The 115,343-nt window shown below is 70.3% G+C and carries 78 protein-coding genes and 6 pseudogenes (2 of these 84 cut by a window edge); 43 read left to right on the top strand and 41 right to left on the bottom strand.

Annotated elements, in window-relative coordinates; genetic code table 11:
• Together RV986_RS13440 and RV986_RS13435 are read left to right on the top strand one after the other, a co-directional pair.
• Nucleotides 1-46 carry the 3' end of a hypothetical protein gene (locus tag RV986_RS13440; protein WP_475917621.1) on the top strand. The gene continues 233 nt to the left of window position 1, outside the view, so the window shows 46 of its 279 coding nt (coding positions 234-279); its start codon lies beyond the left edge, outside the window; its stop codon occupies nt 44-46.
• A complete protein-coding gene (locus RV986_RS13435; protein WP_475917620.1) occupies nt 43-441 on the top strand; it encodes a PIN domain-containing protein in 399 nt (132 codons plus the stop codon). Before RV986_RS13440 ends, RV986_RS13435 begins: the two co-directional genes overlap by 4 nt.
• 283 nt (nt 442-724) lie before the next feature.
• Here RV986_RS13435 and RV986_RS13430 read toward each other — a convergent pair whose 3' ends face one another.
• Nucleotides 725-1,759 carry a hypothetical protein gene (locus RV986_RS13430; protein ID WP_475917619.1) on the bottom strand — a complete coding sequence of 345 codons (1,035 nt, stop codon included), beginning with the start codon at nt 1,757-1,759 and terminating at the stop codon, nt 725-727.
• Nucleotides 1,760-2,235: 476 nt separating this feature from the next.
• On the opposite strand from RV986_RS13430, the gene RV986_RS13425 reads away from it, so the two are divergent.
• Together RV986_RS13425 and RV986_RS13420 are read left to right on the top strand one after the other, a co-directional pair.
• Nucleotides 2,236-3,078: a helix-turn-helix domain-containing protein gene (locus RV986_RS13425; protein ID WP_475917618.1), complete on the top strand. Its 843-nt coding sequence runs from the start codon at nt 2,236-2,238 to the stop codon at nt 3,076-3,078.
• Nucleotides 3,060-3,269, top strand: a complete 210-nt coding sequence (locus RV986_RS13420) for a DUF397 domain-containing protein (protein ID WP_475917617.1) — start codon at nt 3,060-3,062, stop codon at nt 3,267-3,269. Before RV986_RS13425 ends, RV986_RS13420 begins: the two co-directional genes overlap by 19 nt.
• Before the next feature lie 63 nt (nt 3,270-3,332).
• On the opposite strand, the gene pglX is transcribed toward RV986_RS13420, so the two are convergent.
• The gene (pglX, locus tag RV986_RS13415; protein WP_475917616.1) at nt 3,333-6,947 is read right to left on the bottom strand and encodes a BREX-2 system adenine-specific DNA-methyltransferase PglX; all 3,615 of its coding nucleotides are present in this window, start codon (nt 6,945-6,947) and stop codon (nt 3,333-3,335) included.
• Complete coding sequence (gene pglW / locus RV986_RS13410; RefSeq protein WP_475917615.1) at nt 6,944-11,641, bottom strand: BREX system serine/threonine kinase PglW; 4,698 nt, start codon at nt 11,639-11,641, stop codon at nt 6,944-6,946. The genes pglX and pglW overlap by 4 nt, the downstream gene beginning before the upstream one ends.
• 217 nt (nt 11,642-11,858) lie before the next feature.
• Here pglW and RV986_RS13405 point away from each other — a divergent pair, with 217 nt between their 5' ends.
• Nucleotides 11,859-13,325, top strand: coding sequence for a WGR domain-containing protein (locus RV986_RS13405; RefSeq protein WP_475917614.1), 1,467 nt, complete (start codon nt 11,859-11,861; stop codon nt 13,323-13,325).
• A 103-nt stretch (nt 13,326-13,428) separates the two neighbouring features.
• Here the strand turns inward: RV986_RS13405 and RV986_RS13400 are convergent.
• The 5 genes and pseudogenes from RV986_RS13400 to RV986_RS13380 form a co-directional block, all read right to left on the bottom strand.
• Nucleotides 13,429-14,115, bottom strand: a pseudogene (locus RV986_RS13400) (sensor histidine kinase); the annotation flags it as partial.
• Between the two features lie 164 nt (nt 14,116-14,279).
• Nucleotides 14,280-16,490, bottom strand: a complete 2,211-nt coding sequence (locus RV986_RS13395; protein WP_475917613.1) for an MMPL family transporter — start codon at nt 16,488-16,490, stop codon at nt 14,280-14,282.
• Between the two features lie 186 nt (nt 16,491-16,676).
• Nucleotides 16,677-18,389 carry a hypothetical protein gene (locus RV986_RS13390; RefSeq protein WP_475924271.1) on the bottom strand — a complete coding sequence of 571 codons (1,713 nt, stop codon included), beginning with the start codon at nt 18,387-18,389 and terminating at the stop codon, nt 16,677-16,679.
• Between the two features lie 198 nt (nt 18,390-18,587).
• Nucleotides 18,588-19,007 carry a TOBE domain-containing protein gene (locus RV986_RS13385; RefSeq protein WP_475917612.1) on the bottom strand — a complete coding sequence of 140 codons (420 nt, stop codon included), beginning with the start codon at nt 19,005-19,007 and terminating at the stop codon, nt 18,588-18,590.
• Between the two features lie 146 nt (nt 19,008-19,153).
• On the bottom strand, nt 19,154-23,257 hold the full coding sequence (locus RV986_RS13380) for a molybdopterin-dependent oxidoreductase (protein WP_475917611.1): 4,104 nt from the start codon (nt 23,255-23,257) through the stop codon (nt 19,154-19,156).
• Between the two features lie 193 nt (nt 23,258-23,450).
• Between RV986_RS13380 and RV986_RS13375 the strand changes: the two genes are divergently transcribed.
• The 4 genes from RV986_RS13375 (at nt 23,451) to RV986_RS13360 (ending at nt 26,256) form a co-directional block, all read left to right on the top strand.
• Nucleotides 23,451-23,840, top strand: coding sequence for a cell division protein SepF (locus tag RV986_RS13375; RefSeq protein WP_475917610.1), 390 nt, complete (start codon nt 23,451-23,453; stop codon nt 23,838-23,840).
• Nucleotides 23,841-23,939: 99 nt separating this feature from the next.
• Nucleotides 23,940-25,163 carry an AAA family ATPase gene (locus tag RV986_RS13370; protein ID WP_475917609.1) on the top strand — a complete coding sequence of 408 codons (1,224 nt, stop codon included), beginning with the start codon at nt 23,940-23,942 and terminating at the stop codon, nt 25,161-25,163.
• Nucleotides 25,160-25,498 (top strand): nucleotide pyrophosphohydrolase, encoded by a 339-nt coding sequence (locus RV986_RS13365; protein WP_475917608.1) that lies wholly within the window; start codon nt 25,160-25,162, stop codon nt 25,496-25,498. The genes RV986_RS13370 and RV986_RS13365 overlap by 4 nt, the downstream gene beginning before the upstream one ends.
• A 281-nt stretch (nt 25,499-25,779) precedes the next feature.
• Nucleotides 25,780-26,256 (top strand): DUF6099 family protein, encoded by a 477-nt coding sequence (locus RV986_RS13360; RefSeq protein WP_475924270.1) that lies wholly within the window; start codon nt 25,780-25,782, stop codon nt 26,254-26,256.
• Nucleotides 26,257-26,340: 84 nt separating this feature from the next.
• On the opposite strand, the gene RV986_RS13355 is transcribed toward RV986_RS13360, so the two are convergent.
• Both RV986_RS13355 and RV986_RS13350 read right to left on the bottom strand, forming a co-directional pair.
• Nucleotides 26,341-27,264, bottom strand: a complete 924-nt coding sequence (locus RV986_RS13355; protein WP_475917607.1) for an LLM class F420-dependent oxidoreductase — start codon at nt 27,262-27,264, stop codon at nt 26,341-26,343.
• 130 nt (nt 27,265-27,394) lie between these two features.
• Nucleotides 27,395-27,604 (bottom strand): annotated as a pseudogene (locus RV986_RS13350) (tautomerase family protein); the annotation flags it as partial.
• 171 nt (nt 27,605-27,775) lie between these two features.
• Between RV986_RS13350 and RV986_RS13345 the strand changes: the two are divergent.
• From RV986_RS13345 to RV986_RS13335, 3 genes are all read left to right on the top strand, one after another.
• Nucleotides 27,776-28,675 carry an MmyB family transcriptional regulator gene (locus tag RV986_RS13345; protein WP_475917606.1) on the top strand — a complete coding sequence of 300 codons (900 nt, stop codon included), beginning with the start codon at nt 27,776-27,778 and terminating at the stop codon, nt 28,673-28,675.
• Between the two features lie 206 nt (nt 28,676-28,881).
• A complete protein-coding gene (locus RV986_RS13340) occupies nt 28,882-30,387 on the top strand; it encodes a 3' terminal RNA ribose 2'-O-methyltransferase Hen1 (protein ID WP_475917605.1) in 1,506 nt (501 codons plus the stop codon).
• Complete coding sequence (locus tag RV986_RS13335; protein ID WP_475917604.1) at nt 30,384-32,933, top strand: polynucleotide kinase-phosphatase; 2,550 nt, start codon at nt 30,384-30,386, stop codon at nt 32,931-32,933. The genes RV986_RS13340 and RV986_RS13335 overlap by 4 nt, the downstream gene beginning before the upstream one ends.
• A 152-nt stretch (nt 32,934-33,085) precedes the next feature.
• On the opposite strand, the gene RV986_RS13330 is transcribed toward RV986_RS13335, so the two are convergent.
• Entirely contained in the window at nt 33,086-33,979 is an 894-nt protein-coding gene (locus RV986_RS13330; protein WP_475917603.1) for a hypothetical protein, read from the bottom strand.
• Entirely contained in the window at nt 33,976-35,025 is a 1,050-nt protein-coding gene (locus RV986_RS13325) for an SPFH domain-containing protein (RefSeq protein ID WP_475917602.1), read from the bottom strand. The genes RV986_RS13330 and RV986_RS13325 overlap by 4 nt, the downstream gene beginning before the upstream one ends.
• A gap of 169 nt (nt 35,026-35,194) precedes the next feature.
• Between RV986_RS13325 and RV986_RS13320 the strand changes: the two genes are divergently transcribed.
• Together RV986_RS13320 and argF are read left to right on the top strand one after the other, a co-directional pair.
• Complete coding sequence (locus RV986_RS13320; protein WP_475917601.1) at nt 35,195-36,424, top strand: arginine deiminase; 1,230 nt, start codon at nt 35,195-35,197, stop codon at nt 36,422-36,424.
• Nucleotides 36,425-36,534: 110 nt separating this feature from the next.
• Nucleotides 36,535-37,542, top strand: a complete 1,008-nt coding sequence (gene argF / locus RV986_RS13315; RefSeq protein ID WP_475917600.1) for an ornithine carbamoyltransferase — start codon at nt 36,535-36,537, stop codon at nt 37,540-37,542.
• A gap of 36 nt (nt 37,543-37,578) precedes the next feature.
• Here the strand turns inward: argF and RV986_RS13310 are convergent, their stop codons facing one another.
• Nucleotides 37,579-38,016 carry an ATP-binding protein gene (locus RV986_RS13310; RefSeq protein WP_475917599.1) on the bottom strand — a complete coding sequence of 146 codons (438 nt, stop codon included), beginning with the start codon at nt 38,014-38,016 and terminating at the stop codon, nt 37,579-37,581.
• A 369-nt stretch (nt 38,017-38,385) separates the two neighbouring features.
• Between RV986_RS13310 and RV986_RS13305 the strand changes: the two genes are divergently transcribed.
• A complete protein-coding gene (locus RV986_RS13305) occupies nt 38,386-39,213 on the top strand; it encodes an enoyl-CoA hydratase family protein (RefSeq protein WP_475917598.1) in 828 nt (275 codons plus the stop codon).
• On the top strand, nt 39,198-41,561 hold the full coding sequence (locus tag RV986_RS13300; RefSeq protein WP_475917597.1) for a bifunctional salicylyl-CoA 5-hydroxylase/oxidoreductase: 2,364 nt from the start codon (nt 39,198-39,200) through the stop codon (nt 41,559-41,561). The genes RV986_RS13305 and RV986_RS13300 overlap by 16 nt, the downstream gene beginning before the upstream one ends.
• 3 nt (nt 41,562-41,564) lie before the next feature.
• Here RV986_RS13300 and RV986_RS13295 read toward each other — a convergent pair.
• The 3 genes and pseudogenes from RV986_RS13295 to RV986_RS13285 form a co-directional block, all read right to left on the bottom strand.
• A pseudogene (locus tag RV986_RS13295) lies at nt 41,565-41,723 on the bottom strand (adenylyl-sulfate kinase); the annotation flags it as partial.
• Between the two features lie 61 nt (nt 41,724-41,784).
• Nucleotides 41,785-42,606: a PaaX family transcriptional regulator gene (locus RV986_RS13290; RefSeq protein WP_475917596.1), complete on the bottom strand. Its 822-nt coding sequence runs from the start codon at nt 42,604-42,606 to the stop codon at nt 41,785-41,787.
• A gap of 15 nt (nt 42,607-42,621) precedes the next feature.
• The gene (locus RV986_RS13285; protein WP_475917595.1) at nt 42,622-44,307 is read right to left on the bottom strand and encodes an AMP-binding protein; all 1,686 of its coding nucleotides are present in this window, start codon (nt 44,305-44,307) and stop codon (nt 42,622-42,624) included.
• Between the two features lie 148 nt (nt 44,308-44,455).
• Between RV986_RS13285 and RV986_RS13280 the strand changes: the two genes are divergently transcribed.
• Both RV986_RS13280 and RV986_RS13275 read left to right on the top strand, forming a co-directional pair.
• Entirely contained in the window at nt 44,456-45,694 is a 1,239-nt protein-coding gene (locus RV986_RS13280; protein ID WP_475917594.1) for an acyl-CoA dehydrogenase family protein, read from the top strand.
• 22 nt (nt 45,695-45,716) lie between these two features.
• Nucleotides 45,717-46,118, top strand: coding sequence for a RidA family protein (locus RV986_RS13275; protein ID WP_475917593.1), 402 nt, complete (start codon nt 45,717-45,719; stop codon nt 46,116-46,118).
• A 10-nt stretch (nt 46,119-46,128) separates the two neighbouring features.
• Here RV986_RS13275 and RV986_RS13270 read toward each other — a convergent pair whose 3' ends face one another.
• Nucleotides 46,129-46,323, bottom strand: coding sequence for a DUF5999 family protein (locus RV986_RS13270; protein WP_475917592.1), 195 nt, complete (start codon nt 46,321-46,323; stop codon nt 46,129-46,131).
• A gap of 243 nt (nt 46,324-46,566) precedes the next feature.
• On the opposite strand from RV986_RS13270, the gene RV986_RS13265 reads away from it, so the two are divergent.
• Nucleotides 46,567-47,013, top strand: coding sequence for a DUF6299 family protein (locus RV986_RS13265; RefSeq protein ID WP_475917591.1), 447 nt, complete (start codon nt 46,567-46,569; stop codon nt 47,011-47,013).
• A 109-nt stretch (nt 47,014-47,122) separates the two neighbouring features.
• Here the strand turns inward: RV986_RS13265 and RV986_RS13260 are convergent, their stop codons facing one another.
• The 4 genes and pseudogenes from RV986_RS13260 to RV986_RS13245 form a co-directional block, all read right to left on the bottom strand.
• Entirely contained in the window at nt 47,123-48,652 is a 1,530-nt protein-coding gene (locus RV986_RS13260; RefSeq protein ID WP_475917590.1) for a helix-turn-helix domain-containing protein, read from the bottom strand.
• Nucleotides 48,653-48,897: 245 nt separating this feature from the next.
• A pseudogene (locus RV986_RS13255) lies at nt 48,898-49,130 on the bottom strand (DUF4236 domain-containing protein).
• An 89-nt stretch (nt 49,131-49,219) separates the two neighbouring features.
• Nucleotides 49,220-50,080, bottom strand: coding sequence for a helix-turn-helix transcriptional regulator (locus RV986_RS13250; RefSeq protein WP_475917589.1), 861 nt, complete (start codon nt 50,078-50,080; stop codon nt 49,220-49,222).
• A gap of 212 nt (nt 50,081-50,292) precedes the next feature.
• Entirely contained in the window at nt 50,293-51,228 is a 936-nt protein-coding gene (locus tag RV986_RS13245) for a GNAT family N-acetyltransferase (protein WP_475924269.1), read from the bottom strand.
• A 553-nt stretch (nt 51,229-51,781) separates the two neighbouring features.
• On the opposite strand from RV986_RS13245, the gene acnA reads away from it, so the two are divergent.
• On the top strand, nt 51,782-54,496 hold the full coding sequence (gene acnA, locus RV986_RS13240; protein WP_475917588.1) for an aconitate hydratase AcnA: 2,715 nt from the start codon (nt 51,782-51,784) through the stop codon (nt 54,494-54,496).
• 78 nt (nt 54,497-54,574) lie between these two features.
• On the opposite strand, the gene RV986_RS13235 is transcribed toward acnA, so the two are convergent.
• The 3 genes from RV986_RS13235 to RV986_RS13225 form a co-directional block, all read right to left on the bottom strand.
• Nucleotides 54,575-55,576, bottom strand: a complete 1,002-nt coding sequence (locus RV986_RS13235; protein ID WP_475917587.1) for a response regulator transcription factor — start codon at nt 55,574-55,576, stop codon at nt 54,575-54,577.
• A gap of 58 nt (nt 55,577-55,634) precedes the next feature.
• Nucleotides 55,635-59,297 carry a S8 family serine peptidase gene (locus RV986_RS13230; protein WP_475917586.1) on the bottom strand — a complete coding sequence of 1,221 codons (3,663 nt, stop codon included), beginning with the start codon at nt 59,295-59,297 and terminating at the stop codon, nt 55,635-55,637.
• Between the two features lie 274 nt (nt 59,298-59,571).
• Nucleotides 59,572-63,240 (bottom strand): S8 family serine peptidase, encoded by a 3,669-nt coding sequence (locus RV986_RS13225; RefSeq protein WP_475917585.1) that lies wholly within the window; start codon nt 63,238-63,240, stop codon nt 59,572-59,574.
• Nucleotides 63,241-63,663: 423 nt separating this feature from the next.
• On the opposite strand from RV986_RS13225, the gene RV986_RS13220 reads away from it, so the two are divergent.
• The 6 genes and pseudogenes from RV986_RS13220 to RV986_RS13195 all read left to right on the top strand — a co-directional run bounded on the left by RV986_RS13220 (nt 63,664) and on the right by RV986_RS13195 (nt 72,483).
• Nucleotides 63,664-64,350 carry a response regulator transcription factor gene (locus tag RV986_RS13220; RefSeq protein ID WP_475917584.1) on the top strand — a complete coding sequence of 229 codons (687 nt, stop codon included), beginning with the start codon at nt 63,664-63,666 and terminating at the stop codon, nt 64,348-64,350.
• Entirely contained in the window at nt 64,347-65,987 is a 1,641-nt protein-coding gene (locus tag RV986_RS13215) for a sensor histidine kinase (protein ID WP_475917583.1), read from the top strand. Before RV986_RS13220 ends, RV986_RS13215 begins: the two co-directional genes overlap by 4 nt.
• A gap of 586 nt (nt 65,988-66,573) precedes the next feature.
• A complete protein-coding gene (locus RV986_RS13210; RefSeq protein ID WP_475924268.1) occupies nt 66,574-67,893 on the top strand; it encodes a DUF3500 domain-containing protein in 1,320 nt (439 codons plus the stop codon).
• Nucleotides 67,894-68,141: 248 nt separating this feature from the next.
• A pseudogene (locus RV986_RS13205) lies at nt 68,142-68,390 on the top strand (zinc ribbon domain-containing protein); the annotation flags it as partial.
• Nucleotides 68,391-68,392: 2 nt separating this feature from the next.
• Nucleotides 68,393-68,856, top strand: a pseudogene (locus RV986_RS13200) (cellulose binding domain-containing protein); the annotation flags it as partial.
• Nucleotides 68,857-69,198: 342 nt separating this feature from the next.
• Complete coding sequence (locus RV986_RS13195; protein ID WP_475917582.1) at nt 69,199-72,483, top strand: GH92 family glycosyl hydrolase; 3,285 nt, start codon at nt 69,199-69,201, stop codon at nt 72,481-72,483.
• Nucleotides 72,484-72,552: 69 nt separating this feature from the next.
• On the opposite strand, the gene RV986_RS13190 is transcribed toward RV986_RS13195, so the two are convergent.
• A complete protein-coding gene (locus RV986_RS13190; RefSeq protein WP_475917581.1) occupies nt 72,553-76,320 on the bottom strand; it encodes a GH92 family glycosyl hydrolase in 3,768 nt (1,255 codons plus the stop codon).
• Nucleotides 76,321-76,936: 616 nt separating this feature from the next.
• Between RV986_RS13190 and ngcE the strand changes: the two genes are divergently transcribed.
• The 10 genes from ngcE to RV986_RS13140 all read left to right on the top strand — a co-directional run bounded on the left by ngcE (nt 76,937) and on the right by RV986_RS13140 (nt 90,752).
• Nucleotides 76,937-78,439 carry an N-acetylglucosamine/diacetylchitobiose ABC transporter substrate-binding protein gene (gene ngcE / locus RV986_RS13185; protein WP_475917580.1) on the top strand — a complete coding sequence of 501 codons (1,503 nt, stop codon included), beginning with the start codon at nt 76,937-76,939 and terminating at the stop codon, nt 78,437-78,439.
• A 59-nt stretch (nt 78,440-78,498) separates the two neighbouring features.
• Entirely contained in the window at nt 78,499-79,431 is a 933-nt protein-coding gene (locus tag RV986_RS13180; RefSeq protein ID WP_475917579.1) for a carbohydrate ABC transporter permease, read from the top strand.
• Between the two features lie 18 nt (nt 79,432-79,449).
• Nucleotides 79,450-80,388 (top strand): carbohydrate ABC transporter permease, encoded by a 939-nt coding sequence (locus RV986_RS13175; RefSeq protein ID WP_475917578.1) that lies wholly within the window; start codon nt 79,450-79,452, stop codon nt 80,386-80,388.
• 243 nt (nt 80,389-80,631) lie between these two features.
• Entirely contained in the window at nt 80,632-81,831 is a 1,200-nt protein-coding gene (locus RV986_RS13170; RefSeq protein WP_475917577.1) for an ROK family transcriptional regulator, read from the top strand.
• Nucleotides 81,832-81,964: 133 nt separating this feature from the next.
• Entirely contained in the window at nt 81,965-83,062 is a 1,098-nt protein-coding gene (locus tag RV986_RS13165) for a substrate-binding domain-containing protein (RefSeq protein ID WP_475924267.1), read from the top strand.
• A 202-nt stretch (nt 83,063-83,264) separates the two neighbouring features.
• The gene (locus tag RV986_RS13160) at nt 83,265-84,056 is read left to right on the top strand and encodes an ATP-binding cassette domain-containing protein (RefSeq protein ID WP_475917576.1); all 792 of its coding nucleotides are present in this window, start codon (nt 83,265-83,267) and stop codon (nt 84,054-84,056) included.
• Nucleotides 84,053-85,345, top strand: coding sequence for a sugar ABC transporter permease (locus tag RV986_RS13155; RefSeq protein WP_475917575.1), 1,293 nt, complete (start codon nt 84,053-84,055; stop codon nt 85,343-85,345). The genes RV986_RS13160 and RV986_RS13155 overlap by 4 nt, the downstream gene beginning before the upstream one ends.
• A 222-nt stretch (nt 85,346-85,567) precedes the next feature.
• Nucleotides 85,568-87,499 (top strand): 1-deoxy-D-xylulose-5-phosphate synthase, encoded by a 1,932-nt coding sequence (gene dxs, locus RV986_RS13150; RefSeq protein ID WP_475917574.1) that lies wholly within the window; start codon nt 85,568-85,570, stop codon nt 87,497-87,499.
• Nucleotides 87,500-87,688: 189 nt separating this feature from the next.
• Nucleotides 87,689-89,212: an amino acid permease gene (locus RV986_RS13145; RefSeq protein ID WP_475917573.1), complete on the top strand. Its 1,524-nt coding sequence runs from the start codon at nt 87,689-87,691 to the stop codon at nt 89,210-89,212.
• A 73-nt stretch (nt 89,213-89,285) separates the two neighbouring features.
• Nucleotides 89,286-90,752: an ArnT family glycosyltransferase gene (locus RV986_RS13140; RefSeq protein ID WP_475917572.1), complete on the top strand. Its 1,467-nt coding sequence runs from the start codon at nt 89,286-89,288 to the stop codon at nt 90,750-90,752.
• Nucleotides 90,753-90,849: 97 nt separating this feature from the next.
• On the opposite strand, the gene RV986_RS13135 is transcribed toward RV986_RS13140, so the two are convergent.
• Nucleotides 90,850-91,221: a PIN domain-containing protein gene (locus tag RV986_RS13135; protein WP_475917571.1), complete on the bottom strand. Its 372-nt coding sequence runs from the start codon at nt 91,219-91,221 to the stop codon at nt 90,850-90,852.
• 168 nt (nt 91,222-91,389) lie between these two features.
• On the opposite strand from RV986_RS13135, the gene RV986_RS13130 reads away from it, so the two are divergent.
• The 3 genes from RV986_RS13130 to RV986_RS13120 all read left to right on the top strand — a co-directional run bounded on the left by RV986_RS13130 (nt 91,390) and on the right by RV986_RS13120 (nt 93,393).
• Nucleotides 91,390-91,839 (top strand): hypothetical protein, encoded by a 450-nt coding sequence (locus RV986_RS13130; protein ID WP_475917570.1) that lies wholly within the window; start codon nt 91,390-91,392, stop codon nt 91,837-91,839.
• Between the two features lie 371 nt (nt 91,840-92,210).
• Nucleotides 92,211-92,348, top strand: coding sequence for a hypothetical protein (locus RV986_RS13125; RefSeq protein WP_475917569.1), 138 nt, complete (start codon nt 92,211-92,213; stop codon nt 92,346-92,348).
• Between the two features lie 28 nt (nt 92,349-92,376).
• Nucleotides 92,377-93,393 carry a hypothetical protein gene (locus RV986_RS13120; protein WP_475917568.1) on the top strand — a complete coding sequence of 339 codons (1,017 nt, stop codon included), beginning with the start codon at nt 92,377-92,379 and terminating at the stop codon, nt 93,391-93,393.
• A gap of 317 nt (nt 93,394-93,710) precedes the next feature.
• Here RV986_RS13120 and RV986_RS13115 read toward each other — a convergent pair whose 3' ends face one another.
• The 5 genes from RV986_RS13115 to RV986_RS13095 all read right to left on the bottom strand — a co-directional run bounded on the left by RV986_RS13115 (nt 93,711) and on the right by RV986_RS13095 (nt 100,434).
• Nucleotides 93,711-95,840 carry a 3-hydroxyacyl-CoA dehydrogenase NAD-binding domain-containing protein gene (locus RV986_RS13115; protein ID WP_475917567.1) on the bottom strand — a complete coding sequence of 710 codons (2,130 nt, stop codon included), beginning with the start codon at nt 95,838-95,840 and terminating at the stop codon, nt 93,711-93,713.
• Nucleotides 95,837-97,054: a thiolase family protein gene (locus tag RV986_RS13110; RefSeq protein WP_475917566.1), complete on the bottom strand. Its 1,218-nt coding sequence runs from the start codon at nt 97,052-97,054 to the stop codon at nt 95,837-95,839. Before RV986_RS13110 ends, RV986_RS13115 begins: the two co-directional genes overlap by 4 nt.
• A 343-nt stretch (nt 97,055-97,397) precedes the next feature.
• A complete protein-coding gene (locus tag RV986_RS13105; RefSeq protein ID WP_475917565.1) occupies nt 97,398-98,675 on the bottom strand; it encodes an HRDC domain-containing protein in 1,278 nt (425 codons plus the stop codon).
• 123 nt (nt 98,676-98,798) lie between these two features.
• On the bottom strand, nt 98,799-99,461 hold the full coding sequence (locus RV986_RS13100; RefSeq protein WP_129305965.1) for a response regulator transcription factor: 663 nt from the start codon (nt 99,459-99,461) through the stop codon (nt 98,799-98,801).
• A 346-nt stretch (nt 99,462-99,807) separates the two neighbouring features.
• The gene (locus RV986_RS13095) at nt 99,808-100,434 is read right to left on the bottom strand and encodes a DUF3000 domain-containing protein (protein ID WP_475924266.1); all 627 of its coding nucleotides are present in this window, start codon (nt 100,432-100,434) and stop codon (nt 99,808-99,810) included.
• Nucleotides 100,435-100,643: 209 nt separating this feature from the next.
• On the opposite strand from RV986_RS13095, the gene hemE reads away from it, so the two are divergent.
• A complete protein-coding gene (hemE, locus tag RV986_RS13090) occupies nt 100,644-101,714 on the top strand; it encodes a uroporphyrinogen decarboxylase (protein ID WP_475917564.1) in 1,071 nt (356 codons plus the stop codon).
• A 25-nt stretch (nt 101,715-101,739) separates the two neighbouring features.
• Here the strand turns inward: hemE and RV986_RS13085 are convergent, their stop codons facing one another.
• Nucleotides 101,740-102,564, bottom strand: coding sequence for a rhomboid family intramembrane serine protease (locus RV986_RS13085; RefSeq protein WP_475917563.1), 825 nt, complete (start codon nt 102,562-102,564; stop codon nt 101,740-101,742).
• A 161-nt stretch (nt 102,565-102,725) separates the two neighbouring features.
• Here RV986_RS13085 and RV986_RS13080 point away from each other — a divergent pair, with 161 nt between their 5' ends.
• The gene (locus RV986_RS13080; RefSeq protein WP_475917562.1) at nt 102,726-103,061 is read left to right on the top strand and encodes a hypothetical protein; all 336 of its coding nucleotides are present in this window, start codon (nt 102,726-102,728) and stop codon (nt 103,059-103,061) included.
• Nucleotides 103,062-103,127: 66 nt separating this feature from the next.
• Here RV986_RS13080 and RV986_RS13075 read toward each other — a convergent pair whose 3' ends face one another.
• Both RV986_RS13075 and RV986_RS13070 read right to left on the bottom strand, forming a co-directional pair.
• Complete coding sequence (locus tag RV986_RS13075) at nt 103,128-104,516, bottom strand: FAD-dependent oxidoreductase (RefSeq protein ID WP_475917561.1); 1,389 nt, start codon at nt 104,514-104,516, stop codon at nt 103,128-103,130.
• Between the two features lie 27 nt (nt 104,517-104,543).
• Nucleotides 104,544-105,599, bottom strand: a complete 1,056-nt coding sequence (locus RV986_RS13070; RefSeq protein WP_475917560.1) for a DUF4349 domain-containing protein — start codon at nt 105,597-105,599, stop codon at nt 104,544-104,546.
• Between the two features lie 261 nt (nt 105,600-105,860).
• On the opposite strand from RV986_RS13070, the gene hemG reads away from it, so the two are divergent.
• On the top strand, nt 105,861-107,336 hold the full coding sequence (hemG, locus tag RV986_RS13065) for a protoporphyrinogen oxidase (protein WP_475917559.1): 1,476 nt from the start codon (nt 105,861-105,863) through the stop codon (nt 107,334-107,336).
• 4 nt (nt 107,337-107,340) lie between these two features.
• Nucleotides 107,341-108,072, top strand: coding sequence for a hydrogen peroxide-dependent heme synthase (gene hemQ, locus RV986_RS13060; protein ID WP_475917558.1), 732 nt, complete (start codon nt 107,341-107,343; stop codon nt 108,070-108,072).
• On the opposite strand, the gene RV986_RS13055 is transcribed toward hemQ, so the two are convergent.
• The 7 genes from RV986_RS13055 to RV986_RS13025 form a co-directional block, all read right to left on the bottom strand.
• Nucleotides 108,073-109,734, bottom strand: a complete 1,662-nt coding sequence (locus RV986_RS13055) for an alpha/beta hydrolase (protein WP_475917557.1) — start codon at nt 109,732-109,734, stop codon at nt 108,073-108,075.
• A gap of 145 nt (nt 109,735-109,879) precedes the next feature.
• Nucleotides 109,880-110,671: a TIGR04222 domain-containing membrane protein gene (locus RV986_RS13050; RefSeq protein ID WP_475917556.1), complete on the bottom strand. Its 792-nt coding sequence runs from the start codon at nt 110,669-110,671 to the stop codon at nt 109,880-109,882.
• A gap of 149 nt (nt 110,672-110,820) precedes the next feature.
• A complete protein-coding gene (locus tag RV986_RS13045) occupies nt 110,821-111,576 on the bottom strand; it encodes a DUF4142 domain-containing protein (RefSeq protein ID WP_475917555.1) in 756 nt (251 codons plus the stop codon).
• A gap of 282 nt (nt 111,577-111,858) precedes the next feature.
• On the bottom strand, nt 111,859-113,295 hold the full coding sequence (locus RV986_RS13040) for an MbnB/TglH/ChrH family RiPP precursor modification enzyme (RefSeq protein ID WP_475917554.1): 1,437 nt from the start codon (nt 113,293-113,295) through the stop codon (nt 111,859-111,861).
• Nucleotides 113,296-113,507: 212 nt separating this feature from the next.
• Nucleotides 113,508-114,296 (bottom strand): DUF4142 domain-containing protein, encoded by a 789-nt coding sequence (locus RV986_RS13035; protein WP_475917553.1) that lies wholly within the window; start codon nt 114,294-114,296, stop codon nt 113,508-113,510.
• A 290-nt stretch (nt 114,297-114,586) separates the two neighbouring features.
• Nucleotides 114,587-115,078, bottom strand: coding sequence for a cupin domain-containing protein (locus tag RV986_RS13030; protein ID WP_475917552.1), 492 nt, complete (start codon nt 115,076-115,078; stop codon nt 114,587-114,589).
• A 34-nt stretch (nt 115,079-115,112) separates the two neighbouring features.
• Nucleotides 115,113-115,343, bottom strand: partial view of a DUF4267 domain-containing protein gene (locus RV986_RS13025; RefSeq protein ID WP_475917551.1) — the 3' portion only. Its footprint extends 141 nt past the window's final position; only the last 231 of its 372 coding nucleotides appear in the window; the start codon falls outside the window, past its right edge; it ends in the stop codon at nt 115,113-115,115.

Genomic DNA, 115,343 nt, shown 5'->3' with positions numbered 1-115,343 from the left:
GGCCAAGCTCACTGGTGGCACGGCCGCGAACGGGGCCGCTGCGTGAGTGGTGCCTTGGTCTTGGACAGCGAAGGTCTGGCGAAAGCCGTACAGCGGGACCGGGAGGTTCACGAGTGGCTGACGGCGGCACGGGAGGCGGACCTTCCGGTGGTCACGTCGGCTGCGGTGCTGGTCGAGGTGATTCACCCGAGGATCAATGACGCCGCGCTGAAGTGGACACTGTCCCGGCTCCGCGTCGAGCCGGTTACCCAAGCGCTCGCCCAGTCCGCCGCCGCTCTGCTGCGGGACGCGGGGCTGCACGGCCACAAGTACGCCATCGACGCCATGCTGTGCGCGACCGCGCTGGCACACCCGGGGCGCGTGACGATCCTGACCCCCGACGTGGAGGACGTCGCGAAGCTCACCGCTGAGCACCCTCGGGTGGTGGCCGAAAAGGTCTGAACCGAGCGGCGGGGGCCCTGATCGGTCGCCGGGCCGTGCACGCCGTTCGCATGTCCCGCGCCCGCCGTATAGGCACCTTGGGTCGTAGGTGCAGTGGCTGTCACACCTGACGGCGGGCCCCGGCCCGGGCCTTCGCGATCCGCGCCGATTGCTCGAGGCCTACTCGGCACCGCCGGTCGTGGCCTCGGATCCAGTCGGTTTCGTAGACCGCGTCGTGCCAGTGATCTCGCCTTTCCTGTCCGCTTCGATGGGGGCGTAGCGCCGCCGTTGAAGCTCATCGCGTTCAACGTCCGGGATCGTCATCGACTCGGCCAGCACGGCGGCGAGCGCGTCCACTTGTGCGTTGTCGATGTCGGCCTGGAAGAGCCACCGGGTGTTCTCGTCGCGTGTGATGAGGTCGATCGCCAAGCGCCCGCCTCTGTCCTGTGTGGTCGCTGCTCGGACGTATCGCACCTGGTCGATCGGGATGTCCAGACGGATCTCGCCTTGCTCGAGGAATGCGTTTGCCTGTGCCGACGTTCAGTCGGTACAGGTCACGCTGCGTACGCAGGTCCGCCCTCTTGCCCGCGACGGTGTCCCACAGGGACGCCGGCACCGATCCGACCTCTCGCGCCTGATCGACGACGTGATCGACGGTGGCGACGAGCGCCGTCAGCTCGGCCCACTGTCCGTGGCGGACCGTCGCGAGTACCTGGCTGGTCAGCGCGATGTTGGTCCTGACAAGGCCCTCGACCTCACTCAGCTGCATCTGAAGGGCGACCATGGCCAGCGCCGGTCCGATCGAGGCCGAGGTCCGCGCCGCGCTCACCGCATTCACGGGGATGAAGCGGGACTGAGCGATGATGCGGCCACGAAACATCACTGTTCCGAGGTTCGCGCCATCCTTGACCGCGAGCGTTCCGCCGGCCTTCAGGAGGGCCTGTGTCGCGCTGCTGATCCTGTAGAGCCCCTGCGCGCTGGCGAATGCGTTTCCGAGGTTGCCGGCGACGGTCGCCGTGTTTCCGATCGAGGCGAGGACTGTGGAGATCTGCTTGCGGTCGGCGGCCGACACGAACCCGAAGTCGAGCAGATCGGGCTTGAGTTCCGCCGGGACCTCACCGAAGACGACGGCAACCCCTGGGAGCACCTCCGCTACGACCGTCGATGCCGTCGCTGAGTCGATGTCCGGGTTGGGTGTCGGATCGTCCGCACCAGGTGAGTCGGCGGTAGTGCTCCGGCCGTTCTCCTCAGGCTCGGCGGTCTCCATCGAGTCCGAAGGGTCCTGCATGCGATTTCCTACCCGCGGGGCGCGCAACGGCCAGACGTCGTCGGCGTCCACGGCCGGAGCCTACAGTTCGACGCCCTGCGGTTCGGCCTGAATCCGCCGGGTTGATTCCGGACTGGCTGGTGCCAGGCGGGGGTGCACATGGCGGCGCAGAACCGTTCCCGGCGGCGCTTTGACTGGAGCACTGACCGGTAGTCCCATGCGCTGCCCGGTTACGGGACGGTCCTCGGGCGGTTGCTCTCTGGTCGTGCGTCGGCCTTGGGCTGCGGTGGTGGGGCGGGCGCCAGGTGCGTGCGGGTCGTCGTCGGTGAGGTCGACTTCGGCGGTCAGGGCCTTGGGGGTTCGGTTCCGCTGATTCCATGACCCGGCTGCGCTGGGTGAATTACGCTGTGTAGTCCGGTCGTTACGAGAGTGGGCCTTGCCTGGGTGTGGGCGGCTGGGCTGTGGGCGGGGGTCGTGCTTACCCGTCGCGCGGTGGTGGTTCCACGCACGTTCCACATCGGTTATGCGAACGTCCCGGAGGGAGCGGTATGCCGCAGCGACGCGTCATCACCGGCCGTAGCCAGGAACCCCGTCAGCGGTTCGCCGAGGAGTTGCGGACGCTGCGGGCCGGGAGCGGGACGAGCCTGCGGGCGCTCGGCGAACGGCTCGGCTGGGACTGGTCGTTGTTCGGCAAGATGGAGAAGGGCGAGACTCTGGGGAGCCCGGAGGTCGTCCAGGCCCTCGACACGCACTACGGGACGCCGGGGCTGTTGCTGGCATTGTGGGAGCTGGCCGCCGGGGACCATACGCAGTTCCGCGAGCGGTACCGGCGGTACATGGCGCTGGAGGCGAAGGCGGTGAGCCTGTGGCACTTCGCGGTGAGTGTGCTGCCGGGGCTGTTGCAGACGCCGGGGTATGCGCGGGAGGTGTTGGCGGTCGGCGGGCTGAAGGGGAAGGAGCTTGAGCAGCAGGTCGAGGCTCGGGTGGGGCGGCGGGAGTTGCTGGAGGGCCAGGATGCACCGCCGTTCCGGACGATCCTGTCGGAGGCGGTATTGCGGACGCCGTTGCGGGATGTGGCTGAGTGGCGCGCGCAGTTGGAGTACCTGGCAGGGATTGCGGAGAGGGAGTCTGTCACCGTCCAGGTGCTGCTGCAGAGTGCAGGAGTGCACGGCTTGGTCGGCACCGATGTGTGGTTCCTGCGCCTTGCGGATGGACGGCCTGTTGCCTACACCGAGAATGCTCACTGGGGTGAGCTGGTGGAAGAAAGTGCGAGGGTGGAGAGCTTGCAGCGTGCCTACGATGTGGTACGCGACATGGCCCTGCCCCCTGGCGAGTCGCGAAAGTTCATCCTGCGCATGTTGGAGGAAGTGCCGTGCGACCTTTCGACTTGACCGTTGTGACCTGGCGAAAGAGCAGCTACAGCAACCCGGACGGTGGGGCGTGCGTCGAGGTCGCTGATGACTTCGTCGCTGTCGTGCCGGTTCGGGACAGCAAGGTTCCGCATGGCCCGGCGCTCGTGTTCCCGGTGGCTGGCTGGGCCTGCTTCGTTTCAGCTGTCAGAGACGGGCAGTTGGGCGACTGACCAGGCAACGCAACGGCCCCGCGATCAGTTCGGATCGCGGGGCCGTTGGCGCTCTTGGGCGGACTACCTTTTGGTGGTACGGCGTCCCCGGGTCGCGGCGGCCGGGCGCCAGGCGCGCAGGTCGTCGTCCGTGAGGCCGTGCTTGCCCTGCTCCATCTGCCGGTCGCCCTCGAAGAACTTGGCGGGGGTCGGGGCGAAGAGAGGGTCGGGCTCGTTGTGCCACTGGTTCAGCCACGGCTGGAGCTCCAGGAGCCCGGCCAGGAGCGGGGTGACCTCTTCAGTGGTCAGGCCCTCGTGGGTCGCGATGTACGTGTCGAGCGCGATCGCCTGCTCACGGTGGTCCCAGCCGGCCCAGCCGTACAGGTCGGGGGTGGCCACGTTGGCCCGCGCGTAGGAGATGAACCGCTCCTTGGGGACGTCCAGCTTGCCGCGTGCCCGCCAGTACGAGGTGCGGAGGAAGTCGGCCGAGGTGTACTTCGGCGGTACGGGGATGCTGTCCCGGATCTTCCGCTTGGCCGGCTCGTCCGGGGCCGCGTCCTCCTGCCGCTGAAGATCCCAGACATGCTCCCAGTCCGCGCGCTTCTTCAGGGCGGCGGGCTTGTAGCGCAAGGCGGAGAGGAAGGGAACGTGCTCGTCGGTCAGCAACTCGGCGACGACGGCGGGCAGTTCCTTGTGGGGCGCGTAGATCTTGGCGACGGAGACGAAGTCCTCGTCGCGGGAGAGGTTGTCGGTGAGGCGGGAGAGAGCGACTAGGGCGGGCTGGTCGTTCTCGTCGAACCAGTGGGATCGGTCCTCGATCCGGTCGAGAAGCCAACTACGGAGCGCCTTCTCTTGAAGCGCGTCCCACCCTTCGGTGGCCCAGCGCCGCTTGTACTCGGGCCGCTCGATCATGCCGATGGCGCGGGACCGCTCGATGGCGTCGATTCGCTTCTGGACAACCTCACGGTATGCGGCGGGCCAGTGGGCGGGGATCTCGGTGATGGGTGTGGACCCGTGCCGCTTGAACCACTCGTCGCTGGCCTCGCCTGCAGCGATACGGCGCGCGAGCACGATCTCGAAAGCGCGCTCACCTAGAGCGAGCTTGGGGATGTCGAAAGAGTCGGGATCCTCGGAGACGCGCAGGTCTTCGGGGTGGAGCTTGTAAAGCGAGTAAACATGCCAGTCCAGTTCCTCTTGGAGAGCGATCAGGCGGGCACGCGTGGAGTGCCAAGTGCTCTCAGCGGTGCGCAGAGTGGAAGTGGAGAAGTTGTGTTGCCCCGCAATGGCGGAGGGGCTGGTGGCGGCTAGTTGTTGCGCGTAAGTGTCGAGGGCGATAGCAAGGCCAGGTGGGCGTGCAGCGGGTAGGGGGAATTCCTCTAGCTTGGTTCCCGTGAATTCGAAGAAGCTCTCCCATGCGTAGCGCCCCGTGCCTCGCTCGCCGCCCCGGTTGCCTTTGTCGTGGCACGCCATTCGGAGCCAGAAGCCAGCAGTGGAGCTGTTGAGCAGTCCAAGGAGCCGCAGGTGCTCTTCTTCATTCGCCCCCGCCCGTAGCTGAATAACCGGCGCATGCTGATTGAAGACATTTCCGGCACGTTCAAGCGAGAAGTGGTTATGTGTGGAAACAACTGGGAAAGTGATCACGAGGCTTGCGGAAAGTCGACTTTCTTTATGGAAGGCGTAGTTTGACCAAGGAAGGCCTCGCTGTTCCTTGGTCTTGGAGAACATCAGGCTGCGGCGAAGAATAATTCTGCCTGGCCACAGGGTCAAACGCTCAAGAAGTCTGCGCTGCTCTGGAGTTGCCGCAGAGGGGAAAATCGCTGTGGCGTCTGGGCGGCTTGCCCAGTCGCGAACCTGATCGCCGGCGATGTAGGGGCGCATTGGGGTATTTCGCTGGCCCAGCCATATGGCTGCAGGGTGGGGAAAGGTGAAGTAGTCGTTGTCACCCGTGATGGCCGAGAATCCAATTGATTCCGTTACTTGGGAAAGCCTGCTGTCGCACTCCTGTGTTAGTTGCTCAACCAACTCGAGGCCGCCGTCAGCCAAGATCCAAGGTTGCTTTCCAAAGTGGTGCTCGCGGCCCAGGTCGTCAACCGAAACCCACTGGCTCACTGTTCCTGGTTCGTCGATCTGGGCAACGATTGCGCTCCAGACATTGCCCTCTTCGGCCTCTTCGGGTGTATTGGGTTCACCCTGCACGCTTCGAACCGTGCGAATCGTTGCTGAACGCCCGCTACCCGTTCGTCGCTTGCCGACCAAGATAACCGTCGGGGTTCCATGCCCGGGAATGTATGCCCCCGACGTGTCGATAACCTCCGATAGTTCTACTTCGTTTCCGAAATGCGACTCAATCAGTCGTGTTCCGAACTCGCGTTTCATGAACGAGTTCGCCGTGATCTGGCCGACCACGCCGTACCCGCGTCCGTTCTCTGCGTCCCCTGTCTTCGCTAGCTCGAAGAACCGCTGAGCAAACGGAACCGACAGCGCGTACTTCCCGGCGCAAGCGTTGTACAGGTCCCGATAGAGATCATTGAGCTTCTTATCTTTCACCGTGATATACGGCGGATTCCCCACCACCACGTGATACCGCCCCGGCTGCAAAATCTCCGGGTGCTCATGCACATCCTCAGTCTCATACTTGAAGTCGGCCAGCTCATCAGCCCCCTCCTCCTCCAAGTCGTCGAACAAGTTCCCCTGCTTGTGACGGTGCTTGATGAGGGAGTCGCCCACCGCCAGATGGATCGGCCACTCGTACTTGGCCGCCTCCGCTAGTGTCCGTACCCCACTCGCGGCCATAGCCGCCACCAGCAACCGGAACCGAGCGATAGCCACCGCGAACGGGTTCAGGTCCACCCCGTGCACGGAGTCCAGCGCCTCCCGCACCCGCTCGTGCACGTCCTTACCCGGTCGACCGTCCGCCCACAGCCGCACCAGCCGCCGGAACGCTCCCAGCACGAAGTGCCCCGACCCGCACGTGGGGTCGATCATCTTCAAGCCCTCGTAGCCGAACTCCCGTACCGCCGGGTCCATCGTCCGGTCGAGGATGAACTCCTCCACGAACTCCGGTGTCTGAAGCAGCGCGTACGTCTTCCGCGCGGCCTCGCTCAGGTCCTGGTACAGGTCGCCCAGGAACCGCGTGTCCCAGCCCCGCGTACCGTCCCCGTCCTCCTCCAGCGCATCGGTGAAATCGTGGACGAGAACACCGCCCTCATCCCGCGCACGCCAGAAGTCGACCAACTCCCGTGCACCGTCGTGCGACAACGGAATCTGGAACAGCGGATTGTGTTGCCGATCGAACAGCAACCGTCCCGCCTGCCCCGCCCCCAATTCCTCGAACGCCTGCTCAAGCCAGCCCCGGTACGTCGGGTCGTCCGACCTCGCGACGTACTCCTCGAAGCGGGCCAGCGCCAGGTCACGACGGTCGCCCTCGGGTGCCGTCAGGTACGGCTCCGGGATCAGGCCGTTGTCCTCGCAGAAGCGGACGAAGACCGTGCCCAGCACCCACGCCACCGCGACCTGAGTGACCCGCTCGTCCAGCCAGGAGTTCCAGGTGGCGGCCGTACGGCCAAGCTTGCGCGCGCGGTCGTACTCGGCGCGCAGTCTCTCGCCCTCCGCTACCACCTTGACCTGCTTGCCGAGATCGGTCTCGACCGCCTTGACCTGCTGCTTCAGGTCTTCCAACAACGCCTTGCGGTCGATCACTTGTCGTCCCCCTCGTTACCGTTCACGTTCACGCCCATGACACTCACGTCCGTCACCCCGGACAGATAGTCCTTCTTCACCCACGAGTCCGGCAGGTCGATCCATTCGCCCAGGCCTGCCTGGTAAGCCACCGCCGTGTGCCCCAGCTTCGGCTCACGCGCCGGGTCCGCCTGCGGCACCAGCAGCCACAGGCCGCGCCCGCCCTGACGAGCCGCCTCCGCGAGCCGGTCGAGGACGCCCATCCCGTCGTACCGGGCGAACACGGCCACCTCGGTCAGCAGGACCGGGCCCGAACCGGCCCCCGGGGCGAGCAGTTCCCGTATGCGCGGCTCCACCGTGCCCCACGCGGTCCGTGCGTACTCCGTGAACTTCAGCGCGCCCCGCGACCCCGGCTCGGCCACGTCCGCCTTCAGGAGCGTGTCCCACGTCGGCTTCGTGCCCGGGGGGACCAAAGCGTGCATGGACTCCAGGAAGAGTTCGGTCACGGAGACCGGCTGGGCTCCTATCCGGTGGCCCGCCAGTCTGCGTACCGCCTGGACCGTACGGTCGTGGTGCACGGTCAGGACTCGGTAGCCGTCCCGCCGGGCCGAGGCCAGCAGGCGTTCGTCCGCGCGGATCCCGCCCGCCACCAGCGGGTCGTCGGAGTAGCGCGTCACCGCGCCGGCCTGCGTCGACTGGCGCCAGTTTCCGCCTGTCAGATAAGTGGACGCGCTGTCCATCCGGGTCGGCAGATAGCGCAGCGTACTCGTGCCCTCGCGCGTCGACAGGGTGAGGTCGAAGCCCGCCTCGCGCAGCGACTTGGTCAGCAGGCTGCCGGTGGGCAGGTCGTGCGTGCTCGTACCCCGACCGTCCTTGACGATCAGCTCGGGGAAACGGGCCCGTACCCGCTCGTGGACGTCCTCGCCCGTCAGGCCGGGCTGCCGCGCCTCCGGCACGCCCGGGATCAGCCGTACCAGACCGGCCTGGGTGAGGCGCAGGGCCCGTACCAGGGGCAGGTCGCGCGGGTAGATCTCCAGGCGGGGTGTGGCCGCCGCGTTCAGCGACGCAGCGGCGGCCAGTTCGACCAGTCGCCGCTCGTCCCAGTCCACCACCCCGGGCGGCGGGCTCAGCGCGCCCAGCTCGCTCAGCACCGTCGTAGCGGTCGGCAGGGTCTCCAGACGGGTCAGCCGGTCTGCGGTCTTGCCCAGGCGGGTCGCGTAGTCGAGGAGCCCCGGAGCCGTCGGAGTGTCCGGGGCGTCGACCTCACGGACATCCAGCGCGAGCAGGCCGGCGGCCAGCGCGTCCTCCGTCGCCTTGCGGTTGGCCTGATGCTGGAACTCCGCCTCCTCCGGCTGGAGTTGCTCCACCTCCACGACGGCCCGTACCGCCGCCAGAGCCAGTGCGCGCCGTTGTTCGCGGCCGAGGAGCTGCGTACCGCGCCGTACGGCGAGGGCGTCGGCGATCTCCACGGCGGGGGCGACCCGGCCGAGGCCCACCAGCAGGCCGATGATCTCGTCGCGCAGAGCCTGGACCGCCGGGTGCTTCTTCCAGCGCTTGCGCTCCTCCTTCAGCATCTGCGGGATGCGCCCGGCGGACAGGCCGAGCGCATCCGCCACGTCCTTCTGCTTGGGCCAGACACCGATACCGGGCAGCTCGCCGCGCTCGTCGGGCAGGCGCAGCAACAGCCGGACCATCTCGACCTTGTTGCTGTTGGAACGGTTGTTGTTCAGCTCCGGGACGAAGAGAGTGGCGAGGAGGTCGAGGCTCATCGAGCGCAACGCGGACTCGCTCAGGCCCGCCGCTCCCTCGCCCAGGGCCAGGGCCCCGGCGACCGCCGACTCGGCGGCGGTGAGCTGGGCGAGTTCCTCCTTGGCCTCGGCGCGGCCCTTCGGGGTGAGCGGGGAGAGCGGTGTCTCGCGCAGCAGCCTGCCCCACTGGCGCTGTCGGCGCTGCACCTCGGTCCGGGTCTTGGTGCCGAGGCCCGGCGCGTTGAGGAGCTTGCTGCGGCTGTAGTCGAGGAGGCCGCCCACGGTGGTGATCTCGAGGCTGTAGAGGAAGGCCTCCGCGGCCGGGGTGAGACCGGCGGCGGACAGGTGGGTGTCCCGGGTGACCGCCGCCGCCAGGCGCTCACGCTGCTCGTCGGCCGTGATCGGCTCGGCGTCCGCGATCGCCGTCGCCCGCTCGCCCGTCACCGGCTCCTGCGGAGCGGGCTCGGGGTGGCGGGTGCGGTGGCTCGACGGCACCGCCTGCGAGGCGTCCAGGAAGATCCTCTTCCAGGCGTCCCGCATGGGCTTCAGCTCGGGGAAGCGCTGCGCCGCGTCCCGGTGCAGGGCCTTGCGGAAGAAGGCGACCAGACCGTCCCGTACGGCCGGCTCGAAGGCGTCGGCCTGGACGGTCGGGTACGGGAACTCCTTCGCGTCCGTCATCCGGGGCGGCACCGAGCCGTCGCCCCACCGGGGCAGCTCGCGCGAGGCCATCTGGTGCAGGGTGACGGCGACCGCGTAGCGCTCGGCGTGCGAGTCGTACGCGGTACGGGTCAGGGTGCCGATGAAGGGGTCGAGGTAGCCGTCGGTACCGGCCTCGTAGTCCTTGGCCGGGTAGCCCGCCAGGGAGAAGTCGATGAGGACGAGTTCGCGGGTGCGGTTGGGGCGGATGCGGATGGCGATGTTGTCGGGCTTGATGTCGCGGTGCCAGACGCTCTCGCCCTCCAGGAAGTCGACGGCGCCGAACAGGTAGTCGCCGTACGCCTCCAACTGGTCCATCTTCAGGCGGCCGTGCTCGCGCAGCTGGCGCGCGACCGTCTCCTCGCGGCGGCGGGAACGCGTGCCCGTGCCGGAGTCGGGGGTCTCGGCGCCTTGGTCGGTGGCCTCGCGCTCGTCGCCCACGTACTCCAGGGCGAGGGCGGTGCGGGGCCCGATGTGTACGGGCTCCGGCTCGACGAGCCGGATCACCCGGGAGTCGGGGCGCAGCCGGTTCATCACCTCGGCCTCGTGGACCAGTACCTGGCCCCGGGAGTCCGAGAGAGCCACCTTCAGAACGGCCAGCGGCCGGGTCTTGCGTGCTTCCGCCTGGAGGTCGCGGACGAGGAAGGCGCGGCTCGTGGACCCGGTGCCGAGGCGGCGGCGGACTTCCCAGCGCCCGGCGAGCACATCGCCGGCCACCGCCTCCAACGGGTCCTTCTCGGGGTCCTCGGCCGGTTCGGGGTCGGGTGCCGAGGCCGGCGCGGTCAGGGCGTCCTCGACGATCTCCAGCATCTCCAGGAACTCGTCCACCGAGGACAGACGCTGTCCCGGCCGGTAGGCGGTCGCCGCCTGCACGAGGAAGTCGATGTCTTCGGAAAGGTCGTCGACCAGCGAGCTGGGGCGCAGTCCCTCGCCCGCCTCAAGGCGTGCCAGCAGCTCGGCCTGGCTCGCGGCCGGGGCCTTACCCGTGACCAGGAGATAGGTGAGGACGCCGAGGCCGTACACGTCCAGGTAGACCGGGTCGGCCTTGAGGGCGGTCAGCTCCGGGGCGAAGTACGGGTCGGAGCCCTCCGCCAGGTGCATCGCCGACAGGGCCGTCGGCGCGAAACGGGTCATGCCCGCTCCGCTGTCGCCGTCCGTGCCCGAGGCACGCTGGGTGGCGATCTGCCAGTCCGAGATCTCCAGGCGGGGGGTGAGCCAGGCGGCGTCCTCACCGATCGTCTGGCCGCGGCGGCCCCGGTCGCGGGGGATCACGTGAACGGCGCGGGCGGCCAGTGCCCGGTGGTGGATGCGGGCGGAGTGCGCCGACCGCATCGTCTCGGCGAGCTGGCGGACCAGCGCCATCCGGCCGAGGATGTCGAGGCCCTTGCCGTGCTGGAGCAGGTACTCGTCCAGCCGGAGCGTGCGCGGGTCGTAGTCGAAGATCAGTGCGGGGCCCGCGGTGTGCCCGGACGGGTAGTACTGCTTGAGCTGGACGACACCGGGGTGCTTGAACCGCTGCAGTACGGCCGCCTCACGACGGGCCGCGTTCTCCACCGACCGCCGGATCGACGCCTCCGACCCGCGCTCGCTCAGATAGACGCGGACCCGGGCCACCTCGGGCAGCTCACTGTGGCTCGCCTTGTAGTCGGCCCAGGTCGGGCCCGAGTCGAAGGACTTGCGGTCCAGCTGGTACGGACCGACCTTGTACTCGGCGTCGCTGCGCCGGATGCCGATCCGTTCGAGCGCGGCCTTGATCTCGCGGGAGTCGACGGCCGTGATGCGGCGCCGCTCGTCGCGCGGTGGCTGCTTCAGCATCGCGACCAGCTCGTCGACGGTGTGGACGCCGTTCTGATCGTGGGCGGGCAGGCGGACGCGCAGACCGGCGTCGGTGAAGCAGACCGCCTCGCCGACCCACACCCGCCTGCCGTTCTGACCGAGCAGGCCGGCCAGCTCCTTCGCCTTCTTGTTGACGAGGTGGAGGGGGTTGCCGTGCGGGCGACGGTGGCCGCCGGGGGTGGTCTGGACCCAGGTGCCGTTCTCGCTGGTCACGGAGCCGTGCCAGTCCTTGAGCTCGATCATGTACACGCCGCCCGGGGCGACGACAAGGAGATCGACCTCGCGGACGTGACCGGTGTGGGCGGTAAAGGTGAAGTTCGACCACGCCCGCCAGGGATCGGAGTCCGGCAGCTTCTCCCGGATGGCTTCCAGGCCGCGGTGTTCATGGTCGAACTCGGAGTCGGTGACCGTGGTCCACCGGCCGCCTTGCCGCATGCGCAGTCTCCGCCTCTCAGTTCTGTCCCCGGTCGCTGCCCGTTCGTGGCCTTACCTGCTGTTTCCGCCACGTCGCGGACCTGCTGAATCCTAGCTCCGGCCGACGACACCGTTCCCGGAATCCGGCCGCAGGCGTCGATGTCAGTGGTCACCACTAGTTTGGAGTCACTGGGAAACGGCCGTACCGGCCGACCGGGCCTTTGGGGAGGGGTGTGCTGTGTCCGCTGCGCAGGCACGACAGTCGGGGAACACGACGTATCTGGAGCTGTCTCAGGAGAGCGGCGGTGCCCACAAGTTCTACGAGGTGACCGTCGAGGGGACCACCGTCTCCGTGCGGTACGGACGGATCGGCGTGGACGGGCAGCGCCAGACCTCCGCCTTTCCGACCGTCGAGAAGGCGAACGCGGCGGCGGCGAAGAAGATAGGCGAGAAGGTGCGCAAGGGATACGCGCCCGCCGTTCAGGGGCAGCGCGCGGCCCGCCCGGTGTCGCGTCGTCAGGTGACGTCCGCCCCGTCCACGGCACGGGCGACGGCCCCGGTGCTGTGGCGGTTCCGTACGGGCGCCTCGGCGTTCGGCATCCATGTGGACGAGGACCGCTGCTGGGTCGGCAACCAGCACGGCAGTGTCTACAACCTGAGCCATGACGGCGAGGTGCTGGCTCACTACTCCCTGCCTGACGGCGTGAAGTGCCTGGTGGCGGACGACTTCTGGATCTACGCGGGCTGTGACGACGGCCGGGTGTACGACCTCTCCTCGAAGGTGCCGTTCGCGGCCTACGAGATAGCGGCCGAGGTGGACATCTTCTGGCTGGACATCCACGCGGGTGTGCTGAACGTCGCCGACCGCAACGGCGGTCTGACGGTCATCGACCATGAGGACGAGCTCCAGTGGTCGCGCAACTCGTCCGGGGACGACGCGTGGATGGTGCGGGCCGACGACCACGCCGTGTACCACGGGCACAGCCGCGGTGTGACGGCCTACGCGGCGGACGGCACCAGCCAGCTCTGGCACACCGCGACCAGCGGCAACGTGCTCTTCGGATGGCAGGAGGAGAACGCGGTCTACGCCGGGACGGGGCGGCACGTCGTCCAGCGGCTCGCCAAGTCCACCGGGCGGATCGAGGCCTCCTACCAGTGCGACGCCGCGGTGTACTCGTGTGCCACGTCCCCCGGCGGGCGGTACGTCTTCGCGGGCGACTCCGCCTCCTCCGTCTACTGCTTCACCGCCGATGGCAGCCGGCTGTGGAAGCTCGGCACGGGCGGCGGCTCGGCGCTGTCCATGCAGTACCACGACGAGAGGCTGTACATCGTCTCCACGGACGGTTCGCTCGCCTGCATCGACGCGAGCGAGGCCGCGATCAACGCCGCCCAGATGGGCAACGTCCCGGTCGCCGCGGACATCAAACTGGCGGCCGCCCTGCCGACGTACGCACCGCTGACCACCGCCGCCTCCGTCGCCACGGTCAGCGCCGTCCCCGCGGCGGGGAGCGGGGTCGTCGTGGAGTGCCTTCAGGAAGGAGGGCGGGTGCGCGTGCATGTGGTCTCCGAGGGCTATGAGCCGAGTTGGAACGTCCAGTTCCCGCGTGCGATACGCCAGCCCGGCGCCCGCTATGTCGTGGACGCGCTGCACTCCTCATCGGGGGGCTTCTACCGAGTGCGCGGAGAGATACGACGTCTGGTGTGACAGACGGTCTCGTGTTCTGCGACCCGGTGCCGACGGCGTGAGTGTGAGCAAGAGGCCGAGGAAAGGGCCAGGGCGAAGGAGCGAGTGACCGTGTGCAGGGTTCTCAGGGGTGAATCGGCAGTTCCGTGGCGACGGTGAAACCGCCCTCCGGCCGCCGGTAGGTCTGGAGGCGGCCGCCGACCGAACTGGCGCGTTCACGCATGCCGATGAGGCCGAAGCCGCTGCCGGGGGCAGGCGGCGCGGGAGCCTTGTTGCCGTCGTCGTCGACCGTGATCCGCACCTTGTTCTTGGAGTACGCGAGCTGTACGCGTGCCTCTCTCACGGCGGCGTGCTTGGTGACGTTGGTGAGCGCCTCCTGCACGATCCGGAAGGCGGTCAGGTCCACGCTCGGGGCCAGCTGCCGCGTCTCGCCCTCGGTGGTGACGACGACGTCGAGCCCGGTGGACGCGAACGCGGCGGCCAGTTCGGAGAGCCGGCCGAGCCCGGGGGAGGGTTCCAGCGGCGCGTCGGGCTCGTTGGCCTGGCGCAGCAGACCGACGGTGGCCTTGAGCTCCCGCAGCGCCGAGGACGTGGTCTCGGCGAGGTCGCCCAGGATCCGCTGCGTCTGGTCGGGGTGGGAGCGCGCGAGGTGCGCGGCGGTGCCGGCCAGGGCGTTGGCCAGGGCGAGATGGTGGGCGACGACGTCGTGCAGGTCGCGGGCGATGCGCATGCGCTCCTCGGCGACCCGGTGTCGCGCCTCCTCGTCGCGGGTGCGCTCGGCGTGTTCGGCGCGCGCGTGGATGGCCTCCATCGCGTTGACCGCGCGGGGGCGTTCCTCGGCGAACCGCTGCCAGTTGGTGATCATCGGGAGGGTTTCCTGTCGGGTGCGGTGACCATGGCGGGCGGTGTCGCCGGCCAACGGCCCGGAGGACCGCCCGTGCCGAGCACGGGTGGCCCTCCGGCACGCGGGACGGGTCAGACGCGGGCCGATTCCCATGCGGCCGGGTCGTTGTGCGCCGGGGCGACGGCGGACTGGTGGATGAGTGCCTCGCCCTCCACGTCGACCTTCGGCAGCACCTTGTCCAGCCGGCGCGGCATCCACCAGGCGGCCTTGCCGAGCAGGGCCAGGACGGCCGGTACGAAGGCCATGCGGACCACGAACGCGTCGAACAGGACGGCGATGGCGAGTCCGAAGCCGATCATCTTGATGATGGGCTCGCTCGCTCCGACGAAGCCGGAGAACACGGCCATCATGATCAGCGCGGCGGCGACCACGACCCGGGCGCTGTGCCGGAAGCCGCTCTGGACGGCCTGGCTGGGGCTGTCGCCGTGGACGTACGCCTCCCGCATCCGGGCGACGAGGAACACCTCGTAGTCCATCGCGAGTCCGAAGACGATGCCCACCAGGAAGATCGGCATCATGCTCATGATCGGACCGGTCGTCTCAAGGCCGAGGAGCGAGGCGCCCCAGCCCCACTGGAAGACCGCGACGACGGAGCCGAGGGCGGCCAGCACCGACAGGAGGAAGCCGACGGCCGCCTTGACCGGGACCAGGAGGGAACGGAAGACCACCATCAGGAGCAGGATGGCCAGGCCCACGACGACGATCAGGTAGGGGATCAGTGCCTTCTGGGTCTTCTCCGCCATGTCGATGTTCAGCGCGGTGGTGCCGGTGACCTCGAACTCGGCACCCGTCGAGGCCTCGGTGGCCGGGCGCTCGTCGCGGATCGTGTTGACGAGGTCCTGGGTCCTGGTGTCGGTGGGCGCCGTGGACGGGACCGCCGAGAAGACCGCGGTGTCACCCGCCGGGTTGAACCGGGCGGCGGTGACGGAGACGACCCCCTCGGTGCCGCCGATCTTCTCCTCGATGGTCTTGACCGCGGCCTTGGGGTCCTTGGCGCCCTTGGCGTCGACGACGATGGACAGGGGGCCGTTGAAGCCGGGGCCGAAGCCCTTGGCGAGGTCGTCGTAGGCGCGGCGCTCGGTGGTGGAGGTGGGCTTGGCCTCGTCTCCGCTCGTGCCCAGCTGGAGGTCCAGCACCGGTACGGCGAGTGTTCCCAGGCCCACGACCGACAGCAGGAGGACCGGCAGGGGGCGGCGCAGGACGAAGCGGGCCCAGCGGCTGCCGCCGTTGTTCGGGTCGCCCTCCGTGATCTCTCCGGTCTTGCGGGCCTTGCGGGAGAGGACGGCGTTGGGCCAGAAGCCGAGCAGCGCCGGCACCAGGCTGAGGGCGATGAAGACGCCGACGACGACGGCTCCGGCGGCGGCGAGGCCCATCTTGGTGAGCATGGGGATGCCGACGACGGAGAGTCCGGCGAGGGCGATGACGACGGTGAGGCCGGCGAAGACGACGGCGGATCCGGCGGTGCCGGTGGCGAGGCCCGCGGCTTCCTGCGGGGTGTGGCCCTTGGCGCGTTCCTCGCGGTAGCGGGAGACGATGAAGACCGCGTAGTCGATGCCGCAGGCGAGGCCGAGCATGGTGGCGAGCGTGCCGGTGGTGGAGGAGAGGCCGAACGCGCTGGACAGGGCCATGATCGCGGCCATGGAGACGCCGACACCGATGATCGCGGTGAGCAGCGGAAGCCCGGCGGCGGTCAGCGAACCGAAGGTGATGATCAGGACGAGGGCCGCGATGGCGATACCGATCGCCTCGGCCGCCCCGCCCGCGGAGGGGGTGGTGGCCAGCGCGGTGCCGCCGACCTCGACGGTCAGGCCGGAGTCCTGGGCCTGCGCTATCGCGTCCCGCAACGAGTTCTTGCTTGCGTCGGTGAGGTCGTCGGCCTTCGCCTTGTAGGTGACGGTCGCGTACGCCGTCGTCCCGTCCTTGCTGATGGCCTTCGCCTGGAACGGGTCCACGGCGCCGGCGACCTGAGTACCGTCGGCCGCCTGGTCGACGAGCTTCTCGACGGCCGTCCTGTTGTCGGCGGCGGTGATCTTCTGGCCGTCGGGGGCGACGAACACGATCCGGGCGTTGGCCCCGTTGGCGGTCGTCCCGGGGAAGCGCTGCTCCATCAGGTCGAACGCCTTCTGGGACTCGATCCCCGGCATCGAGTTGTCCGGATCGGGGGCGGCGGGAGCCTTGACCGCACCGAAGCCGACAGCGCCCAGCACCGCCACCCACATCAAGGCGACGTACCAACGTCGCCGGAAGGCCGTTCGGCCCAGTCGATAAAGGAAAGTAGCCACGGGCTGAGGTCTCCACTCGTCGATCTCGGGAACCCCATCAGGTTCCCGGTGGAAGACCCCTCCCGTCGTCGTGCACGTGCCGACATTTCCGACTACTGAGAACGCAGTACGCCCGCTCCGGATCATCCTCCTGACGTCTACCTCCGGGCGCGGAGAAGCACGACCGGCGGCGTATGCCCGGTGGTCCTAGCGGACGTCTGCCGCGGCCGTCAGGTGGAGGTCCGTGCTGGAGAGCGTCATCGGCGCGGCGGAGACGGCGCGCAGCCGGATGCGTTCCCCGGCGCGGGGCACGGTGAACTTGCCGGAGGGCGGCAGCAGTTCGTAGCGGGCCGAGGCGTGCCGGGCGAGGGTGGCCGGGCCGGACCTGATGGACCAGTAGCGGCCCATCCCCTGGCCGGTGGTCAGGGTGAAGTGCGGGGTGAGGGCCGCGTCGCCGAGGTTGGTGACGCGGACGGTGAGCGCGGTCACGGCCTGGCTGGTGTTCCGGCGCTCGCCGACGAGCTGCATCCGCAGGGGCGGCGAGCCCGTCACCGCCAGGGTCGCCGCGACGAGGGACGGGGCGATCAGCAGCGCGCCCGTGGCGACGAGTGCCCGCTGCCGGCGCGGGCCGCGCAGGAAGGCGGGCCGGGGCTGCCACGCGCCGGCGAAGGCGGCCGGCGGCGCGGTGACGGCCGCGGCCAGCCAGAGCGGCGTCATCATCAGGTAGTAGCCGTCCTGCGAGCGGGTGGCCAGGAAGAACGCGCACCACGGCAAGACCGTCGCGGCGGGCCCCAGCCGGCGCACGAAGAACACGAAGAGCCCGAGCAGACCGGCGGCCAGCAGCATGCTCGCGTGCGAGTACCAGGACAGCCGCTCGCTGCCGTCGGTGAAGTACAGCGAGATCCCGACCAGGCCCTGGCCGTGCACGTTCGCCTGCTGGGTGAGGGGGAGCAGGATCCCGGAGAACCAGCTGCGGGGCTCGCTCACGATGAAGTACGCGTTGATCAGCAGCCAGGTCAGGGCGGCCACGCCCACGATCCGGCCCACGGCCACCGCCGCCGCGCGCGGGCCGAGATCGCCGCGACGCAGGGCGTAGACCCCGGCGAGCAGGAACGGCGTGAAAAACCACGGCAGTTGCTGGGAGGCGCAGGCCGCGCCCAGGCACGCCGCGCGCATCCAGTCGCTCCGCCCGCCGTAGCCCATCCGCGGCCAGCGCACCACCACCGGGACGAGAAAGGCGCAGGCGATGATCGCCGGGTAGCCGAGCCGGGCGTACGCGGGCAGCAGGCCGAGGCCCAGGCAGATCGTCGTGGCCGCGGACCGCCACTGCGTCGGCAGCATCCGCCACATCACGATCGTGGCCAGGACCAGGGTGGCCGTGCTGGTCAGGACCGCCGGGGCCGCCCCGTGCCCCATCCACAGGAACGGCGCGGTGAGCAGCAGGGGCAGCGGCGGATAGCCGTACGTGTAGTCGTAGCCGCCGGTCATCGTCGGGGTGAGGGCGACGCCGTGCTCCTCGAAGAGCCAGGGCCACGGCTGGTCGTAGACCTGGTGTCCGGCGACGAATTCGTGGGCCGCCTGCGTGGTGAGGATCGATTCGTCGGCCGCGCCGTGGTACATGGCGTATCCGCACACCGCGAGCGTCACGGCGGTCATCAGGACGACGAGGTCGAGACGGGCCAGCGAGCGGGTACGGCGCACGATCAGCGTCAGGACGCCCGTCACCAGGATCGAGGCGTAGCAGAGCGAGATCACCGCCGCCACGGCGAGTTGGTGGCTCGCGGCCGTCGTCCACATCGGGCGCATGCCGATGAAGAGGCTGATGTCGGCGAGCAGGGTCAGGACGCGGTGCCACTGCGCGGGCGTCTCGTCGGGCAACGCCTTCGTGAGGGCTTGTGGGCCGGTGGTCGACGGCCTCATTTCTGCCAAGTACACGGGAACGGACGGTAATTCCCGCAGTTGAAGGCCGTGATGCCGAACGTGAAGAGTCGGGTGTGAGGGCGGTAAGAAGAACGTTTGTGCCCGATGTGGGTGCGTGTGGTGCGGAGGCGTCTCATATAAGGGCGTCTCGTACTTTGGTGGTGCATGCGCGGATGTGTGTCTCGTACTCGGGGTGTCTCAGGCGTTGGAGAGGGACACCTCGGTGGCCTTGATGAGTGCCACGACCGATGAGCCCGCCGTCAGGCCGAGTTCCGTGACCGCGTCCTTGGTGATCGCGGAGGTCAGCTCGGCGCCCGCGACCTCGACCTTGACGCGGGCCATGGCCCCGCCCGTGGACACCTCGGTCACCCTGCCGGGGAGCTGGTTGCGGATGCTCACGCCGTCCACCCGGCCGGTGGCCAGGGACACCTCCGTCGACTTGACCAGGGCGCGGACCGTGGAGCCCGCGATGAGACCCAGCTCCTCGACCGCCTCCAGGGTGATGGCCGCGGTGAGGTCCTGGCCGCCGTCCAGGTGGACCTTCACCGTCGCCATCACCTCGCCCGGGGTGACGGAGGTGACGGTGCCGGGGAGCTGGTTGCGGATGCTCAGGCTCATGGATGCGCCTCGATTGCGATGCCGGTGCCGGTTTTGCCAATTATGTGCACTTTGTGGCTCGCGTGGCGCACCCCACGGCCCGTGTCCCGGCAGACGTCGTCCCGGCAGACGTCGTCTCCGTACGCGTCCTCTCCGTATACGTCGTCTCAGTACACGTCCCGCACGTACCGCTTGTCCGCCGCCAGCTGCTTGACGTACGCGGTGGCCTCCGCCTCGCCCAGACCGCCGTGTGTGACGGCGATGTCCCGCAGCGCCCGGTCGACGTCCTTGGCCATGCGCGAGGCGTCCCCGCACACATAGAAACGGGCGCCGTCCTGGAGCCAGTGCCACAACTCGGGCCCGTGCTCGCGCATCCGGTCCTGGACGTAGACCTTGGCGCGCTGGTCGCGCGAGAACGCCGTGTCGAGCCGGGCGAGGGTGCCGTCGTCGAGCAGCGCGGTCAGCTCGTCCTCGTAGTAGAAGTCGGTGGCGCGGTGCTGCTCGCCGAAGAACAGCCAGTTCGGCGCCCGATGGCCGAGCGCCCGCCGCTCCTCCAGGAAGCCGACGAACGGCGCGACTCCGGTACCGGGCCCCACCATCACCATGGGCGTCGTCGCGTCCGCCGGGGGCCGGAAGTGCGCGGACCGCTGCACGAACACCGGCACCCGGGCGTCCGGCTCGGCGTCGGCGAGGAAGGGCGAACACACCCCGCCGCGCGGCCGGCCGCGCGGACTCTCGTACCGCACGACGGAGACGGTCAGGGAGACGAGACACGGGTCGACGAGCGGACTCGACGAGATCGAGTACAGGCGGGGCTGCAGCCGCTTGAACACCTCGGCCCACTCCTGCGCGGACGCCCGCACCGGATGCTCGGCCACCACGTCCACGGCCTGCCGACCCCAGGACCAGCGCGCCAACTCGCCCTTGTTGTCCGGGCGCTGCAGTTTCCTCAGCTCCCGCCCGTCACGCGTCCGTTCCCCGACGAAGCGCAGCAGGTCCGGGGTGATCCGGGTGATGTCGAGATGCCGGAGCAGGGCCTCGGCGAAGGACACGTCCCCCGCTCCCGGCACCTCCACGGAGGCCGTGCCGGCGACGCCCGTCACCTCCAGCCATTCGCTCACCAGCTCCCGCGCGTTGACGGGCCGTACGCCGAGCGCGTCCCCCGCCTCGTACGGCAGCGGGCTGTCGCCGTCCCGGGTGTCGAAGGTGAACCGGCGGACCTCCTTGCCGGCGCCGGGCAGGCTGAGCAGCCGGTTGCCGGTGAGCCGGGCGGTGGCGGCGGCCTGTGCGGGCTTGGCGGCGCGGGGCGCCGCGGGGGTTTCCGGCCGGCCGCCGAGCGCGGTGAGGATCTGCTGGAGCCAGGCGTCCGCGGACGGCTCGTAGTCCGGTTCGCAGTCCGTACGGGGAGCCAGGCGTACGGCGCCCAGCTCGTCCAGCCGCGCGTCCAGCCGGCGCCCGTGCCCGCAGAAGTCGTCGTACGAGGAGTCGCCGAAGGCCAGCACGGCATAGCGCACACCGTCCAGGCGCGGAGCCTCCCGCGCGGACAGGGTGTCCCACAGACCGGACCCGTTGTCGGGCGCGTCGCCGTCCCCGAACGTACTGGTGATGAAGAGCAGATCGGCGCTGTGGGCGAGCGCGCCGACGTCCGCCTCGTCCATGCCGACCAGCCGCGCCCGGTGCCCGGTGGCGGCGAGCCGCTCGGTGGCGGCCGTCGCGAACTCCTCCGCGTTCCCCGTCTGCGAGGCCCACAGCACCACGACATCGCGGCCCGCCGGCTCCGCCGCCGGGGCGGCCGGGGGCGCGGAACGCGAGTACATCCCGGCGAGCACGCCGTTCACCCAGAGGGCGTGCGCGGGGTCGAAGGGGGCGTCCGGCGGGAGCACGGGCACGCCGGGGAGACCGGAGGAGAGCCCGGCGAGGAAGCCGGTGAGGTACTGACGTTCGGTGGCGGAGAGGACAGGCGGTGGTGCGAGCTCCAGGCCGAAGGCTCCGGGTGCCCTTTCGGCCCGGTCGGGCATGTTCAGCCCGTCCGGCGTTCGAGGACGAGTCCCCCGGGCGATACGGGGGTCCGGGGACGAAGCCTCCGGAGGACGGGAACGGGCAGGGACGGCCGGGGCGGCAACCTTCGCCAGCGACACCGCGCACACCTTGAACTCCGGCTGGAACGACACCGGATCCACCGCGTCACTGGTCACCGCGTTGATGCTCAGGTACTCCCCGAACAGGTCGTTCCAGTGGAAGGGCGCGAACACGCACCCCGGCCGCACCCGGTCCGTCAGCACCGCGGGCAACACGGCCCGCCCCCGCCGGGAGGCGACCTCCACCGAGTCCCCCTCCGCGATCCCGAGCGCGGCCGCGTCCTGCGGATGCAGCTCCACGAACGGCCCGGGGTTCAGCCTGTTGAGCTTCGCCACCTTCCCCGTCTTGGTCAGCGTGTGCCACTGGTGCTGCAGCCGTCCGGTGTTGAGGACGAACGGAAAGTCGTCGTCGGGCATCTCGGCCGGCGGCAGATGAGGCCGCGGGTGGAACACGGCCCGCCCGCTCACCGTGGGAAACACCGGCCCGCCCGCCCCTTCACCGTCCCCCGCCACGTACCGGATCGGGTTCCGCCGGGGCCCGTCCTCCCGGGCGGCGGGCCACTGCACGGGCCCGCCCCGCAGCCGCTCGTACGAGGCGCCGCGCAGATCCCACCCGGTCTTCGGGTTCCACGCCCGTTTGATCTCCTCGAAGACCTGTTCGGCGCTCTCGTAGGAGAACCCGTCCTCGTATCCCAGGGCGCAGGCGACGGCCGCGATGATCCGCCAGTCCGCCATGGCCTCACCGGGCGGGTCGACGACGGGCCGCGCCAGGGTCAGCGTCCGCTCGCTGTTGATCAGGACGCCCTCGGCCTCCGTCCACAGCGCGCCCGGGAGTACGACATCGGCGTACGCGTTGGTCTCGGTCTCGGCGAAGACGTCCTGGGTGACGACGAACTCGGCGGCCTCCAGTCCCTCGATCACCGTCCGGCGATTGGCGACCGAGGCGACCGGGTTGGTGCAGATGATCCAGCAGGCCTTGATCTCCCCGTCGGCCATCTTCCGGAACATCTCGACCGTGCCCTGCCCCACCCCGTCCTTGCGGATGCTCCCCTCCGGCAGCCCCCACAGGTCCTCGACGAAGGCGCGCTCCTCATCCACCAGCACGGACCGCTGACCGGGCAGCCCGGGCCCCATGTACCCCATCTCGCGGCCGCCCATGGCGTTGGGCTGCCCGGTGAGGGAGAAGGGACCGCTGCCCGGCCGGCAGACGGCCCCCGTCGCGAGATGGAGATTGATCAGCGCGTTGGTGTTCCAGGTGCCGTGCGTGGACTGGTTGAGCCCCATGGTCCAGCAGCTCGTCCACTCCCCGGCCTCGCCGATCAGCCGCGCCGCCGCCCGGATGTCGTCCTCCGGGATGCCGGTGATCTCGGCGACGGCCGCGGGCGGATAGTCGGCGAGGAACGGGGGCATGGCCTCCCAGCCCTCGGTGTGCCGGGCGATGAAGTCCGGGTCCGTGTACCCGCCCTCGTGCAGCAGGTGCAGCAGTCCGTTGAGCAGCGCGAGGTCGGCCCCGGGCCTGATCTGCAGAAAGAGATCGGCCTTCGCCGCGGTCGCGGTGCGCCGCGGATCGACGACGATCAGCTTGGCCCCGGCCTTCACCCGCTCCATGAGCCGCAGGAAGAGGATCGGATGGCAGTCGGCCATGTTCGAGCCGATCACGAGGAACACGTCCGCGCGGTCGAGATCGTCGTACGACCCCGGGGGCCCGTCGGCGCCGAGCGACAGCTTGTAGCCGGTGCCCGCGCTCGCCATGCACAGCCGTGAGTTCGACTCGATCCGGTTCGTTCGTACGAAGCCCTTGGCCAGCTTGTTCGCCAGGTACTGCGCTTCGAGGCTCATCTGCCCCGAGACGTAGAAGGCGACGGCGTCCGGGCCGTGCTCGTCGATGATCGCGCGAAAGCGCCGGGCGGTCTCGGCGAGCGCCGCGTCGACGGGGACGGGCCTCGGCTCCTCGCCGCGGTCGTCCCGCACGAGCGCGGTGGTCAGCCGGCCGGGCGCGGCGAGCATGTCGGCCGTGGTCGCACCCTTGGTGCACAGCCGGCCCGAGTTCGCCGGGTGCGCCTTGTCGCCGGACGCCTTCAGGACCGTACGCCGTCCGTCCGGCCCCCTGCCGAGGTCGAGGACCATGCCGCAGCCCACACCGCAGTACGAGCAGACGGTCCGGACCTGCTCCGGGCGGGGGGTCGTGGTCATGCCGACGACAGTACGAATTGCCCGTTACGCCGATGTCACATGGCGTGATCTTGAGGGGTTACGCCCGCTGCACAACCGGCCGACGGGCGATGTGAGGGCGTCGCGGACCGTGTCGCTGTTGGGCCGAACGGGTGACCATGGGTAAGAATTGGCCGGTGCAGACAATGAGCGCGAGCCAGGACGGGGTGGGCCGGTGAACGGCCACGACGTCACCGACGAGCAGTGGGAAGGGCTCGCCCAGGTCGTTCCGCTGCGGGGCCGGGACGCATGGCCCTCGGCGGTCGATCACCGGTCGATACCCGAGGCCGTGACCGAGGCGAGGCGCCGCTTCGTGGTCCTGCGGGTCAATGTGTTCGCGGACGCCCGCGACGTCGCCGAGACGCTGATGTCGGGCATCCCGGTCCTGCTCGACCTGACCAGCGCGGAGACCGAGGTCGCCAAGCGGGTGCTGGACTTCAGCACCGGGGTGGTCTTCGGACTCGCGAGCGGAATGCACCGGGTCGACCGGAACGTGTTCCTGCTCACACCGCGCGGTACCGAGGTGCAGGGGCTGATGGAGGGGGCGGGGGTTCCGGGGATCTGACCTCCGGGAGGACCCTGGGCTCGTCGCCCGATCCCTCGATCGTAGGAAGGTCACCAGGGTGTAACGGTTCGCCTGGTCGCGGAGCCCTACCGTCCACATATGACCGTGTCATCTTTGGTGTCATCTTTGGCGGCCCCCGCGCAGGCCCAGCCGCGCCCCGACCGGCCCGGCGCCACCGAACTCCGGCTCGCCGCCTTCGCCGCCCACCGGCGCGCCCGGTTCCCGCTCGGACCGCTCACCCTCTTCACAGGGCCCAGCGGCAGCGGCAAGACCGGTGCCCTGCGGGCGTACGAGGCACTGGCGCGGCTCGGCGGCGGGGCCGCACTGGAGGAGGTGTTCCCGGACCCGGTCGCCTGCGTACCCGAGCGGTCCCGGCCCGACGCCCAGCGGCGGCGCGGCTTCCGCATCGGCTGCACGGTCGACGGCCCCGAAGGCCCCGTACGGCTCGATGTCGCCGTACAGGCCGAGCCCGAACTGCGCATCGTCGGCGAGCGGTTGACCGCGGGCGGCCTGACCCTCCTGGAGACCGCGCTACGGGATCCGGGGCGCCGTGCCGTCCAGGCCGCCTGGCACACGGCCGGCTCGTCCACGGTGACCCGGGGCCCGCTCCCCGACGACCGCCTCGGCACCGCGCAGCTGCCGCTGCGCGTCGCCGGCCGGACGGACGGCGAGCGGCGGGTCCTCGCCGCGGCCGAGCAGATGGTCGTCGCCCTGCGGTCCGTGTACGCCTGCGACCCGAGCCCCCGGCGGATGCGCGCGGCCGCTCCGCTCGGCGCGGGACGGCTGCTCCGGGGCTGCGGCAACCTCGCCGAGGTGCTGTGGCGCACCCGGTCGGAGTGCGGCCACCGGTACGCGCACCTGGTCGCGGCGGTACGGGCCGGATGCGCGGGCCCGGTCACGGACGTACTGGCCGAGCCGCTCGACGACGGCACGGTTCGCGCGCTCCTCGACCGGGGCGACGGCGTCCGTACGCACCTCGGGCTGCTCGGGGACGGTGAGCTGAGGTATCTGGCCCTGGCCCTGGTGCTGCTCACCGGCCCTGGAGTGCTGGAGGTCGATCCGGCGGGCGAGGTGCCGGCCGCGCTGCAGACGCTCACGGTGCTGGCCGACGGCCTCGACCGCGGGCTGGACGTCCGGCAGACCGGGGAGCTGCTGCGGCTGGCGGCGCGGATGTGCGAGCGGGGGCACATCCGGCTGGTGGCGGCGGTGAGCGATGCCGTCCGGGAGTGCGGGGTGGCGGGAGACGCCGGGGTGGCTGGGGTGGCTGGGGTGGCCGGGGTGGCTGGGGTGGCAGGGGCGACGGTGGTAGACCTGACGCCGTGAGTGAAAGTGAACTGGACGTGGCGAAGTTGCAGCGCAGGCTGGCCGAGTTCGCGGCCGCGCGGAACTGGCAGCAGTACCACACCCCCAAGAACCTGGTCGCCGCGCTGAGCGTGGAGGCGTCCGAACTGGTCGAGATCTTCCAGTGGTTGACCCCCGAGGAGTCGGCGCGGGTGATGGATGACGCGGACAGCGCGCACCGCGTCACGGACGAGGTGGCGGACGTCCTGGCGTATCTGCTCCAGCTGTGCGAGGTGCTCGGCATCGATGCGCTGGCGGCGCTCGACGCGAAGATCGACCGGAACGAGCGGAGGTTTCCGGTGGGGGACGGGTCGTAGGGGAGGGGGGCTTGCCCGTGCCGTCGGGGAGACGCCCGGTGCCGTCGAGGAGGCGCGGGGGAGGCGCTCAGGCGGCGCGGGGACTGCGCCGAGAAGGCGCTGAGGAGGCGCCGAGTCCGATTGTCACTCTCCGGAGTTGGTGAGTTGTCCACTTTCAATTCCGTGTCCACAGATTTCGGGCTTCCTCTGGCTTTTCGTCTCGCGGACACTCACTCTGGGTAGTGGACAGGGGAGTTCGGGCGGACGTGCGACGAGCGCGTCGGGACAGACGGGGGCAGCGCATGGACGCGGTGCGGCTCATCATGGCGAGCAGGCGTGCCCTGGCGGGGAGCGGGGACACGGACGAGGTGGTGGCGGAGGCGTGGCAGGCGCACGCGCTGGCCCAGGCGATAGGCAGCCGGTTCGCCGTCTCGGGGCCGCCCGAGCTCCGGGGCGAGGCGCTCGGGCTGACCGAGCTGGCGGGGCGGGGCTGCGGTGTCCTGGACGCCCCACCGTCCGACGTCGGCGACTTACGGGCCGCTCGGCTCACGGAGTTGGGCGATGCGCGGGAGGCGCTGCTGTGCCTCGGGGGGCTGCTCGGGGAGGTCGGGATCGCGCTCGTCGGGGTCGCCTGCGCGGCGGACGACCAGGGGACGTACTGGCAGTGCATGGAGGCGATCGACGCGGCGGACGAGTCCCGGGACCGGGTTCTGGAGATGCTGAGACGGTTGGCGGCGCGGGATCAGGGGGTGGTGGAGCGGGGGTGGGCGACCGGGTAGGTGCGGGTGGGTGGGGGCTGGTCGCGCAGTTCCCCGCGCCCCTGAGGGGCGCGGGCGCGCGTCTTCAGCCCGTTCTGCGTGACCTCAGTCGAGTTGCGGCATGACCTCAGCGGCGATCAGTTCCAGGTGGTCCAGGTCGTCGAGGTCGAGCATCTGCATGTACATGCGCTGTGACCCGACGGCCTGGTACTGGGCGATCCTCTCGACGACCTGTGCGGGAGAGCCCGCGAGGCCGTTCTCCTTCAGCTCGTCGACGTCACGCCCGATGGCCTCCGCGCGTCGCTTCAGCTCGACATCGGTCCTGCCGACGCAGGCGACGAGCGCGTTCGAGTACACCAGGTCGTCGCCCTTGCGCCCGGCCTCCTCGGCCGCCGCCCGCACCCGCTGGAACTGCTGCTCCGTGTCGGCGAGCGAGGCGAAGGGGGCGTTGAACTCGTCGGCGTACCGCGCGGCCAGCGCCGGAGTCCGCTTGGCGCCGTGCCCGCCGATCAGGACCGGCACCCTCGGCTGTGCGGGCTTCGGGAGCGCGGGGGAGTCCTTGAGCTGGTAGTACTTCCCCTCGTAGGTGAACCGTTCGCCGACGGGCGTCTCCCACAGGCCCGTGATGACGGCGAGCTGTTCCTCCAACCGCCCGAACTTCTCCTTGGGGAACGGGATTCCGTACGCCTCGTGCTCGGTCTCGTACCAGCCGGAACCGAGACCGAATTCCACCCGCCCGCCCGACATCTGGTCGACCTGGGCGACCTGGATGGCCAGGACACCGGGAAGGCGGAAGGTGGCGGCCGTCATCAGCGTGCCGAGACGGATCCGGTTCGTCTCGCGTGCGAGGCCGGCCAACGTGATCCAGGCGTCGCTGGGCCCGGGGAGCCCGTCGACGGATCCCATGTGCAGATAGTGGTCGGAGCGGAAGAAGGCTCCGTAGTTGAGGTCTTCAGCGGCCTTGGCGACGCGGAGCAGCGTCTCGTAGGTCGCCCCTTGCTGCGGTTCGGTGAAGACTCGAAGATCCATACACCCATCATGCACCGGTCACATCAGCCGCCCCACCCGGAACCTCCGCCCCATCCGAAACAGACCGTTCTCCCGGCAGGCTCTCGGGTGCCGTTTCGGGTGTCGACTCCCGTGCTGTCTCCGGTGCCGTCTCCGGTGTCTGCTGAAGCTTGGCGAGGGTCAGGACGTCTCCGCCGAAGCCCCAGCCGCCGTCGGCGACCTCCTCGACCAGGACGAGGGTGTTGGCGCGGGCACGCTCGCCGTAGATCTCGGCGTACAGGTCGGTGGTGCGGGTGATGATCTGTTCCTTCTCCTTCTCGGTGAGGGTGCCGGCGGGGATCTTGAAATTCGCGAAGGGCATGGTCGTTCTCCCGGCTTTCCGGTCGGAGTACGTGCGGTACCTGGACACCTGGACACCTGGACCTCACGATCGGCCCCCGCCGCGCTCCCGGCCAGGGCTGCACCCACCCTGGGGTTGTCACCCCCAGGCTCGGACCTCGTCCGGCGCACGACGATGGGCGACGATGAGGGGGTGAACCTTTCCGAGCTCGCCGCGTTCCTGAAGTCCCGCCGCGACCGGATCCGACCGGCCGACGTGGGCCTGCCCACCGGTCCGCGGCGCCGGGTGCCGGGCCTGCGGCGCGAGGAGGTAGCCCAGCTGGCCGGACTGTCGGCGGACTACTACACCGAGCTGGAACGCGGCCGCGGCGCCCAGCCCTCGGAACAGGCCCTGGCCGCCCTCGCCCGCGCGCTGCGGCTGGGCGGCGACGCCCGCGACCACCTGTTCCACCTGGCCGGTCGCCCCCTCCCGCCCGCGGCGCACGGCCCGACCGCGCATGTCCAGCCGGCCCTGCTCGGCCTGCTGGACCGGCTCGGCACGACTCCGGCGCAGGTCATCACCGATCTGCACGAGACCCTTGTCCAGAACGCGGCGGCCGTCGCGCTCGTCGGCCGGCCCCCGGCGGTGAGCGGCCCGGCGGCGAGCCTCGTGTACCGCTGGTTCACCGACACGGCCGCCCGAGCGACCTATCCGCCGGACGATCATCCGCACCACTCCCGGGTCTTCGTGGCCGACCTCCAGGCGGTGGCCGCCCGGCGCGGTCGCGACAGCGAGGTGGCCGGCATGGTGGCCGCGCTGCGGCGGCGCAGCGAGGAGTTCGCCGTGCTGTGGGACACCTACGACGTCGCCCTGCGCCGGACCGATCACAAGCGCATCGTCCACCCCGTGCTGGGCGTCATCGAGCTGGACTGCCACAGCCTGTTCAGCGAGGACGGACGCCAGCGCCTGCTGTGGTTCACCGCCCCGCCCGGCACCGAGGGCGCCGCCCAGCTCGAACTGCTCTCCGTCATCGGCACCCAGGACATGAGCGCGAACGAGAACGCCGACGAGAGCGGGAGCGTGCACCGGAACCAGAGCCTGCACCAGGACTAGCGAGGGAAAATTCCCGGGTCCGCCAGGGGCGTTCGCTATACGTTGGGGCGAGCGCGCCGACGACAGGCCGGGAGCAGTGATTCCCCCGGCGCGCCCTCCCATCGCTGTGGTTCACCGGCGTTCGACGCATGTGCACACCTGGTGCGCGGCGTTGGACGGCAGGGTACGTATCCGCAGCTCAGAAGACGTTTCGAGGCAGACTCACAGTGTTCCTGACGATCAGTACCACCGGTACCCCGGAGCGCCCCGCCACCGACCTCGGCTTTCTGCTGCACAAGCATCCCGACAAGGCGCAGGCGTTCTCGACCTCCTACGGCACGGCCCACGTTCTCTACCCCGAGGCGTCCGCCGAGCGCTGCACCGCGGCGCTCCTGCTGGAGGTCGATGCGGTGGCGCTGGTCCGGCGCGGCAAGGGCAAGGGCCGCGGCGGCGCACCCGACGCCGCGCTCGCGCAGTACGTCAACGACCGCCCGTACGCCGCCTCGTCGCTGCTCGCCGTGGCGCTCAGCGCGGTGTTCTCCAGCGCGATGAAGGGTCAGTGCGCCGCGAAGCCGGAGCTGCCCGCACGGCCGCTGCCGCTCCGGATCGAGGTGCCCGCACTTCCCGCCAGGGGCGGCGCCGACCTCGTACACAAGCTGTTCGAGCCGCTCGGGTGGACGGTGACGGCCGAGGCCGTGGCGCTGGACGCGGAGTTCCCCGGGTGGGGCGACTCCCGCTACGTACGCCTGGAACTGGAGGCGTCGGGTCTGACGCTCGCCGAAGCGCTGCGCCACCTCTACGTCCTGCTCCCGGTGCTCGACGACGCCAAGCACTACTGGGTGTCCTCCGACGAGGTCGACAAGCTGCTGCGGGCGGGCGAGGGCTGGCTGCCGGACCACCCCGAGCAGAAGCTGATCGTCGGCCGGTATCTGTCGCGCCGCTGGTCGCTGGCGCGGGAGGCGATGGAGCGGCTGGAGCTCGTACGGCTCGCCGAGGCCGACGACACCGAGGTCGAGGAGATCGACAACGCGGTCGACGAGGAGGCGGACACGGAGGAGAAGCCGATCCCGCTCGCTGTCCAGCGCCGGGACGCGATCCTCACCGCGCTGCACGCGTCGGGCGCGGCCCGCGTGCTCGACCTCGGCTGCGGTCAGGGTCAGTTGGTGCAGGCGCTGCTCAAGGACGTGCGGTTCACCGAGATCGTCGGGGTCGATGTGTCGATGCGCGCGCTCACCATCGCCTCGCGACGGCTGAAGCTGGACCGGATGGGCGAGCGGCAGGCCGCGCGCGTGCGGCTGCTGCAGGGCTCGCTCGCCTACACCGACAACCGTCTCAAGGGGTACGACGCCGCCGTGCTGAGCGAGGTCGTCGAGCACCTCGACCTGCCCCGGCTGCCCGCCCTGGAGTACGCGGTCTTCGGCTCCGCCCGCCCCCGTACGGTCCTGGTGACGACGCCGAACGTCGAGTACAACGTCCGCTGGGAGACCCTCCCGGCCGGACACTCCCGGCACGGCGACCACCGCTTCGAATGGACCCGGGAGGAGTTCCGGGCGTGGGCCCACCAGGTGGCCGGGCGGCACGGTTACGACGTGGAGTTCACGCCCGTCGGCCCCGACGACCCCGAGGTCGGTCCGCCGACCCAGATGGCCGTCTTCACCCTCGCCACCGCCACCGCCACCACCCCCGCCCCCGCCACCACCCCGACCACCACGAAGGAGGAGAAGGCCGCATGACCGGCGACGACACCACCCAGGGGCGCAGTCTGCCCGTCACCGACCTCTCCCTCGTCGTCCTGATCGGCGCGTCCGGCTCCGGCAAGTCCACCTTCGCCCGCCGGCACTTCAAGCCGACCGAGGTCGTCTCCAGCGACTTCTGCCGTGGCCTGGTCGCCGACGACGAGAACGACCAGAGCGCCAGCGGCGACGCCTTCGACGTCCTGCACTACATCGCGGGCAAGCGGCTCGCGGCAGGCCGGCGCACGGTCGTGGACGCGACCAACGTCCAGCAGGAGAGCCGCCGCCGGCTGATCGAGCTCGCCAGGACGTACGACGTGCTGCCCATCGCGATCGTGCTGGACGTGCCGGAGGAGGTGTGCGCCGAACGCAACGCCTCCCGCACCGACCGGTCCGAGATGCCGCGCCGCGTCATCCAGCGCCACATCCGCGAACTCCGCCGCTCCCTGCGGAGCTTGGAGCGCGAGGGATTCCGGAAGGTGCACGTTCTGCGGGGCGTGGCGGAGATCGAGAGCGCCGAGGTGAGGACGGAGAAGCGGTTCAACGACCTGGCCCACCTCACCGGCCCCTTCGACATCGTCGGAGACATCCACGGCTGCGCCTCCGAGCTGGAGACCCTGCTCGGCAAGCTCGGTTACGCCGACGGGGCGCATCCGCAGGGCCGTACGGCCGTCTTCGTGGGCGACCTCGTCGACCGCGGCCCGGACACCCCGGGTGTCCTGCGCCGTGTGATGTCCATGGTCGCGTCCGGCAACGCCCTGTGCGTGCCCGGCAACCACGAGAACAAGCTCGGCCGTCACCTCAAGGGCCGCAAGGTCCAGCACTCCCACGGACTGGCCGAGACCATCGAGCAGTTGGACGGCGAGAGCGACGAATTCCGCACCCGCGTGCGGGAGTTCGTCGACGGACTCGTCAGTCACTACGTCCTCGACGGCGGGCGGCTCGTGGTCTGCCACGCCGGTCTGCCCGAGAAGTACCACGGCCGTACGTCGGGCCGGGTGCGCTCGCACGCGCTGTACGGCGACACGACCGGGGAGACGGACGAGTTCGGCCTGCCGGTGCGCTACCCGTGGGCGGAGGACTACCGGGGCCGCGCGGCCGTCGTCTACGGTCACACCCCGGTCCCGACGGCCACCTGGCTGAACAACACCATCTGCCTCGACACCGGCGCGGTGTTCGGCGGCAGGCTCACCGCGCTGCGCTGGCCGGAGCGCGAGCTCGTCGACGTACCGGCCGAGCGGGTCTGGTACGAGCCGACGAAGCCGCTGGCCTCCGAGGCGCCCGGCGGTCACGAGGGCCGTCCGCTGGACCTCGCGGACGTGCGGGGACGGCGGGCCGTCGAGACGCGGTACGCCGGGCGGGTGGCGGTGCGCGAGGAGAACGCGGCGGCGGCTCTTGAGGTCATGAGCCGGTTCGCGATCGACCCGCGCCTGCTGCCCTATCTCCCGCCGACGATGGCCCCGACCGCCACCTCCCGGGTGGAGGGCTATCTGGAGCACCCCGCCGAGGCCTTCGCCCAGTACAAGGAGGACGGCGTCGACCGGGTGGTGTGCGAGGAGAAGCACATGGGGTCGCGGGCGGTGGCGCTGGTCTGCCGGGACGCGGGGGTGGCGCGGGAGCGGTTCGGTGTGGCCGAGGGGCCCACGGGTTCGCTGTACACCCGTACCGGCCGGCCCTTCTTCGACGACGCCGCCGTCACCGAGGAGATCCTCGGGCGGCTGCGGGCGGCCGTGGGGGCGGCGGGTCTGTGGGAGGAACTGCGCACGGACTGGCTGCTGCTCGACGCCGAGCTGATGCCGTGGTCGCTCAAGGCGGCCGGGCTGCTGCGCAGTCAGTACGCGGCGGTCGGCGCCGCGTCCGGGGCCGTGTTCCCGGGGGCGCTGGCCGCGCTCGAAGGTGCCGCGGCGCGGGGTGTCGACGTACGCGAACTGCTCGGCAGGCAGCGGGAGAGGGCCGCCGACGCGGCGGCGTTCACCGAGGCGTACCGGCGGTACTGCTGGACGACGGAAGGGCTGGACGGGGTGCGGCTCGCTCCCTTCCAGATCCTCGCCGGCCAGGGCCGCAGCCTCGCCGCGGTGCCGCACGACGAGCAGCTCGCGCTCATCGACCGGCTCGTCGAGCAGGACGGGAGCGGGTTGCTGCAGACGACTCGGCGGCTGTTCGTGGACACCGGGGACGCGGAGTCCGTGCGGGGCGGGATCGACTGGTGGCTGGAGATGACCGGGCGCGGCGGTGAGGGCATGGTCGTCAAGCCGGTCGGCGCGGTGGTGCGGGGCGGGCAGGGGCGGCTGGTGCAGCCGGGCGTCAAGTGCCGGGGGCGTGAGTACCTGCGGATCATCTACGGTCCGGAGTACACGCGTCCCGAGAACCTCGCCCGGCTGCGGGGGCGGTTCCTGAACCACAAGCGGTCGCTCGCGCTTCGGGAGTACGCGCTGGGGTTGGAGGCGTTGGACCGGCTGGCGGAGGGGGAGCCGTTGTGGCGGGTGCATGAGGCGGTGTTCGGGGTGTTGGCGCTGGAGTCGGAGCCGGTGGACCCACGTCTGTAGGAGTTTCTCGCCCCCGCCGCCCCTACCCGTCCCATCCCCTGGGGCTCCGCCCCAGACCCCGGGGTGGTTCTTCGGCTGCGGGCCGGTGGGGGCCGGGCGCGCAGTTCCCCGCGTCCCTGGGGCGGGGGCTTCGCCCCGCGCTCCTGAAAGATTCAGCTCACCAGGCGCAGCCTCACCCCCGCCACCCCCACCCGTACCGTCTGCCCCCACACCAGCTCCACCGCGTCGCCCTCCATACCGTCCCCGAACGCGATGAGGCGGTCGGACTCGACCGTGAGGGAGAGGCGGGCGGAGGCGGTGAGGGAGCCGGCCACGAGGGACGTGCCGGTGGCCGGTGACGGCCAGGCCTCGCGGACGAACCAGAGCAGACGTTCGTCCGTGGGGCCCGGCAGCGGCAGGACGCCCCCGCGCTCCTGCCAGACCGAGCGGAGCCACCCGCCGGCCCCCGTTCCGGTACCGATCAGCACCCCGGAGGAGGCCTGGGGCTCGACGGCACCCCCGTACTCGTCGAGCCCCAGCCGATAGCGGGCCGTCTGATGGCTCGCGGTTCCCAGATAGATCTCGTTCAGCGCGAGCAGCCGTTGGGTGTCGTCCGCGACCGCCTCGACCATGGTCAGCTCGTCGGCCCGGCCCCCGTGCGCCGAGGCGAGCAGCGCGCCCGCGTCCTGGGAGCGGTGCCGTACCAGCACCCCCGGATTCCGCCCGGGGTCGGTGTCGATCCCCACCACCGGCTGTCCCGTCAGGTACTTGGCGACGTTCGCCACCAGCCCGTCCTGCCCGACCACGACCACCACGTCCTCCGGCGCGAAGAGGAAACGGTCCAGGTCCTGGCGTTCGACGCGCGCTTGACGCCATGTCAGAGGGACCGCGGACACCACCTCGGCCAGCGCCTCCCGGGCCCGCCGGTGCCGCTCGGCCACCTCCGCGATGTCCCGCCCGCGCGAGGAGAGGAAGAACGCCGCCTGTCCGTGCGTCCCGTGCCGGGCCACCAACTCCTCGTACTCCGTGGTGCGATGGACGAGGACGACCCGGGGTGCGAGGCTCACCGCGCCGGTTCCCCGGAGGTGCCGTGGCCCAGCCTGGCGAGCAGCCCCGTCAGGACGTCCGGCGACACCGTGACGCTGTCGATGCGGGGCAGGTTCTCGGCGAGCCGGGTGCCCGTCAGGGCGTGCAGCGTGGCGACGTCCACCTCCTCGTGGACCCGCAGCCAGGCGGCCTGCGCCGTGGCCCGCGCCTCGCCGACCTCGCGCGCGGCCGTGGCCTCGGCCTTGGCGAGCCGTACCACCCGGGTGCCCTCCGCCTCCGCGAGGCGTACGGTGCGGGCCGCCTCCGCCCCGGCCCGCACCGCGTCGGCCGCCGCGTGCTCCTCCGCCTCGCGGCGCGCGTTGGTGCCGCGCTGGTCGACCAACTGCTCCTCGCGCCGGGCGAGTTCGATCTGGCTGGCGAGCTCGTTCTCGGCGATCGCCCGCTCCCGCTCGACGGCGACGGCCCGGCGCTCGTACGTCGCCTTGTCCGCCTCCTGCTGGATCTGCTCGCGGGCGGGGGTGCGCAGCGCCCGCTCCACCTCGGGTTCCGGGCGCAGCGCGACGACCCGTACGGCCACCACCTCGATCCCCGTCGCGGGCAGCCGGGGCTCGTCGGCGAGTCCGCCCGCGATCCGCTCCCGTACCGCCGCGACGCCGTCGACCAGGGCTGACGCCAGCGACGTACGGGCCAGCACGTCCAGCGCGTGCTGCTGGGCCGTCTCGGTCAGCAGCGAACCCAGCTGTTCGAGGGGCGCGCCGCGCCAGGCGCCGGTGTCGGGGTCGATGGAGAAGTCCAGGCGCGCGGCGGCGATCGCCGGATCGACGATGCGGTAGGTGACGGTCGCCTGCACCGCGACGTCCTGGAAGTCGGACGTACGGGCGTGGAAGGTCATCGCCAACTCGCGGTCGTCGACCGGAACTTCGGAGAGCGCGGCGGTCAGTGAGGGGTACCAGAAGCTGAGCCCGGGGCCGTCGTGCACCAGTCGGCCCGACCGGTGGTGGCGCACATGGGCGGTCGGCGCCCCGCGCAGATGGCGCCGGCCGAGACGCCGGGTGATGTCGGCCATGGGTACCCCCTCGTCGCCGGGTGTCGATCCGGGCGACCCGCTGTGATGGCTTTTGTCGTCGCATTGACGATAACGAAGAGACCCCCTTATCGTCAAGGGGACGAAATGAACTCGTCCGTCTCCCGTCGATCCGCGGGTGAACAGGCGTCCGGATGGTCAGGATGGAGGCATGGGATTCCACGTCGACTCCGAGGCCGGGCGGCTGCGCCGCGTCATCCTGCACAGGCCCGATCTCGAACTCAAGCGGCTCACCCCCAGCAACAAGGACGCCCTGCTCTTCGACGACGTGCTGTGGGTGCGCCGGGCCCGCGCGGAGCACGACGGGTTTGCGGACGTGCTGCGCGACCGCGGGGTCATCGTCCACCAGTTCGGTGATCTGCTCGCGGAGGCCCTGGGGATACCGGCCGCCAGGTCGCTCGTCCTGGACCGCGTCTTCGACGAGAAGGAGTACGGGCCGCTCGCCACCGACCACCTCCGGGCCGCCTTCGAGACCCTGCCCGCCCCGGAGCTCGCGGCCACGCTGATCGGCGGGATGACCAAGCGGGAGTTCCTGGACGCCCACCCGGAGCCGACCTCCGTGCGCTTCCATGTCATGGACCTCGACGACTTCCTGCTCGGCCCGCTCCCCAATCACCTCTTCACCCGGGACACCTCCGCCTGGATCTACGACGGGGTCTCCATCAACGCCATGCGCTGGCCGGCCCGGCAGCGCGAGACCGTGCACTTCGAGGCGATCTACCGGCACCATCCCCTCTTCCGCGACGAGAGCTTCAACCTCTGGTCGCAGGGGCAGGCGGACTATCCCTCCACCATCGAGGGCGGTGACGTGCTCGTCATCGGCAACGGCGCGGTGCTCATCGGGATGAGCGAGCGGACGACTCCGCAGGCGGTCGAGATGCTCGCGCACAAGCTGTTCGCCGCCGAGTCCGCCCGTACGATCGTGGCGCTCGACATGCCCAAGCGGCGGGCCTTCATGCACCTCGACACCGTGATGACGATGATCGACGGCGACACCTTCACCCAGTACGCGGGCCTCGGCATGCTCCGCTCGTACACCATCGAACCGGGCGTGGGGGACAAGGAGTTGAAGGTCACCGACCATCCGCCGGAGCACATGCACCGGGCGATCGCGGCGGCGCTGGGGCTGAACGAGATCCGGGTGCTGACCGCGACGCAGGACGTGCACGCGGCGGAGCGGGAGCAGTGGGACGACGGGTGCAATGTCCTCGCGGTGGAGCCGGGGGTCGTCGTCGCCTACGAGCGGAACGTGACCACCAATACGCATCTGCGGAAGCAGGGCATCGAGGTGATCGAGATTCCCGGGAGTGAGCTGGGGAGGGGGCGGGGCGGGCCTCGGTGCATGAGCTGCCCCGTGGAGAGGGACGCGGTGGGGGTTTGATGTCGGGCTCGCAGGGCCTCCCGAGAAGTCGCCGTATATAAATGTTGACCGTCGTATAGACTTGCATACGTTTCTTTGTTCGCCCCGTCCCCGTACCCCTGGAGCGCCCCATGGCGACAGTCCCGACCGCCCTCGCCGGACGCCACTTCCTCAAGGAGCTGGACTTCGCCGAGGAGGAGTTCCGCGGTCTGATCGAGCTGGCCGCCGAGCTCAAGGCGGCCAAGAAGGCCGGGACCGAGACGCAGTACCTGCGGGGCAGGAACATCGCGCTGATCTTCGAGAAGACCTCCACCCGTACGCGCTGCGCCTTCGAGGTCGCGGCCGCGGACCAGGGCGCCTCGACGACCTACCTGGACCCGACGGGCTCGCAGATGGGCCACAAGGAGTCGGTGAAGGACACCGCGCGCGTCCTCGGCCGCATGTTCGACGCGATCGAGTACCGGGGGGACAGCCAGGCCGCCGTCGAGGAGCTGGCCGCGTACGCCGGAGTGCCCGTCTACAACGGTCTGACCGACGACTGGCACCCCACCCAGATGCTCGCCGACGTGCTCACCATGACCGAGCACTGCGACAAGCCGCTCGGCGAGATCGCCTTCGCCTATCTGGGGGACGCCCGTTTCAACATGGGCAACTCCTACCTGGTCACCGGTGCGCTGCTCGGCATGGACGTCCGGATCGTCGCCCCGCGGGCCTACTGGCCCGCCGACGAGATCGTCGCCCGCGCCCGCAAACTCGCCGAGAGCAGCGGCGGCCGCATCACCCTCACCGAGCACCTCGCGGAGGGCGTCCACGGCGCCGACTTCGTCGCCACCGACGTCTGGGTCTCCATGGGCGAGCCCAAGGAGGTGTGGGACGAGCGCATCGGCGCGCTGTCCCCGTACGCCGTGACGATGGACGTGCTGCGCGCCACCGGCAACCCGGACGTGAAGTTCCTGCACTGCCTCCCGGCCTTCCACGACCTCGGCACCAAGGTCGGCCGTGAGATCCACGAGACCCACGGCCTCGACTCGCTGGAGGTCACGGACGAGGTGTTCGAGTCGGCGCACTCGGTCGTCTTCGACGAGGCCGAGAACCGGCTGCACACCATCAAGGCGGTCATGGTCGCCACCCTGGCCTGACCGGGAGTCCCCTCGGGGCCCGGCCCGAGGCGGAGGCTACGCCGGACGTCGCTGAACGGGTATCACGGGCAGTCTGAACCAGACCGCCTTGCCGGAACCGGTGGGGCGGTGGCCGCAGGAGGAGCTGAGGGTGCGGATGAGGAGGAGGCCGCGCCCGTGCTCCTGCCAGGGGTCGGGCTCGCCGGACGGCTCGGGCACCGTGAGGTCGCCCGGCGGCTCCGGGTCCGGGTCGTGCACCTCGACCTGACAGCCGGTCGGCATCAGCTGCACGACCAGCTCTATGGGACCGTCCCCCGCGGTGTGCTCCACGGCGTTGGCGACCAGCTCCGCGGTGAGCAGCTCCGCGGTGTCGCTGTCGGCCGCGTGCTTCAGCTCGGCCAGCGCGGTGCGGACCAGGGCACGGGCGACCGGCACGGCCGCGGCGGTGTGCGGCAGCGCGATGCGCCAGGAGGCGGGGGCGGGGATGTCGTGCAAGGCGGGTCCGTTCGTGGAGCAGGCTGTCCTGCTTTCAACTTTAGGAATGGTACGGCCCGGCCGGACAGAGACGTTCGGGGGGCGCTTTCAGGGTCATTCGGTGCGCATCCTCCAAGGACGTTCGGCGGGACGTTCGGCGGGACGTTCGGCGGGACATTCGGCTCGGCATGAGGCTGCGTACCCAGGTCGACGCTCCGTCTCCCGCGAGGTGCTGCCGTCGTTACGGGGTTATCGAGGTTCCGTGACCCGGTGACGGGAAACGGTCAGTTCGCGACGGCGTTATCGCGTGCACGTGACGACAGTCACAGAGTGGTGATAGCTTCATGGAGTAGCGCAGACCGCCGCCCCCGCCCGAGGAGGCCGCCCGTCATGAGTCCCTTCACCGGCTCCGCCGCCCGCACCCCCGACTGGCAGCACCTCAGGTGCGCGGTCGCCGACGGGGTGGCCACGGTCACCCTGGCCCGCCCCGAGAAACTCAACGCCCTCACCTTCGGCGCCTACGCCGACCTGCGGGACCTGCTCGCCGAGCTGTCCCGCGAGCGGTCGGTGCGGGCCCTGGTACTGGCGGGGGAGGGGCGCGGCTTCTGCTCCGGCGGCGACGTCGACGAGATCATCGGCGCGACCCTGTCCATGGACACCGCCCAGCTCCTCGACTTCAACCGGATGACCGGACAGGTCGTACGGGCCGTACGGGAGTGCCCGTTCCCGGTGATCGCGGCGGTGCACGGGGTCGCGGCGGGCGCCGGAGCCGTCCTCGCCCTGGCCGCCGACTTCCGGGTGGCCGACCCGAGCGCCCGGTTCGCCTTCCTCTTCACCCGCGTCGGGCTGTCCGGCGGCGACATGGGCGCCGCCTATCTGCTGCCCCGGGTCGTCGGGCTCGGCCACGCGACCCGGCTGCTGATGCTCGGCGAACCGGTCCGCGCGCCCGAGGCCGAACGGATCGGCCTGATCAGCGAGCTGACCGACGAGGGCCGTGCGGACGAGGCCGCCCAGCGGCTGGCCCGCCGTCTGGCCGAGGGCCCGGCCCTCGCGTACGCCCAGACCAAGGCCCTGCTCACCGCCGAACTGGACATGCCGCTCGCCGCCTCCGTCGAACTCGACGCCTCGACCCAGGCCCTCCTGATGACCGGCGAGGACTACGCCGAGTTCCACGCGGCGTTCACCGAGAAGCGGACGCCGAAATGGCGGGGGCGATAGCCGTGACCGCGCGGCCGTGCGCCGCCCTGCGCGTCGCCGTCATCGGCGGCGGCCCCGGTGGGCTCTACACCGCCGCGCTCCTCAAGCGGCTCGACCCCGGCCGCGAGGTCACCGTCTGGGAGCGCAACGCGCCCGACGACACCTTCGGCTTCGGTGTGGTCCTGTCCGACGAGACGCTCGGCGGGATCGAGCACGCCGACCCGGTCGTGTACGCGGCGCTGCAGGACGAGTTCGTGCGCTGGGACGACATCGACATCGTGCACCGGGGAGTTCGTCACACCTCGGGCGGCCACGGCTTCGCGGCGCTCGGCCGGCGTCGGCTCCTGGAGATCCTGCACGAACGCTGCCGCTCGCTCGGTGTGGAGCTGCGCTTCCGGACCCAGGCCCCGCCGGTCGCCGAACTCCTGGCGGCGTACGACCTGGTCGTCGCCGCCGACGGGGTGCACAGCCTCACACGGGCGGAGTACGCGGAGGCGTTCGGACCGTCCGTGCAAGAACACCGGTGCCGTTACATCTGGCTCGCCGCCGACTTCGCCTTCGACTCCTTCCACTTCGAGATCGTCGAGACCGAGCACGGCGTGATGCAACTGCACGGCTATCCGTACTCCCGCCCGTCGCCCGACCACCACCCCTCAACGAGGCCCTCCGGGCCACAGAATCAATTCGGCGCCTCCACCGTCATCGTCGAGATGCGCGAGGAGGTCTGGCGGGCGGCCGGTTTCGCGGAAGCCGACGAGGCCGAGTCCGTCGAGCGGTGCGCCAAGATCTTCGCGGACGCGCTCGGCGGACGCCAGCTGCGCTCCCACCACTCGGCCTGGACCACCTTCCGGACGGTGGTCAACGACCACTGGTCGACCGCCCATCTGGTGCTCCTCGGCGACGCCGCGCACACCGCCCACTTCTCCATCGGCTCCGGCACCAAGCTGGCGGTCGAGGACGCGCTTGCCCTGGCCGCCTGCCTGGAGGAGCACACCGACCTGCCCGAGGCGCTGATGGCGTACGAGGAGGAGCGGCGCCCCGTCGTCGCGTCCACACAGCGGGCGGCGCGCGCCAGCCTGGAGTGGTTCGAGAACCTGGGGCTGTATCTCGGCCAGCCCGCCCGTCAGTTCGCGTTCAACCTGCTCACCCGCAGCCGCCGTGTCACGCACGAGAACCTGCGGCTGCGCGACGCGCGTTTCACGGCTGCGGTCGAGCGCGAGTTCGGCTGTCCGCCGGGTACGCCGCCGATGTTCACCCCGCTGCGGCTGCGCGGTCTGACCCTGCGCAACCGGGTCGTCGTCTCACCCATGGACATGTACTCGGCCGTGGACGGCGTCCCCGGCGACTTCCACCTCGTCCACCTGGGGGCACGGGCGCTCGGCGGCGCGGGCCTGGTGATGACCGAGATGGTGTGCGTGAGCGCCGAGGGCCGCATCACACCCGGCTGCGCGGGCCTCTACTCACACCAGCAGGCCGAGTCCTGGCGGCGCATCACCCGCTTCGCACACGCCCAGGCGCCCGGTACCGCCATCGGCGTACAACTCGGTCACTCCGGCCGCAAGGGCTCCACCAAGCTGATGTGGGAGGGCATCGACGAACCGCTGGAGGAGGGCAACTGGCCGCTCGTGGCCGCCTCCCCGATCCCGTACGGACCGCGCAGCCAGACACCCCGCCAGCTGTCCCGCGCCCAACTCACCGACATCCGGGAGCAGTTCGCGGCCGCCGCCTGGCGCGCCGCCCGCTGCGGCTTCGACCTCCTCGAACTGCACTGCGCGCACGGCTATCTGCTCTCCGGCTTCCTCTCGCCGCTCACCAACCGGCGCACCGACGCGTACGGGGGCGCGCTGGAGCGCAGGCTGCGGTTCCCGCTCGAAGTCTTCGACGCCGTACGGGCCGTGTGGCCGGAGGAACGGCCCATGACCGTCCGGATCTCCGCCACCGACTGGGCCGAGGGCGGCAACACCGGGGACGAGGGCGTCGCGATCGCGCGGGCCTTCGCCGCGCACGGCGCCGACGCGGTGGATGTGTCGACCGGGCAGGTGGTCGCCGACGAACACCCCGAGTACGGCCGCTCGTACCAGACGCCGTTCGCCGACCGGATCCGCCACGAGACCGGCCTCCCCGTGATCGCCGTCGGCGCGATCTCCTCCTGGGACGACGTCAACTCCCTGATCCTGGCCGGACGCGCGGATCTGTGCGCACTCGCCCGGCCGCACCTCTACGACCCGCACTGGACGCTGCACGCGGCGGCCGAGCAGGGGTACGAGGGTCCGGGTGTGGCCTGGCCGAAGCCCTACCGCGCGGGCAGCAGGCGCCCGCAGACCGGACGCACCGACGCCCCCAAACCCCGGCTTTCACTGGGGAGTTGATGATCACCGAAGGGCGTTATCCGGGGGCTGGGCGGAGAGGTCGGCCATGCCCGCCGTGAGCGTCGAGCCGTCCGCCGGGTCGAGCGGTGGCTCGTACGGGTCGTCGACGCCGGTGAGTCCGGTGAGCCGGCCCGCGGCCCGCCGGGCGTACAGACCCTTTACAGGCGACCAGGCCGATGCGCTGGGCTGAGGGTTCCCTTAGCGCCTCATGATGTAACTGACCTCACACATCGGTGGGATCGGTGAAGCTCGCCCCCGTGTCCCGCAGCCGCTCGTGCAGCGCCCGGAACACGGCCGCCGAGCGGACGCCCGGCCAGTCCTGCGGCAGCAGCGCGGCGGGCAGCCCGGGGTCGGCGTACGGAAGGTGGCGCCAGGTGTCCAGGGCGAGCAGATAGTCGCGGTACGCCTCCTCGGGCGGTGTGTCCGCGCGCCGCTCCCAGGCGTGCAGCACGGTCGCGTGCTGGTCGAGGAACGCCTCGTGCTGCTTGGCGATCGCGGCCAGGTCCCACCAGCGCGCGACCGCGTCCGCCGTCGCCGCGAAGCCCAGGTGCTCCCCGCGGAACAGCTCCACGTACGGATCGAGCCGCAGCCGTGCCAGGGTGTGCCGGGTCTCCTCGTAGACCCGGGCCGGGGCGAGCCACACCCCGGGGGCCGCCGTCCCGAAGCCGAGACCGGCGAGGCGTGAGCGCAGCACGTGCCGCTTCTGCCGCTCCGACTCCGGTACGGAGAAGACGGCGAGCACCCAGCCGCCGTCCTCGGGAGGCGTCGTCGCGTACACCCGCCGGTCGCCGTCCTCCAGCAGTTGGCGTGCGTCCGTCGACAGCGCGTACCCCGCGGCCCCCGCCGCCGTACGGGCCGGTTCGAGCAGCCCGCGGCGCTTGAGCCGGGACACCGACGAGCGCACGGAGGGCGCGTCGACGCCGACCGCGGCGAGGAGCCGGATCAGCTCGGCCACCGGAACGGGGCCGGGCATGAAACGGCCGTACGCGCCGTAGAACGTGACGATGAGGGACCGGGGGGCGTGCTGCTCTGACACGTTGATCACTCTAGTGCTCGAAGATCACTTGGGATCGCCGCCGGTGGACACATCACTCTCCGGCGCGGATGGCGAGGGGCCCTCCGGACTCGGCGGCGGGGCGTCCGTACGCAGCCGGAAGCGCTGCAGCTTCCCCGTCGCCGTGCGCGGCAGCGCGTCCAGGAAGACGAACTCGCGGGGGCATTTGTACGGCGCCAGCTCGGACTTGAGAAAGGCGCGCAGCGCCTCGGCGTCCTTGTCCGCGCCGCCCCTGAGGACCGCGTACGCCACCACGACCTGCCCGCGCGCCTCGTCGGCCCGCCCCACCACCGCCGTCTCCACCACGTCCGGGTGGCGCAGCAGGGCGTCCTCGACCTCGGGCCCCGCGATGTTGTACCCCGCCGAGATGATCATGTCGTCGGCGCGGGCGACGTACCGGAAGTAGCCGTCCGGGTCGCGTACATAGGTGTCGCCGGTGATGTTCCAGCCGTCGCGCACGTACTCCCGCTGGCGTGGGTCGGCGAGATAGCGGCAGCCGACGGGCCCGCGTACGGCCAGCAGTCCGGGTTCGCCGTCCGGCACCGGCACCCCGTCGGCGTCGACCACGCGCGCGTGCCATCCCGGGACGGGGACGCCCGTGGTGCCGGGGCGGATGTGCTCGTCGGCGGCGGAGATGAAGATGTGCAGCAGTTCGGTGGCGCCGATGCCGTTGATGATGCGCAGTCCGGTGCGGGTGTGCCAGGCCCGCCAGGTCGCGGCCGGCAGGTTCTCGCCCGCGGACACACAGCGCCGCAGCGAGGCCGTGTCGTGCCCGGCCAGCTCCGCCAGCATCGCCCGGTAGGCGGTCGGCGCGGTGAACAGCACGGAGACGCGGTGCTCGGCGATCGCGGGCAACAGCTGCCTCGGACCCGCCTGTTCCAGCAGCAGGGAGCAGGCCCCGGCGCGCATCGGGAAGACGACGAGTCCGCCGAGCCCGAACGTGAAGCCGAGCGGGGGACTGCCGGCGAAGATGTCGTCCTCGCGCGGCCGCAGCACATGCTTGGAGAAGGTGTCCGCTATCGCCAGCACATCGCGGTGGAAGTGCGCACAGCCCTTGGGCCGACCGGTGGTCCCCGAGGTGAACGCGATCAGCGCGACATCGTCGGCCGCCGTGTCGACGGCCGTGAACGGCTCGTCCGGGGCGCCCGTGATCCGCAGCAGCAGATCGTCGGGCGCGTCGCCGCCGTACGGGGTGATCCGCAGTCCCGGGATCTCCGCCTTGGCCAGGTCGTCGACCGACCGTACGTCGCACAGCGCGTGCGTGACGTGGGCGATCCCGCACATGGCGGTCAGCTCGTGCGGGCGCTGCTGGGCGAGCACGGTGACGGCGACCGCGCCCGCCTTCAGGACCGCCAGCCAGCACGCGGCCAGCCAGGGGGTGGTGGGCCCGCGCAGCAGCACCCGGTTGCCGGGCACGACGCCCAGCTCGGCCGTCAGGACATGGGCGATCCGGTCCACCCGGTCGAGGAGCTGCCCGTACGTCCACAGGTCGCCGGACGGCGTACGGAAGGCGGGGCGCTGCGGATGCTTGTCCGCGAGGAGTTCGGCGGCGCAGTTCAGCCGATCGGGGTAACGCAGCTCGGGCAGGTCGAAAGGGAGTTCGGGCCACTGTTCGGGGGGCGGAAGGTGGTCGCGGGCGAAGGTGTCGACATGGGCCGAGGTCTTCGGCCCCAGGGTGCCGCCGGGGTCCATGGAGGTTCGCCCCCTTGTCTTGGTGGGCTCGCGTCTCACGTCTCGCACAAGGAGCGTATCGTGTTGGTGACGACAGTCAACGTCCCGCGATAACCTGGGTTTCGAGGCCGGCAGGGCAGACGGCCCGACAGGGGAGAGGGAACCGGCAATGACCGCATTCTCGCTCGATCCGGAGCAAACCGCCTGGCGCGCCGAACTGCGCACCCTGGCCACGGAGCAGCTGCGCCCGCTGGCGGAGAAGGGCGAGCCCGGCCACGTCAACCGACCCCTGGTCGCCGAGTTGGGCCGGCTCGGGCTGCTCGCCCGTCTGTTCACCTCGGGCGCCCTCGACCTGTGCCTGATGCGGGAATCCCTCGCGCACGGCTGCACGGAGGCCGAGACGGCGCTCGCCCTGCAGGGTCTGGGCGCGCATCCGGTGCACATGTACGGCACCCGGGCCCAGCGCGAGCACTGGCTGCCCCGGGTCTCGGAGGGCAGCGCGGTGGCCGCCTTCGCGCTCAGCGAGCCGGGCGCGGGCTCCGATGCGGCCGCCCTGGCGCTGCGCGCGGAACGGGACGGCCCCCAGGTCGACGATTCCTCGCCCGCGGGGCCCGGTACCTCTCCCGTCGCCGAGTCGCAGGCCTCGTCCGTCGCCGAGTCGCAGGCTTCTCCCGTCGCCGAGTCCGACGGCTCCGGTCGCTGGCGGCTCACCGGCGAGAAATGCTGGATCTCCAACGCCCCCGAGGCCGACTTCTACACGGTCTTCGCGCGCACCACCCCGGGCGCCGGATCCCGCGGCGTCACGGCCTTCCTCGTGCCCGCCGACCGCCCCGGCCTCGCCGGCAGTCCGATCGACATGCTCTCCCCGCACCCCATCGGCTCCCTCACCTTCGACGCCGTACCGGTGACGGCGGACGACGTGCTCGGCGAACCCGACCACGGTTTCCGGGTCGCGATGCACACCCTCAACCTCTTCCGCCCGAGCGTGGGCGCCTTCGCGGTCGGCATGGCGGAGGCGGCGCTGGGGGCGACGCTCACGCACACGGCCGGGCGGGAGGCGTTCGGCGGCACATTGAAGGATCTGCAGACGGTGGCCCACCAGGTCGCCGAGATGGCGCTGCGCACGGAGGCGGCCAGGCTGATGGTGTACGCGGCGGCGGCGGCCTACGACGCGGGGGCCCCGGACGTACCGCGGCGCGCGGCGATGGCGAAGCTGCTGGCGACCGAGACGGCCCAGTACGTGGTCGACGCGGCGGTCCAGCTGCACGGCGCCCGCGCCCTGTGCCGAGGCCATCTGCTCGAACACCTCTACCGGGAGGTCCGCGCGCCGCGTATCTACGAGGGTGCGAGCGAGGTCCAACGGGCGGTCATCGCCAAGGAGCTGTACGCGTCGGTGAAGGTGCCGTGAGCGCCGAGACCTTGGAGGTCCCATGAGCGGCATCGAGCGCGTCAACCCGCCCGAGCTCTCCCCGCCCACCGGCTTCTCGCACGCCGTCGTCGCCACCGGCACCCGCCTCGTCTTCCTGGCGGGCCAGACCGCGCTGGACACGGACGGGAAGGTGGTCGGCGATACCCTTCCGGAGCAGTTCGAGAACGCGCTGACGAACCTGCTGACCGCGTTGCGGGCCGCGGGGGGAACCCCGGCCGACCTCGCACGGGTCACGGTCTATGCCACGGACGTCGCCGGCTATCGCGCCGAGGCCCCCGAACTGGGGCGCGTCTGGCGGCGGTTGGCGGGTCGCGACTATCCCGCGATGGCCGTGGTAGGGGCCGCCCGCCTCTGGGACGAACGGGCCCTGGTCGAACTGGACGGCTTCGCGGTGCTGCCCTAGGGAACGACGGTCAGGCGGCGACGGCCAGCTTCTCGGCGAACACCCGGTGCGGAGCGACCACGCTGCCGTCGGGGAGCAGTTCACCGCTGTCGTCGAAGACGATCGCGCCGTTGCACAGCAGGCTCCAGCCCTGCTCGGGGTGGGCCGAGACGATGTGCGGAACATTGGAGTCCGCGGACGGGCACAGGGGTCGGTGGGAACACATGACGCACCTCCACGTCGGATGCGATGAGTGTCGGCGGCGCGGTCGCCGCCTCGCATGGTTAAGACCATGCTCCCGCGGCGAACTCACCGGAACCACCGGTCGAGAAGCGTGACAACACACGGACAACTCTCGAACGTTCCCATGACGCACGGACCGGACTCGCCACCAATGGGGTGACGATCACTGCCTCCGCCGCGTGGGCCGGGTACCTGTGGAGCCCCTCACGTTCCAGGAGGTACTTCCATGTCCTTGCGCCAGGTCATCGGCGCGGCCACCGGCGCCGCGCTCCTGCTGCTGCTCACCCCGGCCGCCGTCGCGGTGTCCGCCGGGGCCCTGTCGGCGCCGTCCGAGACGGTCACCGTCGATTCGACCGGTCACCTCGGGGCCGACGGAACCGTCACCCTCTCGGGCACCTACCGCTGTCTGAGCAGTACCGGCCCGGTCCTGGTGTCCTCGTCGGTGTCGCAGGACGACCCCCGGATCCGCTACGGCATCGGTGGCACCGCGGCGGTCTGTGACGGCGCGGAGCACCGCTGGACCAACTCGGAGAAGCGCACACCCGGCACCCTCAAGCCGGGCGGCGCCCATGTGGAGGCCACCTTGATGGAGCTGAGCCCCGGCGTGGGCGGCCTGCCGCTGCCGCTGTTCCACGCGACGCGGCAGCAGGACATCACGCTCATGGAGGACTGAACCGCCCTCGTGAAGGGCTGAGAGGGGCACCTGGCCGAGAAACCACGGCGGGGCCCACCGGACGGCACACAGACGTCCCCCGGCGGGCCCCGCCACCTTTCCGGCTGTCTCAGATGTCCCGGAACGTATCGATCTGCGCCCCGATGGAGTTGAGCCGCTCGGCCAGATCCTCGTAGCCGCGGTTGATGACGTACACGTTGCGCAGGACGGACGTGCCCTCGGCCGCCATCATCGCCAGCAGGACCACGACGGCGGGCCGCAGCGCGGGCGGGCACATCATCTCGGCGGCGCGCCAGCGGGTCGGGCCCTCGACCAGCACCCGGTGCGGGTCGAGGAGCTGCAGCCGCCCGCCGAGCCGGTTGAGGTCGGTCAGGTAGATCGCCCGGTTGTCGTAGACCCAGTCGTGGATGAGGGTCTTGCCCTGCGCGGAGGCCGCGATGGCCGCGAAGAACGGCACGTTGTCGATGTTCAGGCCGGGGAACGGCATCGGGTGGATCTTGTCGATGGGCGCCTCCAGCTTGGAGGGCCGGACCGTCAGGTCCACCAGCCGCGTACGGCCGTTGTCGGCGAAGTACTCCGGCGTGCGGTCGTGGTCGAGGCCCATCTCCTCCAGGACCGCGAGCTCGATCTCCAGGAACTCGATCGGCACCCGGCGTACCGTCAGCTCCGACTCGGTGACCACGGCGGCGGCCAGCAGGCTCATCGCCTCGACCGGGTCCTCGGAGGGCGAGTAGTCCACGTCCACGTCGATGTTCGGCACACCGTGCACGGTGAGGGTGGTCGTGCCGATGCCCTCCACCCGTACGCCCAGGGCCTCCAGGAAGAAGCACAGGTCCTGGACCATGTAGTTGGAGGACGCGTTGCGGATGACGGTCACGCCGTTGTGGCGGGCGGCGGCGAGCAGCGCGTTCTCGGTCACGGTGTCGCCGCGCTCGGTCAGCACGATCGGACGGTCGGGGGAGACCGCGCGGTCCACCTGGGCGTGGTAGAGCCCTTCGGTGGCGGCGATGTCGAGTCCGAAGCGGCGCAGCGCGATCATGTGCGGTTCGATGGTCCTGGTGCCCAGGTCGCAACCGCCCGCGTACGGCAGCCTGAAGACGTCCATGCGGTGCAGCAGCGGGCCGAGGAACATGATGATCGAGCGGGTGCGACGCGCCGCCTCGGCGTCGATCGCCTCCATCTCCAGCTCGCTCGGGGGCACGATCTCCAGGTCGACCCCGTCGTTGATCCAGCGGGTGCGGACGCCGATCGAACCGAGCACCTCCAGGAGGCGGTAGACCTCTTCGATCCGGGCCACCCGGCGCAGCACCGTGCGCCCCTTGTTCAGGAGCGTCGCGCACAGCAGCGCGACACACGCGTTCTTACTGGTCTTGACGTCGATCGAGCCGGACAGACGACGTCCGCCGACCACACGCAGATGCATCGGACCCGCGTAGCCCAGAGAGACGATCTCGCTGTCCAGGGCTTCACCGATTCGGGCGATCATCTCAAGGCTGATGTTCTGGTTGCCGCGCTCGATGCGATTGACGGCGCTCTGGCTGGTGCCGAGCGCCTCGGCAAGTTGTGACTGTGTCCAGCCCCGATGCTGCCGGGCGTCACGGATGAGCTTGCCGATGCGTACGAGGTAGTCGTCTGCCATGGCGTGACCGTATATCTGATGTGAGATAAAGAAAAATGGAGCGCAGCCGTCCGGGTAGTGGGGTTCAGCACAGTGTGCCCACAGGGGAGTTCGCGGCGCACGGGAGGGGCGATACCGCCCATACCTGGAGCACTCGTCGTACGGCCCGGGTCGGCGAAGTCGTGGGTGTGGGGCGGCAGTCGCAGTACCGTGCGGGCCCTCGGTGGCGGCCGGGTGGCCGCCGCCGAGGGATGCCGGCGGGGAGGTCAGCGGTCCCGGCGGCGCGTGCTGCGCCGCCAGCCGAAGGGGCCCGGCAGATCCTCCCCCACTCTCGACTTCGCTCGAGCGGGGGGACCCCCATCGTGGTCCGGCGTCCGGTGCTGCTGCGGGTGTGGTGCGGTCCGTGCCGGCCGCCCGTGGTGATCGACCATGAGCGCCGGTTGATGTTCAGCCGCACTCCGGGAAGGATGCGGAAGCTCTTGCGGAACGTGAGTGGCATGGGTGGCCCCCTCAGGGCGGTGTACGGTGCCGGGTGCGTCCCGGCCCCCACCAAGTACCCCCGAACGGCCGAGGGTTGCCCGCGAAGTTTCAGTTGCCCGCCGGGCGACCCTGCTCCACGAGCGTCTGTGTGCCGAGCACCCCGAGGAGCGCGACCCGTTCGGCGTCCTCCGTGCCGGGCTCGGCGGTGTAGATCATGATGCGCAGATCGCTGCCCGCGACGCTGAGCACGTCGCAGTCCAGCGCCAGGGTGCCCACCTGTGGATGGTCGACGGTCTTGCGCGCGGCCTCGTGGTGTTCCACGGCTCCGGAATCCCACAGCTCGGCGAACCGGTCGCTGTGCGCGCGCAGTTCCTCGATCAGGCGCCGCAGCCGCTGGTCCGCCGGATACCGGCTCGCGGTCGCGCGCAGGTCGGAGACGAGCGTGGTCTCGAACGCGCGCCGGGCCTCGGGCGTGTGGCGGACGCGGGTGCCCGGCCCGACGAAGTTGCGCCACACGCCGTTGCGCTCGTTGCCGCGCCACCCGGACGGGTCTCCCAGCAGCGCCGCGTACAGCGGATTGGCCAGCAGCAGGGTCCACGCCGCGTCGTAGACCGCGACGGGCGTCCCGGTCAGCCGGTCCAGCATCCGCTGCACGCTCGGTGTGATGTAGGCGGGCACCGTGCCGTGTCCCGGGGGGACCAGCCCGGCGAGACGGAAGAGGTGTTCGCGCTCGGTGCCGGAGAGCCGCAGGGCGCGGCCGAGGGCCTCGACGACCTGTTCCGAGGGGTTGGCCGCGCGGCCCTGTTCGAGGCGGGTGATGTAGTCGACCGAGATCCCGGCGAGCAGGGCCAGCTCCTCGCGGCGCAGCCCGGCCGCCCGCCGGTGGCCGCCGGCCGGCAGCCCGGCGGTCTCCGGGGAGACCCGGTCGCGCCAACGCCGTACCGTCCGCCCGAACTCCGTACTCGCCATACGACCACTGTGCACCGCCGCTCCCGGACGTGCCTGGTACTGACGGTGCCAGGAAGCCGTACGACCGGGGTGGCCCCCGTCGCGCACCAGCCGGGGCCCGGCCCCCCACAGATCACCGGGGCGCGCGGATTCCCATTCCCACGCGCCCCGGGAGCACGGGGCCGCGTCAACGACTCCCGGCCGAACAGGGACACCACTGGCCGAAGGCCCGATCAGCTCCAGGTCATATTGATCTCCCGCCCGAAATCGACGTATCCGGCGCGCCGGAAGGCACGCGCCATCGGGACGTTGCCGAGGTCGGTGGACGCCCGGATGCGAGGGACGTTCCGCTCGGCGAGGATGTGGGTGCCCTCGGCGAGAAGTTCGTCGATGTAGCCATTGCCGCGGTGCGCGGGCAGGACCGCGATGTAGGCGACGATCGGGTTGTAGCCGTTGTGGGCCGGGAGGACGAACCCCACTCGCTCTCCTTGGGGCAGCGTTGCGATCCGCCACCACTCTTGCGGGCTCGTGTACCGCGCGAGCTTGCCCTCGTAGTGCCTGACGGCCGCCTCCTGGGCGGACATCCGGGTCAGGTCGTGACGGCCATGTGCGTCCAGCGTGCCGTCCAGAACCGAGGCCATCAGAGCCACGAGTTCCTCGGCGTCGTGCATCGGCCGGAACACAAGGCGCCCGGCGGGCTCGGGAACCGGCGATTGCGGACGCCATTCCAGGCGCAGCCGTTCGACGAAGAGCCGGGCACCGGTCCGTTCCAGTACCGTCATGCGGTCCTCGACGGCTTGTCTGGTCGGCGCGTTCCCACGCCAGTCCGGCGGGACGAAACGGCTGTACTCAGGGGGAGGCGACGCGCTCGGGAGGGTGGCGGCCATCGCGGTGCGCAGAAGTCGCACCCCGATGTCCACTCGACTGTTCACTCGACCGGGACCGGAGATGCTGTCGTCGATGTCGAGGATGTCCAGGACGAGGGGGGTGTCGCCGCCGGGTCGGCTCCACCAGGCTGCCCTGGCCAGGAGGCGGTCACCGCGCAGGGCGACCCACATCCATTCCGGACGTCGGCGGCCGCCGGCGAGGTCGTCCGCCAGTTCCTCGTTGAGGAGGTAGGGCAGTCGGGAGAAGAGGTCGAGTTCTTCGCGTCCGTTGATCGGACGCATGGTCAGGTCGTTCTGTTCCACGGTCAAGGCACGCTCCGGTGAAGGCGCCCGTCCGCTCCGGGGTCAGACGCGGTCCGCGCCCCGGGAGGACAGAAGCGCGGTGATCATGGGGATCATCGGCTCGTCCCTCCTCTCGCTGTCGTGTCGCTGTGGTGAACCCTCAACCCTCGTGACAGGGGTTCGGCCGTAACGTCTATCCGACCGCGGCCCCGTCCGCAAACCCTTTTCGATCCCCGCCCCCGCTTCCTGGCGGTGTCCGCCCGCCACGGCGACGGCAGGGAGGGCGCGGCGGCGATGCCTCAGGAAGACTGGGACCGCCCCAGGTCCACCGGGCAGGACAACCGGCCGAACGGCAGCCCGGGCATGACCAGCCCGCCCCCATGTACTAGAGTTATCTCGACATCGAGATATCTGCCGAGGCGCACCGCAGTCGCACGCCGTCATCAGGTCTGGCGGTAAGGATTACCTAACTTAGCCTTACCTTAGCGGATCGGCCAAGACGTCGTGGCGGCAGGATGCGGTGGGAACGCGCACATCAATGAAGGAGACTGTCGTGTCGGCGAACAGCTTCGACGCCCGCAGCACGCTGCAGGTGGGCGACGAGTCGTACGAGATCTTCCGGCTGGACAAGGTGGAAGGCTCGGCTCGCCTTCCGTACAGCCTGAAGGTGCTGCTGGAGAACCTGCTCCGCACCGAGGACGGCGCGAACATCACCGCCGACCACATCCGGTCCATCGGTAACTGGGACTCCCAGGCACAGCCCAGCCAGGAGATCCAGTTCACGCCCGCCCGCGTGATCATGCAGGACTTCACCGGCGTGCCCTGCGTCGTCGACCTCGCCACCATGCGTGAGGCCGTCAAGGAGCTCGGCGGCGACCCGGCGAAGATCAACCCGCTGGCCCCGGCCGAGCTGGTCATCGACCACTCCGTCATCGCCGACAAGTTCGGCACGAACGACGCCTTCGCGCAGAACGTCGAGCTGGAGTACGGCCGCAACAAGGAGCGCTACCAGTTCCTGCGCTGGGGCCAGACCGCCTTCGACGAGTTCAAGGTCGTCCCGCCGGGCACCGGCATCGTCCACCAGGTGAACATCGAGCACCTGGCGCGTACGGTCATGGTCCGTAACGGGCAGGCGTACCCCGACACCCTCGTCGGCACCGACTCCCACACCACCATGGTCAACGGCCTCGGTGTGCTCGGCTGGGGCGTCGGCGGCATCGAGGCCGAGGCCGCCATGCTCGGCCAGCCGGTCTCCATGCTCATCCCGCGCGTCGTCGGCTTCAAGCTGACCGGTGAGCTCACCCCGGGCACCACCGCCACCGACCTGGTGCTCACGATCACCGAGATGCTGCGCAAGCACGGCGTCGTCGGCAAGTTCGTCGAGTTCTACGGCGAGGGCGTCGCCGCCACCTCCCTCGCGAACCGCGCCACCATCGGCAACATGTCGCCGGAGTTCGGCTCGACGGCCGCGATCTTCCCGATCGACGCAGAAACGATCAAGTACCTGAAGCTGACCGGCCGCAGCGAGCAGCAGCTCGCGCTCGTCGAGGCATACGCCAAGGAGCAGGGCCTCTGGCTCGACCCGGCCGCCGAGCCCGACTTCTCCGAGAAGCTGGAGCTCGACCTCTCCACGGTCGTCCCCTCCATCGCCGGCCCGAAGCGCCCGCAGGACCGCATCGTCCTCGCGAACGCCGCGCAGCAGTTCGCGCGGGACGTGCGCAACTACGTCGACGAGGACGACGAGGCGGGCAAGGAGTCCTTCCCGGCCTCCGACTCCCCGGCCACCACCAACGGCGTACCGACCCGTTTGACCACGGTCACCGCCCCCGACGGCTCGACGTACGAGATCGACCACGGCGCGGTGACGGTCGCGGCCATCACCTCCTGCACCAACACCTCGAACCCGTACGTCATGGTCGCCGCCGCGCTCGTCGCGAAGAAGGCCGTGGAGAAGGGCCTGACCCGCAAGCCGTGGGTCAAGACCACCCTCGCCCCGGGCTCCAAGGTCGTCACCGACTACTTCGACAAGGCGGGCCTCACCCCCTACCTCGACAAGGTCGGCTTCAACCTCGTCGGCTACGGCTGCACCACCTGCATCGGCAACTCCGGCCCGCTGCCGGAGGAGGTCTCCAAGGCCGTCAACGAGCACGACCTCGCCGTCACCTCGGTCCTCTCCGGCAACCGCAACTTCGAGGGCCGGATCAACCCCGACGTCAAGATGAACTACCTGGCCTCCCCGCCGCTGGTCGTCGCCTACGCCCTCGCGGGCTCCATGAAGGTGGACATCACCCGCGACGCCCTCGGCACCGACCAGGACGGCAAGCCGGTCTTCCTGGCCGACATCTGGCCCTCCGAGGCCGAGGTCAACGACGTCGTGGCGAACGCCATCGGCGAGGACATGTTCAACAAGTCCTACCGGGACGTCTTCGCGGGCGACGCCCAGTGGCAGGCGCTGCCGATCCCCGAGGGCAACACCTTCGAGTGGGACCCGCAGTCGACCTACGTGCGCAAGCCCCCTTACTTCGAGGGCATGACGATGGAGACCACCCCGGTCTCGGACATCGCCGGCGCGCGCGTCCTCGCCAAGCTCGGCGACTCGGTCACCACCGACCACATCTCCCCGGCCGGTGCGATCAAGGCCGACACCCCCGGAGGCAAGTACCTCACGGAGCACGGTGTCGAGCGTCGTGACTTCAACAGCTACGGCTCGCGCCGCGGCAACCACGAGGTCATGATCCGCGGTACGTTCGCCAACATCCGCCTGCGCAACCAGATCGCGCCGGGCACGGAGGGCGGCTACACCCGCGACTTCACCGTCGAGGGCGCGCCCGTCGCGTTCATCTACGACGCCTCGCGCAACTACATCGAGCAGGGCATCCCGCTGGTCATCCTGGCCGGCAAGGAGTACGGCTCCGGCTCGTCCCGCGACTGGGCCGCCAAGGGCACCGCGCTGCTCGGCGTCAAGGCCGTCATCGCCGAGTCCTACGAGCGCATCCACCGCTCGAACCTCATCGGCATGGGCGTCCTGCCGCTGCAGTTCCCGGAGGGCGCCACCGCCGAGACCCTCGGCCTCACCGGCGAGGAGACCTTCTCCTTCACCGGCGTCGAGGAGCTCAACAACGGCACCACCCCGCGCACGGTGAAGGTCACCACCGACACCGGCGTCGAGTTCGACGCGGTCGTCCGCATCGACACCCCCGGCGAGGCGGACTACTACCGCAACGGCGGCATCATGCAGTACGTGCTGCGCAACCTGATCCGCAAGTAGGCGATCCGGTACGGCGGCCGGGCCGCACCCCTCTTCGCAGGGGTGCGGCCCTTCGCATGCGACGACACGTCCGCGCGCCTACACCCAACCGCGCTGAGACGCCCGCATCCCCAGCTGGAAACGGCTCGCCGCACCCAGCCGCTCCTGCAGATCGCTCACCCGGCGGCGCAGTGTCCGCAGGCTCACCCCCAGGTGACGGGCGACCGCCTCGTCCTTCATCCCGGCGGCCAGCAGCCGCGTCAACGTCCGCTCGTCCTCGGTGAGTTCACCGTCGGAGACCGGCTGGCCGAGCGGGGTCGCCTGCTGCCAGGCCAGCTCGAAGAGCTTCTGCAAGGCCTCGGTGACCGCCGAGTGCCACACCACGACGGCACAGTAGCCGCCGGCCGCGGAGGCGGTCAGCGGCAGCAGCGCCCGGCATCCGTCGACCACCAGCAGCTTGAGCGGCACGGTCGGCAACACCCGGGCCTGCTCGCCGAGTTCGACCATACTCAGGGCGCGGGACAGGACCTTCGGATCCTCCAGGCCGGTCGCCGCGTAGATCCCCCGAGAGACGATTCCGCGGCTGAGCAGATCGGCCTGGAGACCCACCTGCGGAGCGGGCGGGGCGAGATACGGCGGTGTGTCGAAAAGGCACACCTCGTGCTCCGCGCGCGCGTACATCTCCTCCAGGCGTGCCGCGATGGCGCCCTCGCCGGAGGCCACCTCGACCAGCCGGGACGGCTCCTCGCGAAGCAGCCCCGCCTCGTACGCGGTCGCCATCTCCTCGGCGGTGGCGGCCAGCAGTTCGGACTCCGTCTCGCGCCGCCGGATCAGCCCGCGGATCGCCACCCGGGGGTCGACCGCCCGTAACCCGCCCATGGAGTCCGGTGGTTGCAGCAGCCCGAGCGTGAGCAGCCGGTTGCAGGCCTCGCGGACCCGGGCCGGGGAGGCACCGGTCAGCAGCGCCCAGCCGGCCGCGCCGGCGTCGGGCTGGTTGAGGATTGCCTGGTACAACAGCTCGTCGAACGCGGAGACCCCCACCGCGGCCCAGGGGCTCGCGGCAGGGGTCTCCCTTGCCGTGTCGTATGCCGTGTTCACCATGGCCCGGCACGGTAGACGATCTTTGTTAAGGATTTTCGCAATGTTTGACGGAGGTCGCCTACTTCAGGCCGAACGCCCGTACGACCGTCTGGTCGACCGTGTTGCCGTCCCGGTCGGTGGCCCGTACGCGCAGCGACACGAACCCGGCGCTCTTCTTCGGGTGCTTGAGCTCCGCCTTGCCGTTCTTGACCTTCACTTCCTTCCAGGAGGTGCCGTCGTCGTACGAGACCCAGGCCTTCAGGGAACTGGCGGTGACGCCGCCCGACTGGTTCCGGACGGAGAGGCCGAGCTTCGACGTGTGCCCGGCCTCAGCGCTGTTGAGGAGGTTGAGCCCGGCCACGTCGTAGTCGACCGAGAGCAGCCCGAGCGCCGTCTGCTGGTCCGTGTGCGCCGAGGCGAAGGACCATTCGGTGTGGGTGCCGGTGGAGTACGACGCCCAGTCGGCCGTGCGCTGCGTGTCGACCACGAGGCGGTACGAGGACTTAGCCGCCGGGACGGTGAAGGTGCCGTAGCCGCCGAGGGCGGTGTCGCCGACCAACTGCCCGTCCGCGTACAGCTTGCCCTTCGCGGTGTCCAGGACGTTGTCCACGGATCCGTAGTGGCCCGGTGTCGCATCGCTCAACTCCGGGATCCGGAGGGAGAGTTTGTCACCGGTGCGCTGGGAGAGGCCGTACTGCTGAGCGGTCGCCGGGCGGACGACCTGGCCCAGCCAGTCCTCGGCGGGCTGCTTGCCCGCCTTGTCGAAGGTCCGCACGGCACCCCACTGAGGCTGGCTCGCCTGCCAGTTGGGATAGACGGCGTGCCAGATCCGGGTGTCGGAGACGTTGTAGTACTCGGTGCGCTCCGTGCCGAGCTGCACGTTGTTGGAGGTCGCGATGTCGGCCGATTGCCAGGGGCGGTACCGGTACACGGCGTCCTTGCCGACATCACCGGCCCGGGCCCCGTGGTAGCGAACCGTCTGCTTCACCGTGCTGGAGCTGTTCAGGTTGTACGTCTGGTTGGCCGAGACGGCCCCCACCTGCGGGAACATCACGTTGTACACGTACGGACTGACCGGAGTGCCGGTCAGCTTCAGCTTGACCTTCTTCCCGCTCTTCAGCAGGGCGCCGAGCTTCGCGCCGTCCTCGCCGGTGGCGAGCATCAGCGGGATGGTCATGCTCTGCACGGAGCCGAGCCAGTACCCGGGCGTCTCTTTGTAGGCGAGGACGTAACCGGCCCCGGCCGCGGTCGCGTTGGTCAGTGCCTCGTCCGCCGTCTTACCGGCGCCCACGTGGACGACCGCCACCTTGCCCTTGACGTCGAGTCCCTTGAAGTCGGCCGCGGTTCCGGCGCCCGCGTCCACCGCCCGCACCGTGTGATCACCGCTGACCTTCACGGGGAGGCCGCTGTACGTCTGCGCGTAGTCGAGAGGCAGCGCGTACTTCTCCGGGCCGGTGACGCTCGCCGTCAGTTCCTTGGCGTACAGCCGGAACTTCGAGGAGAACTCGAACACGCCCTGGGTGACCTTCTCGGTGGGCGCCACATAGACGTGGTCGGTCCACCAGCCCTGGCTGTAGGTCACCCCCAAGCCAGTGCCCGGGCCTTCCCGGTGCCAGGTGGTGGTGAAGCCCCGGAACTCGGAGTCCTCCTTGGTCTTCGGCTTGATCTCGACCGCCTTGCGGGCGTCGAGGACGACCTCGGTGTCCTTGTCGACCTTGATCTCCGGATCACCGACGATCGAGGTGTTGACCTCCAGTCCGGCCGCGTCCCGCTTGGAGATCCAGGACGCCATGGAATACGTACCGGCCGGCACCTTGAAGGTGTAGCCGCTGCCGATGAACCCGTAGGTGTCCGCGTACGCGCCGTTCAGCTCCTGCAGCATGAAGAGCGACGCGGACGTGGACGGCTTGCCGTCACGGCCCAGCAGCGACACCTTCAGGTCGTAGGTCTGCGGCAGCTTCTCGAAGCCGATGGCCGTGGTGACGAGGACGCCGTCGGCGCTCGCGGTGATGTGGCCCGTGTACCGGCCCGTCGCCTCCTTTGCCGGGTCGACCGTGACCGCGACGGTGGCGGTGCCCTTCGCCGGGACGGTGACCGCGTCCGCGTTCAGTGCGGCGTCGCGAAGTGACGAGGACACCTTCAACTCCACCGCTTTGTCCGTGGTGTTGGTGTACGTGATGTCCTTGGTGGCGACCTCGGTGTCGGCCTCCTCGTACTTGCCGAAGCTCAGTGCCGGGGTCGCGAAGACGCCCTGATTCACCGCCCGTACGGCGTCGACGCGGCCGTCGCCCTGCTGGAAGACGTCGGCGTCCGGCATGGTCTTCGCCGTGGTCGCCAGCGCCTGCTTGATCTGCTGGCCCGTCCAGTCGGGGTGGGCCTGGGCGACCAGCGCCGCGGCGCCCGCGACATGCGGGGTCGCCATCGACGTACCGCTCGCCGTCGAGTAGTAGTCGTCGACCGGCGTACTGCCGGCCATGGTGGTGCCGGCGGCGCGGGCCGCCGTGATGGCCACGCCCGGCGCGGTGATCTCCGGCTTGACCGCGGAGTCGCCGAGGCGCGGGCCACGGCTGGAGAACGACGCGAGCTTGTCGGACTTGTCGACGGCGCCGACCGTCAGCGCCGAGTCGGCGATGCCCGGGGTGCCGACCGTCTGCTCGGCCGGACCGGAGTTGCCCGACGCGATCACGAAGAGGGTGCCGGTGGACGCGGACAGCTCGTCGACGGTCTCGCTCAGGATGTCGGAGGGGCCGGTCGCCGTACCGCCCAACGACATGGAGACGATCTTCGCCCCGGAGTGGGCCGCCCAGTCCATGCCCGCGATGATCCACGAGTCCTGGCCGTGGCCGGTGTTGTCGAGCACCTTGCCGACGAACAGATCAGCGCCCGGCGCGACGCCCTTGCGCTTGCCGTCCGAGGCCGCGCCCGAGCCGACGATCGTGGACGCCACATGGGTGCCGTGACCGTGACCGTCCTGCACCGTCTCGCCCGGTACGAAGCTCTGCGTCTCGGCGATCTTCCCCGCCAGATCCGGGTGCCCGGTGTCCACGCCGGTGTCCAGGACCGCGACGTCGACGCCCTTGCCGTCGTAGCCCGACTTCCACACCTCGGGTGCGCCGATCTGCGGCACGCTGACGTCGAGGGACGCCTGTACCTTGCCGTCGAGCCAGATCTTGTCGATGCCCTCGCCGAGTTGCTTGGCGGCCTTGGTGGTCGGTTCGGTGCCGAGAGCGGGGGCGATGTCGGCCCAGAAGGAGGTCGACTTCTTCGCGCTCAGCGCGGCCCCGTCGATCGCGGGCAGCTTGAGCGTCCGGCGTGCGCCGTCGGGGGTCGCGCTGCCGCTCTTGTACGTCGCGATCACCGGGGTGGTGCCGGTCTTCGCGTCCGCGTATCCCTGCTTCACCAGCTGGGTGACGTTGAACAGGGCTGGGTCGAGACGGCCCGCCTTCACCAGCGGGATCGCGTCCGCCGGCAGGACACTGACCTCGCCGTCGCGCTCGCTCGACAGGAAGGTGGCGGCCTCACGGCCCTTGCCGCGCTGGATGTCGACGGCATATTTTCCGTCCGGTCCGGCGGTGAGCGACACGGTGTCGCCGGTGATGAGGGTGACGGTCCGGGTGCTGCCCTGCGCCGTGCCCGGTGGGGCGTCGGGCGAGGGGGTCGGGGCCGCTGCCGAGGGTGCGACCGCTCCCGCGAGCAGAGCGGCGGCGCCTGTCATGGCCCAGAGGGCGTGGAGTCTTCGCATCTGTGGGCTTTCCTTCCCTTGAGAGACCTGGTGAGGTCTGGATCACTGTGCGGGCCGGGGGAGAAGGGGCTCAAGGGATTCCTGTGGCCGGGGCGTGCCAATGCCTTCTTCGGCCAAGGGAGTTGGCGACCGCGACACCGCTCGGACGGCTGCGGCAGCAGCAGTCGCGGGTCCGGCAGAGGCGTCCGTCGAAGGCGAAGACCCCCACCGCGAACCAGGGGCTCGCGGCAGGGGTCCCTCTCGTCGGACCTGTTGCATCGGTGTGAGCGGTGGTCTACTTCAGGCCATACGCCCGCAGCACGGTCTGGTCGATCTGGTTTCCGGCACTGTCGGAGGCCAGCACCCGCAGCGACACGAACTCCGCTCCCTTCGGGTGCTTGATCTCCGTCCGCCCGTGGCGGACCTTCACCTCCTTCCAGGACGCGCCGTCGTCGAACGACACCCAGGCCTTCAGCGAACCGGCCTTGACCCTTCCCGCCTGGTCCCGGAGGGAGAGTCCGAGCTTCGTCTTCTTCTTGGCCTCGGCGCGGTTGAGCAGATCGAGCCCGTGCAGGTTGTAGTCGACGGAGAGCACCGGCAGCGCCGTCTGCGTGGTCGTGTGCGCCGAGGAGAAGGACCACTCCGTGTGCGTGCTGGTGGAGTAGCGAGCCCAGTCGGCCCTGCGCTGGGCGTCGAGCACGAAGCGGTACGAGGTCTTCGCCGCCGGGACGTCGAAGACGCCGTACCCGCCGATGAGCGAGTCGCCGACCAGCTGTCCGTCCGCGTACAGCTTGCCCTTCGCGGTGTCCTGCGTGCCGTCCACGTATGCGTAGTGGCCGGCCGTGGAGTCACCGAACTCCGGTATGGACATGGTGAGTTTGTCGCCGGTGCGCTCCGAGGGGCCGTACTCCTCGCTGCTCGCCGGGCGGACGACCTGGCGCAGCCAGTCCTCGGCGGGTTCCGTACCCGCCTTGTCGAAGGTCCGCAGCGGACTCCACTCACCCTTGCCCGCCCGCCAGTCGGGGTAGACGACATGCCAGGTACGGGTGCCGGGGTCGACGTTGTAGTACTCGGTGCGCGAGGTGCCGAGCGGCAAGTACTGGCCGCTGTCGACGCCGAAGAGCTGATAGGGACGGAAGGTGTACGCGGTGTCGAAGCCGATCGCGCCGGCCTGGGCCCCGTAGTAACGGGCCGTCCGCTTCACGGTGTTGGAGCTGTCGAGGCGGTACGTCTGGTTCGCGGAGACGGCGCCCTTCTGCGGGAACACCACGTTGTAGACGTACGGACTGACCGGCGTGCCGCCCAGCTTCAGCGTGACCTTCTTGCCGGTCTGCAGCAGGCTGGTGAGCTTGGCGCCCTCCTCGCCGGTGGCGATCATCAGCGGGACGGTGGTCGCGTGGTTGACGGCTTCGAGCCAGAAGCCGGGGGTCTTGCGGTAGGTGATGAGGTAACCGGCCCCGGCCGCGGTCGCGTTGGTCAGTGCGGCATCCGACCGCTCGGTGGCGCCGAGCCCGACCACCGCCACCTTGCCCTTGACGTCGAGTCCCGCGAAGTCGGCCGCCGTACCGCCGCCCGCGTCCACCGCCTGCACGGTGTGGCTACCGTTGATCTTCGTCGGGAAGTCGTTGTACGTCTGCGAGTAGTACATCGACAATGGCAGTTTCTCCGGGCCGACGACGCTCGCCGTCAAGTCCTTCGCGTACAGGCGGAACTTGGAGTAGAACTCGAAGCTGCCCTGCGTGACCGGCTTGGTCGGCGCCACGTAGATGTGCTTGGTCCACCAGCCCTGGCCGTAGGACATCCCGAAGGAGCTGCCCGGCCCTTCGCGGTGCCAGGAGGTGGTGAAGCCCTTGGACTCGGAGTCCTCCTTCGTCTTCGGCTTGATCTCCACCGCCGTGCGGGCGTCGAGGGTGATCGAGGTGTCCCCGTCGACCTTGATCTCGGGATCGCCGACGACCGAGGTTCCGACGGCCACGCCGCCCCCGTCGCGGTCGTAGATCCAGGTGCCGATGGAGTACGTGCCCGCCGGGACCTGCCAGGTGTTGTCGGCGCGCAGATTGCCGTACTCGTTGGGGTGGGCGCCGTTCAGCTCCTGCATGGTGTACAGCGCGGATCCGGTGATCGGCTTTCCGTCGCGGCCGATCAGGTTCACCTTCAGCTCGAACGACTTCGGAGCCTTCTCGAAGCCGACGCCCGTGGTGACCAGGACGCCCTCGCCGCTCGCCGTGACGTGACCCGTGTAGCGGCCCTGGACCTCCTTCGCCGGGTCGACCCCGACCGGGACCGTGGCGGTGCCGTGCGCCGGGACGGTCACGGTGGCGGCGCCCAGGGTCAGCTCGTCGAGGGTCGAGCCGAGTGTCAACACCACTGTCTTGTCGGTGGTGTTGGTGTAGGTGATGTCCTTGCTGTCGACCGCGGTGTCGCCGTCGTCGTAGGTGCCGAAGCTCAGCGTCGAGGTGCCGAAGACGCCCTGCTCGACCGCCCGGACCGCGTCGACCCGGCCGTCGCCCTGCTGGAAGACATCGGCGTCCGCCTGTGTTTTGGCGGTGCTGGCGAGGGACTGCTTGATCTGCTCGCCGGTCCAGTCCGGGTGTGCCTGCGCGACCAGTGCCGCGGCGCCTGCCACGTGCGGGGTCGCCATCGAGGTGCCGCTCGCGGTGGTGTAGTGGTCGTCGACGGGTGTGCCCATGGTGGTGCCGGAGGCGCGGGCCGCGGTGATGTTGACGCCCGGGGCGGTGATCTCGGGCTTGACCGCCGAGTCACCGAGGCGCGGACCGCGGCTGGAGAAGGAGGCCAGCTGGTCGGACTTGTCGACCGCGCCGACCGTGAGCGCGGAGTCCGCGATACCCGGCGTGCCGACGGTCCGGTCGGCCGGGCCGCTGTTGCCGGCCGCGATGACGAAGAGGGTTCCGGTGGACGCCGAGAGCCGGTCCACCGTCTCGCTCAGCGGATCCGAGGGACCGTACGCCGTACCGCCCAGCGACATGGAGACGATCTTGGCGCCGGAGTTGGCGGCCCATTCCATGCCGGCGATGATCCACGACTCCTGGCCGTGTCCGGTGTCGTCGAGGACTTTGCCCACGGCCAGTTCCGCGCCTGGTGCGACGCCTTTGTAGCGGCCGCCGGAGGCCGCGCCGGAGCCGACGAGGGTGGAGGCCACGTGTGTTCCGTGGCCGAATCCGTCCTGTATTCCTTCGTCGGGGACGAAGCTCTCGGACTGCGCGATCTTGCCGGCGAGGTCCGGGTGTCCGGTGTCCACGCCGGTGTCCAGGACGGCGATCTTGATGCCCGTGCCGTCGAAGCCCGCTTTCCACACGTCGGGGGCGCCGATCTGCGGAACGCTGACGTCGAGGGATGCGGTGACCTTGGCGTCCAGCCACAGCTTGTCGAGACCGTCGCCGAGCTGCTGGGCGGCCTTGGCGGTGGGGTCGGTGCCGGGGGTGGGGGCGATGTCCGCCCAGAAGGTGGTCGACGCGGTCGACTTGTTCGCGCTCAGCGCGGCGCCGTCGATGCCGGGCAGGGTGAGCGTCCGGCGCGTGCCTTCGGGGGTCTCGGTGCCCTTTCGGTAGGTGGCGATCAGCGGGATAGTGCCGGTCTTCTCGTCGGCGTATCCCTGTTTGACGAGTTGGCTGATGTTGAAGAGGGCCGGGTCGAGGCGGCCTGCCTGGACGAGCGGGATCGCGTCTTCGGGTGTGACGCTGACCTCGCCCTTCTGTTCGGTGGTCACGAAGTTGATGCCTTCGCGGCCTTGGCCGTGCCGTACGTCGACGGCGTTCTTCCCGTCGGCGGCCGTGGTGAGGGAGACCGTGTCTCCGGTGATGAGGGTGACGGTCCGGGTGCTGCCCTGCGCCGTGCCCGATGGGGCGTTCGGCGAGGGGGTCGGGGCCGCTGTCGCGGGTGTTATCGCACCCGTGAGCAGAGCGGCGGCGCCTGTCATGGCCCAGAGGGCGTGGAGTCTTCGCATCTGTGGGCTTTCCTCCCCTTGAGAGACCTGGTGAGGTCTGGACCACTGTGCGGGCCAAGCAGGAAGGGGCTCAAGGGATTCCTGTGGCCGGGCCGTGCCAATGCCCCCTTCGGCCAAGGAGGTTGAGAACCTTTCCGTACGGTCGGTGGTCCGCGTACGGCCGTTCACCACGGTCAGCGGCTCGCGCGCGCCCTTTCGCACGGCTGCGGCAAAGTCGGAACACAGGGTTCTCCCAGCGAACCGGGACAGGATCGTCATATGTCTGGCACCCGAAGCGAACGTGTCCGCGGCACACGTGTCTCAAGCGAACGTGTCTCAAGCGAACCTGTCTCCGGCGACGGCGTTCGCGACGGCCGCGTCCGCGACGAGCGTGTGCGCGGTGTCGGCGTCCGTGGCGAGCGTGCTCGTGGCGACCGCGTTCGCGTGCTGATCGTCGACGACGAGCCCGCGCTCACCGAACTGCTGCCGGTGGCCGTCACCGAGGCGGGCTGGCGGCCCTACCCGGTCGCCGACGGGCACAGCGCGCTGCGCGTCGCCCGCGGCTGCGCCCCGCACGCGGTCGTGCTCGACGGGATGCTGCCCGACCTCGACGGAATCCAGGTGCTGCGCAGGCTGCGGTACGAGAACCCGGAACTGCCCGTCCTCATGCTGACCGCGCGTGACGCGCTGGAGCACCGCATCGACGGCCTGTCCTCGGGCGCCGACGACTACGTGACCAAGCCCTTCTCCCTGGAGGAGGTCGTCCTGCGGCTGCGCGGACTGCTCCGCCGGGCCGGAGCCGAACGGGCACGGACCGACGGTTCCGTCCTGGTGCTCGGCGATCTCGTCCTGACCGAGGAGACCCGAGAAGTGCGCCGCGACGGTACGCCGGTCCGGCTCACCGCCAAGGAGTTCGACCTGCTCGGCCTCCTGCTGAGCCATCCACGGCAGGTGCTGAGCAAGGCCCAGATCCTCGACCACGTGTGGAGCAGTGCCTTCGACGGCGGCGGGAACCTGGTCGAGGTCTACATCTCCAGCGTGCGCCGGAAGATCGACAGAGGAAGGGCGCCGATGATCCACACGGTGCGTGGGGTGGGGTACGCGATCCGGCCGGTGGAGGACGGGAGATGAGCTTCCGAAACACCCCGCGCACCGATTCCCCGCGCACCGATTCCCCGCGCACCGATTCCCCGCGCACCGATTCCCCGCGCACCCGTTATCAGCGCCTCCGTTCCCGCCGTCCCTGTTCCCAGCAGGGCCGTTCTCCGCGGGGCCGTTCCCTGCGTACCCGCCTTCTCCTCTTCATCAGCGCCATCCTCGTCGCCGTGTGCGCCGCCATGGCCCTCACCACCGTCTTCGCCCAACGCGACTATCTGCTCGGCACCTTGGACCAGCGCGTCAGCGACGCCGCCGCACGCAGCCAGGGCGGGCTCCAGCGCCGCACCGGCGACGACACGGACCTGGGGTTCCTCAGCGAGCGGGGGCAGGCCGTCGGCACCCTCGCCGCCCGGTTCGACGACGACGGCAAGATCCTCGCCGCCGAGGTCGTCACCCACGACGGCGGGCAGTGGACGCTCAGCGCCGCCCAGCGTGCCGCCCTCGACGGCATCACCACGGACGGCTCCCTGCACACCCGTACCGTCCCGGGCCTCGGCAGCTACCGGGTGACCGCTCTCGGCGGCGACGGCGTCCCCGTCCTCACCGGGCTGCCCATGGGCGACGTACAGGACATGATCGGCCGCCTGATCGCGGTCGAGGCCGTGGTGGCCGCCATCGGCCTGACCGCCGCGGGCTGCGTCTGCGCGGTCGTCATACGGCGCCAACTGCGTCCCCTCGGTCGGGTCGCCGCCACCGCCGTCGAGGTCTCCCGCTCCCCGCTGGGCCATGGCGAGGTCACCGGCCTGACCCGGGTCCCCGAACGCGACACCGACCCCGGCAGCGAGGCGGGGCAGGTCGGTGCCGCCCTCAACCGCATGATCGACCACATCGAGTCCTCCCTCGCCGAACGCCAGCGCGGCGAGGAGGAGATGCGCCGCGGCGAGGAACGCATGCGCCGCTTCCTCGCCGACGCCAGCCATGAACTCCGTACACCGCTCGCGTCCATCGCCGGGTACGCGGAACTGATGAACCGCGGCACCGAGTGGATCGAGCCGACCCTGGCCTGGCGCCGGGTCTCCGCCGAGTCGGCCCGGATGACCGGCCTCGTCGAGGACCTGCTGCTGCTCGCCCGGCTGGACGAGGGCCGGCCGCTGCACTCGGCGGAGGTGGACCTCGCGGCGCTGGTCGCCGAGGCGGTGTGGGACGCGCGGGCCGCCGGGGACACCCACAACTGGCAGCTGGCGCTGCTGCTGGACTCCCCGGCCCTGGTCGTCGGCGACGAGGCACGGCTCCACCAGGTGGTGGCCAACCTGTTGGCCAACGCCCGTGTGCATACGCCTGTTGGCACGACCGTGGTCGCCTCGGTGGAGGCCACGGACGTGTCCTGCACGATCCGCGTGCGCGACGACGGCCCCGGTATTCCGCAGCATCTGCTCCCGTCGGTCTTCGAACGCTTCACCCGGGGCGACGCCTCGCGCTCCCGCGGCAACCCCACGGAGGGCGGCTCCGGCCTCGGACTCGCCATCGCCGAGGCGGTCACCGCCGCCCATGGCGGTCGCATCCGCGTGGAGAGTGCCCCGGGCCGTACGGAGTTCACGCTCGAACTGCCCCCGGCCGACGGCGCCAGAACCCCGGACCCGGCGCCCACTCCGGCGCCCGCGTCGGCCTGAAGCCCGACCACCCTCGGTACCGCCCCCGGGGTGACCCGTGCGGCTTATGCGGCCTGCGCGGCCTGCGCGGCCTGCGCGGCCTGCGCGGCCTGCGCGGCCTGCGCGGCCTGTGGCGACTGTGCGCGAGCCATGAAGGTCAACGAAATCGTTGACACTTTCTTCGGCGGCGACATACGTTCGCAAGCGCCGGACCAGGCATCAGGTCAAGGTGTGCGCCAAGCACGGGTGACGGAACAACGGCTCGCCCCGGCGCCCGGAAGGGAGCGGTTCGCTGTCGTCGACCAGGCACTCCCTCCGCCGCATTTCAGGTTCGCCTCAGGTTGCTCCCCCAGAGTCGTGTGCGCCCGGCCGTCCGTCCCGGACGTGCCCACGACGAAGGGATTCAGCGACGATGACCGAGTTCGACACCGGGGAGCACGCGGCGACGGAGCCGCAGTCGAAGACGGGCCGGCGGTCCGGGGCCGAGCGGCGGTCCGGGGTGGAGCGGCGGTCCGGGGCCGAGCGGCGGTCCGGGGTGGAGCGGCGGTCCGCGACGGAACCGCGGTCCGCGACGGAACCGCGCACCCGCGCGAACCGGCGCGCCTTCATGCAGAAGGTCTTCTTCGCCGGCGGCGCCACGGCCGTAGCCACCATGGGCGGCGCCGGAGCCTGGACCGCGGTCGCCGCCGACACCACCACCGCCGACGCCTCGGCCGACGCATCCGCCACCCCGAGCGCCACCCCGAGCCCCACCCCGAGCGCCACGCCCAGTGACCTGCCGAGCGGCACGCCCAGCGGCGGCCCGGGCGGCGGCACCGGCGGCGGTCCCGGCGGAGGCCCCGGAAACCAGACCATCACCGAGGACTTCTTCGGCCTGACGACCGACGGCAGGCGGATCGACGACCTCTACACGATCCACTCCACCGGGGTCGCGACCGCCCCCGTGATCGCCGCCGCGAACGCCTTCCTCGCCGGGCTCACCGACACCCAGAGGGCCGCGACGCAGTTCACCGTGCACTCCACCGAGTGGCGACTGTGGAGCAACGTCGACTCCTATGGGCGTCAGGGCGTCACCCTCGCGGACATGACGGACACGCAGAAGGGGCTGGGAACCGCCCTGTCGAAGTCGGCGCTCAGCGCGGACGGCCTGGAGACCACCGAGAAGATCCGCAGGATCAACCAGGCGGCCGGCGAGGCGATCGGCAACACCGCCTCCTTCAACGAGGACGCGTACTACTGGACGCTGATGGGCACGCCGTCCGCCACCGAGCCCTGGGGTTTCCAGTTCGACGGCCACCACCTGGTGATCAACTACTTCGTGCTCGGCGACCAGGTCGTCATGAGCCCCTGCTTCTGGGGCTCCGAGCCGACCTCGATGGAGATCGGCGGCGAGACGGTGACGGTCTGCCACGAGGAGGTCGTCGCGAGCCTGGCCTTCATCAACTCCCTCACCCTCGCCCAGCGGGGCGTCGCGATCGAGTCCACGACCAAGTCGAACGAGTCGATGAAGGCGGGCGCCTTCTCCGACAACACCGCGCAGGCGTACACGGGTCTGCGCGGCAACAGGCTCACCGCCGTGCAGAAGAAGAAGCTTCTCGGCATCGTCGAGGCCTTCGTCGGCCGTGGCAAGGCCGATGTCGCGAAGGTGCGGATGGCCGAGGTCCGCAAGTACCTCGACGGCACCTGGGTGACCTGGGCGGGCGGCACGGCCGACGACTCCGCCTTCTACGTCCGGGTGCACAGCCCGGTCGTCTGGGTCGAGGTCGACTGCCAGGCCCCGGGCCCGCTCGCGGGCGCGTACGGCGCCACACAGGGCAGCGGCGCGACCCAGAAGCACGTCCACTCCATCATCCGCACGCCCAACGGCAACGACTACGGGAGGGAGCTTCTTCGACAGCACTATCTGACGTCACCCCACCATCGGTGACGTGACCGACTCAGGTGGTTTCTCAGTCATAGGAAAATCAGTACCTGAGAGGTTTCTCCGTCATGGCGAGGGCCGCACCCGTTGTCAGGGGGTGCGGCCCTCGTCCGTGAGGCGTGTTTACCGAGAGCGTGTGTTTACCGAGGGCGTGGGTTTACAGAGGGTGCCCAGCGCGCTAACTTCCGAGTGAGGTGGGAGCGCTCCCACTACGGCGGACCGGAACCCGCCGGGAATCGCTCCCGCCTCACCCGCTGCACAAGGTCCCCGCCCCCGGCACCTCCCTGCGCTGCTCGGCGTGCGGCTTCACCACGCCCGGCAGCCGGGAGGACCAGGCCACGTTCATGTGCAAGAGCCCCGACTGCGGGTTCCGGGCAAACGCGGACTGGAACGCAACCCGCAACGTCTTGCACCTATACCGGATCGGCCACGTGGCGATCCCGGCTGCCGGGAGGGCAGCCGTCAGGCGCGCTCGTCGCGTCAAGCCCGCCACCGCAAGGTAGGTGGGACTCTCCCGGCTTCAGCCAGGAGAGCACTTCAAATGGTCTGGCAGCGCTCGGACAAGTACGGAGACCTTCTACTCCTTGCTCGGACGTCGTCTTCGACGGCGGCAACGGCGAGGTGACGGGCATTCACGACCCGGGCAACCCCACCGAGCCCCCGCCCGGCGCCTGCTCCGCGACCCGCCGTACGACCAACAGCTGGAACGGCGGCTACCAGTCCGAGGTGACCGTCACCAACACCGGCGACGTGCCGATGCTCGGCTGGATGGTCGACTGGACCCTGCCGGGCGGGCAGTCGGTCGTCAGTCTCTGGAACGGCAACGCGACCTACAACGGCCAGGACGTGATGGTGCACAACGCCGACTGGAACGGATCGCTGGATCCCGGGAGGAGCGCGACGTTCGGGTACGTCGTCTCGGGCTCCGGCGGTGATCCGGCCGCCACGCTCCCCTGTCAGGTCGGCTGACCGGCTCTGGGCGGACCGGGTGGGTGGTACGGGACCCACCCGGTCCGCGAGCCCGGAGCGGCGAGGGGGTGCTGTCCGGGATGGTGATGGTGCGTGGCTTGTGACGACCCAGGCGTGCGACAACGTTGTCGGATGGTTCTGTACATGACTTTACCGCCTCAACCGACAACGATGTCAAGCGAGTTGAGGGGCGCCAGAGGGGCGTTGGGCCATTGGGGTGTGCGCCGAGCGCGTCTCCCGCTCGGTACGCGGTCTTCCGTGGTACCCGTGGCGCACGTTACTGTCCCTGCGGCTTGTGCGACCTGTGGTGCGCGACCCGTCCGAAGGAGGAGGGGCCGCGTCATGCGTTTCCGTCCGTCATCCGTCCTGCTCGCCGTCGCCCTGGCGGCCGCCGGGATCACCCCCGCCGTCACCCCCGCGGTGGCCGCCACCGCCGCACCGCCGGACCTCGTCCGGGACCCCACCACCTACGTCGACCCGCTCATCGGCACCAAGAACGGCGGCAACGTCTTCCCGGGCGCCGTCGTCCCCTTCGGCATGCTCTCCTGGAGCCCGGAGAACACCAGAGGCAGCGCCACCAGCACCGCCGCGCCCGGCGGCTACCAGTACGACGCCACCCGCATCCGCGGCTTCAGCCTCACCCACATGTCCGGCACCGGCTGCGCGGGCGGCAGCGGGGACATCCCCTTCTTCCCCTACGCCGGTGAGGTCACCTCCTCCCCGGCGAGCGACACCAAGGACGCGGTGTACGCGGCCGACTTCGCGCACTCCGAGGAGACGGCCGAGCCGGGCCACTACAAGGTCGGCCTCTCCTCGGGCGTCACCGCCGACCTCACCGCGACCGCGCGCACCGGCTCGGGCCGCTTCTCCTTCCCCGCCGACAAGCCCGCCTCGCTGCTGATCCGCAGCGCCAACTCCGAGGTCGGGTCGACCGATTCGTCGCTGAAGATCGACCCGGCGACCCGCACGGTCTCCGGCTCCGTCACCTCCGGGAACTTCTGCGGCTACCTCGACCCGGAGGGCCAACGCGCCTACTACACCCTGTACTTCACCGCGCACTTCGACCGCGACTTCAAGGCGACCGGCACCTGGCAGGACGAGAAGCTGAGCCCGGGGTCCACGGAGGCGAGCGGCGGCACCGGCGGCTTCGCGAACGGCGGCCGTCCCGCCGCGGGCAAGGGCGCCGGCGGCTATGTGCAGTTCGCGCCCGGCACCGACCCGGTGAACGTCAAGGTCGGCATCTCGTACGTCAGCCAGGCAGGCGCCGCCGCCAACCTCGCGGCCGAGAACCCGCCGTCCCGCTCCTTCGCCTCGGTCCAGGGCGCCGCCCACCGCGCCTGGCGCGACCGACTCGGCGCGATCAAGGTGGGCGGCGGCAGCGACACCGACCGCACCACCTTCTACACCGCGCTGTACCACGCCCTCCTGCACCCGAACGTCATCAGTGACGCCGACCGCAGATACCGGGGCCCCGACGACAAGGTCCATGTCGTCAGCCGCGGCCACCGCGCCCAGTACGGCACCTTCTCCGGCTGGGACGTCTACCGCTCCCAGGTCCAGCTGCTGACCCTGCTCAGCCCGGACACCGGCTCCGACATCGCGCAGTCGCTGTTCGAACTCGCCCGGCAGAACGGCGGCGTCTGGGACCGCTGGCTGCACGGCGCGAGCGGCACCCACATCATGAACGGCGACCCGTCCCCGACCGCGCTGGCCGGCATCCGGGCCTTCGGCGGCACCGACTTCGACCTGCGCGGCGCGCTGGACTCGCTGGTCGAGGCGGCGACCGTACCGACCGAGGGCGACCTCTCCTCCTCGGGCAAGCCGGTCCTGTCCGCCGGGCAGCGGCCCTCGCTCGACAAGTACCTGCAGCAGCACTACATGCCGTCCGTGTCCAACGCCTGGGGCGGCGCCGCCGAGACCCTCGAAATGTCCGGGGCCGACTTCGCGCTCTCCCAGCTCGCCACGGCGGCAGGGAAGAAACAGACGGCCGCCGACTTCGCCCAGCGCTCCCAGTGGTGGCAGAACAACTTCAACCTCGCCGCGGACTCGACCGGCGGCTACATCGCCAACCGCAAGGCGGACGGCAGCTGGGTCACCGGCTTCACCCCGGCGACCGGCAACGGCTTCGTGGAGGGTACGGCGGCCCAGTACACCTGGATGGTGCAGCACAACCCGGCCGGGCTCTTCGCGGCCATGGGCGGCCGTGACAAGGCGCTCGACCGCCTCGACACCTTCTTCCACAACGCCGACGGCAGCTGGGCGTTCACGGGCAGCGGCGGCGACAAGTCCGAGCTGGACAACGAGCCCTCGATCAACGTGCCGTATCTGTACGCCTATGCGGGCGCGCCCTACAAGACGCAGGAGACCGTCCGCGCCGCGATGAACGGGCTCTGGTCGACGCAGCCCGGCGGCATTCCCGGCAACGACGACCTCGGGGAGATGTCGTCCTGGTACGTCTTCTCGGCGCTCGGCATGTATCCGCAGGTCCCCTCGCGGGCCGAACTCGTCCTCGCCTCACCGCTGTTCACCCGAGTGGAGATCGACCGGCCCGGCGGCAACGACATCGAGATCCGCGCGACCGGCGCCGCCGCCGACGCCCCGTACGTGCAGTCGCTGAAGGTCAACGGCCGTACCAGCGACCGCCCTTGGCTGCCCGCATCCTTCGTCCGCAACGGAGGCACGCTCGACTACACCCTCTCCACCACCCCGAACCGCACCTGGGGCAGTGACCCGGCGGCCGCCCCGCCGTCCTTCCGTGCGGGCGAGCAGCCGTACCAGATCGGCGTGGGCCCGACCACGGCGACGCTCGCCCCCGGCGGCAGCACGAAGCTGGACATCCGGGCCCTCGCGCTGAGCGGCGGCACCGGTCCCGAGGTCCGCTTCACGGTGGAGACCCCGGCCGGAGTGACCGCGACCCCCGCCGAGGGCACCGTGACGGACGGCGCCCAGGAGATCACCCTGTCCGCCGGCGACACCGCCCAGCAGGGCTTCTACGACGTCAAGGTCACCGTGACCTCGGGTAGCACCTCGTACGAGCAACCGGTGGCCCTGACCGTCGCGGCCCCCGGCTCCCTCCTCGCCGCCTACAACAACACCGGCATGTCCGACGACATCGGCGACCACGACGAGGCCGACTACGACGGCGGTGGCTGGAGCTACTCCCGCCAGGCCCTCGCCGCCGCGGGCCTGACCCCCGGCACCCAGGGCGCCGTGGACGGCCTCAGCTACACCTGGCCCGACTCGCCCACCGGCCGCCCCGACAACGCCTCGGCGACCGCCCAGACCATCGAACTCGCCCGGCCCGCGGCCCAGTTGTCCTTCATCGGCAGCGCGGTCAACGGCAACCAGCAGACCCGGGCGACCGTCACCTACACCGACGGCTCCACGGACTCCGTCGATCTCTCCTTCACCGACTGGACCGTCGGCGGCGGAGGCGGCACCGTCCAGTACGACAACAGGATCGTCGCGAGGACGGCGTACCGGAATGTCGCGGGCGCCGACAAGGACCCGGTGGCGACCTACGTCTTCGCCACCAAGCCCTTCCAGGCCCCGGCGGGCAAGACCGTCAAGAGCGTGCGCCTGCCGGACAACGCGGACCTGCACGTGTTCACCCTCGCCGTGAGCTGAGACCACGGCCGCACAACAGGGCGGGCGCGGAGGATGACCTCCGCGCCCGCCCCGCTCCCGTGAGGGGTGTCAGCCCAGCAACTCCACCTCCGCGAGGGTCGCCTCACCGTCGAGGACCAGGCGGTAGTGCGCGTACGAGCCCGGATGCGCGACCGAGAACGCCCGGGTCTGCTTGTCCCAGGTGAAGGACTCACCGGAGCGCTTGTCGAGGTCGGTCCACGTGGTGCCGTCGGCGGAGCCCTGCAGGACCCAGCCGCTCGGAGCCTTCGTGTGGTCCGAGGACGACGTCAGGGTGTACTGGACCCCCTTGGCCGCGGCGGTCGTCGGCAGGTCGACCGAGGTGACCGTCGCGGCCGTCGCCGACGTGTTGTCGAAGAGCGCGCCCGCACCCTTGAGGACGTCCGCGCGCGGCGCGGGCACCTTGTCGTCGTCGGCCCGGGTGATCGACACGGGCGCCGCGTTCTTGCCCGTGCCCCACGACGACGGCTTGGAGCCCATGTCGAACTCCAGTACTCCGCCACGTGAGATGAGCGAGTGCGGAAGCGAAGTCGACTTCCACGTCTTGCCGTTGAACTTCACGCCCTGCACGTACACGTTCTTCGCGCTGTTCTTCGGCGCCTTGACCACCAGGCTCTTGCCGTTCTCCAGGTGGACGGTCGCCTTCTTGAACAGCGGGGAGCCGATGGCGTATTCGCCGCTGCCCATCACCAGCGGGTAGAAGCCGAGCGAGGAGAAGAGGTACCAGGCGGACTGCTCGCCGTTGTCCTCGTCGCCGTGGTAGCCCTGCCCTATCTCGCTGCCCGTGTAGAGGCGGGAGAGCACCTCGCGGACGTTCTTCTGCGTCTTCCAGGGCTGACCCGCCGCGTCGTACATGTAGTTCACGTGGTGGGCGACCTGGTTGGAGTGCCCGTACATGCCCATCCGTACGTCACGGGCCTCGGTCATCTCATGGATGACTCCGCCGTAGGAGCCCACGATGTCCGACGAGGCCGTCTCGGGGGTGGCGAAGTACGTGTCGAGCTTCCGGGCGAGCCCGCTTTGACCGCCGTACAGATTGGCCAGTCCCCGCGAGTCCTGCGGCGCGGTGAAGGCGTAACCCCAGCCGTTCGTCTCGGTGTAGTCGTAGCCCCACACACGTGGGTCGTACTTCGCCGAGTCGACCCGCCAGTTGCCGTTCGCGTCCCGGCCCTGGAAGAAGCCGGCCTTCGAGTCGAAGAGGTTCACATAGTCCTGGGCGCGGTTGAGGAAGTACGCGGACTCCTCCTTGTAGCGCTTCTTGCCGGTCTGCTTGTAGAGGGCCTGGCCCATCTCGGCGATGCCGTAGTCGTTGACGTATCCCTCCATGGCCCACGACAGGCCCTCACCGGTGGCGGTGCTCGTGTAGCCGAGGAAGGGGGAGGTGGTCATGCCCTTGCGGCCCACGCCGGAGGCCGGCGGGACGACGGTCGCGTTCTTCAGGGCAGCGTCGTACGCCGCCTCGGCGTCGAAGTGCACTCCCTTGACGTATGCGTCCGCGAACGCCACGTCCGAGGAGGTGCCGGTCATCAGGTCCGCGTAGCCGGGCGAGGACCAGCGCGAGGTCCAGCCGCCGTCCTTGTACTGCTGCACGAACCCGTCGACCATCTCGCCCGCCTGGGAGGGCGTCAGGAACGAGTACGCCGGCCAGGTCGTCCGATAGGTGTCCCAGAAGCCGTTGTTGACGTACACCTTGCCGTCGACGATCTTCGCGCCGGTGTGGGTCGGGGTGTCGGGGCCCGTCATCGCGGAGAACGGCGAGGCGTACTGGTACTTCGAACCGACCTTCTCGAAGCCGGAGTTGGGGTACAGGTACAGCCGGTACATGCTGGAGTACAGCGTGGTCAGCTGGTCGGGCGTCGCGCCCTCGACCTCGACCTTGCCGAACAGCTTGTCCCAGGTCTTGCGCGCCCGCTCCTTGACCGTCCCGAAGGAGGTGCCGTCGGGGATCTCCTGGCGCAGGTTGTCCTTGGCCTGGTCGACGCTGATCAGCGAGGTGGCCAGCCGCAGCGTGACCGTGTGGTCGGCGCCGGGCTTGAACTTCAGATACCCCTTGACCCCGGACGAGCCGCCGTCCGTCACCGGCGCGTCGAAGGCCCCGTAGACGAAGAGCCGGGTCGCGCCCGTCGACAGCCCGGACTTCACGTCCGAGTAGCCGGTGACGATCCCGTTGTCCTTGTCCAGCGTGAGCCCCGCCTGCTCGGTCACGTTGTCGAAGACCACGCTCGCGTCCTCACCCGGATAGGTGAAGCGCAGCGCCGCCGCGTGGTCCGTGGGCGCCAACTCCGCCTTGAGACCGTTCTCGAAGGTCACCCCGTAGTAGTACGGGCGCGCGATCTCGTTCTCGTGCCGGAAGGCCAGCGCGCGGGCGGTCCGGGCGGTGTCCGGGGTGCCGGACACGGCCGAGGGCATCACCTGGAAGGTCTGCCGGTCGCCCATCCACGGGCTCGGCTCATGGCTCGCGCTGAAGGCCTGGATGGTCGGCAGGTTGTCCGCGTTGTTCGCGCGTGCGTAGTCGTAAAGCCAGTTCAGCGAACCCGCGTTGGTCACCGGCGTCCAGAAGTTGAAACCGTGCGGGACGGCCGTCGCCGGGAAGTTGTTGCCGCGCGAGAAGCCGCTGCTGGAGTTGGTGCCGCGGGTCGTCAGCGCGTAGTCGGCCAGATGCGCCTTGGGCTTCTCGGGGGCCACGGTCTTCAGCGCGACGTCGTCCAGCCAGCCGCGGAACTTCGCCGGGCCCTTGGGGGAGTCGTACGCGAGGAGGATCCGGTCGACGGTCTTCCCGGCCGCCACCGAACCGATCCGCGAGGCGACGTTGTTCCACTGGTTGACGTACAGCACCTTGGCCGCGCCCTGCCCCTGCGGGGTCAGCGCGAACCCGTGCTGGTCGACGGCGTTCAGGCCGCTCAGATAGGTGCCGTCCGTGAAGGCCAGGTCCACCGACACGTTCGTGGCGTCGTAGTCCCGGTCGCCGTCCGCCATCGAGGGGAAGATCCGGTACGACAGCTCGGTGTCGCGCCCGACGCCCACGTTCACGTCGAAGACCTTGTTGTACGAGTACGCCCGGCCGTCCGCCTTGTGCGTACCGGCGTAGCGCAGGGCCCGACTGCCCGTGAAGCCCGCGCCCGCCTTCGCGGTGGGCGAGCCGCTCGGGCCGCGGTCCACCAGCGAGAGCATGTCCTCGGGCGTCGGATTGTCGCTCTGGCCCGTGGAGAACTGGACGTCGGCGAGCTGGAGGATGTCGCCGCCGTTGTTCTTGGTGATGTCGAGCCGGAAGTGCTGGTACTCGACGGGGCTCGCGATGTCGTACGACTTGGTCTGGAACCGCTCGCCGAAGGACTCTCCGGAGCGGGTGTCGAGGGTCTTCCAGTCCTTGCCGTCGGTGGAGCCCTGGAGGGTCCAGTCCTTCGGATCGCGCTCGTCGAAGTCGTTGGCCGAGGTCAGCGCGTAGGTGACCACCTTGACCGGGGCGTCCAGGTCGAACTCCGCCCAGCCGGTGGGCTCGAAGGTCAGCCACTTGGTGCTCGACTCGCCGTCGACGAGGTTCTCCTTCACCTCGCCCGAGCCGGTGTTCTCGCCGCTGGCGCGGACGTCCGTGACGTGGTCGGTGACACTGCCGGGAATGCCGGTGCTGTAACCGCCGTCGACACCCGACGTGCGCTTTATTCCGTCTGCTGCTGTATCGACGGTGTTGATCCAGTTCGGGGCTGGATCGCCTGATTCGAACGAGGAGGTGAACTCCCGGCCGACGGCCACCGCTTGGGCCGGAAGGGCAATCGACGTGCCCTGCGAGGCCACTACCAAAGAAAGCGCTGCCACCCCCATTATCGTCGAAGAACTCCATCGGAGCCGAGCTGAAGAACTCCGTCTGTACCGAGCTCCTTGCTGCATGCGCGAGCCGCCCTCCCTCTCTCTTTTGCTCGTTCACCTCCGGGGCGCTTCAGTCGGTGTCGCGACCCTTCGGCTCACTCGCGTGCGCTTGGACAACGTTGTCAGCTTTGCTGCGCAAGGACCAGTAGGGAGTCAAGTTGTCGGTGGTGTCAAGGGTGTTGGATGAGGCGTCCGGGGTGAATGCATCGCGACTAGCTGCGCATTACTCCCATGGTGGGAGATTGACGCCCTGTCGATCTTCTCCCGGCGAAGGTGTGGACGCCCCATATTTCCGGGAGGTCTCAACTCGGAAAAGACCCGCGGGCAAACGTGCTTTCGATCTTGCTCCGCTGGCGGGAAGTGGACTATACCTGTCGGCGTCCGCACAGCCGTTCCACGGCCGCGGGCAGGCACGTCCTGGGGGGATCGGGCGTCGGCGGCCGGAGTGACGGGCAGGAATCGCCGCGTTGACCCACTGAATCCCTCATGTACGACCCCAGCTTGACCTAACCGCGGTGCCGGGGAGGATCCGGTTCACCGCCTGAGTCCTGGAGAAGGCGAGGACTTGAGCATGGGATCCACTTCCGCCGAGAACAGCAACGCCGAGAACAGCAACGCCGAGAACAGCAACGCCGAGAACGGCAATCCCGAGGGTGTCGGCCGCCGTGATCTGATCAAGCGGTCGGCGGCCCTCGGGCTGATCTCCGTACCGACGATGAGCTTCCTGTCCGCGTGTGCGAGCGGCGGCGGAGACGACAGTGACTCCGGCTCCGGCGACAAGGGCACCGCCGGCAAGACCAGCAAGACCAACCCCTTCGGCCTGGAGAAGGGCGGCAAGCTGGACGTCGTCGTCTTCAAGGGCGGCTACGGCGACGACTACGCCAAGGCCTGGGAGGCCGCCTTCGACAAGAAGTGGGGCACCACCAGCGCCCACACCGGTACCCAGGAGATCACCGGCAAGCTGCAGCCGCGCTTCAACGGCGGCAACCCCCCGGACATCGTCGACGACTCCGGCGCCCAGCAGATCAAGCTGGACGTGCTCTTCAAGAACGACCAGCTTCTCGACCTCGCCCCGATCCTGGACGCGCCGTCCATCGACGACCCGACCAAGAAGGTCCGCGACACGCTGATCCCCGGCACCCTCGACCCGGGCCTGCAGGGCGGCAAGGTCGTCTCCCTGAACTACATCTACACGGTGTGGGGCCTGTGGTACTCCGGCAAGCTCTTCAAGGACAAGGGCTGGGCGGTCCCCAAGACTTGGGACGAGTTCCTCGCCATCTGCAAGGACGCCACCTCGCAGGGCATCGGCGGCCTCGCCCACCAGGGCAAGTACCCGTACTACATCAACGTCGCCATCATGGACCTGATCGCCAAGAAGGGCGGTCTGGACGCCATGAAGGCGATCGACAACCTCGACCCGAAGGCGTTCGTCGGCAACGCCGCGGCCCAGGCTGCGGTCGAGGCGATCTACGAGGTGGTCGAGAAGGGCTACCTGATGCCGGGCACCAACGGCCTGACGCACACGGAGTCCCAGACCCGCTGGAACCAGTACAAGGCCGCCTTCATCACCTGTGGTTCCTGGCTGGAGAACGAACAACTCAAGCAGACCCCGGCCGACTTCGACATGAAGTTCATGCCGATGCCGAACCTCGCGGACAGCAAGCTGCCGTTCGAGGCGATCCGGGCCGGCTCGGGCGAGCCCTTCATCATCCCGGCGAAGGCCGGAAACCTGCCCGCCGCCCAGGAGTTCATGCGCTCCATGCTCTCCAAGGAGTGGTCGACGCTCTTCGCGCAGAAGGCCAACTCGCTCACCATCGTCAAGGACGGCGTGAGCGACGGCGTGACGCTGCGCCCCGGTACGCAGTCGACCGTCGAGGCCTCGAAGGCGGCGGGCGACAACACCTTCAACTACCTCTACCCCAACTGGTACAGCGAGATGGACGTTTCCATCCAGAACGCGTCCAACGAGCTGATGTCCAAGCGAATTCAGCCAAAAGAATGGCTGAAGCGCGCCCAGGCCGCTGTCGACAAGGCGGCCAAGGACCCGGCGTCCAAGAAGAACCACCGCGACTGATCACGCACACCGGGAACACCAGGGTTTAAGCACACCCGGAACACCAGGGGCAGGATGCCATGCGAAAAGGGCAGTACCGGTTCGTCGCGGGGTTTCTCCTCGCACCTTTGGCGCTGTATCTGATCTTCGTGATCTGGCCTTACGTACAGACCATCGGTTACTCCTTCACCGACTGGAAGGGCCAGTCACAGACGTTCAGTTTCGTCGGCCTGGACAATTACAAGGCGTTGTTCCAGGACGACGTGTTCATGGGCGCGATCTGGCACAACATCCTGTTCCTGGTGTTCATCCCGGTGATCACCATTCTGCTCGCCCTCTTCTTCGCCTTCATGGTGAACGCGGGGGGCCGGGGCGGCGCCGGCGGTGTGCAGGGCGTCGCGGGATCCGGCTTCTACAAGATCGTCTACTTCTTCCCGCAGGTGCTCTCGCTCGCGATCGTCGCGGTGCTCTTCGGAGCGCTCTACCGCAGCGACAGCGGCGGTCTGCTCAACGGCATCCTGATCAAGCTCGGTCTGGTCGACACCGACCATCCGATCGAGTGGATGAACGAACCCAACCTGGTGCTCTGGTGCCTGATGGCGGTGGTCGTCTGGCACGGCGTGGGCTTCTATCTGGTGCTGTTCTCCGCGGCCATGCAGTCCATCCCGAGGGACATCTACGAGGCCGCCCTGCTGGACGGCGCGAGCCGCACCCACACCTTCTTCCGCGTCACCCTGCCGCTGCTGTGGGACACCGTGCAGACGGCCTGGGTCTATCTCGGGATCATCGCCATGGACATGTTCGTCCTCGTGTCGACGATGACCCAGGGAACGGGGTACGGCGGCGGCCCCGACCACCACAGCGAGGTCATGGCGAACGTCATGATGCGCAACTTCCTCTACTACGGAAAGAGCGGCTACGCCTGCGCCATGGGCGTCGTCATGCTCCTTCTCACCCTGGTCCTGTCCGTGGTCACGCTGCGCGCCACCCGCCGCGAGCGCATCGAGTTCTGAGCGGGAGACACGACGACTATGAGCGCACCCATCACCGAGCCGGCGAAGGTCGGCGGCGACGGCGTACCCCCGCAGCGCACCGTCAGGAAGGTTCCGCCGCAGCCGGGCGACCGGCGCAGCGAGGGCCTCGTCCTGAACGTCTTCTCGCACGGATTCCTGGCCCTGTGGGCCGTGCTGATCATCCTGCCGCTGCTCTGGCTGGTACTGAGCTCCTTCAAGACCGACGCGCAGATCGGCGGCTCGGCCCTGGGCTGGCCCTCGCACTGGCAGCTCGACGTCTTCGGCAGGGCCTGGAACAAGGGCATCGGCGACTACTTCGCGAACACACTCATCGTGCTGGTGTTCTCGGTCCCGCTGACCATGCTGCTGGGCTCGATGGCGGCGTACGTCCTGGCCCGCTACGAGTTCCCGGGCAACCGGATCGTCTACTACTTCTTCGTCGGCGGGGCCATGTTCCCCGTCTTCCTCGCCCTGGTCCCGCTGTTCTTCATGGTCAAGCGTCTCGACATGTTGAACACGTACCAGGGACTGATCCTGGTGTACGTCGCCTACTCGATGCCGTTCACCGTCTTCTTCATGCACTCGTTCTTCCGCACCCTGCCCACGGCGGTCTTCGAGGCGGCGGTGCTCGACGGGGCCTCGCACACCCGGGCGTTCTTCCAGGTCATGCTGCCGATGGCGAAGCCCGGTCTGCTGAGCGTCGGCATCTTCAATGTGCTGGGCCAGTGGAATCAGTACATCCTTCCGTCGGTGCTGATGCAGCCGCAGAACAGCTCCGATCCGGAGCGTTATGTCCTGACCCAGGGGCTCATCCAGCTCCAGCAGCAGCAGGGGTACGCCACCGACCTGCCGGTGCTCTTCGCGGGCGTGACCATCGCGATGGTGCCCATGCTGATCGTGTATCTGTCCTTCCAGCGGCAGGTCCAGGCCGGCCTCACCTCCGCCACGCTCAAGTAGCGCCGTGACGCCTTCCGAGCCCGCGCCACCTCCGACCCCGGGGGTGGCGCGGGCGTGTCCGCCCGGTGACAGAAACGGAACGAGGCCCACCGAACCCTATTTCCCTCAAGGACTTGACTGCGGTAACCCGTTCAGCGGAGCTTGGAGTTCACAACTTGTAAGCGAGCCGGGTTCCGCTGCTGTGACCCGGATCACACGGGCGGCATCGGGGCCGTCCGGCTGAGGGCAGGAGTGGATGAGTCGATGGAGACTCCGGGGTCGCAGTCGTCGCTGCATCGAGCCAATCTGGAGCGTGTCGTGCGTGCGGTGCGCCTTGCCGGTTCGCTCACGCAGGCGGAGATCGCGAGGACGACGGGCCTGTCGGCCGCGACCGTGTCCAATATCGTCCGGGAGCTCAAGGACGGGGGGACCGTCGAGGTCACACCCACTTCGGCGGGGGGACGCCGGGCCCGCAGCGTGTCCCTGAGCGGAGACGCCGGCATCGTCATCGGAGTCGACTTCGGGCATACGCATCTGCGCGTCGCGGTCGGGAACCTCGCCCACCAGGTGCTGGCCGAGGAGGCCGAACCGCTGGATGTGGACGCTTCCGCCGCACAGGGCTTCGACCGGGCGGAAGAGCTGGTCAGCCGTCTGATCGAGGTGACCGGGGTGGACAGGTCCAAGATCGCGGGTGTGGGGCTGGGCGTGCCCGGTCCGATCGATGTGGAGTCGGGGACCCTGGGGTCCACCGCGATCCTGCCGGGCTGGACCGGCGCGAAGCCCGCCGAGGAGCTGCGGGGGCGGCTCGGGGTGCCCGTGTACGTGGACAACGACGCCAATCTGGGCGCGCTCGGCGAGCTCGTCTGGGGCAGTGGGCGCGGGGTCAAGGACCTGGCGTACATCAAGGTCGCGAGCGGTGTCGGCGCGGGGCTGGTGATCAGCGGCAAGATCTACCGTGGTCCGGGGGGAACGGCCGGTGAGATCGGGCACATCACTCTCGACGAATCCGGGCCCGTCTGTCGCTGCGGCAATCGGGGCTGTCTGGAGACCTTCACGGCGGCGCGCTATGTGCTGCCGCTCCTGCAGTCCAGCCACGGTACCGATCTGACCATGGAGGGTGTCGTCAGACTGGCTCGGGACGGGGACCCGGGCTGCCGTCGGGTGATCGCCGACGTCGGCCGTCATATCGGGAGCGGAGTGGCGAATCTCTGCAATCTGCTCAATCCGAGTCGGGTTGTTCTCGGCGGTGATCTCGCCGAGGCCGGTGAACTCGTTCTCGGGCCCATCAGGGAGTCGGTCGGCCGGTATGCGATCCCCAGTGCCGCACGTCAACTCTCGGTGCTGCCAGGGGCACTTGGCGGTCGTGCGGAGGTTCTCGGGGCCCTTGCTCTCGCGCTCAGCGAGATGGGCGATTCGACACTTTTGGACGGATCGCTCTCCGCTGTTACCCCTGCCTTCACTTAGAGAACGCATGGCACCGTTGCCATCTCGTTAAGTATTTACTTCTTGACGTCGCACGTGTGGCCGAGTTGACTTCCAGCCACCTCGGCCGCAACGACGCGGCCTCGTCAGGGAGGTTTCTGAAGTGAACACGCGTATGCGTCGTGCCGCATTTGCCGTTGCCGCAGGTGCGATGGCCGTTTCGCTGGCTGCCTGTGGCAGTGCCAAGGAGTCCGGCGACAAGAGCGACAGCTCCAGCTCCGCCAAGAAGGGCGACGCGATCAAGGTTGGTCTGCTCCTTCCGGAGAACCAGACCGCGCGTTACGAGAAGTTCGACAAGCCCTTGATCGAGAAGAAGGTCAAGGAGCTCACGAACGACAAGGGCGAGGTCGTCTACGCCAACGCCAAGCAGGACGCCAGCACGCAGAACCAGCAGGTCGACACGATGATCACCAACAAGGTGGACGTCCTGATCATCGACGCTGTGGACTTCGCGGCCATCAAGAACTCGGTCCAGAAGGCCAAGGACGCCGGCATCCCGGTCGTCGCCTACGACCGTCTCGCCCAGGGCCCGATCAGCGGGTACACCTCGTTCGACAACGAGACCGTCGGCAAGACCCAGGGTGAGGCCCTCCTCACGGCGCTCGGCACCAAGGCCAAGAGCGGCAAGATCGTGATGATGAACGGCTCCTCCACGGACCCGAACGCCGCGCAGTTCAAGAAGGGCGCCCACGAGGTGCTCGACGGCAAGGTGACCATCGGCAAGGAGTACGACACCAAGGACTGGAAGCCGGAGAACGCCAACGCCAACATGGAGGGCGCCATCTCCGCCCTCGGCAAGAAGAACGTCGTCGGCGTCTACTCCGCCAACGACGGCATGGCCGGCGGTATCATCACCGCCCTCAAGGCCGCGGGCCTCTCCGTCCCGGTCACCGGCCAGGACGCCGAACTCGCGGGCGTGCAGCGCATCATCGCCGGTGAGCAGTTCATGAGCGTCTACAAGCCGTACGCCCCCGAGGCCAACGCCGCCGCCGAGATGGCCGTCGCGCTCGCCCAGGGCAAGGCGATCTCCTCGATCGCCAAGGACTCGGTCGACAGCGTGACCACCAAGGCCGTCCCCGCGGTCATCATCCCGGTCGTCTCGCTGACCAAGGACAACATCAACGACACCGTCCTCAAGGACGGCGTCTACACGGTCAGCGACATCTGCACGAGCGCCTACAAGGCGAAGTGCGACGCTCTCGGCATCAAGTAGTCCGAGCGACTGAAACAGCCGCCGCAAGTCTCTATCCACGTACGGGAATTCGTTCTTGAATTCCCGTACGGGACTTGCGTCGTACAAGCCCCTCCGGCGCCCCGTATCCATCAGCCCCGCAAAGCTAGTGCGGGGCGCCGGACGGAACACCCCCCTCCACAAACTTCTGCACAACCTCCCGCCGGGTCAGGCGGCGAAGGAGATGGTTAACGTGTCCGCTACGCCTGTTCTGGCGTTGCGCGGGGTCTCCAAGCGATTCGGTGCCGTCCAGGCGCTCACCGATGTCGAGCTTGAGGTCCACGCCGGTGAAGTGGTCGCCCTGGTGGGCGACAACGGTGCCGGAAAGTCCACGCTGGTGAAGACGATCGCCGGCGTGCACCCCATCGATGAGGGCGCCATCGAGTGGAACGGCAAGACCGTCCACATCAACAAGCCGCAGGACGCCCAGGGCCTCGGTGTCGCGACCGTGTACCAGGACCTGGCGCTGTGCGACAACATCGACGTCGTCGGCAACCTCTACCTGGGCCGGGAGCTGAAGAAGTACGGCGTCCTGGACGAGGTCGAGATGGAGCGCCGCTCCCGCGAGCTGCTGGACACGCTGTCCATCCGTATCCCCAGCGTCCGTATCCCGATCGCCTCGCTCTCCGGCGGTCAGCGCCAGACCGTGGCGATCGCCCGTTCGATGCTCGGTGAGCCCAGGCTCGTCATCCTCGACGAGCCCACCGCGGCCCTCGGTGTCGAGCAGACCGCCCAGGTCCTCGACCTGGTCGAGCGGCTGCGTGAGCGCGGCCATGCGGTGATCCTCGTCAGCCACAACATGGCGGACGTGAAGGCCGTGGCCGACAAGGTCGCCGTCCTGCGCCTGGGGCGCAACAACGGCGTCTTCGAGGTCAAGTCGACCTCGCAGGAAGAGATCATTTCCGCCATCACGGGCGCCACGGACAACGCCGTGACCCGTCGTGCGGCGCGCAGCAATGGGGAGGCTCAGAAGTGAGCATCGACAAGACCTCTGAGACCCCCGAGGACCACGTCGTGGAGAACCCGGAGGCGGCCGCCAAGGCGGTCACCGCGGTCGACCCCCGGCTCCTCGTCCGCGAGCAGGGCTTCGCGGGCTACGCCTCCGAGTTCAAGCGCAAGATGAAGGCCGGTGACCTGGGCTCCATCCCGGTCGTCATCGGCCTGGTCATCATCTGGATCATCTTCCAGAGCCTGAACTCCAACTTCCTCACCGCGGGCAACCTGTCCGACATCTCCGTCGCCATGGTCGGCACGGGCATGATCGCCGTCGGCATCGTCTTCGTGCTGCTGCTCGGCGAGATCGACCTGTCGGTCGGTTCGGTCTCCGGTGTCGCGGGCGCCGCCTTCGCGGTGCTGAACGTCACGCACGGCATGAACGAGTGGCTGGCCTTCGTGCTCGCCATCCTCACCGGCACGGTGGCCGGCGCGCTGCACGGTTTCGTCTTCGCGCGCATCGGTGTGCCGGCCTTCGCCGTCACCCTGGCGGGTCTGCTGTTCTGGAACGGCTTCATGCTCCAGATCCTCGGCAGCAACGGCACCATCAACCTGGACAGCGAGGGCCTCGTGGCCAAGCTGACCAGCTACTACTTCACCGATGTGGCCGCCGCCTACGTGCTCGCCATCGGCGTCACCGCGGTGTTCTTCCTCAGCTCCTTCTACGGCAACAAGCGCCGCGAGGCCGCGGGTGTGCCGTCCCGGCCGCTGAGCGAGACCATCCTGCGCACCGCGCTGCTGGCGATCGTCGCCTTCGCCGTGGCGATCACCTACAACCAGTACAAGGGTCTGCCGCTGGCCGTGGTGATCTTCATCGCGGTGCTGCTGGTCACGGACTTCGTGCTGCGCCGCACCGCGTACGGCCGGAAGATCTTCGCGCTCGGCGGCAGCGTCGAGGCCTCCCGCCGCGCCGGTATCAACGTGGAGATGGTCCGGATCTCGGTCTTCGCGATCTCCGGTACGTTCGCCGCGATCGGTGGTCTGTTCATCGCTTCGAAGATCGCGTCCGCCAACCAGGGTGCCGGCGCCGGTGACCTGCTGATGAACGCGATCGCTGCCGCCGTCATCGGTGGCACCAGCCTCTTCGGCGGCCGTGGCCGTACGTGGAACGCGCTGCTGGGTGTGCTGGTGATCGTGTCGATCCAGTACGGTCTGGCGCTGCAGGGCATCGCCTCGCCGATCCAGTACATGATCACCGGTGGTGTGCTTCTCGCCACCGTCGTCATCGACGCCATCACTCGCAAGACGCAGAAGAGCGCCGGTCGCGCGTAACGGGGTCGTGGGGGCGCCGCGAGCCCTTCGTGGCTGGTGGCGCCCACCCGGCGGGGCCGGGCAGGTCTCGGTCCCGCGCCTTGTGAAGGGGCGGCTGCCCGAACCCCTTCCTGAACCTGTGCCCGGCACCAATGGCGGTGCCGGGCACAGTCATGTCCTGGCGGAACATTAGACTCGACAGGCCCGGCAAAGCTCGATCAGCTCTACTGCAAGGAGGCACGGGTGCCGCTGCTGACCCGCATCAGGGGACCGCGCGATCTGGACCGGCTCAGCCTGGAGCAGCTGGACCAGCTGGCCGAGGAGATCAGGACCTTTCTCGTCGAAGCGGTCTCCAAGACCGGCGGCCACCTCGGCCCCAATCTCGGTGTCGTGGAGCTCACCATCGCTCTGCACCGCGTCTTCGAGTCGCCCAAGGACAGGGTGCTGTGGGACACGGGTCACCAGTCCTACGTCCACAAGCTGCTCACAGGCCGTCAGGACTTCTCGAAGCTGAAGATGAAGGGCGGCCTCTCCGGCTACCCCTCGCAGGCCGAGTCCGAGCACGACGTGATCGAGAACTCGCACGCCTCCACGGTCCTCGGCTGGGCCGACGGCCTCGCGAAGGCGAACCAGGTCCTGGAGCGCGACGACCACGTGGTCGCGGTCATCGGCGACGGAGCCCTCACCGGCGGCATGGCCTGGGAGGCGCTCAACAACATCGCGGACGCCAAGGACCGCCCGCTGGTGATCGTCGTCAACGACAACGAGCGTTCGTACGCCCCCACCATCGGCGGCCTCGCGAACCATCTGGCGACCCTGCGCACCACGGACGGCTACGAGCGCTTCCTGGCCCGCGGCAAGGACCTGCTGGAGCGCACACCGGTCCTCGGCAAGCCGCTCTACGAGACCCTGCACGGCGCCAAGAAGGGCCTCAAGGACTTCATCGCCCCGCAGGGCATGTTCGAGGACCTCGGACTGAAGTACGTCGGCCCGATCGACGGCCACGACATCGAGGCCCTGGAGTCGGCGCTCGCCCGCGCCAAGCGCTTCGGCGGCCCGGTGATCGTGCACTGCCTCACCGAGAAGGGCCGCGGCTACCAGCCCGCCCTCCACGACGAGGCCGACCGCTTCCACTCCGTCGGCAAGATCCACCCCGACACGGGCCTGCCGATCGCCTCCTCCGGCGCCGACTGGACCTCCGTCTTCGGCGAGGAGATGGTCAAGCTCGGCCAGGAGCGCAAGGACGTCGTCGCCATCACGGCCGCGATGCTCCAGCCGGTCGGCCTCGACAAGTTCGCCAAGGCCTTCCCCAAACGGGTGTACGACGTCGGTATCGCGGAGCAGCACGGCGCCGTGTCGGCCGCGGGCCTCGCCGCCGGTGGACTGCACCCCGTCTTCGCCGTCTACGCGACCTTCCTCAACCGCGCCTTCGACCAGGTCCTGATGGACGTGGCCCTGCACAAGTGCGGTGTGACGTTCGTGCTGGACCGGGCCGGCGTCACCGGTACCGACGGCGCCTCGCACAACGGCATGTGGGACATGTCGATCCTCCAGGTCGTGCCCGGCCTGCGGCTGGCCGCGCCGCGTGACGCCGACCAGGTCCGCGCCCAGCTGCGCGAGGCCGTCGACGTGACCGACGCGCCGACCGTGGTCCGCTTCTCCAAGGGCGCGGTCGGCCCGGCCGTGCCCGCGGTGGGCCGGATCGGCGGCATGGACGTGCTGCGCGCGCCGGGCACCGACGCGCCCGACGTGCTCCTCGTCTCCGTCGGCGCCCTCGCGCCGATGTGCCTGGAGATCGCCGACCTCCTCGACAAGCAGGGCATCACCACGACCGTCGTCGACCCGCGCTGGGTCAAGCCGGTCGACGAGGCCATGGCGCCGCTGGCCGAGCAGCACCGGGTGGTCGTCACGGTCGAGGACAACTCCCGTGTCGGCGGCGTCGGCTCGACGATCGCGCAGGCCCTGCGCGACGCGGGGGTCGATGTCCCGCTGCGCGACTTCGGCATCCCGCCGCGCTTCCTCGACCACGCCTCCCGTGCCGAGATCATGGCGGAGATCGGCCTGACCGCGCCGGACATCGCCCGTCAGGTCACCGGCCTGGTCTCCAAGCTGGACGGCCGCTTCCCGGGGACGGCGAGGCAGGCCGTGGACTCGGTGGAGCCCGCGCGCGACTGACGTACGACTGACGCGCGACTGACGTACGAGCCGGGTGGCCCCGGCGCGAACAGGAGTCCATTCGGGCCGGTTTCGCCACCTCCTACGGGTGGCGAAACCGGCCCATTTGCGTGAACCTGTCCGCACCGGGGCATGCGCCGTACACGCCCCCTCGATCATGTCGAGGATGTCGAGCGCGGAGGTACGCCCGTGAGCAGCACCCTCTTCAGGACGAAGAAGGTCGAACAGTCGATCTTGGACACTGAGGAGCCGGAGCACGCACTCAAGAAGTCGCTGTCGGCTCTGGATCTCACCGTCTTCGGCGTCGGTGTCATCATCGGCACCGGCATCTTCGTCCTCACCGGCAGCGTCGCCAAGGAGAACGCGGGACCGGCGGTCTCACTGGCGTTCGTGGTCGCGGGTGTCGTCTGCGCCCTGGCGGCGCTCTGCTACGCGGAGTTCGCGTCCACGGTCCCGGTGGCGGGGTCCGCGTACACCTTCTCGTACGCCTCGCTCGGCGAGCTGCCCGCCTGGATCATCGGCTGGGACCTGGTGCTGGAGTTCGCGCTGGGTACGGCGGTGGTGGCCGTCGGCTGGTCGGGGTACGTGCGCTCGCTGCTGGACAACAAGGGCTGGCACCTGCCCGACTATCTCAGCGGGCGCGAAGAGGCCACCGGGTTCGGGTTCGACATCCTCGCCGCGGGCCTGGTGCTGGTGCTCACCGCCATCCTGGTCGTCGGTGTGAAGCTCTCCGCGCGGGTCACCTCGGTCGTCGTCGCCATCAAGGTCGCCGTCGTACTGATCGTGATCGTCGCGGGCGCCTTCTTCATCTCCGGCGACAACTACGAGCCCTTCATCCCCAAGGCGCAGGCGCAGGAGGCGGGCAGCAGTCTCCAGGCCCCGCTCATCCAGCTGATGTCCGGCTGGGCACCGACCGACTACGGCGTACTGGGCATCTTCACCGCCGCCTCCGTCGTCTTCTTCGCCTTCATCGGCTTCGACGTGGTGGCGACGGCCGCCGAGGAGACCAAGAACCCGCAGCGCGACATGCCGCGCGGCATCCTGGGCTCGCTCGTCATCTGCACCACGCTGTACGTGGCCGTGTCGATCGTCGTCACGGGCATGCAGAAGTACACCCGGCTCTCCGTCGACGCCCCGCTCGCCGACGCCTTCAAGGCGACCGGGCACCCCTGGTACGCCGGTGTCATCAGCTTCGGCGCCGCCGTCGGACTGACCACGGTCTGCATGATCCTGCTCCTCGGCCAGACCCGGGTCTTCTTCGCGATGAGCCGCGACGGGCTGCTGCCGCGCTTCTTCTCCCATGTCCACCCGAAGTTCCGGACCCCCTACCGGCCGACCATCCTGCTCGGCGTGATCATCGCGATCCTCGCGGGCTTCACCAGCCTCAGCACCCTGGCCAAACTGGTCAACATCGGTACGCTCTTCGCCTTCGTCGTCGTGGCGATCGGCGTCGTCATCCTCCGCCGTACCCGCCCCGATCTGCACCGCGCCTTCCGGACCCCGCTGGTGCCGCTGGTGCCGATCGTCTCCGTCCTCGCCTCGCTGTGGCTGATGCTCAACCTGCCCGCCGAGACCTGGCTGCGGTTCGGGATCTGGATGGCGGTCGGCATCGTCGTCTACTTCCTGTACGGCCGCTCGCACAGCCGTCTCGGGCGGCACCAGGAGACAACGCCGGACGAAGTACGGACGTCGCACGAGCGCGGCGGCGAGTGATCGGCCCGGTTGATGACCCGGCCCCGTATGTCCCGCTTCGATGCAGACCGCGGGGCCGGATAGCGTGCACCGTATGCTCGGCCGGCTCCTGGAAACACCTCGCTCCGCAGCCGCGTCACGGGTGTCGGGCGCCGGCTACTGGAGACGGCTGCTGCCCGTCCTCGCGGCGCTGGTCTGCCTCACCCGGGCCCCCTCCTTCGTACGGCCGCTGTGGAACTCCGACGAGGGCTATCTCGCCGTACAGGCGCGGATACTGGCGGGCGGGGGAGAGCTGTACGAGACGGTCGTGGACCGCAAGCCGCCGCTCGTGCCCTGGCTGTACGAGGCGGCGTTCGCGGTGTGCGGCTCCGGATCGCTGACGTCCGTACGGGTCCTCGCGATCCTTGCCCAGCTGGCGACCGCCGTGCTGCTGGCGTCGCTGGCCCGGCGCCGCTGGGGTGAGCGCGCCGGATGTACGGCGGGAGTGCTGTATGTGCTGGCCTCGATCGGGCTCAACCCCGAGGACGCGCAGGCCGCGACCTTCGAGGTGTTCATACTGCCCTGCACGGCGGCCGCGATGTGGTGCGCCGACCGCCGCCGCTGGAGAACCGCCGGAGTGGCGGTCGCCTGCGCCTTCCTGACCAAACAGACCGGCGGGGCGGTACTCGTGCCGGTGCTCTGGCTGCTGTGGCGGTACGAGGTGGGTCCACGAAGGGGCCTGCTGGGACTGGCAGTCGGGCTGGCGGCGCCGGTGCTGGGCGCGGCGCTGCTCACCGATCCGGCGGGATTCGTGTTCTGGACGGTCACCGGGTCGGGCGCCTACGCCTCCTTCGCCGGCTCCGAACTCCACGTCCTGTCACGGGGGTTGACCAACACGGCGATCCTGGCGGTGGCCTGCGCGGGTCTGATCCCGCCGGTGCTGCGGGCGCTGCGCGTCGCCCGCACCGGCTCGGCCGAACTGTGGCTGTGGTTCGGCTCGTCGTCGGCCGCCGTGCTGGCCGGCTTCCACTTCTTCGGCCACTACTACCTGCAACTCATTCCGGCCGCAGCCCTGTTGGCGACGGCCGCGCTGCAGATCCTGCCCCGCCACCGTCTCGTGACCGCCGTCCTCACCTCGGTCTGCTGCTGCGCCCTGTTCCTGGCCTGGGGCCTGCTCGCGCCGCGCCCCGAACTCGCCCACGCCCAGCGCCTCGCCGCCGCCGTGGACCACCGCACGGACCCCGGGGACCGCGTCCTCGTCTGGGGCATGCACCCGGAGACGTACTGGCTGGCGGACCGGACCCCGGCGAGCCGCTACCTGACCGCGGGCTTCCTGACGAACTACAGCGGAGGGCGGGACGGGCCACAGGTCGGCGAGAAGTACGCCGTGGAGGGCGCCTGGCCGGTGTTCCGCGCGGAGCTGACGGCCCGTCCGCCGGCCCTCGTCGTCGACGACTCCCGGGGCAAGCCGTACGCCCCGGACCGGGTCCGCTCACTGCGCCGGCTGCTGACCGCGGGGTACGAGGAGGCGGGCACGGTGGACGGCGCGGTGCTGTACGCCCGCACGAGCACCGGCGACTGACCGGGTGCCGGGGGAGGGGCGAACGTCGTCGCGTCGCCGTGCACCGCTCCGCGCGACGCCGGGGCCGTGCTTGCGCCCGGGGCCCGTGTCCCTCCGTTCAGGACGTGCCCAGTACCGTCCGCGGGCCCGTCACCTCCGCCCCCAACTCGGATACCCTGCGCCGCAGTTCACGGTCCGCCGTGACGGTCAGCACGCGGCGCTCGCGGTTCTCCGCCACCAGCTCCACGATGCGGTCGTCGCCGCTGCCGGGGGCCGCCACGACCCGTACGCCCGGGACGGAGTCCACGCCCTTGGCCGCGCCCTCCACCACCAGGACGAGCTCCACGGGACCCTCGTGCCCCGGCAGCCCGTCCCGGGCGAGCCGGTCCCGCAGACGTTCCGCGGCGCCCCGGCGATCGCGCCACCAGCCGTCGGGGACGGAGCCGACGACATTGGCACCGTCGATGATCACCAGAAGAGGGTCGCTCATGGGGCCAGGGTCGCACGGGCCGTGCCGCCGCACGGGGGCGGACAACCTTCACTCCAGGTTGGAGAAACGTTCATCCTGTGATGGTGCGCACTCGGCCTCCCGCGTGCCCGCACCGCGGAGGCGGCAGGGGAGCCGCGCCGAGCGTCATGGGAAGGGGCAGGTCACGCCATGCGGACCAGATCCGGGCGGGCCGCCGCCCGGGGCAGAGCGAGAGCCGTCACCGGCGCACCCGGCGGCCCGGCCGAACTCGTGGGCCTGCGCCGCCAGTCGGTGCTCGGCAGCGGGGTCACCGTCGACGTCGTACACGCCGTGCAGGACCTCGACGGCAACGGCTTCAGCGGCTGGCGGACCCTGGAGAACCCGGACCGGTCCCACGGCGACGGCCGCCGCCGGCGCGAGGTGGGTGTGCCGTCGGCCGCCGTCGACGGCATGGGCCGACTCCACGTGTTCGTGCGCAACTTCGCCCAGGGCGTCAGCCTGCGCCGCCGCGACACCACGGGCGCCTGGACTCCCTGGGAGGACCTCGGGGGCTCCTTCGTCCAGGACGCGGGTACGGCCCTGACCACCCGGCACGGCACGGCACGGTGGAGCTGTACGTCCCCGGCAAGAACACCGTAGGGCGCTGGCACCAGGGCGAACCCGGCGGCCCTTTCACCCTCGACGACACCCTCAGGACCGGCCGCCCCGCGACCGGCGGCATCACCGCCGTCGACTCGGGCGCCGGGCGCACCTGCCTGTACTACCGGGAGGCCGGCACCCAGCAGGTCATGGCCTACCGTCAGCACGCCGACGGCCGACGGCCGACGGCCCGGATCCGGCGCCGGGCTCGGCGGCCACGGCGGTACGGGCGCCGTCGCCGCGCTGTGGGCGCCCGAACGTGGCGCCCGGGAAGCCTTCCTGGCCCACCGGGGCAGCCGCGGCCGCCCCGTCGTGTCGCTGTCCGACCGCGACAAGGACATCTCCGGCACCCACCGGCGTGAGTCGGGGACATGTTCACCCACGCACCCGCGAGGGCGTACGACGCCGCCGGCGCCGTCGTCCTGGCCGTCATCGGCACGGACGGCGAACTGCGTGTCCGCCGCCGGCTGTCTCCCGTTCCCGGCAGCTCCCTGGGCCCCTGGCGATGACGGTCCGGCCCCGGATTACAGTGAACCGGTGAACGGCGAATGGCTCAGACGCGGTCGCGACGGCAGGCTCAGTGTGTACCTGGTGTCGGGCGCCGCTGTCCGCTGCCGGGCGGAGCGCGCGCCCGGCGGTCCCTGGGACCCCCCGCGCACCATCGGCGGCGAGCAGCGCCTGCACCCCGTGCTCGCCCTCGGCCAGGGCGCCGACGGCTACACCCACCTGGTCTCCTGGCGACCCACCGTGCCCGGCGAGTCCGGGCTGGTCCACACCACGCACTTCCAACCACGGCTCGCCGCCCTCGACTGGCACCCGATCGGGCACCCCAACAGGAAGGGCGACCGCACCGGCACACCGGCCGTCGCCGTCGACGCGCAGGGACGCGCCCATGTCTTCGTGCGCAACAACGGCGGTGGGGTCAGCATGGTCGCCCAGAAGGAGAAGGGCGGCTGGGACCCGTGGCGCGACCTCAAGGGGAGCGGCGTACGGGACGACCTGGCGGCCGTCGCGGGGGAGTCCGGGCTCATCGAGCTGTACGCGGTCGTCCCCGACGGGATCGTGCACTGGGTCCAGGAGGAGCCGGGCAAGCCCCCGGCCCTGCGGGAGTCCCTGGAGACCTCGGTACGTCCCGGCACCCTCCGTGCCCTCGTGACCTCCCCCGGCTCCACCACCCTCTTCTTCACCGACGAGGCGGGTGACGTGTGCGCGTGGCGGCCGGGCGCCAAGCCGGTGTCGTTGCTCGCCGGCGCCGGGCCCGGGCCGGTCTCGGCGATCCGTTGCGAACTGGACGGCTTCGACTGCACGTTGCTCGCGCAGCGGTCGGCGAGTGGGCGGGTCGTCTTCGCCGCGTATCCGACCGAGCAGGAGTCGGCGGGGGCCTGGTGGACGGAGTCGGGGCCCGGGTTGCCCGTCGGGGCGGAGGTGTCGCTGACGGAGGATGAGGAGGGCCGGGTGGTCGCCGCGAGCCTGGCTCCGGGCAGCGAGGAACTGCTCGTCACCCGCCGCAAGAACGAACCGGGTCTGGCATTGGAGGCATGGCGCCCGGTGTAAGCCCCGAAGCCGTGGGGCGTTCTTTCGGCTGCTGCCCGGTGGGGGCTGGTCGCGCAGTTCCCCGCGCCCCTGAAAGCCGGGGCTGCGCCCCGGATCCCCCGCCCGCTCCAGGTTGCTTGGCTGCTGCCCGGTGGGGGCTGAGCGCGCAGTTCCCCGCGCCCCTTGAGAGCGTCGGCGCGCATCATTCAGCCCGTCCGGCGTTTGAGGACGAGGCCGTTCAGGCCGACGCGGGGGTCTGGGGGCGGAGCCCCCAGGCAGCGCAGAGTGCCCCGTACACCAAGGCGGCGTACGGGGCACCTACGGACACAGCGGAGCGCCTACGCGGGGACGGAAGCCACCCCGACCTCCAGGAACCGCTTCCCGTTCACCCGCTCGGAGACACCCTCACGGTCCAGGTACGGAGTGATCCCGCCCAGGTGGAAGGGCCAGCCGGCACCGGTGATCAGGCAGAGGTCGATGTCCTGCGCCTCGGCCACGACACCCTCGTCGAGCATCAGACCGATCTCCTGGGCGACCGCGTCCAGGACACGGGCGCGCACCTGCTCCTCCGTGAGGACCACGTCACCCTGCTTCAGCAGCGCCGCGACCTCGGGGTCCAGCTCCGGCTTGCCGGAGTCGTACACGTAGAAGCCGCGCTTGCCCGCCTTGACGACGGCCGCGAGGTTCGAGGAGACCGTGAAGCGGTCCGGGAAGGCCCGGTTGAGGGTCTCCGAGACGTGCAGACCGATCGCGGGGCCGACCAGTTCGAGCAGGACCAGCGGGGACATCGGCAGGCCCAGCGGCTCCACCGCCTTCTCCGCGACCTCGACCGGCGTGCCCTCGTCGATGACGTTCTGGATCTCGCCCATGAAGCGGGTGAGGATGCGGTTGACGACGAACGCCGGGGCGTCCTTCACCAGCACCGCGGTCTTCTTCAGCTTCTTGGCGACGGCGAACGCCGTGGCCAGCGAGGCGTCGTCCGTCTGCTCGCCGCGCACGATCTCCAGCAGCGGAAGGATCGCGACCGGGTTGAAGAAGTGGAAGCCCACGACCCGCTCGGGGTTCTTCAGCTTCGACGCCATCTCCGTCACCGACAGCGAGGACGTGTTCGTCGCGAGGATCGCGTGCGCCGGGGCGACCGCCTCGACCTCCGCGAACACCTGCTGCTTGACGCCGATCTCCTCGAAGACGGCCTCGATGATGAAGTCGGCGTCCGCGAAGCCCTCGGCCTTGTCGAGAACACCCGTCACCAGGGCCTTCAGACGGTTCGCCTGGTCCTGGTTGATCCGGCCCTTGCCGAGCAGCTTGTCGATCTCGCCGTGGACGTAGCCCACGCCCTTGTCGACACGCTCCTGGTCGATGTCCGTGAGGACGACGGGCACTTCGAGGCGGCGCAGGAAGAGCAGGGCGAGCTGCGAGGCCATCAGGCCCGCGCCCACGACGCCCACCTTGGTGACCGGACGGGCCAGGTTCTTGTCCGGGGCGCCGGCGGGGCGCTTGCCGCGCTTCTGGACCAGGTTGAAGGCGTAGATGCCGGAACGCAGCTCGCCGCCCATGATCAGGTCGGCGAGGGCGATGTCCTCGGCGTCGTAGCCCTTCTGCAGGTCGCCGTCCTTGGCCGCCGCGATGATGTCCAGCGCGCGGTACGCGGCCGGAGCCGCCCCGTGCACCTTGCCGTCGGCGATGAACCGGCCCTTGGCGACGGCCTGGTCCCAGGCCTCGCCGCGGTCGATCTCCGGGCGCTCGACCGTGATGTCGCCCTTGAGGACGGACGCGGTCCAGATCAGCGACTGCTCCAGGAAGTCGGCGCCCTCGAAGAGGGCGTCGGCGATGCCGAGGTCGAAGACCTGCCCGCCCTTGAGCTGCTTGTTCTGGTTGAGCGAGTTCTCGATGATCACCGAGACGGCCTTGTCGGCGCCGATCAGGTTCGGGAGCAGCGTGCAGCCGCCCCAGCCCGGGACCAGGCCGAGGAAGACCTCGGGGAGGGAGAAGGCCGCGATGGACTTCGACACCGTGCGGTACCGGCAGTGCAGACCGACCTCGACGCCGCCGCCCATCGCCGCGCCGTTGTAGTACGCGAAGGTCGGGACGGCCAGCGCCGTGAGGCGCTTGAAGACCTCGTGGCCGCCCTTGCCGATGGCGAGCGCGTCGTCGTGGTTCTTGAGGAGCTCGACGCCCTTCAGGTCCGCGCCGACCGCGAAGATGAACGGCTTGCCGGTGACGCCGACACCGACGATCTCGCCGGCCGCGGCCTCCTTCTCGACCTGGTCGATCGCGGCGCCCAGGTTCGCCAGCGAGGCCGGGCCGAAGGTGGTCGGCTTGGTGTGGTCGAGGCCGTTGTCCAGGGTGATGAGCGCGAAGCGCCCGGCACCGAACGGCAGGTCGAGGTGGCGTACGTGCGCGGACGTCACGACCTCGTCCGGGAACAGTTCGGCCGCACCCTTCAGAAGCTCAGCGGTCGTGCTCACTTGTCCCCCTCGAAGTTCGGGTTCTCCCAGATGACCGTCGCGCCCATGCCGAAGCCGACGCACATGGTGGTCAGGCCGTAGCGGACGTGCCGCTGCTCCTCGAACTGGCGGGCCAGCTGCGTCATCAGACGGACGCCGGAGGAGGCCAGCGGGTGGCCGAAGGCGATGGCGCCGCCGTACTGGTTGACGCGCTCGTCGTCGTCCGCGATGCCGTAGTGGTCGAGGAAGGCCAGCACCTGCACGGCGAAGGCCTCGTTGACCTCGAACAGGCCGATGTCGCCGATGCCCAGACCCGCCTTGGCGAGGGCCTTCTCCGTCGCCGGGATCGGGCCGTAGCCCATGACCTCCGGCTCGACGCCCGCGAAGGCGTACGAGACGAGCCGCATCCTGACCGGCAGGTCGTGCTCGCGGGCGAAGTCCTCGGACGCGATGATCGAGGCGGTGGCGCCGTCGTTCAGACCGGCCGCGTTACCGGCGGTGACCCGGCCGTGGACGCGGAACGGCGTCTTGAGACCGGCGAGGTTCTCCAGGGTGGTCCCCGGGCGCATCGGCTCGTCGGCGGTGACCAGGCCCCAGCCGGTCTCACCGACCTCCGCGTTGGTGTTGCGCACCGAGATCGGCACCAGGTCCTGCTGGATCTTGCCGTTGGCGTACGCCTTGGCGGCCTTCTCCTGCGAGCGCACGGCGTACTCGTCGGCGCGCTGCTTGGTGATGTGCGGGTAGCGGTCGTGCAGGTTCTCGGCGGTCATGCCCATGAACAGGGCGGACTCGTCGACCAGCTTCTCGCTGACGAACCGCGGGTTCGGGTCCACGCCCTCGCCCATCGGGTGGCGGCCCATGTGCTCGACACCACCGGCGATGACGGCGTCGTACGCACCGAAGGCGATGGAGCCCGCGGTGGTGGTGACGGCGGTCAGCGCGCCCGCGCACATGCGGTCGATGGAGTAGCCGGGGACCGACTGGGGCAGGCCCGCGAGGATGCCCGCCGTGCGGCCCAGCGTCAGACCCTGGTCACCGATCTGCGTGGTCGCGGCGATGGCGACCTCGTCGATCTTCTTGGGGTCGAGGCCCGGGTTGCGGCGCAGCAGCTCCCGGATGGCCTTCACGACGAGGTCGTCGGCGCGGGTCTCGTGGTAGATGCCCTTCGGGCCCGCCTTGCCGAACGGGGTGCGGACGCCGTCGACGAAGACGACGTCCCTGACGGTACGAGGCACGATGGCTCTCCTCCAGATGCGGGATGGCACTGCTGCGCGACACACACGCTCCGGACGCCCTGAGCGCGCGCTCACCCTCATGCTACTTGCGGGTAACCACCCTGCCCACCCCCGACGGCGGGAGCGGTGAACGTCACATACGAAACCCCCTGCCCGGGAGGTGTGCCGTCCGAGGATCTTGGCGTGATCTCGACGTAGCTCTTCCGCTTCAAGGGGCCATTCGGGGCACCTCTTCGGGGACGCGAGGAACCGCGCGACCAGCTCCGAACAACCCGCACCCACCGTACGACCGGCGACCGCCCCCCCATGGCGCCCCGCACGGGGCCCCGCGGCGCCCGCCCGCTCAGCCCTCGGCGGAGGCCAGCGCGGTGACCAGCACCGGTGTGACCAGTTCGACCTGCCACGCCCGCGCCCCGTACCCGGCGAGGGCGACCGCGACCGACTCGGCGTCGGCGCCGGCCGGCGGCTCCCAGCAGACCCGCCGCACGGTGTCCGGCGTGATCAGGTTCTCCTGCGGCATGTTGAGCTGTTCGGCCAGCGCCGACACGGCGGCGCGCGCCGCGGAGAGCCGGGCGGCGGCGGCCGGATCCTTGTCGGCCCAGGCGCGCGGCGGCGGCGGCCCGGTCACCGGCTGCCCCGGCTGGGGCAGCTCGGAGTCGGGCAGTGCCTTGGCGCGGTCGACCGCGGCCTGCCACTGATCCAGCTGGCGCCGCCCCATGCGGTGCCCGAAGCCGTTCAGTGCGGCCAGGGCGTGCACGGTGGGCGGCAGGGCGAGCGCGGCCTCGACGATCGCCGCGTCCCCGAGCACCTTGCCCGGCGAGATGTCCCGGCGCTGGGCGATCCGGTCCCGGGCCTCCCACAGCTCCCGTACGACCGCCATCTGCCGGCGGCGGCGCACCTTGTGCATCCCGGACGTACGGCGCCAGGGGTCCTTGCGCGGCGGCGCGGGCTCGGCCTGCGCGATCGCCTCGAACTCCTGTCTCGCCCAGTCCAGCTTGCCCTGCCGGTCGAGATCCTTCTCCAGGGCGTCGCGCAGGTCGACGAGCAGTTCCACGTCGAGTGCGGCATAGCGCAGCCACGGCTCCGGGAGCGGGCGTGTGGACCAGTCGACCGCGGAGTGTCCCTTCTCCAGTACGAAGCCGAGGACGCCCTCGACCATCGCGCCCAGGCCCACCCGGGGGTACCCGGCCAGCCGTCCGGCCAGCTCGGTGTCGAAGAGCCGCGTCGGCACCATGCCTATCTCCCGCAGACAGGGCAGGTCCTGGGTGGCCGCGTGCAGCACCCACTCGACGCCGGAGATGGCCTCTCCGAGGCCCGAGAGGTCGGGGCAGGCGACGGGGTCGATCAGTGCGGTGCCCGCGCCCTCGCGGCGCAGCTGCACCAGATAGGCGCGCTGGCCGTATCGGTACCCGGACGCCCGTTCGGCGTCCACGGCCACGGGGCCGGAGCCGGCGGCGAAGGCCGCGATCACCTCGGCGAGCGAGGTCTCGTCGGCGACGACGGGCGGAATGCCCTCTCGGGGCTCAAGCAAAGGGATCGGCGCCGATTCGACGTCGTCCGGAGGGCCGCCTCCGGTGGTTCGCAGTGAGCTGTCTGCTGCGGTCTCTTGGGCGTCGGTCACCTGTCAAGGGTATCCGTGTATGGACTACGCCCGTCGACGGAACGTTCCGTCGACGGGCGTAGAGGGGTCGTAAACCAGTCAGGTCAGTGAAGTTCCGGTTCGATATGGGGGCGTGCCCCCGGTTCAGTGGATGATCCCCGTCCGCAGGGCCACCGCCACCATGCCGGCCCGGTCGCCCGTGCCGAGCTTGCGGGCGATGCGGGCGAGGTGGCTCTTGACGGTCAGCGCGGACAGGCCCATCGAGACGCCGATGGCCTTGTTCGACTGGCCCTCCGCGACCAGCCGGAGCACCTCGACCTCACGGCCGGAGAGCTCGCGGTAGCCGCCCGGGTGGCTCGGGGCACCCGGGGGGCGGCGGTGCATACGGGCGGCGGCCGAGCCGATGGGCGCGGCGCCGGGCCGGGTGGGGAGCCCGATGTTCGTACGGGTACCGGTGACGACATAGCCCTTGACGCCGCCCGCGAGGGCATTGCGTACTGCGCCGATGTCGTCGGCGGCGGAAAGGGCGAGGCCGTTGGGCCAGCCCGCGGCTCGGGTCTCGGACAGCAGGGTGAGCCCGCTGCCGTCGGGAAGGTGGACGTCGGCGACACAGATGTCGCGCGGGTTGCCGATTCGGGGGCGGGCCTCCGCGACGGACGACGCCTCGATGACGTCGCGCACTCCGAGCGCCCAGAGGTGGCGGGTGACGGTGGATCGGACCCGTGGGTCGGCCACGACCACCATGGCGGTCGGCTTGTTCGGGCGGTAGGCGACCAGGCTTGCGGGCTGCTCGAGGAGAACGGACACCAGGCCTCCTGGGGGTGCGGGACGGTACCGGCTGTGGGGATGGAGCCGGGGCGAACCGTGCTTTCAAGGTCACAGACGTCTTCGGCATCAAACCCGTCGGCCTTTAGAGAATGATCACGATTTGGTGAGTAACAATCCGTGCAATTCGGACACGCGATCGATCATCCGAAGATCGAACCGAGTCATTCCCTGTCGCGACACGGCTGAAAGTGGCCGTATCGACAAAGCCTCGGCAAGGAAGTCGTCAATACGCGTGGCGTTCACGCACACGAATGTGCCGCTCGGCAATCGAGCGGTGAGAGGGAGCGGCGCGGGTGTGTCCGCCGGGTGCGGTGGACGCGGGGGCTCAGCGTGACTGCGGGTCCCGGCGCTGCGGGAGCGTCACCACCGAGGCGTCGCCCGGCCCCGCCGGAGGCAGGCCCGCGATCTGGCAGAGGAGGTCGCACCAGGCGGTGAGGTGCGCCGCCGTGTCCGGTACGCCGCCCAGCCCCTCGCGGGGCGTCCAGGAGGCGCGGATCTCGATCTGGGACGCGGAGGGGCGCTCGGACAGCCCCCCGAAGTAGTGCGAGCTCGCCCGCGTGACGGTGCCGCTCGGTTCGCCGTACGACAGACCGCGGGCCTGCAGCGCGCCGGTCAGCCAGGACCAGCAGACGTCCGGCAGCAGCGGATCGGAGGCCATCTCCGGCTCCAGCTCCGCGCGGACCAGCGTCACCAGGCGGAAGGAGCCCTGCCAGGCGTCGTGCCCGGCCGGGTCGTGCAGCAGGATCAGCCGGCCGTCCGCCAGGTCCTCGTCGTTCGCGACGACCGCGGCCTCCAGCGCGTACGCGAACGGGGCCAGGCGCTGCGGCGGGCGCGTCGGGTCGATCTCGATCTCGGGCCGCAGCCGCGCGGCCTTCAGTGCCTCGACGGCAGCCCGGAAGGGTGGCGGAGCAGTCTCCCTCGCATCCCGGTCCCCCTCCTTGGCATCGTCCATCCCGCCAGCGCCGTCCGACAGTCGTCCCTGAGCCGCAGCCATGCGGGGAAGATTAAGGGGAACGGAGCCCGCGCGCAGGGAGAGACACCCGTGCCTGCGGCGGTTCGGCGGGAACGGCCGGGTTTCGCCGTGTTCGTCAGAGCCCCGCTCCCCTTGCGGGGCGCCGCCCCCGAACTCGGTGGTCGGTGCGGCGTGCGAGACTTTCCGTCGTGAGTGCCAACGACCGCCCCGCCGCGGGCCAGCCGCCGACCGCCACGTACGAGTCCGCCTTCCTCAAGGCGTGCAGGCGCGAGCCCGTGCCGCACACGCCGGTGTGGTTCATGCGGCAGGCCGGTCGCTCGCTGCCCGAGTACCTCAAGGTGCGCGAGGGCATCGCCATGCTGGACTCCTGCATGCGGCCCGAGCTGGTCGCCGAGATCACCCTCCAGCCCGTACGCCGGCACAACGTGGACGCGGCGGTCTACTACAGCGACATCGTCGTCCCGCTGAAGGCCATCGGCATCGACCTCGACATCAAGCCGGGCGTCGGCCCGGTCGTCGAGAACCCGATCCGCACCCGCGCCGACCTGGCCCAGCTGCGCGATCTGACCCCCGAGGACGTCTGGTACGTCACCGAGGCGATCAAGCTCCTGACGGCCGAGCTCGGCGAGACCCCGCTCATCGGCTTCGCGGGCGCGCCTTTCACCCTCGCGAGTTACCTCGTGGAGGGCGGCCCGTCCAAGAACCACGAGCACACCAAGGCGCTCATGTACGGCGACCCGCAGCTGTGGGCCGACCTGATCGACCGTCTCGCCGAGATCACCTCCGCCTTCCTGAAGGTACAGATCGAGGCGGGCGCGAGCGCCGTCCAGCTCTTCGACTCCTGGGTCGGCGCCCTGGCACCCGCCGACTACCGGCGCTCGGTGATGCCCGCGTCCACCAAGGTCTTCGAGTCCGTGGCCGGGTACGGCGTGCCGCGCATCCACTTCGGCGTCGGCACCGGCGAGCTGCTCGGCCTCATGGGCGAGGCGGGCGCGGACGTCGTCGGCGTCGACTGGCGCGTCCCGCTCGACGAGGCCGCACGCCGTGTCGGCCCCGGCAAGGCGCTCCAGGGCAACCTCGACCCCGCCGTCCTCTTCTCCACCACCGAGGCCGTGGAGGTCAAGACCCGCGAGGTGCTGGACGCCGCCGCCGGTCTTGAGGGCCATGTCTTCAACCTCGGCCACGGCGTCCCGCCGACCACCGACCCGGACGCGCTGACCCGCCTCGTGGAGTACGTCCACACGCGCACGGCACGCTGACGCCGCACCCCACGCCTCTCCCGCTTCACCAACTGGGCCGCGCCTGCCTGCCGAACAGCAGGCTGCGCGGTTCCGGTGGCGGCGGGGTGCCCGGACGCAGCGGCCAGGCCAGCAGCATCCCCACGAGGAAACCGACCACATGGGCCTCGTACGCGACGGTTCCGGCGGTGGAGACGCCGCCGCCGGAGGAGTACACCGCCTGCAGCACGAACCAGAAACCCAGCACCAGCCATGCGGGCAGCCGCAGCGGCAGGAAGACCAGGAACGGGACGAGGACCCAGACCCTGGCCCTCGGATAGAGCACCAGATAGGCGCCGAGGACTCCGGCGATCGCTCCGGAGGCGCCGATCAGCGGGTCGGACGAGTTGTCGTTGAGGAACGCGAAGCCGTACGCCGCCGCGTATCCGCACGCCACGTAGAACACCGCGAAGCGCACATGCCCGAGGCGGTCCTCGATGTTGTTTCCGAAGATCAGCAGGAAGAGCATGTTGCCGAGCAGGTGCAGCCAGCTGCCGTGCAGGAACATCGCCGTGAGGACGGAGAGCGGCGGCGACTTGTCGTAACTCGGCGGGCCCACCAGACAGCCGGGCCCCTGTGCCCCGATGCCGACGCCGACATCGCCCGTGGGCACGAAGCGGGGCATCTGATGGTGGATCAACTCCTGCGGCACCACGGCGTAGTGCTCCAGGAACGCGTGCAGATGGCACAGCTGGGACAGCCCGCTGTCGCCCGCCACCGATCCGGCGAGGCCGGGCGTGTAGAGGAACACGAGCACGTTGGCGGCGATCAGCGCGTACGTCACATAGGGCGTGCGTCGCACCGGGTTCACGTCATGGACGGGGATGACCACGGGGAAGTAGTGCCCGGGATCCGCCGCGTGAATCCGCGCGGCCGGCCATGCACAGCTTGCGGTTTTCACACTGAACACACCCGCCGCCCCATCCGTATGTCTCCTCAACCGCCCGCGCCGCGACGAAGACGCGCCGCGAGGAAGACGTGAGGACACAGGCGATGAACGACCGAGTTACTCCTCCGATGCATGCCCTGCCCGACGGCGAGGCGGAAATCGCCCTGGTGCTGCACCTCCCCTGGGAGGACGTCGCCGCGCTCGGCCAGGAGGCCGGACGGCTCGCGGCGCGGATGCAGCGTCCGGTGACCCTCGACGAGGCCGTCAGCCATCGCCTGCGCTCCGCGCGGTCGGCCGCCCACGCCAAGCCGCCCACCGTGCAGCCGCCGGCCGTCACCGCCTCGGCGTCGGTGTCCTCGCTGCCGGCCCGGCCTCCGGCCGAGCAGGCACGGCAGGCCATAGACCGCATCAACGGCAACGCGGGGCACGAGACCGCGTAGGCGCGCAGCGCGCCGTGGTCGAGTGCCGACCGCGGGTCGGTTGCGGCCGGCCGCGCGGTGTCCGGCCTACGCGGCGTTCTTGCGTACCGCCGCGGTCGCCTTGCGTGCCGCCACCAGGATGGGGTCCCACACCGGTGAGAACGGCGGCGCGTAGCCCAGGTCCAGGGCGGTCATCTGCTCCACCGACATGCCCGCGGTCAGCGCCACCGCGGCGATGTCGACCCGCTTCGCCGCTCCTTCCCGGCCGACGATCTGCACGCCGAGCAGCCGCCCCGTGCGGCGCTCGGCGAGCATCTTCACCGTCATGAGGGCCGCGTTCGGGTAGTAGCCCGCGCGGCTGGTCGACTCGATCACGACGGTCTCGAACTGCAGGCCCGCCCGGTGCGCGTCCTTCTCGCGCAGCCCGGTGCGGGCGATCTCCAGATCGCAGACCTTGCTCACGGCGGTGCCGACGACGCCGGGGAAGGTGGCGTACCCGCCGCCCGCATTGGTGCCGATGACCTGCCCGTGCTTGTTGGCGTGCGTGCCCAGCGCGATGTGCCGCTCGCGGCCCGAGACCAGGTCGAGCACCTCGACACAGTCGCCGCCGGCCCAGATGTTCTCGTGCCCGCGCACCCGCATCGCCAGGTCGGTGAGCAGCCCGCCGTGGTCGCCGACGGGCAGTCCCGCGGCCCGCGCGAGCGTGGTTTCGGGGCGTACGCCGATGCCGAGCACCACCACGTCCGCCGGGTACTCGGCGTCCTCCGTGACGACCGCCCTGACCCGGCCGGCCTCCCCGGTGAGGACCTTGGTGACCTCGGCGTCGTTCACCATGGTGATGCCCAGGCCCTCCATGGCCGTGTGCACCAGGCGGCCCATGTCGGGGTCGAGCGTGGCCATCGGCTCCTTGCCGCGGTTGACGACCGTCACCTCGTACCCGCGGTTGATGAGCGCCTCGGCCATCTCCACACCGATGTACCCCGCGCCGACGACCACCGCGCGACGGCCCTCGGTCGCCGTCAGCGTGTCCAGGAGGGACTGGCCGTCGTCCAGGGTCTGCACACCGTGCACACCGGGCGCGTCGACACCCGGCAGATCCGGGCGGATCGGCCGGGCGCCGGTCGCGATCACGAGCTTGTCGTACGAGGTCCACTCCTCGGCCCCGGATTCGAGGTCGAGCGAGCGGACGCGGCCGCCCCTGACATCGATCTCCGTGACCTCCGTGCGCATCCGCAGGTCGATCCCACGCTCCCGATGTTCCGCCGGGCTCCGCGCGATCAGCCGGTCCCGCTCGGGGACGTCGCCGCCCACCCAGTACGGAATGCCGCACGCCGAGTAGGAGGTGAAGTGGCCGCGCTCGAAGGCCACGATCTCCAACTCGTCCGGCCCCCGCATCCGGCGCGCCTGCGACGCGGCGGACATGCCCGCCGCGTCGCCACCGATGACGACCAGTCGCTCCCTACGGTTCACGCTCATGCGAACACGCTACGGGGGCCCCGGATCTCAGTCCTGCCCGGGACCCTCTTCGCGCACGGGCGGCGCCACCGGGAGCGAACCCGTCGGCGAACCCGTCGGCGAACCCGACGGCGAACCGGGCGGCGAACCCGGGCCGGCCGGAGCCGATCCGGCCGGAGCCGATCCGGCCGGAGCCGATCCGACCGGAGCCGATCCGACCGGAGCCGATCCGACCGGAGCCGATTCGACCGCGGCGCGGTGCGGTCGCCGCGCGCGTGCGAGGCGCAGCCACACCGCCAGCACGAGCCCCGCGCTCAGCAGGAACGGGAGCACCGCGCCGAACACCATCGCGATCCAGCGCAGCATCGTGACGAACGCGTCCCAGCCGCCCGTGAGCGCGTCCACGAAGCCCGCTTTGTCGTCATTCTTTGCGGAGTCCTTCGACGGGGTCTCGGAGAGGGAGAGCGTGATGGTGGCCAGGCTGGTGCGGTCCTTCAGGGACGCCTGTTGCGCGAGCAGGGCGTCGAGGTCGGACTCGCGGGTACTCAACTCGCCTTCCAGGGCGACCACGTCGCTGAGCCTGGTGGCCTGGTCCATCAGCTCGCGGACCCGGGCCACGCTGGCACGCTGCGACGTGATGCGGCTCTCCACGTCGACGACCTCGTCGGTGACGTCCTCGGCCTTGGCCGTCCGTTCGACGGTCTTTCCGGTGCCCTCCAGGGCGGAGAGCACCTCGTCGTACCGGTCGGTGGGCACACGCAGCACGGCCCGGGTGTGCTCATGCCCCTGGCCGTCCCGGGTGGTCGTCTCGTTCCCGACGTAGCCGCCCGCGTCGCCGGTCGCGGCACGGGCGGCGTCCAGCGCCTTGGGTACGTCCTTCACCCGCAGGGTCAGCGAGGCGGTACGGATGATGTGGCTGCCGGCCGGCAGGGAGGTGCCGGCGCCCTTGGTCGGGCTGGTGGCCTCGGCGCCGCCCGCGCCCGTGCCGACGCTGTCCGCGGCGCCCGAGCGGGCCTTCCCGGCGCCGTCCGCGGCCGCCTTGTCGGCGGTGGAGGAGGAGCCGTCACCGGCGGCACCGCAGCCCGTCACCGCGACCGGCGGCACCGCAGCCCGTCACCGCGACGGCGGTGGCGAGGAGTATTCCGGCCAGCGCCGGTCCGATTCGAGCGGAACGTCGTGTGTGCATGCGGGCATACCCCCGTGGGTGGTGACTGCTGACCCTCCTTCGACGCCGGGACGGACCACGACGTTGGCCGGATCCGATCCCGATGCGGTCACGGTCAGGACTCGCGCGGGACACCCGTGTACCCGACCACGACACCGGGGCCCGGCGGGCGTGTCGGTGGGGTCTGAGAAGGTGGAGGCATGCGCGCACAGGACAGCCGTACGGGTACGGGACACACCGGCAGCGGACACGTCGTCGTCATCGGGGGCGGCATCGCCGGGCTGGCCGCCGCCCACCGCCTGCTGGACCGTGGTGCGCGGGTCACCGTCCTGGAGGCGTCGGACCGGGTCGGCGGCAAGCTGCTGCCCGGCGAGATCGCGGGCGCGCGGGTCGACCTCGGCGCCGAGTCGATGCTCGCGCGCCGTCCCGAAGCGGTCGCGCTCGCCCGCGAGGTGGGCCTCGCCGACCGCCTCCAGCCGCCCGCCACGGCGACCGCCTCCCTGTGGACCCGCGGCACGCTGCGCCCCATGCCCAAGGGGCACGTCATGGGCGTCCCCGGCACCGCCGCCGCCCTCTCCGGCGTCCTCTCCGAGGAGGGCCTGGCCCGCATCGAGCGCGACGCCGACCTGCCCCGCACGGAGGTCGGCGACGACGTGGCGGTGGGGGAGTACGTGGCGGCACGCCTCGGCCGCGAGGTCGTCGACCGCCTGGTCGAACCCCTCCTGGGCGGTGTCTACGCGGGCGACGCGTACCGCCTGTCCATGCGGCTGGCCGTCCCCCAGCTCTTCGCCGCCGTCCGCACCCATGTCTCCCTGACCGAGGCGGTCCGTGAGATCCAGGCGAAGGCGGCCGCGGCCCAGCAGACCGGGCCGGTGTTCATGGGCATCGAGGGCGGAGTCGGCCGACTGCCGCTCGCCGTCGCCGAGTCGGTGCGGGCGCGGGGCGGCGAGATCGTCACCGGCGCCCCGGTGACGGAGCTGCGCCGCACGGAGGAGACCGGCTGGCGGATCGTGGCCGCAGGCCGTGTCCTGCACGCGGACGGGGTCGTCCTCGCGACGCCCGCCGCCGCGGCCGCCGCCCTGCTGAGCGCCGAGGCGCCCGCCGCGGCCACCGAGCTGGCCGGTGTGGAGTACGCCTCCATGGCACTGGTGACGCTCGCCTACCGGCGCGCGGACATCGCCCTCCCCGAAGGGAGCGGTTTTCTGGTGCCGCCGGTGGACGGGCACACCATCAAGGCGTCCACCTTCGCCTCCCAGAAGTGGGGCTGGATCGCCGAGGAGAACCCCGGCCTGCTCGTCCTGCGCACCTCCGTGGGGCGGTACGGCGAGACGGAGGTGCTCGGCCGCGACGACCCCGACCTGGTGGACGTCTCCCGGCACGACCTGCGCGAGGCCACCGGCCTGACCGCCGAGCCCCTCGCGACCCGGGTGACCCGGTGGGACGACGGACTGCCGCAGTACCCGGTCGGGCACCACGCGCGCGTGACCCGCGTCCGCGAGCACGTGGCCAAGCTCCCGGGGCTCGCCGTCTGCGGCGCGGCGTACGACGGGGTGGGCATCCCCGCGTGCATCGCGAGCGCGTACGCCGCGGTGGACCGGCTCGGCGGGGACAGCACCGGACTGGACGCGCTGAGGGCGAACCCGGTGCAGAGCCTGCACGGCGGAGCGGGAGAATAGCCCCATGAGTGACGACGCCCCCACCACCGGCCCCGCGAAGATCGCGAACATCGGCAAGAAGGCCAAGGACCTCAACGAGGTCATCCGCTACACCCTGTGGTCCGTCTTCAAGCTGAAGGACGTGCTGCCCGAGGACCGCGCCGGCTTCGCCGACGAGGTCCAGGAGCTCTTCGACCAGCTCGCCGCCAAGGACGTCACCGTCCGCGGCACCTACGACGTGTCGGGGCTGCGCTCCGACGCCGACCTGATGATCTGGTGGCACGCCGAGACCAGCGACCAGCTCCAGGAGGCGTACAACCTCTTCCGCCGCACCGGGCTGGGCCGCGCCCTGGAGCCGGTCTGGTCGAACATGGCGCTGCACCGCCCCGCCGAGTTCAACCGCTCGCACATCCCGGCCTTCCTGGCCGACGAGACGCCCCGCAACTACATCAGCGTGTACCCGTTCGTGCGCTCCTACGACTGGTACCTGCTGCCCGACGAGGACCGCCGCCGCATGCTCGCCGACCACGGCAAGATGGCCCGCGGCTACCCGGACGTGCGCGCCAACACGGTCGCCTCGTTCTCCCTCGGCGACTACGAGTGGATCCTCGCCTTCGAGGCCGACGAGCTGTACCGCATCGTCGACCTCATGCGCCATCTGCGCGCCTCCGAGGCCCGTATGCACGTCCGCGAAGAGGTCCCGTTCTACACCGGCCGTCGTAGGTCCGTGGCAGAGCTGGTCGCCGGTCTCGCCTGATCAGGGCGCCTGACGGGTCGTCTTCGCGTCCTCGGGATCCTGCGTGGCGGGCCGGGCGGTCTTGGGTCCGTCGCCCGCCGCCACCGGCTTCGGCTCCGCGTGCGGCGCGCACGCCGCGCGCCGCTCCGGGAGGCGGCCCTCCAGCAGGTAGGCGTCCAGATAGCCGTTGACGCAGCGGTTGGGGCCGCCCGCGATCCCGTGCGTACCGGCTCCGTTCTCGGTCACCAGGACGGAGCCGGACAGCCGCCGGTGCAGCTCCACGGCCCCCTCGTACGGTGTCGCCGCGTCCCGCTCGGCCGCCAGGATCAGGACCGGCGCCAGCTCCCCGGGCAGCGTCCGCACATCGAGGGGCCGCTGCCGCGGCACGGGCCAGTACGCGCACGGCAGGTTCATCCACACGTTGTCCCAGGTCTCGAACGGCGCCACGCGCGCGAGCCGCGTGTTGTCGCGGTCCCAGGTGCGCCAGTCCGTCGGCCAGGCCGCGTCGTTGCACTCCACGGCGGTGTAGACCGCGCTGCCGTTCTCCGCTTCGGCGGCCGCCTCCGGATGCGGACCGGCCTGCTGGATCAGCGGCTTCGGGTCGCCCTTCAGATAGGCGGAGAGCGCCAGCGCCCGCTGCGGCCAGTAGTCGTCGAAGTACCCGGCCTGCAGGAACGCGCCCTGCAACTGCCCCGGCCCCACCGTGCCGCCCGCGGGCGAGGTGGCGAGCCGCGCCCGCGCCTTCTCGTAGTTGTCCAGCACCTGCTGGGGTGTCGTGCCGAGCCCGTACTCCTTGTCGTGGCTGGCGACCCACGCACGGAAGTCGGCCCAGCGGCCCTCGAACGCGGCCGACTGGTCCAGGTTGTTCCGGTACCAGACCTGGTCGGGGGCCGGGTTCACCGCCGAGTCGAAGACCATCCGGCGGACGTGCGAGGGGAAGAGCGTCGCGTAGAGGGCGCCGAAGTAGGTGCCGTACGAGGCCCCCATGAAGGTCAGCTTCCGCTCGCCCAGCGCGGCGCGCAGCACGTCCAGGTCACGGGCGTTGTTGAGCGAGGTGTAGTGCCGGATGGACTCGCCGGAGCGCTTGAGGCAGCCGCGTGCGTACGTCTGCGCCTGGGCGATGCGCTCCTTCTTGTACGTCTCCGTGGGGTAGGTCGGCGACTGCGAGGGCCCCTTCAGGAGGTGCTTCGGGTCCTCGCAGGAGAGCGGGGCCGAGCGGTCCACCCCGCGCGGGGCGTAGCCCACGAGGTCGTACGCCGCCGCGATGCGCTTCCACTCGGGGAGGAAGCCGATCAGCGGGAAGTACATGCCGGAGGCGCCCGGACCGCCCGGGTTGTAGACGAGCGCGCCCTGGCGCGGCACCTTGTGCTTGGAGTTGCGCACGTCCTTGCCGGTGGCCTCGGCGCGGCTGACGGTCAGTTTGATCTGTTTGCCGTCGGGATGCGCGTAGTCGAGCGGCACGGTGACCGTGCCGCAGCGCATGTCGACCGGGAACTCGTCGCCCTTGGGGCACGCGCCGAAGCTGATCCCGGCCGCCGCGGCGCGCGTGGCGGCGACGGCGGTGCCGCGCGTTTCGGGGGAGATCAGGGGATCCGGCCAGGCCGCCGCACCACCCGCGGGAGCGGCGACGAGGCCGCTCAGTAGCAAGGACCCGACGGTTCCGTAGAGGACGGCAGCTCTCATCGCATATCCCTTCAGCGCGCGGCAGCGACAAAAGGGATGTTTGGTTCGTCAGTTGATGAAGTAAAGCACCTGGTGCCGGTGTCGGCCCCAATGACCCCTATGCGCCCCCTCGGGCGCCGGTCAGCGCCGCCGCTCGGAACGCCGCTCAGCGCTGTCGTTCGGGGTTCCGGTCCCGGTGCGCGAAGGCCGCCCGCAACTCCGGTTCGTCGACCGCGCGGATGCCGCGTACGGCGACCGAGGTGAGGTACGTACGGTCGTCGCCGGCGTCGGAGTGCCGGGCGAGGGTACCGAGCAGCCGCTGTCCGGCCGGGGAGGCCCAGCGCGTGTACGGGTGGACCTCGATCCGGGCGATGGCGAGGCAGCTCACGGTGAGGATGAGCGGGAGCGCGAACCAGACGGCGACCGGCACGTCGTTCTCGCTCGCCCGGGCCTGGGTCTGAGCGGGCATCAGCACGGCGACCGTGCCGAGCGCGAGCACGGCCGCGGTGGCCGCCTGTACCTGCCGGACGGCGCCCGCGACGGTGGTGCGGGCGCCGTCCGGTACGGCGAGGCCCGCGGCGACGAGGCGGTCGGCGAGGCGGCGTACCGAGTCCGCGGTGGCCGTACTCGCCCGCACGGGCGCTATCCGGGACTGTCCCCCCGGGCCTATCGCCCCTATCACCGAACGCTCCATCTCGTCCCGCCCGCGCGGGTCCACGACGGTCGCCCATCCCGTGTGCGCGAGCAGCAGCCGACGCTGACGGGCCATCGACACCAGGGTCAGATCGGCGACGCGGGCGGGGCCGCCGGACAGGAACGCCGCCTCGTACAGCGTGAGGTGGTGCCCGCGCGTGGCCTCGGCGGAGACCGCCGCGGCGCGCACGGCGGCCAGGCACAGCCGGACACAGGACAGACCGGCCGCGGCCCAGGCCAGGAACAGGAGAAGGACCCAGAACATGGCGTGTTTTCTATGTGAAGGGTGCAGGTCGGCGCCATGGCTGGGGCGCGATATGGGCGGAGCGTTGTGGCTCTGTGACGTTCCTGTGGTCCCTTGTTCCGTACGTCTGTTTCGTACTTCTGTTCCGCACCGCGGGGGGCGTCGGGTGGCTAACCCCTGGCCCGGGACGCCGCCGGGGGCAGGGGATAGGTCCCGGACGGGGTCACGGGGACGGCGCTGTCCGGGGACTGCGTGGGGCCGGGCGGGGCCGGGGAGGCGGTGAGCGGCGGCGGGCTCGCGGTCGCGGCGTCCTGGGCGAGGGCGTCGAAGTCGACGTATCCGGTGGCTTCCAGGACCTTGATGTGGTCGAGCACGGTGGTGTTCGCGTCGTCGGCGAGGTCCCGTACGAGGGAGTTGCGGGTGTTCGCGCGGACCTGGGCGACCACGGAGAAGACCTTGCCGTGCGCCCTGCGCAGGATGTTCGCGAACTTCCGGTCGTAGTCCGTGCCGTGCGCCGCGTCGAGCGTGGCCAGCCAGCCGCGCTGCTGGGCATTGGGCTGGTTCGGGAGTTCGAGTCCGAGCCGCGCGGCGACATTCCGGACCCGCGCGTCGAGGAACGTGTGGCCCTCGACGAGGTGCGCGCCGGCCGTGCGTACGGCCTGGGTGGTGCCGCGCTCCTCGGCCTGCTGGCCGGCGGGCAGCTCCCACAGCCCGGCCAGCCGGACCTTGGTGACGAACTCCCGGTCCAGTGCGGACAGCGGACCGAACCGGGTCGACACGGACTGGGCCTTCAGGGTGTCCAGGCCGGTGCCGGCGCGGTCCGCGTACGACCAGATCGGAAAGATCAGCGCGACGAGGGTCGCGGCGAGGGCCGTGATGATGAGTCCTGTCCCACTGACCAATCCGGTGCGGTTGATGGATCGCATGGTGCCTCCTGTTGCGGCACCGCACGCTAGTGCGCTTCGGGTGCGGGTTGGCATATTACTTCGGTCTCTACGCCAACTGCCGTACGGGAGGGAAGGGTTGCAGGGTGGGAAGAAGACGCCGAATGCGGTAGTTCGACCACGGCCCAAAGCGCCTGGAACATTGAGAAAAGGGACGCGGATTCCGGCCGGGCGGGGTGCGGTGTTAACCCCGGCACACTCTGCCGGAGCGGGGCACTACGGCGTGTGCAGGAGCGCGGATCGGCGCCCGTCCGCCGAGCCGGGTCAGCGGCGCAGCAGTACCCGGCGGGTCGCGCGGGCCAGCCGGGCCGCGGGCCGCCGGGAGGGCGGAGTGGGGCCGGACCGCTCCAGCCACCACTCGCTCAGCCGACCCCGGGTCTCCGCGTCCTCGGGCCGCCCCGCGAGCAGCAGGTGCTCGGTGAAGTCCAGCGCGTCGCGGCGGTGACCGCCGGTCATCGGATGCCCTTGCGCATACGCCAGGAACGCCGGCCGGTAGCCGTCCCCGAGGATCTCCGGCAGCTCCGCCGCCACCTTCGCGACGACATCGGCCCGCTTGGCGGCGAGCGCCCGCGCCTGCACTCCGAGCCGGACCCGGTCGAAGCCCTCGGGCACGGGGGTGCCCGCGACGAGCGCGGACAGCAGAGCGGCTTGGGCGAGGGCGAGCCGCTCGCGGGCGGCCGTGGGTATGTCGGGGGCGGTAGGGGCGGTAGGGGTGGTGGGTGCGGTGGGTGTGTCCACCGCGCCGGTGTGGCTGTGGCCGCCAGGGAAGGGAGCCTCGGCCGGAGTGTCCGTGTCGGCGCGGTCCGGGGTCGCGGACGGAGTCGGCTGGGGTGCCGTCTCTCTCACGATCCGCCTCACGACCCGTGCCTGCGCCCTCGTCAGGGTGACTCTGATCGCTCCGAGCTCCCGTTCCAGCTCGCCCGGGTCCGGGAAGTTCTCGTCACGTTCCAGGAGGACCCCCGGTGGAGTCACGCGCGAGGCGAGGTCGGCGAGGATGTCGAGGACCGGCCCGGGGACGGGGTGGGCGTGGCTGTCGTGCCAGACGCCGTCCCGTTCGAAGCCGCCGGCGACATGGACGTAGGCGATCGCCTCCACGGGGAGTTCGTCGAGGGCCTTGGCCGGGTCCTCGCCACGGTTGACGTGGTTGGTGTGGAGGTTGGCCACGTCCATGAGCAGCCGTACCCCGGTGCGGTCGACCAGGTCGTACAGGAACTGCCCCTCCGTCATCTCCTCGCCGGGCCAGGAGATCAGCGCGGCGATGTTCTCGACCGCGAGCGGGACGGGCAGCGCCGCCTGCGCGAGGCGGATGTTCGCGCACAGGACGTCGAGTGCGTCCCGGGTGCGCGGGACCGGCAGCAGGTGCCCCGCCTCCAGCGGCGGCGAGGCGGTGAGCGCGCCCCCGGCCCGGACGAACGCGATGTGCTCCGTGACGAGCGGTGAGCCCAGCGCCTCGGCCCGCTCGGCGAGGGCGGCGAGGCGGGACTCGTCGGGCCGGTCCGCGCCGCCCAGGCCGAGCGAGACACCGTGCGGCACCACCGTGACGCCCCGCGCGCGCAGCCGCAGCAGCGACTCGGGAAGGTGCCCGGGGCACAGGTTCTCCGCCACGGCCTCGACCCAGTCGATGCCGGGCATGCGCTCCACGGCCTCGGCGATCTCCGGCCGCCAGCCGATTCCCGTACCCAGCCGCCTCAGCTGCGTCATGTCCCCTCCTACGTCACAACCCGCCCCGATGGTGCCCGCCATTACCTGTCGTTGTCTGTCGCTGCCTGTCCGTTGCCGGCTGTCGTTCGCCGTCTCCCCACGACGGACACGTGTTCCGGCGTGACGGAGTCATGGCCCCGGGACCCGGGGCCGAACCCATACCAGCGGACGTTCAGAGCAACATTTGAGGTTCCGGCCGGACCGCCGCGGGACTACCGCAGCAGGTTGTCCGGGTCCGAAGGCTCCGGGCGGGCGGTGTTGACCTCGCCCGGAGCCGCGGGGGACGGACTCGACGTGGCGGTGACGCCGGCGCCCGGCTGCACCGGCGGCGCGGAGGGTGCCGCCACTCCGGCGGCCGGCGCGGCGGGACCTGTCGGGCTGGCGGTCGACAGGGCCGCCGTGTCGTTGGCGATGGCGTCGAAGTCGACGTTCCCGGTCTTCTCCAGGATCGTGATGTGGTCGAGCACGGTCTGGTTGGCGTCCGTCGCCAGCTGCCGGACCAGCGAGTTGCGGGTGCTGTTCCGTACCGCGCCGATCGCCGGGAAGATCTTGCCGTGCGCGGCCCGCAGCAGGTTCGCGAACTTCCGTTCGTATTCCTTGCCCGTCGCCGCGGTCATTTCCTGCAGCCAGCCCTGTTGCTGGGCGTTCGGCTGGTTCGGCAGCTCGACATTGAGCTGGGCCGCGATGATGCGCACCCGCTTGTCGAGGTCGGTGTGGCCGACGATCAGGTGATCACCGGCTTCCTTGATCGCCTGGGTGGGCGCCCGCTCGATCGCCTGCTGCCCCGCGGGAAGTTCCCAGAGCCCGGCCAGCCGTACCCGCACGATCAGGTCACGGTCGGAGGCGGTCAGGGGCCCCCACTGTGTGTTCACCGTCCCTGCCGCCAGATTCGCCTGACCCGTGCCGGCACGGTCGGCGTACGACCACACAGGGAACGCGAGCGCGCCGACGGTGGCGGCGAGCGCCGCGATGACGAGGGCGGAACCGTTGATACTCCGCAAAATGAGCCTCCCGGGGGGAAACCAACTGGTCGTTGGAAACCTGTACTTGGCCAGCGAGGTGAGATACGCACGGGACGGCCGGGATGTTCAAGTACGACTAAAGCCAATCCTCGGTTCCGGTCAAGTTCGCTGTGAGACCGCGCCGTCACCCGGACAGCGGCCCCTTCTCCGGTGTACGGCCGAGCAGGCGCGGTGCCCCGTCCGGCGGACCCGGGCGACTCCGGCCGGGGCGGGGCACGCCACCCGGTGCCACTCGGCACCCAGTGCCACGCGGTGCCGCTCGGTGCCGATCAGTGCCGCTCGTCCCAGGCCGGGCTCTGCCGGAAGTACGTGTCGTAGAGCTCCTGGACCTCCAGCAGGCTCTCCGGCGGCACCTTGCCGTAGGCGATGCGCTCCAGGTGGCGGAAGTACTCGAAGCGTTCGACGCCGGGCGTGATGACGATGAGGATGTCCGCGTCCTGCCCGGGCGCCGCCGCGAAGGCGTGCGGCAGGCCGGGCGGTACGACGACCAGGTCGCCGCGCTCGACGGTGACGACCTTCTCGCCGGAGAGGACCTGGGCGGCGCCGTCGAGCATGTAGAACAGCTCGGCGGAGCCGGCGTGGTGGTGCGGCCTGGCACCGTCGGCGCCGGCGGTGAGCGTGGCCCGCACCGTGGAGAGCGCACCCCCGGTCGCGCTGCTGTCGGCCAGCAGCTGGATGGTGGTCGGGGCCCGGCCGATCACCTCGGCTCCGGCGGAGCGGACGATCACGGACTCGTCGAAGTCCGGCACGATCAGTGACATCTCATGACTCCCTGGGTGGAAAGCGGGTCGGTGGTCAGACGGCGAAGAGCAGAGCGGCGCTGATGAGCACGACAACGGCCGTGGCGAAGTGGATTCCGAAGGCGACCGCCTTCGTGCCGCCGTGCCGCAGCACTATCAGGGTGTCGCCCAGGGGCACCAGGGCGACGGCGACCATGAACCAGGCCCCGGCGGTGGCTCCGGCGAAGGCGAGCAGGGCCAGGCCCATGATGCCGCTGGTGGCGTCGCGCAGGCCCTTGATCTCCAG

The sequence above is a fragment of the Streptomyces sp. RLA012 genome (assembly GCF_056270325.1).
This window is presented reverse-complemented; position numbering and strand designations above follow the sequence as displayed.

Coding starts and splice junctions, on each gene's coding strand:
- RV986_RS13425 (WP_475917618.1), top strand. CDS start 2,236: ATGCCGCAGCGACGCGTCATCACCGGCCGTAGCCAGGAACCCCGTCAG.
- pglW (WP_475917615.1), bottom strand. CDS start 11,641: ATGCGGCAAGGCGGCCGGTGGACCACGGTCACCGACTCCGAGTTCGAC.
- RV986_RS13390 (WP_475924271.1), bottom strand. CDS start 18,389: ATGAGGCCGTCGACCACCGGCCCACAAGCCCTCACGAAGGCGTTGCCC.
- RV986_RS13385 (WP_475917612.1), bottom strand. CDS start 19,007: ATGAGCCTGAGCATCCGCAACCAGCTCCCCGGCACCGTCACCTCCGTC.
- RV986_RS13380 (WP_475917611.1), bottom strand. CDS start 23,257: ATGACCACGACCCCCCGCCCGGAGCAGGTCCGGACCGTCTGCTCGTAC.
- RV986_RS13370 (WP_475917609.1), top strand. CDS start 23,940: ATGACCGTGTCATCTTTGGTGTCATCTTTGGCGGCCCCCGCGCAGGCC.
- RV986_RS13360 (WP_475924270.1), top strand. CDS start 25,780: ATGGACGCGGTGCGGCTCATCATGGCGAGCAGGCGTGCCCTGGCGGGG.
- RV986_RS13355 (WP_475917607.1), bottom strand. CDS start 27,264: ATGGATCTTCGAGTCTTCACCGAACCGCAGCAAGGGGCGACCTACGAG.
- RV986_RS13335 (WP_475917604.1), top strand. CDS start 30,384: ATGACCGGCGACGACACCACCCAGGGGCGCAGTCTGCCCGTCACCGAC.
- RV986_RS13325 (WP_475917602.1), bottom strand. CDS start 35,025: ATGGCCGACATCACCCGGCGTCTCGGCCGGCGCCATCTGCGCGGGGCG.
- RV986_RS13320 (WP_475917601.1), top strand. CDS start 35,195: ATGGGATTCCACGTCGACTCCGAGGCCGGGCGGCTGCGCCGCGTCATC.
- argF (WP_475917600.1), top strand. CDS start 36,535: ATGGCGACAGTCCCGACCGCCCTCGCCGGACGCCACTTCCTCAAGGAG.
- RV986_RS13305 (WP_475917598.1), top strand. CDS start 38,386: ATGAGTCCCTTCACCGGCTCCGCCGCCCGCACCCCCGACTGGCAGCAC.
- RV986_RS13300 (WP_475917597.1), top strand. CDS start 39,198: ATGGCGGGGGCGATAGCCGTGACCGCGCGGCCGTGCGCCGCCCTGCGC.
- RV986_RS13285 (WP_475917595.1), bottom strand. CDS start 44,307: ATGGACCCCGGCGGCACCCTGGGGCCGAAGACCTCGGCCCATGTCGAC.
- RV986_RS13280 (WP_475917594.1), top strand. CDS start 44,456: ATGACCGCATTCTCGCTCGATCCGGAGCAAACCGCCTGGCGCGCCGAA.
- RV986_RS13275 (WP_475917593.1), top strand. CDS start 45,717: ATGAGCGGCATCGAGCGCGTCAACCCGCCCGAGCTCTCCCCGCCCACC.
- RV986_RS13270 (WP_475917592.1), bottom strand. CDS start 46,323: ATGTGTTCCCACCGACCCCTGTGCCCGTCCGCGGACTCCAATGTTCCG.
- RV986_RS13265 (WP_475917591.1), top strand. CDS start 46,567: ATGTCCTTGCGCCAGGTCATCGGCGCGGCCACCGGCGCCGCGCTCCTG.
- RV986_RS13260 (WP_475917590.1), bottom strand. CDS start 48,652: ATGGCAGACGACTACCTCGTACGCATCGGCAAGCTCATCCGTGACGCC.
- RV986_RS13250 (WP_475917589.1), bottom strand. CDS start 50,080: ATGGCGAGTACGGAGTTCGGGCGGACGGTACGGCGTTGGCGCGACCGG.
- RV986_RS13245 (WP_475924269.1), bottom strand. CDS start 51,228: ATGCGTCCGATCAACGGACGCGAAGAACTCGACCTCTTCTCCCGACTG.
- RV986_RS13235 (WP_475917587.1), bottom strand. CDS start 55,576: ATGGTGAACACGGCATACGACACGGCAAGGGAGACCCCTGCCGCGAGC.
- RV986_RS13230 (WP_475917586.1), bottom strand. CDS start 59,297: ATGCGAAGACTCCACGCCCTCTGGGCCATGACAGGCGCCGCCGCTCTG.
- RV986_RS13225 (WP_475917585.1), bottom strand. CDS start 63,240: ATGCGAAGACTCCACGCCCTCTGGGCCATGACAGGCGCCGCCGCTCTG.
- RV986_RS13215 (WP_475917583.1), top strand. CDS start 64,347: ATGAGCTTCCGAAACACCCCGCGCACCGATTCCCCGCGCACCGATTCC.
- RV986_RS13210 (WP_475924268.1), top strand. CDS start 66,574: ATGCAGAAGGTCTTCTTCGCCGGCGGCGCCACGGCCGTAGCCACCATG.
- RV986_RS13195 (WP_475917582.1), top strand. CDS start 69,199: ATGCGTTTCCGTCCGTCATCCGTCCTGCTCGCCGTCGCCCTGGCGGCC.
- RV986_RS13190 (WP_475917581.1), bottom strand. CDS start 76,320: ATGGGGGTGGCAGCGCTTTCTTTGGTAGTGGCCTCGCAGGGCACGTCG.
- ngcE (WP_475917580.1), top strand. CDS start 76,937: ATGGGATCCACTTCCGCCGAGAACAGCAACGCCGAGAACAGCAACGCC.
- RV986_RS13180 (WP_475917579.1), top strand. CDS start 78,499: ATGCGAAAAGGGCAGTACCGGTTCGTCGCGGGGTTTCTCCTCGCACCT.
- RV986_RS13175 (WP_475917578.1), top strand. CDS start 79,450: ATGAGCGCACCCATCACCGAGCCGGCGAAGGTCGGCGGCGACGGCGTA.
- RV986_RS13170 (WP_475917577.1), top strand. CDS start 80,632: ATGGAGACTCCGGGGTCGCAGTCGTCGCTGCATCGAGCCAATCTGGAG.
- RV986_RS13165 (WP_475924267.1), top strand. CDS start 81,965: ATGCGTCGTGCCGCATTTGCCGTTGCCGCAGGTGCGATGGCCGTTTCG.
- RV986_RS13160 (WP_475917576.1), top strand. CDS start 83,265: ATGGTTAACGTGTCCGCTACGCCTGTTCTGGCGTTGCGCGGGGTCTCC.
- RV986_RS13140 (WP_475917572.1), top strand. CDS start 89,286: ATGCTCGGCCGGCTCCTGGAAACACCTCGCTCCGCAGCCGCGTCACGG.
- RV986_RS13135 (WP_475917571.1), bottom strand. CDS start 91,221: ATGAGCGACCCTCTTCTGGTGATCATCGACGGTGCCAATGTCGTCGGC.
- RV986_RS13130 (WP_475917570.1), top strand. CDS start 91,390: ATGCGGACCAGATCCGGGCGGGCCGCCGCCCGGGGCAGAGCGAGAGCC.
- RV986_RS13125 (WP_475917569.1), top strand. CDS start 92,211: ATGTTCACCCACGCACCCGCGAGGGCGTACGACGCCGCCGGCGCCGTC.
- RV986_RS13095 (WP_475924266.1), bottom strand. CDS start 100,434: ATGGACGATGCCAAGGAGGGGGACCGGGATGCGAGGGAGACTGCTCCG.
- RV986_RS13080 (WP_475917562.1), top strand. CDS start 102,726: ATGAACGACCGAGTTACTCCTCCGATGCATGCCCTGCCCGACGGCGAG.
- RV986_RS13075 (WP_475917561.1), bottom strand. CDS start 104,516: ATGAGCGTGAACCGTAGGGAGCGACTGGTCGTCATCGGTGGCGACGCG.
- hemG (WP_475917559.1), top strand. CDS start 105,861: ATGCGCGCACAGGACAGCCGTACGGGTACGGGACACACCGGCAGCGGA.
- hemQ (WP_475917558.1), top strand. CDS start 107,341: ATGAGTGACGACGCCCCCACCACCGGCCCCGCGAAGATCGCGAACATC.
- RV986_RS13055 (WP_475917557.1), bottom strand. CDS start 109,734: ATGAGAGCTGCCGTCCTCTACGGAACCGTCGGGTCCTTGCTACTGAGC.
- RV986_RS13050 (WP_475917556.1), bottom strand. CDS start 110,671: ATGTTCTGGGTCCTTCTCCTGTTCCTGGCCTGGGCCGCGGCCGGTCTG.
- RV986_RS13045 (WP_475917555.1), bottom strand. CDS start 111,576: ATGCGATCCATCAACCGCACCGGATTGGTCAGTGGGACAGGACTCATC.
- RV986_RS13040 (WP_475917554.1), bottom strand. CDS start 113,295: ATGACGCAGCTGAGGCGGCTGGGTACGGGAATCGGCTGGCGGCCGGAG.
- RV986_RS13030 (WP_475917552.1), bottom strand. CDS start 115,078: ATGTCACTGATCGTGCCGGACTTCGACGAGTCCGTGATCGTCCGCTCC.